This window comes from Pseudomonadota bacterium (assembly GCA_039033415.1).
GTDB lineage: Bacteria > Pseudomonadota > Gammaproteobacteria > Xanthomonadales > SZUA-38 > JANQOZ01.
Window position 1 is genome coordinate 57,672 of sequence record JBCCCR010000013.1, and the last position, 115,343, is coordinate 173,014.

At 60.2% G+C, this 115,343-nt stretch carries 108 protein-coding genes (2 of these 108 cut by a window edge); 59 read left to right on the forward strand and 49 right to left on the reverse strand.

Annotation, left to right across the window (positions count from 1 at the left end; translation table 11 throughout):
• Both AAF358_12235 and AAF358_12240 read left to right on the forward strand, forming a co-directional pair.
• Positions 1-902, forward strand: partial view of a c-type cytochrome gene (locus AAF358_12235; protein ID MEM7706318.1) — the 3' portion only. 178 nt of this gene lie to the left of the window's left edge; only the last 902 of its 1,080 coding nucleotides appear in the window; its start codon lies off the left edge, out of view; the stop codon is at positions 900-902.
• Between the two features lie 117 nt (positions 903-1,019).
• A complete protein-coding gene (locus AAF358_12240) occupies positions 1,020-1,766 on the forward strand; it encodes an NmrA family NAD(P)-binding protein (GenBank protein ID MEM7706319.1) in 747 nt (248 codons plus the stop codon).
• A gap of 163 nt (positions 1,767-1,929) precedes the next feature.
• Here AAF358_12240 and gpmI read toward each other — a convergent pair whose 3' ends face one another.
• Positions 1,930-3,573, reverse strand: coding sequence for a 2,3-bisphosphoglycerate-independent phosphoglycerate mutase (gene gpmI, locus AAF358_12245; GenBank protein ID MEM7706320.1), 1,644 nt, complete (start codon positions 3,571-3,573; stop codon positions 1,930-1,932).
• 175 nt (positions 3,574-3,748) lie between these two features.
• On the opposite strand from gpmI, the gene AAF358_12250 reads away from it, so the two are divergent.
• The gene (locus AAF358_12250; GenBank protein ID MEM7706321.1) at positions 3,749-4,576 is read left to right on the forward strand and encodes a TauD/TfdA family dioxygenase; all 828 of its coding nucleotides are present in this window, start codon (positions 3,749-3,751) and stop codon (positions 4,574-4,576) included.
• Between the two features lie 85 nt (positions 4,577-4,661).
• Here AAF358_12250 and AAF358_12255 read toward each other — a convergent pair whose 3' ends face one another.
• The 7 genes from AAF358_12255 to AAF358_12285 form a co-directional block, all read right to left on the reverse strand.
• The gene (locus tag AAF358_12255) at positions 4,662-5,102 is read right to left on the reverse strand and encodes a GNAT family N-acetyltransferase (GenBank protein MEM7706322.1); all 441 of its coding nucleotides are present in this window, start codon (positions 5,100-5,102) and stop codon (positions 4,662-4,664) included.
• Positions 5,099-6,292: an AGE family epimerase/isomerase gene (locus tag AAF358_12260; protein MEM7706323.1), complete on the reverse strand. Its 1,194-nt coding sequence runs from the start codon at positions 6,290-6,292 to the stop codon at positions 5,099-5,101. The genes AAF358_12255 and AAF358_12260 overlap by 4 nt, the downstream gene beginning before the upstream one ends.
• Positions 6,274-7,305, reverse strand: coding sequence for a carbohydrate kinase (locus AAF358_12265; protein MEM7706324.1), 1,032 nt, complete (start codon positions 7,303-7,305; stop codon positions 6,274-6,276). The genes AAF358_12260 and AAF358_12265 overlap by 19 nt, the downstream gene beginning before the upstream one ends.
• On the reverse strand, positions 7,245-8,522 hold the full coding sequence (locus AAF358_12270) for a hypothetical protein (GenBank protein ID MEM7706325.1): 1,278 nt from the start codon (positions 8,520-8,522) through the stop codon (positions 7,245-7,247). The genes AAF358_12265 and AAF358_12270 overlap by 61 nt, the downstream gene beginning before the upstream one ends.
• Positions 8,515-9,807: a DUF4147 domain-containing protein gene (locus AAF358_12275; protein MEM7706326.1), complete on the reverse strand. Its 1,293-nt coding sequence runs from the start codon at positions 9,805-9,807 to the stop codon at positions 8,515-8,517. The genes AAF358_12270 and AAF358_12275 overlap by 8 nt, the downstream gene beginning before the upstream one ends.
• Positions 9,792-11,378 (reverse strand): sodium/solute symporter, encoded by a 1,587-nt coding sequence (locus AAF358_12280; protein ID MEM7706327.1) that lies wholly within the window; start codon positions 11,376-11,378, stop codon positions 9,792-9,794. The genes AAF358_12275 and AAF358_12280 overlap by 16 nt, the downstream gene beginning before the upstream one ends.
• A gap of 105 nt (positions 11,379-11,483) precedes the next feature.
• On the reverse strand, positions 11,484-13,991 hold the full coding sequence (locus tag AAF358_12285) for a TonB-dependent receptor (protein ID MEM7706328.1): 2,508 nt from the start codon (positions 13,989-13,991) through the stop codon (positions 11,484-11,486).
• Positions 13,992-14,175: 184 nt separating this feature from the next.
• On the opposite strand from AAF358_12285, the gene AAF358_12290 reads away from it, so the two are divergent.
• A complete protein-coding gene (locus AAF358_12290; GenBank protein ID MEM7706329.1) occupies positions 14,176-15,342 on the forward strand; it encodes an ROK family transcriptional regulator in 1,167 nt (388 codons plus the stop codon).
• A gap of 280 nt (positions 15,343-15,622) precedes the next feature.
• Here AAF358_12290 and AAF358_12295 read toward each other — a convergent pair whose 3' ends face one another.
• Together AAF358_12295 and gltS are read right to left on the reverse strand one after the other, a co-directional pair.
• Positions 15,623-17,095, reverse strand: coding sequence for a hypothetical protein (locus AAF358_12295; protein MEM7706330.1), 1,473 nt, complete (start codon positions 17,093-17,095; stop codon positions 15,623-15,625).
• 142 nt (positions 17,096-17,237) lie between these two features.
• On the reverse strand, positions 17,238-18,458 hold the full coding sequence (gene gltS / locus AAF358_12300; GenBank protein ID MEM7706331.1) for a sodium/glutamate symporter: 1,221 nt from the start codon (positions 18,456-18,458) through the stop codon (positions 17,238-17,240).
• A 266-nt stretch (positions 18,459-18,724) separates the two neighbouring features.
• On the opposite strand from gltS, the gene AAF358_12305 reads away from it, so the two are divergent.
• From AAF358_12305 to AAF358_12340, 8 genes are all read left to right on the forward strand, one after another.
• The gene (locus tag AAF358_12305; protein ID MEM7706332.1) at positions 18,725-19,099 is read left to right on the forward strand and encodes a methionine-R-sulfoxide reductase; all 375 of its coding nucleotides are present in this window, start codon (positions 18,725-18,727) and stop codon (positions 19,097-19,099) included.
• A 108-nt stretch (positions 19,100-19,207) separates the two neighbouring features.
• Positions 19,208-21,367 (forward strand): prolyl oligopeptidase family serine peptidase, encoded by a 2,160-nt coding sequence (locus tag AAF358_12310; protein ID MEM7706333.1) that lies wholly within the window; start codon positions 19,208-19,210, stop codon positions 21,365-21,367.
• A 176-nt stretch (positions 21,368-21,543) separates the two neighbouring features.
• Positions 21,544-21,711: a hypothetical protein gene (locus tag AAF358_12315; GenBank protein MEM7706334.1), complete on the forward strand. Its 168-nt coding sequence runs from the start codon at positions 21,544-21,546 to the stop codon at positions 21,709-21,711.
• Positions 21,712-21,775: 64 nt separating this feature from the next.
• A complete protein-coding gene (gene ubiG / locus AAF358_12320; protein MEM7706335.1) occupies positions 21,776-22,540 on the forward strand; it encodes a bifunctional 2-polyprenyl-6-hydroxyphenol methylase/3-demethylubiquinol 3-O-methyltransferase UbiG in 765 nt (254 codons plus the stop codon).
• Positions 22,541-22,690: 150 nt separating this feature from the next.
• Entirely contained in the window at positions 22,691-23,521 is an 831-nt protein-coding gene (locus tag AAF358_12325) for a hypothetical protein (protein MEM7706336.1), read from the forward strand.
• A gap of 105 nt (positions 23,522-23,626) precedes the next feature.
• Entirely contained in the window at positions 23,627-23,821 is a 195-nt protein-coding gene (locus AAF358_12330; GenBank protein MEM7706337.1) for a superinfection immunity protein, read from the forward strand.
• 72 nt (positions 23,822-23,893) lie between these two features.
• Complete coding sequence (locus tag AAF358_12335; GenBank protein ID MEM7706338.1) at positions 23,894-24,448, forward strand: hypothetical protein; 555 nt, start codon at positions 23,894-23,896, stop codon at positions 24,446-24,448.
• The gene (locus AAF358_12340; protein ID MEM7706339.1) at positions 24,445-25,035 is read left to right on the forward strand and encodes a hypothetical protein; all 591 of its coding nucleotides are present in this window, start codon (positions 24,445-24,447) and stop codon (positions 25,033-25,035) included. Before AAF358_12335 ends, AAF358_12340 begins: the two co-directional genes overlap by 4 nt.
• 15 nt (positions 25,036-25,050) lie before the next feature.
• Here the strand turns inward: AAF358_12340 and AAF358_12345 are convergent, their stop codons facing one another.
• The 6 genes from AAF358_12345 to AAF358_12370 form a co-directional block, all read right to left on the reverse strand.
• Entirely contained in the window at positions 25,051-25,461 is a 411-nt protein-coding gene (locus AAF358_12345) for a type IV pilin protein (protein MEM7706340.1), read from the reverse strand.
• A gap of 95 nt (positions 25,462-25,556) precedes the next feature.
• Positions 25,557-29,294 (reverse strand): PilC/PilY family type IV pilus protein, encoded by a 3,738-nt coding sequence (locus tag AAF358_12350; GenBank protein MEM7706341.1) that lies wholly within the window; start codon positions 29,292-29,294, stop codon positions 25,557-25,559.
• A 46-nt stretch (positions 29,295-29,340) separates the two neighbouring features.
• A complete protein-coding gene (locus AAF358_12355) occupies positions 29,341-29,892 on the reverse strand; it encodes a PilX N-terminal domain-containing pilus assembly protein (GenBank protein MEM7706342.1) in 552 nt (183 codons plus the stop codon).
• 11 nt (positions 29,893-29,903) lie between these two features.
• Positions 29,904-31,064 carry a PilW family protein gene (locus AAF358_12360; protein MEM7706343.1) on the reverse strand — a complete coding sequence of 387 codons (1,161 nt, stop codon included), beginning with the start codon at positions 31,062-31,064 and terminating at the stop codon, positions 29,904-29,906.
• Entirely contained in the window at positions 31,061-31,534 is a 474-nt protein-coding gene (pilV, locus tag AAF358_12365) for a type IV pilus modification protein PilV (GenBank protein MEM7706344.1), read from the reverse strand. The genes AAF358_12360 and pilV overlap by 4 nt, the downstream gene beginning before the upstream one ends.
• On the reverse strand, positions 31,531-32,013 hold the full coding sequence (locus AAF358_12370) for a GspH/FimT family pseudopilin (GenBank protein ID MEM7706345.1): 483 nt from the start codon (positions 32,011-32,013) through the stop codon (positions 31,531-31,533). Before AAF358_12370 ends, pilV begins: the two co-directional genes overlap by 4 nt.
• A 279-nt stretch (positions 32,014-32,292) precedes the next feature.
• Here AAF358_12370 and AAF358_12375 point away from each other — a divergent pair, with 279 nt between their 5' ends.
• The 5 genes from AAF358_12375 to rnt all read left to right on the forward strand — a co-directional run bounded on the left by AAF358_12375 (position 32,293) and on the right by rnt (position 35,535).
• Positions 32,293-32,448 (forward strand): hypothetical protein, encoded by a 156-nt coding sequence (locus tag AAF358_12375; protein ID MEM7706346.1) that lies wholly within the window; start codon positions 32,293-32,295, stop codon positions 32,446-32,448.
• Between the two features lie 238 nt (positions 32,449-32,686).
• The gene (locus AAF358_12380) at positions 32,687-33,130 is read left to right on the forward strand and encodes a hypothetical protein (protein MEM7706347.1); all 444 of its coding nucleotides are present in this window, start codon (positions 32,687-32,689) and stop codon (positions 33,128-33,130) included.
• Between the two features lie 24 nt (positions 33,131-33,154).
• Positions 33,155-34,024 carry a DUF692 domain-containing protein gene (locus tag AAF358_12385; protein MEM7706348.1) on the forward strand — a complete coding sequence of 290 codons (870 nt, stop codon included), beginning with the start codon at positions 33,155-33,157 and terminating at the stop codon, positions 34,022-34,024.
• Positions 34,024-34,785: a putative DNA-binding domain-containing protein gene (locus AAF358_12390; protein MEM7706349.1), complete on the forward strand. Its 762-nt coding sequence runs from the start codon at positions 34,024-34,026 to the stop codon at positions 34,783-34,785. Before AAF358_12385 ends, AAF358_12390 begins: the two co-directional genes overlap by 1 nt.
• A gap of 117 nt (positions 34,786-34,902) precedes the next feature.
• A complete protein-coding gene (rnt, locus tag AAF358_12395; protein MEM7706350.1) occupies positions 34,903-35,535 on the forward strand; it encodes a ribonuclease T in 633 nt (210 codons plus the stop codon).
• Between the two features lie 19 nt (positions 35,536-35,554).
• On the opposite strand, the gene AAF358_12400 is transcribed toward rnt, so the two are convergent.
• On the reverse strand, positions 35,555-35,887 hold the full coding sequence (locus AAF358_12400) for a glutaredoxin domain-containing protein (protein MEM7706351.1): 333 nt from the start codon (positions 35,885-35,887) through the stop codon (positions 35,555-35,557).
• Between the two features lie 217 nt (positions 35,888-36,104).
• On the opposite strand from AAF358_12400, the gene AAF358_12405 reads away from it, so the two are divergent.
• A complete protein-coding gene (locus AAF358_12405) occupies positions 36,105-37,274 on the forward strand; it encodes an aspartate aminotransferase family protein (protein ID MEM7706352.1) in 1,170 nt (389 codons plus the stop codon).
• Between the two features lie 46 nt (positions 37,275-37,320).
• Positions 37,321-38,346, forward strand: coding sequence for a zinc-binding dehydrogenase (locus AAF358_12410; GenBank protein ID MEM7706353.1), 1,026 nt, complete (start codon positions 37,321-37,323; stop codon positions 38,344-38,346).
• On the opposite strand, the gene AAF358_12415 is transcribed toward AAF358_12410, so the two are convergent.
• Positions 38,343-39,464 carry a 5-(carboxyamino)imidazole ribonucleotide synthase gene (locus AAF358_12415; protein ID MEM7706354.1) on the reverse strand — a complete coding sequence of 374 codons (1,122 nt, stop codon included), beginning with the start codon at positions 39,462-39,464 and terminating at the stop codon, positions 38,343-38,345. The two genes, AAF358_12410 and AAF358_12415, sit on opposite strands and share 4 nt — an antisense overlap.
• A 10-nt stretch (positions 39,465-39,474) precedes the next feature.
• Positions 39,475-39,990 carry a 5-(carboxyamino)imidazole ribonucleotide mutase gene (purE, locus tag AAF358_12420; protein ID MEM7706355.1) on the reverse strand — a complete coding sequence of 172 codons (516 nt, stop codon included), beginning with the start codon at positions 39,988-39,990 and terminating at the stop codon, positions 39,475-39,477.
• A 33-nt stretch (positions 39,991-40,023) separates the two neighbouring features.
• On the opposite strand from purE, the gene AAF358_12425 reads away from it, so the two are divergent.
• The 7 genes from AAF358_12425 to AAF358_12455 all read left to right on the forward strand — a co-directional run bounded on the left by AAF358_12425 (position 40,024) and on the right by AAF358_12455 (position 49,381).
• Entirely contained in the window at positions 40,024-40,314 is a 291-nt protein-coding gene (locus AAF358_12425) for a Trm112 family protein (protein ID MEM7706356.1), read from the forward strand.
• A 284-nt stretch (positions 40,315-40,598) separates the two neighbouring features.
• On the forward strand, positions 40,599-42,866 hold the full coding sequence (locus AAF358_12430; protein ID MEM7706357.1) for a DUF1631 domain-containing protein: 2,268 nt from the start codon (positions 40,599-40,601) through the stop codon (positions 42,864-42,866).
• Positions 42,863-43,711: a carboxylating nicotinate-nucleotide diphosphorylase gene (nadC, locus tag AAF358_12435; protein ID MEM7706358.1), complete on the forward strand. Its 849-nt coding sequence runs from the start codon at positions 42,863-42,865 to the stop codon at positions 43,709-43,711. The genes AAF358_12430 and nadC overlap by 4 nt, the downstream gene beginning before the upstream one ends.
• A gap of 46 nt (positions 43,712-43,757) precedes the next feature.
• Positions 43,758-44,237 (forward strand): MarR family transcriptional regulator, encoded by a 480-nt coding sequence (locus tag AAF358_12440; GenBank protein MEM7706359.1) that lies wholly within the window; start codon positions 43,758-43,760, stop codon positions 44,235-44,237.
• 274 nt (positions 44,238-44,511) lie between these two features.
• Positions 44,512-45,507 carry an efflux RND transporter periplasmic adaptor subunit gene (locus AAF358_12445; protein MEM7706360.1) on the forward strand — a complete coding sequence of 332 codons (996 nt, stop codon included), beginning with the start codon at positions 44,512-44,514 and terminating at the stop codon, positions 45,505-45,507.
• A gap of 3 nt (positions 45,508-45,510) precedes the next feature.
• Complete coding sequence (locus AAF358_12450) at positions 45,511-48,636, forward strand: efflux RND transporter permease subunit (GenBank protein MEM7706361.1); 3,126 nt, start codon at positions 45,511-45,513, stop codon at positions 48,634-48,636.
• Between the two features lies 1 nt (position 48,637).
• Positions 48,638-49,381 carry a glycerophosphodiester phosphodiesterase gene (locus AAF358_12455; GenBank protein MEM7706362.1) on the forward strand — a complete coding sequence of 248 codons (744 nt, stop codon included), beginning with the start codon at positions 48,638-48,640 and terminating at the stop codon, positions 49,379-49,381.
• Here AAF358_12455 and AAF358_12460 read toward each other — a convergent pair.
• Both AAF358_12460 and AAF358_12465 read right to left on the reverse strand, forming a co-directional pair.
• The gene (locus AAF358_12460) at positions 49,310-52,675 is read right to left on the reverse strand and encodes a hypothetical protein (protein ID MEM7706363.1); all 3,366 of its coding nucleotides are present in this window, start codon (positions 52,673-52,675) and stop codon (positions 49,310-49,312) included. The two genes, AAF358_12455 and AAF358_12460, sit on opposite strands and share 72 nt — an antisense overlap.
• Positions 52,662-53,495, reverse strand: coding sequence for a DNRLRE domain-containing protein (locus AAF358_12465; protein MEM7706364.1), 834 nt, complete (start codon positions 53,493-53,495; stop codon positions 52,662-52,664). The genes AAF358_12460 and AAF358_12465 overlap by 14 nt, the downstream gene beginning before the upstream one ends.
• Before the next feature lie 101 nt (positions 53,496-53,596).
• Here AAF358_12465 and AAF358_12470 point away from each other — a divergent pair, with 101 nt between their 5' ends.
• The 4 genes from AAF358_12470 (at position 53,597) to AAF358_12485 (ending at position 59,101) form a co-directional block, all read left to right on the forward strand.
• Positions 53,597-55,279, forward strand: a complete 1,683-nt coding sequence (locus AAF358_12470; protein ID MEM7706365.1) for a DUF1800 family protein — start codon at positions 53,597-53,599, stop codon at positions 55,277-55,279.
• 20 nt (positions 55,280-55,299) lie between these two features.
• Positions 55,300-56,721 carry a DUF1501 domain-containing protein gene (locus AAF358_12475; GenBank protein MEM7706366.1) on the forward strand — a complete coding sequence of 474 codons (1,422 nt, stop codon included), beginning with the start codon at positions 55,300-55,302 and terminating at the stop codon, positions 56,719-56,721.
• A gap of 74 nt (positions 56,722-56,795) precedes the next feature.
• Positions 56,796-57,947 (forward strand): alpha-hydroxy acid oxidase, encoded by a 1,152-nt coding sequence (locus tag AAF358_12480; protein ID MEM7706367.1) that lies wholly within the window; start codon positions 56,796-56,798, stop codon positions 57,945-57,947.
• The gene (locus AAF358_12485) at positions 57,944-59,101 is read left to right on the forward strand and encodes a patatin-like phospholipase family protein (GenBank protein ID MEM7706368.1); all 1,158 of its coding nucleotides are present in this window, start codon (positions 57,944-57,946) and stop codon (positions 59,099-59,101) included. The genes AAF358_12480 and AAF358_12485 overlap by 4 nt, the downstream gene beginning before the upstream one ends.
• Here AAF358_12485 and AAF358_12490 read toward each other — a convergent pair.
• From AAF358_12490 to AAF358_12500, 3 genes are all read right to left on the reverse strand, one after another.
• On the reverse strand, positions 59,098-59,691 hold the full coding sequence (locus AAF358_12490) for a hypothetical protein (protein ID MEM7706369.1): 594 nt from the start codon (positions 59,689-59,691) through the stop codon (positions 59,098-59,100). The two genes, AAF358_12485 and AAF358_12490, sit on opposite strands and share 4 nt — an antisense overlap.
• Before the next feature lie 6 nt (positions 59,692-59,697).
• Positions 59,698-59,970 (reverse strand): hypothetical protein, encoded by a 273-nt coding sequence (locus AAF358_12495; protein ID MEM7706370.1) that lies wholly within the window; start codon positions 59,968-59,970, stop codon positions 59,698-59,700.
• Between the two features lie 335 nt (positions 59,971-60,305).
• Positions 60,306-60,728 (reverse strand): VOC family protein, encoded by a 423-nt coding sequence (locus tag AAF358_12500; GenBank protein ID MEM7706371.1) that lies wholly within the window; start codon positions 60,726-60,728, stop codon positions 60,306-60,308.
• A 179-nt stretch (positions 60,729-60,907) separates the two neighbouring features.
• Between AAF358_12500 and AAF358_12505 the strand changes: the two genes are divergently transcribed.
• The 4 genes from AAF358_12505 to AAF358_12520 are packed head-to-tail and all read left to right on the forward strand — an operon-like array spanning position 60,908 to position 64,827.
• Positions 60,908-61,495, forward strand: coding sequence for a TetR/AcrR family transcriptional regulator (locus AAF358_12505; protein MEM7706372.1), 588 nt, complete (start codon positions 60,908-60,910; stop codon positions 61,493-61,495).
• 38 nt (positions 61,496-61,533) lie between these two features.
• On the forward strand, positions 61,534-63,246 hold the full coding sequence (locus AAF358_12510) for a bifunctional sulfate adenylyltransferase/adenylylsulfate kinase (protein MEM7706373.1): 1,713 nt from the start codon (positions 61,534-61,536) through the stop codon (positions 63,244-63,246).
• Between the two features lies 1 nt (position 63,247).
• Positions 63,248-63,862, forward strand: a complete 615-nt coding sequence (locus tag AAF358_12515) for an inorganic pyrophosphatase (protein MEM7706374.1) — start codon at positions 63,248-63,250, stop codon at positions 63,860-63,862.
• Positions 63,859-64,827: a DHH family phosphoesterase gene (locus AAF358_12520; protein MEM7706375.1), complete on the forward strand. Its 969-nt coding sequence runs from the start codon at positions 63,859-63,861 to the stop codon at positions 64,825-64,827. The genes AAF358_12515 and AAF358_12520 overlap by 4 nt, the downstream gene beginning before the upstream one ends.
• Here the strand turns inward: AAF358_12520 and AAF358_12525 are convergent.
• Together AAF358_12525 and AAF358_12530 are read right to left on the reverse strand one after the other, a co-directional pair.
• Complete coding sequence (locus tag AAF358_12525; GenBank protein ID MEM7706376.1) at positions 64,824-65,273, reverse strand: MaoC family dehydratase; 450 nt, start codon at positions 65,271-65,273, stop codon at positions 64,824-64,826. The two genes, AAF358_12520 and AAF358_12525, sit on opposite strands and share 4 nt — an antisense overlap.
• A 39-nt stretch (positions 65,274-65,312) precedes the next feature.
• Complete coding sequence (locus AAF358_12530; GenBank protein ID MEM7706377.1) at positions 65,313-65,801, reverse strand: hypothetical protein; 489 nt, start codon at positions 65,799-65,801, stop codon at positions 65,313-65,315.
• A gap of 166 nt (positions 65,802-65,967) precedes the next feature.
• Here AAF358_12530 and AAF358_12535 point away from each other — a divergent pair, with 166 nt between their 5' ends.
• From AAF358_12535 to AAF358_12545, 3 genes are all read left to right on the forward strand, one after another.
• Entirely contained in the window at positions 65,968-66,780 is an 813-nt protein-coding gene (locus tag AAF358_12535; protein ID MEM7706378.1) for a cyanophycinase, read from the forward strand.
• 63 nt (positions 66,781-66,843) lie between these two features.
• Complete coding sequence (gene cphA / locus AAF358_12540; protein ID MEM7706379.1) at positions 66,844-69,657, forward strand: cyanophycin synthetase; 2,814 nt, start codon at positions 66,844-66,846, stop codon at positions 69,655-69,657.
• Positions 69,658-69,679: 22 nt separating this feature from the next.
• Entirely contained in the window at positions 69,680-71,404 is a 1,725-nt protein-coding gene (locus AAF358_12545; protein MEM7706380.1) for a Mur ligase family protein, read from the forward strand.
• 65 nt (positions 71,405-71,469) lie between these two features.
• Here the strand turns inward: AAF358_12545 and pgm are convergent, their stop codons facing one another.
• The gene (pgm, locus tag AAF358_12550) at positions 71,470-73,116 is read right to left on the reverse strand and encodes a phosphoglucomutase (alpha-D-glucose-1,6-bisphosphate-dependent) (GenBank protein ID MEM7706381.1); all 1,647 of its coding nucleotides are present in this window, start codon (positions 73,114-73,116) and stop codon (positions 71,470-71,472) included.
• A gap of 153 nt (positions 73,117-73,269) precedes the next feature.
• Between pgm and AAF358_12555 the strand changes: the two genes are divergently transcribed.
• Positions 73,270-74,415, forward strand: coding sequence for a hypothetical protein (locus tag AAF358_12555; protein ID MEM7706382.1), 1,146 nt, complete (start codon positions 73,270-73,272; stop codon positions 74,413-74,415).
• Positions 74,412-75,515, forward strand: a complete 1,104-nt coding sequence (locus AAF358_12560; GenBank protein ID MEM7706383.1) for a DUF4397 domain-containing protein — start codon at positions 74,412-74,414, stop codon at positions 75,513-75,515. The genes AAF358_12555 and AAF358_12560 overlap by 4 nt, the downstream gene beginning before the upstream one ends.
• Before the next feature lie 9 nt (positions 75,516-75,524).
• On the opposite strand, the gene AAF358_12565 is transcribed toward AAF358_12560, so the two are convergent.
• The gene (locus AAF358_12565; protein MEM7706384.1) at positions 75,525-76,025 is read right to left on the reverse strand and encodes a hypothetical protein; all 501 of its coding nucleotides are present in this window, start codon (positions 76,023-76,025) and stop codon (positions 75,525-75,527) included.
• A 127-nt stretch (positions 76,026-76,152) separates the two neighbouring features.
• Between AAF358_12565 and AAF358_12570 the strand changes: the two genes are divergently transcribed.
• Positions 76,153-76,617: an ASCH domain-containing protein gene (locus AAF358_12570; protein ID MEM7706385.1), complete on the forward strand. Its 465-nt coding sequence runs from the start codon at positions 76,153-76,155 to the stop codon at positions 76,615-76,617.
• Complete coding sequence (locus AAF358_12575) at positions 76,587-77,207, forward strand: hypothetical protein (GenBank protein ID MEM7706386.1); 621 nt, start codon at positions 76,587-76,589, stop codon at positions 77,205-77,207. The genes AAF358_12570 and AAF358_12575 overlap by 31 nt, the downstream gene beginning before the upstream one ends.
• Here AAF358_12575 and AAF358_12580 read toward each other — a convergent pair.
• On the reverse strand, positions 77,161-79,533 hold the full coding sequence (locus AAF358_12580) for an SEL1-like repeat protein (protein MEM7706387.1): 2,373 nt from the start codon (positions 79,531-79,533) through the stop codon (positions 77,161-77,163). The two genes, AAF358_12575 and AAF358_12580, sit on opposite strands and share 47 nt — an antisense overlap.
• A gap of 158 nt (positions 79,534-79,691) precedes the next feature.
• Here AAF358_12580 and AAF358_12585 point away from each other — a divergent pair, with 158 nt between their 5' ends.
• Genes AAF358_12585 through AAF358_12595 form a run of 3 tightly spaced genes read left to right on the forward strand, consistent with a single transcriptional unit; the run spans position 79,692 to position 82,057 of the window.
• Positions 79,692-80,615, forward strand: a complete 924-nt coding sequence (locus tag AAF358_12585) for a phytanoyl-CoA dioxygenase family protein (GenBank protein ID MEM7706388.1) — start codon at positions 79,692-79,694, stop codon at positions 80,613-80,615.
• Between the two features lie 7 nt (positions 80,616-80,622).
• On the forward strand, positions 80,623-80,958 hold the full coding sequence (locus AAF358_12590; protein ID MEM7706389.1) for a hypothetical protein: 336 nt from the start codon (positions 80,623-80,625) through the stop codon (positions 80,956-80,958).
• A 13-nt stretch (positions 80,959-80,971) separates the two neighbouring features.
• The gene (locus AAF358_12595) at positions 80,972-82,057 is read left to right on the forward strand and encodes a class I SAM-dependent methyltransferase (GenBank protein MEM7706390.1); all 1,086 of its coding nucleotides are present in this window, start codon (positions 80,972-80,974) and stop codon (positions 82,055-82,057) included.
• Positions 82,058-82,083: 26 nt separating this feature from the next.
• Here the strand turns inward: AAF358_12595 and AAF358_12600 are convergent, their stop codons facing one another.
• From AAF358_12600 to AAF358_12610, 3 genes are all read right to left on the reverse strand, one after another.
• Complete coding sequence (locus tag AAF358_12600) at positions 82,084-82,941, reverse strand: NmrA family NAD(P)-binding protein (GenBank protein MEM7706391.1); 858 nt, start codon at positions 82,939-82,941, stop codon at positions 82,084-82,086.
• A 147-nt stretch (positions 82,942-83,088) separates the two neighbouring features.
• Positions 83,089-84,288 carry an FAD-dependent monooxygenase gene (locus AAF358_12605; GenBank protein MEM7706392.1) on the reverse strand — a complete coding sequence of 400 codons (1,200 nt, stop codon included), beginning with the start codon at positions 84,286-84,288 and terminating at the stop codon, positions 83,089-83,091.
• A gap of 100 nt (positions 84,289-84,388) precedes the next feature.
• Entirely contained in the window at positions 84,389-85,297 is a 909-nt protein-coding gene (locus AAF358_12610; GenBank protein MEM7706393.1) for a LysR family transcriptional regulator, read from the reverse strand.
• A 92-nt stretch (positions 85,298-85,389) separates the two neighbouring features.
• Between AAF358_12610 and AAF358_12615 the strand changes: the two genes are divergently transcribed.
• From AAF358_12615 to AAF358_12630, 4 genes are all read left to right on the forward strand, one after another.
• Complete coding sequence (locus tag AAF358_12615; GenBank protein MEM7706394.1) at positions 85,390-86,271, forward strand: DUF1838 family protein; 882 nt, start codon at positions 85,390-85,392, stop codon at positions 86,269-86,271.
• A 151-nt stretch (positions 86,272-86,422) separates the two neighbouring features.
• Positions 86,423-88,747, forward strand: coding sequence for a TonB-dependent receptor (locus tag AAF358_12620; protein ID MEM7706395.1), 2,325 nt, complete (start codon positions 86,423-86,425; stop codon positions 88,745-88,747).
• An 87-nt stretch (positions 88,748-88,834) separates the two neighbouring features.
• Positions 88,835-89,803: a hypothetical protein gene (locus tag AAF358_12625; GenBank protein MEM7706396.1), complete on the forward strand. Its 969-nt coding sequence runs from the start codon at positions 88,835-88,837 to the stop codon at positions 89,801-89,803.
• Between the two features lies 1 nt (position 89,804).
• Complete coding sequence (locus AAF358_12630) at positions 89,805-90,734, forward strand: alpha/beta hydrolase (GenBank protein ID MEM7706397.1); 930 nt, start codon at positions 89,805-89,807, stop codon at positions 90,732-90,734.
• Between the two features lie 30 nt (positions 90,735-90,764).
• On the opposite strand, the gene AAF358_12635 is transcribed toward AAF358_12630, so the two are convergent.
• Together AAF358_12635 and AAF358_12640 are read right to left on the reverse strand one after the other, a co-directional pair.
• Positions 90,765-91,760 (reverse strand): hypothetical protein, encoded by a 996-nt coding sequence (locus tag AAF358_12635; GenBank protein ID MEM7706398.1) that lies wholly within the window; start codon positions 91,758-91,760, stop codon positions 90,765-90,767.
• A 103-nt stretch (positions 91,761-91,863) separates the two neighbouring features.
• Complete coding sequence (locus tag AAF358_12640) at positions 91,864-93,030, reverse strand: thiolase domain-containing protein (GenBank protein MEM7706399.1); 1,167 nt, start codon at positions 93,028-93,030, stop codon at positions 91,864-91,866.
• Positions 93,031-93,191: 161 nt separating this feature from the next.
• Between AAF358_12640 and AAF358_12645 the strand changes: the two genes are divergently transcribed.
• The 4 genes from AAF358_12645 (at position 93,192) to AAF358_12660 (ending at position 95,270) form a co-directional block, all read left to right on the forward strand.
• Positions 93,192-93,809, forward strand: a complete 618-nt coding sequence (locus AAF358_12645) for a hypothetical protein (protein ID MEM7706400.1) — start codon at positions 93,192-93,194, stop codon at positions 93,807-93,809.
• Positions 93,810-93,836: 27 nt separating this feature from the next.
• Complete coding sequence (locus AAF358_12650; GenBank protein MEM7706401.1) at positions 93,837-94,376, forward strand: pseudouridine synthase; 540 nt, start codon at positions 93,837-93,839, stop codon at positions 94,374-94,376.
• 76 nt (positions 94,377-94,452) lie between these two features.
• Positions 94,453-94,779, forward strand: a complete 327-nt coding sequence (locus AAF358_12655) for a PadR family transcriptional regulator (GenBank protein ID MEM7706402.1) — start codon at positions 94,453-94,455, stop codon at positions 94,777-94,779.
• Positions 94,776-95,270 carry a hypothetical protein gene (locus AAF358_12660; GenBank protein ID MEM7706403.1) on the forward strand — a complete coding sequence of 165 codons (495 nt, stop codon included), beginning with the start codon at positions 94,776-94,778 and terminating at the stop codon, positions 95,268-95,270. The genes AAF358_12655 and AAF358_12660 overlap by 4 nt, the downstream gene beginning before the upstream one ends.
• Here AAF358_12660 and AAF358_12665 read toward each other — a convergent pair.
• Positions 95,229-96,425 carry an acyltransferase family protein gene (locus AAF358_12665; GenBank protein MEM7706404.1) on the reverse strand — a complete coding sequence of 399 codons (1,197 nt, stop codon included), beginning with the start codon at positions 96,423-96,425 and terminating at the stop codon, positions 95,229-95,231. The genes AAF358_12660 and AAF358_12665 overlap by 42 nt on opposite strands.
• A 154-nt stretch (positions 96,426-96,579) precedes the next feature.
• Between AAF358_12665 and AAF358_12670 the strand changes: the two genes are divergently transcribed.
• Both AAF358_12670 and AAF358_12675 read left to right on the forward strand, forming a co-directional pair.
• On the forward strand, positions 96,580-97,446 hold the full coding sequence (locus tag AAF358_12670) for a LytTR family DNA-binding domain-containing protein (protein MEM7706405.1): 867 nt from the start codon (positions 96,580-96,582) through the stop codon (positions 97,444-97,446).
• Between the two features lie 90 nt (positions 97,447-97,536).
• On the forward strand, positions 97,537-99,600 hold the full coding sequence (locus AAF358_12675) for a TIR domain-containing protein (protein MEM7706406.1): 2,064 nt from the start codon (positions 97,537-97,539) through the stop codon (positions 99,598-99,600).
• Positions 99,601-99,636: 36 nt separating this feature from the next.
• On the opposite strand, the gene AAF358_12680 is transcribed toward AAF358_12675, so the two are convergent.
• A complete protein-coding gene (locus AAF358_12680; GenBank protein MEM7706407.1) occupies positions 99,637-100,845 on the reverse strand; it encodes a transcriptional regulator in 1,209 nt (402 codons plus the stop codon).
• Positions 100,846-100,871: 26 nt separating this feature from the next.
• Entirely contained in the window at positions 100,872-101,159 is a 288-nt protein-coding gene (locus AAF358_12685) for a helix-turn-helix domain-containing protein (GenBank protein ID MEM7706408.1), read from the reverse strand.
• A 218-nt stretch (positions 101,160-101,377) separates the two neighbouring features.
• Between AAF358_12685 and AAF358_12690 the strand changes: the two genes are divergently transcribed.
• Both AAF358_12690 and AAF358_12695 read left to right on the forward strand, forming a co-directional pair.
• Positions 101,378-102,706: a kelch repeat-containing protein gene (locus AAF358_12690; protein MEM7706409.1), complete on the forward strand. Its 1,329-nt coding sequence runs from the start codon at positions 101,378-101,380 to the stop codon at positions 102,704-102,706.
• A 102-nt stretch (positions 102,707-102,808) separates the two neighbouring features.
• Positions 102,809-103,240: a YbaN family protein gene (locus AAF358_12695; GenBank protein ID MEM7706410.1), complete on the forward strand. Its 432-nt coding sequence runs from the start codon at positions 102,809-102,811 to the stop codon at positions 103,238-103,240.
• Between the two features lie 16 nt (positions 103,241-103,256).
• Here AAF358_12695 and AAF358_12700 read toward each other — a convergent pair whose 3' ends face one another.
• The 9 genes from AAF358_12700 to AAF358_12740 form a co-directional block, all read right to left on the reverse strand.
• On the reverse strand, positions 103,257-104,615 hold the full coding sequence (locus tag AAF358_12700) for a cytochrome c biogenesis protein CcdA (protein MEM7706411.1): 1,359 nt from the start codon (positions 104,613-104,615) through the stop codon (positions 103,257-103,259).
• 4 nt (positions 104,616-104,619) lie between these two features.
• A complete protein-coding gene (locus tag AAF358_12705; GenBank protein MEM7706412.1) occupies positions 104,620-105,306 on the reverse strand; it encodes a protein-tyrosine-phosphatase in 687 nt (228 codons plus the stop codon).
• Between the two features lie 39 nt (positions 105,307-105,345).
• Positions 105,346-105,720 (reverse strand): metalloregulator ArsR/SmtB family transcription factor, encoded by a 375-nt coding sequence (locus AAF358_12710; protein ID MEM7706413.1) that lies wholly within the window; start codon positions 105,718-105,720, stop codon positions 105,346-105,348.
• A gap of 120 nt (positions 105,721-105,840) precedes the next feature.
• Positions 105,841-106,509, reverse strand: coding sequence for a hypothetical protein (locus AAF358_12715; GenBank protein ID MEM7706414.1), 669 nt, complete (start codon positions 106,507-106,509; stop codon positions 105,841-105,843).
• An 83-nt stretch (positions 106,510-106,592) separates the two neighbouring features.
• Positions 106,593-107,930: a hypothetical protein gene (locus AAF358_12720; GenBank protein MEM7706415.1), complete on the reverse strand. Its 1,338-nt coding sequence runs from the start codon at positions 107,928-107,930 to the stop codon at positions 106,593-106,595.
• Between the two features lie 115 nt (positions 107,931-108,045).
• Complete coding sequence (locus AAF358_12725) at positions 108,046-108,411, reverse strand: cupin domain-containing protein (protein MEM7706416.1); 366 nt, start codon at positions 108,409-108,411, stop codon at positions 108,046-108,048.
• 100 nt (positions 108,412-108,511) lie between these two features.
• The gene (locus AAF358_12730; GenBank protein MEM7706417.1) at positions 108,512-108,841 is read right to left on the reverse strand and encodes a hypothetical protein; all 330 of its coding nucleotides are present in this window, start codon (positions 108,839-108,841) and stop codon (positions 108,512-108,514) included.
• Positions 108,842-108,938: 97 nt separating this feature from the next.
• Positions 108,939-109,835, reverse strand: a complete 897-nt coding sequence (locus AAF358_12735) for a hypothetical protein (GenBank protein MEM7706418.1) — start codon at positions 109,833-109,835, stop codon at positions 108,939-108,941.
• Positions 109,836-109,937: 102 nt separating this feature from the next.
• The gene (locus tag AAF358_12740) at positions 109,938-110,633 is read right to left on the reverse strand and encodes a hypothetical protein (GenBank protein MEM7706419.1); all 696 of its coding nucleotides are present in this window, start codon (positions 110,631-110,633) and stop codon (positions 109,938-109,940) included.
• A gap of 201 nt (positions 110,634-110,834) precedes the next feature.
• Here AAF358_12740 and AAF358_12745 point away from each other — a divergent pair, with 201 nt between their 5' ends.
• Positions 110,835-111,251, forward strand: a complete 417-nt coding sequence (locus tag AAF358_12745; protein ID MEM7706420.1) for a VOC family protein — start codon at positions 110,835-110,837, stop codon at positions 111,249-111,251.
• 23 nt (positions 111,252-111,274) lie between these two features.
• Here the strand turns inward: AAF358_12745 and AAF358_12750 are convergent, their stop codons facing one another.
• The 3 genes from AAF358_12750 to AAF358_12760 form a co-directional block, all read right to left on the reverse strand.
• Positions 111,275-111,772 carry a YdeI/OmpD-associated family protein gene (locus tag AAF358_12750; protein ID MEM7706421.1) on the reverse strand — a complete coding sequence of 166 codons (498 nt, stop codon included), beginning with the start codon at positions 111,770-111,772 and terminating at the stop codon, positions 111,275-111,277.
• 33 nt (positions 111,773-111,805) lie between these two features.
• Complete coding sequence (locus AAF358_12755) at positions 111,806-112,960, reverse strand: CpcT/CpeT family chromophore lyase (GenBank protein MEM7706422.1); 1,155 nt, start codon at positions 112,958-112,960, stop codon at positions 111,806-111,808.
• Positions 112,961-113,188: 228 nt separating this feature from the next.
• On the reverse strand, positions 113,189-113,416 hold the full coding sequence (locus AAF358_12760) for a hypothetical protein (GenBank protein ID MEM7706423.1): 228 nt from the start codon (positions 113,414-113,416) through the stop codon (positions 113,189-113,191).
• Between the two features lie 63 nt (positions 113,417-113,479).
• Here AAF358_12760 and AAF358_12765 point away from each other — a divergent pair, with 63 nt between their 5' ends.
• Both AAF358_12765 and AAF358_12770 read left to right on the forward strand, forming a co-directional pair.
• Positions 113,480-114,157: a TetR/AcrR family transcriptional regulator gene (locus AAF358_12765; protein MEM7706424.1), complete on the forward strand. Its 678-nt coding sequence runs from the start codon at positions 113,480-113,482 to the stop codon at positions 114,155-114,157.
• A 64-nt stretch (positions 114,158-114,221) separates the two neighbouring features.
• On the forward strand, positions 114,222-115,343 hold the 5' portion of the coding sequence (locus AAF358_12770; protein MEM7706425.1) for an alpha/beta hydrolase. 384 nt of this gene lie beyond the right edge of the window; the window shows 1,122 of its 1,506 coding nt (coding positions 1-1,122); it begins with the start codon at positions 114,222-114,224; the stop codon falls past the right edge of the window.

Sequence of the window (115,343 nt, forward strand, 5' to 3'; positions counted from 1 at the left end):
ACGCCCCATCCCTTCGATCAAAATCCCTCCTGAGCACCGGGCTGCCCAACTTCGTTTACATGACCATCGGTTGGGGTCGCGCAAACACCGCGATGGAAGGCTACAGTGAAGAAATGGGCGGGCCCTTAAGCCGGGAAGATATCGGGCTGTTGACGGTCTGGCTGGCCCAGGTAGAACCGGTTGAGTTCATCGAGTTGTCCAGCAAATCAGTTGCCGGGGATGCCGCGCGAGGCGCTACGATCTATGCGGAAAACTGCGCCGAATGCCACGGTGAAACGGGCCAGGGTGTCACCGCGCCCTCGCTTGGCGATCAGGCCCTGCTCGCCCACGCCTCCGATCAGTTTCTGCGTTACGCCGTCGTCAACGGCCGCGATGGCACGCCGATGAAAAGCTTCTCGGATGTGCTCAGCGACGAACAGATCGACAACGTGGTGGCCTACCTGCGCAGTCAGTCTTCCGGCTGGAGCCCGAACCCACCGAAGCTTGTGAGCCCACCCTCACCCGATCAGTACGTACTGAACCCGGAGGGCGAGACGCCCACTTTCACGCTGCGGGAGGATCGCTACGTGCCTGCGGCCGAGGTGGTCGCGGCACTGGAGCAGAAAAAACGGTTCATTTTGCTCGACACCCGTCCCGCGTCAGCCTGGCAGCGCAGTCATATCCCCGGCGCTGTGCCCATGCCTTATTACCGGGAAAAGGAGCGTGCGGGAGAGAATCTACCCAACGACGGCACGTGGATTGTCGCTTACTGCGCGTGCCCCCATGCCGCCTCAGACTTTGTCATCAACAACCTCCGCGAACTCGGCTACCAGAAAACCGCTGTCATCGATGAGGGCATTCTGCGCTGGACGTCGATGGGGCTGCCGGTGACGACCGGGGCGGCGATGGCGCCGGACGGTTAACGCGAACTTGCCATCGTTGGATTGATTGGAGGCACCCGCTTGCCGACGGGTCTTCGCATGCGAAAATTTTTCATTGGGATTTTGGTCGTTGTCGCCCTCGCCTAACTCGGCCTTTTCTTGGCGCGTGCGGGAAACGCCACGCTTGATCACGGCGATGAGCTCGACACAGGCATGTACGGAACCGTAGCAATCTTTGGCGCCACCGGAACGATCGGAGACGGCCTGCTCAAGGCAGCGCTCAACGATCCCAAGGTGAAGGCGATTCGGGTGATCACCCGCCGACCATCACCACGTATCGAAGCGGGCGTTGCTACCGGCAGAGTCACCATGACCATCCACAAAGACTACCTGGACTATGCCGGGCTTCTCGACTCGCTCGCCGACGTCGATACGGTTTTCTGGGCGATTGGTATCAGTTCGAGGGGTGTCGATGAGCAGAGGTACCGGGAAATCCACGTGGACTACCCTTCTCGGTTCTTGACGGAGTGGATGGCCGTGAGCCAAAAGCCCAGCGCTTCGTTCCACTACGTCAGCGGTAGCGGTGCTAAGGCCGAATCCCGCATGATGTGGGCTCGAGAGAAAGCGCACGCGGAATCGCAGCTGGCTAATCTTGCTGCCGGTTCAAACGTCCGGGTGGTGTCCTATCGGCCGTCCGCCATCCTGCCGACCGAGGCCGAGGCAAACCTCGGCCATCGCTTGCTTTACGCCGTCCTTTCCCCGATCAAAGCAGCGGTTGCCGCCGAGTCAATCGGACGGGCGATACTGGAAGTCAGCGCAAGAGGCGAGGACTATCCCAATGGGACCATCCTGGAAAACCCACAAATCATTTCACTCGATACGGCGTATCTCGAACGCCATCCGTAGCGCGAACCCGACGGACGAGGCGCATGGGCATTCCCGTGCTGGCAGCTCCCCCTTCCGAGGGCTGGGTATCTCGTTTGCAGGGTCTATCAGGAGGATTCGGATGTCGATGACATTAGAAACTGAAGACATCGGTCGCTGATTTCACCCTCTACTACTCGGGAATCTAGCTAAACTCCAGCACGCTCACATCCCATGACTCCGGCGCTTCAAAGCCCAGGAGGTTGATCGCGGTAGCGGCGAGATTGCTCAGTCCGAAACCAGCGTCTTCCCGCAGCCCGACGGCGCCATCGGAAACGTTGTCGTAAAGAATAAAGGGCACTGGGTTCAGGGTATGGGAGGTCTTTGACTTGAACGAGCCGTCGTCGTTTCGTTTCGGTTCGCCCGCTTTGTCCAGCTCAAACATTTGGTCAGCGTTGCCGTGGTCGGCCGTGATAATGGCGACTCCGCCCATCTCATCCACAACCTTGAGCACCCTACTCAGGGCGAGGTCTACCGCTTCCACCGCAATCATGGTCGCCGCGAAGTCGCCGGTATGCCCAACCATGTCCCCGTTCGCGAAATTCACCCGCAGGAATCGATACTCGCCGGATCTCAACCGGCTGATGAGTTCGTCGGTTACCTCAGCAGATTTCATCCAGGGGCGCTGTTCGAAAGGAATCACGTCGGACGGGATCTCTACGTAGGTTTCCAGGTCATCGGAAAACTTGCCGCTGCGATTGCCGTTCCAAAAATACGTGACGTGCCCGAACTTCTGCGTCTCCGCGATGGCAAACTGCGATACGCCGCTGGCGGCAAGGTATTCCCCCATGGTCTCTTTGATGGCCGGTGGGAACACCAGAAAACGCTCCGGGAGCTGCAGATCACCGTCGTACTGCAGCATCCCCGCATAGGTCACCTTCGGGAAGCGGACTCGGTCAAACGCCTCGAAATCTTCCTCTACGAAGGCGCGGCTGATCTCGATGGCGCGGTCACCGCGAAAATTGAAAAACACCACGCTGTCGTTGTCTTCGATGAGACCGATGGCCTTCCCGTCTTCCGCAATCACAAACGGCGGCAGGTCCTGATCGATCACTCCAGGCTTTTGCTGGCGCAACGCGGTGATGGCCTCGGCGGCAGACTCGAACTGCGGCCCCTGACCCAGCACGTGGGTCTGCCAGCCCCGCTCAACCATGCTCCAGTCGGCCTCATAGCGGTCCATGGTGATGTTCATCCGTCCGCCGCCGCTGGCGATCCGAACATCAAAATCCACCTCCCGCACCTGCTCCAAAAATCGCTCGAAGGGCTCAACGTATTCCAGCGCGGAGGTCTCTGGGACATCGCGCCCGTCCAGCAGGATGTGTACCCTAACCCGTTTCTGCCCGTCCTGCTTCGCGCGCTGGATCAGCGCCTGCAGATGGTTGATGTGTGAGTGGACGTTGCCGTCGGAGAACAGACCCATGAAATGCAGCGTGGAATCGTGGTCCCTGCTGTTTTCGATCACCTCTCGCCAGGGCTGCCCCTGGAAAAGCGCTTCGCTGGCGATGGCCTGGTTGACCAGCGCCGCACCCTGTTCGTAGACCTGGCCAGCCCCCATGGCGTTGTGGCCTACCTCCGAATTGCCCATGTCGCCGTCACTGGGCATGCCTACGGCGGTACCGTGGGCCTTCAGCGCCGTGTTGGGATATTGGGCCAGGAGCCGATCCAGCGTCGGCGTATTGCCGTGGTAGATTGCGTTGCCTTCTCGATTGGCCGACAGTCCCATACCGTCCATGACCACCATCAGGACCGGACCGTTAATTCCTGGGAAGGTGGGGTGTTGCTTTAACATCGCGTTTTCTCCGTACTCGATGCCAGGGTTGCTGGGAGTTCAGTGCTCGCCGGAGCGCTATTGTCTCTCAGGTCGGCAGCGACGTCATGAAAAATCCCGCCTGTGCTGCCGGTCGGCGGTTTTCCGACGCAGTCCAGGGTAGCCGCCCCGCTCGATTGTCTGTTCCAATACAGCGATGGGAAAAAGCCTCCGATTTGAACGCGTGGCGGTGCTCGGCGCTGAGGTCACCGGGATTGATCTCACCGACGATCTATCCAATGAGCTCATTGCCGAAATCGACGAGGGCCTGCTGGAGCATCGCGTGCTGTTTTTTCGGGACCAGGATCTTTCCGGCGACCAGCTGGTTGCGCTGTCCCGTCGCTTTGGTGAGTCGTTTGTGCAGCCGGCGCTGGCGGATCGTTTCCAGGAACTGCTGATCATCGAGACCAACAAAAATCGGCCTCCCTACCTGAACACCTTTCACCAGGACATGACGGGGCTGCCTGAGCCGCCCGGTCTGCATTTTCTTCATGCCCTGGTAGTCCCCGAGGGCGGCGGTGACACGATGTGGTCGTGCAACTACGCGGCCTATGAGGGGCTGTCGGAGCGGTTCCAATCGATGCTCGACGGGATGACCTGTACCCACAGCCTGCTTAAGTACTACGCGCGGATCTTCGCCCGCTGGGAAAACGGCGAGCAGAAAAAGAAGGAGTTCGAAGAGCGATTTCCACCTATCTCGCATCCGCTGGTCAGGGCCCACCCACGCACAGGTCGGAAATCGCTTTTTATCAATCGGTTTTTCACGGACAGGATCGACGGCCTGAACGCCGATGAAAGTGACGCTTTGCTGGAGTTTCTGTTGCGCCAGATCGAACGGCCGGAATTCTGTGTCCGGCTGCGATGGCGCGTCGGTACGCTGGCGATCTGGGACAACCGCTGCACCTCACACTACGCGGTGGCCGACTACTTTCCCCAGCGCCGAAAGATGCAGCGTGCTTCCGTGGAGGGAGAGCGGGTCTCCTAAGCCCTGAGCGTAAGGTCGTTAACCGTTGGCGGCCAGACGTCAGTCCTGAAGTCGAAATCTTGCTCGGACGCAGCCAACCGCATGCCTACGGAGTATCGATGGCCTTGCGAAAGAACCATCGCCGATGATCGGGCAGCTCATGACCATCCTGATTGGCTAAAACGCCAAACTCGACATAACCCAGCTTCTTGTAGCATGACCTGGCCGCAGGATTGGACGTCTCCAGCCACACGTCATGACAACCGATTGCGTGAGCTTGTGCTTCCGCAGCGGCCAGCAACGAACGGGCGAGTCCCTGCTGTCGATGACCTTCTGCCACCCAAAGCAATTCGATATGTAACCACCCGTACGAGGTAGCGCCCGATATGCCGGCGATCATTTCACCCTGAGCGTTGTTGATGACCAACGTGACGGACTGATTGCTGGCCTGCGGCAGCAGCGAGCGGAGTGACTGCTTGAGCTCCTCGCGAAGTCGCACGGCCGCGCCCGTTCCGCCAGCAATGATTTGAGGCGCGCCCTGGGTCACGGAAGGTGCCTCAACACATCCCAACACGCGCCGATGGTGTGATAGTCACACTTGGCCCCGGCGGCAGATTTTTCGTCCGAATACTTTTGGTTGTTCTCGCGAAGCACTCGGTACCACGCGCCGTGCTGGTGGTCCACAAAATGCTCCCACGCGTACTGCCACAACCGGTTGTACCAGTCGAGGTATTGGGGACTCTCGGTATGTTGATAGAGGCGAGCGGCTGCCGCGATAGCTTCCGCGTGCACCCAGAAGTACTTGTCAGCATCACAGATCCGGCCATCGGGCCCGAAGCCGTAAAAGATCCCGCCGTGAGTCGGGTCCCAGCAGATAGCCAGAGCACGATCGAACAGCTCCTGCGCCCTTCTCGGCATCCAGTCTTCGGAGCGATGATCATAAAGCGTCATAAGCAGCTTGGACCACTCCACCTGGTGGCCCGGCTGGAAGCCCCAGGGCCGGTAGAGGTTCTTCGGATCATCCCGGTTGTAGTCCCAGTCGATCTTAAGTTCTGGCGTAAAGTGCTCCCAGATGAGGCCATCCGAGGACGACGCCAGATCCACGGTGACGGTTCGCGCCACGGTCAGCGCTCGGTCGAGGAAATGGACCTTGCCGGTGGCCTCAAAGGCGGCGAGCAAGCTCTCGCAGCTATGCATGTTGGCATTTTGACCGCGATAGGCACTGACTCGAGACCAGTCCGGCGTGGCCTCATCAGCGTATACGCCGGCCGCCGAGTCCCAGAAGTGTTGCTCCATCAGCTCGAACACCTGGTCAAGCGATTGGTCCGCGCGCTCGAGTCCCAGCTCACTGGCCGCAGCGCAGCACAGCATCACAAACGCCAAGCCGTAACAGTGATTGGTTTGGTCACCGGGGTGATGGCCCTCTTTCAGGGTCCAGTGATAGCCCGACCGTCCAGGGTCCCAATGCCGGTCATGGAGATACCTGAAGCCGTGCGCAGCAAACGCTCGGTAGACTTCGTCTCCAAACAGCTCGTAGGCTTTGCAGAAGTTGAAGACCATGCGACAGCTGCTCACCAGATGGCGCCGCTCCGGCGCAAAGATACTGCCGTCGTCTTTATAGTTCTGATAGAGGCCGCCGGTTGGATCGAAGGCCGCCGGGGTGTAAAAATCCAGGATTGACCGAACGTGCCCCAGCAGAAACTGCCTTGAGTAAAAGTTTACCGCTGCGGAAGCCATTGCCTCACTTCATCGAGCTTGGGAAAGGACGGGAACGCACCCTGCCTCGAGACAGCCAGAGCGCCACACCGTCCTGCAAATTCAACCAGACGCCGGAGGCTCGCTGCATCGCGCAGGCCAGCAGCGGGGTCAGCCTCCCTGCTCAGACCGAACAGCACCGCACCAATGAAAGCGTCCCCGGCGCCCGTCGTGTCCACCGCTTGCGTCCCAGGCGGGCCGACGGACACGTGCGAGTCGGGCGTCGCAACGGTCACGGGCTCCGCGCCGTCGGTGATCAACACGGCAGCGACGCCCGCTGAGAAGCAGGCTTGCAGATAGTCGTCGGGATCCCCGCTGCACAGATAGTCAAATTCTTCGCGCGAAAACTTGACCAGGTCGGACTGAAAAACGAGCTCATTGACGGTATCGGCGTCTACCGCTCCGCTCGGCCAGAGGTTATGCCGCAGATTCACGTCAAAACTCAGGATCAGGTTGTTATCACGGGCCCGAGAAACGACGTCTTGGGTAACGCGGGCGATGTGCGGATCGGTCAGCGTATTGCTGCAATAGTGTGCGATAGAGCAGCCCTGAAACCACTCGTCCATGACCTGCTCGCTCTGTAGGATCACGTCTGCGGTGCCGTTGCGTCGGAACGAGAAATGACGTTCGCCGTCCGGGTCCAGAAATACGAAGGCTAACGCGGTAGCGGCGGTTGGATGAAGCAACGTGTGCTCGGTGTCGACACCGTAATGTTGGAGTGCTCCCAAGAGAAAGCGACCGAAAGTGTCGTCGCCAACCTGGCCGGCAAACTTTGCGTAGCCCCCCAGGCCGGCAACGGCGACGGCAACGTTGGCCGGCGCCCCGCCGGGGAACTGGGTAAACCGATTGAGCGGCAGCCCTTCCTGCTCCTGCTGCCCGGAATTCAGAAAGTCAATCAGCGCCTCACCAAAACAAACGACACCACCCACAGCTCTCAGCCTTCCGAGGATGGTGCGCTTTGCCGCAACCAGGCCAGCCACATCGCGGCTGTCCAAGAAAAAGCCTCACCGCCGGTACCATCACCCGACTCGGGGTTAAACGCCTCCCAGAAACCGCTTTGGCGAACAACGGCTCGCGAATCCTCAACGACGCGCTGCGCCCAGTCCGCCATCCCGGCCTCAGCAAAGCCCTTGGCCGCGAGGTAGTTCACCACAAGCCATAGCGGACCGCGCCAGTACCGGCTGGGGTCAAATTTCTCGCACTGCGGGTCGTGGCTGGGCAGCATGTAGGTTGTCGCGGCGCTGATCCGCTCGAAGTGACGCGCCATTGCCTGACGTTGCGCCTCTGAACCCACATCGGCGTAGGCGTATAGGAAAGAGGCACTGGTGAGATAGCCAGAATATTGTCCGGTGATGGTGTCGCGAGAACAGAAAGCCTGGAGCTCGTCATCCCACAGATAGTTGGCGCCCTCCTCCAGCCGCTCAAGAAAACCCTGCAGCTCTAAAATCGGATGCCCCAGCTTTGAGCCGAGCATCATCAGATCGCGAGTAGCCCGCAGCAGGATCATGGTCATCCCCACGTCCGCGACGCGGAACGGGCCTTCCGTGCCAATTCGGCGATGGTCCCAGCCGGTCTGTCTGCCGTACTCCACTAAAGCGATGTAACGGTCATAGTCCTGCTTGGTGGGCCGCATGTGGGCGTCAGCGTGCTGCAAATCACGCCGTTGGTAAGGCTGAACGTTTGAAACGTCAATGACGGAGGCGGGGCGGTCCCATTCCGGCGAATTGTCGCGACCGCTTTCCCAGGGATGGGTGATGATGACCGCTCCGGTCTGCTCAGGGACCCGATACTCGTTAAACCAGCGATGCCAGGCCAGCACCTTGGGAAACAGCCTGTCGATCCGCTGTCGAATCGCCTCGTCTTCCGTTCGAGACCAGAGGTCAGCGAGCACGCTGCCGGCGACCGGTGGCTGGGTAATACCGGAAGTGGGCATCTCTCCGCCGGCCTGCCATACGTCGGGTCCGGGAAAATAGTCCGGATCGTTTCGGCGAAACACGATGTGCGGCATAAAGCCGTCTGGCGCTTGCGCGTCGAAAAGCGTTTCGATCTCCTTGACGGCCCGTGACTCATCGAAGGTGGCAAAGCCCAGCGCAACAAACAGCGAATCCCAGTTCCACTGATAGGGATACAGCCCGGATGTCGGGATGGTGAAACCCCCTTTGTCATTTGCCAGCAGGATCTCGCGAGCCTGCCGATCAAGCTCTTCAAACACGACCGGGCATCTCCTCAGCAGGGTCAATCAGGATGATTCGGATATCGTTCACGTTGGTTCTTGTCGGTCCGGTGACGATCAGATCACCGAGGGCTTCAAAACAGGTATAGGTATCGTTGGCCTGGAGCAGAGATCGAGGATCCAGCCCCTGCGCGGTGGCGCGAATCATTGAATCAGCTCCCAGGTATCCGCCGGCGTTGTCTTCGGAACCGTCGATTCCGTCACTGTCGCACGCCAAGGCTTCGATTCCCGTGGCACCGTCCAGCGCCAACATGAGGCTGGTCAGATATTCGAGGTTTGGGCCGCCTCGACCACTTCGATTGCCAACCTGGACAACCAGTTCACCTCCCGAGACCAGCGCTACAGCGCGACCTTCGTCTCGATACTCAAGCGCAATCTCGGCGTGCTCCCGTCCAACGAGAGTGGCATCACCCTCAACATTTTCGCCCAGCACGACGACGTTCCAACCATCGCTTTCCAGCTCGGCCGTCAGCGCCGCCAGCGCCGTGGCGGCACTGGCCGCAACGACTACCGGGTGCTCCGGCGCGGGCCGTCGCGTCGCTCGCCGTAGTGCATCCGCCACCGCGGGCTCCGGCAGGCCGATGTACTGCTCCAGCGTGCTGATGGCCGACTCAGGATCCCCCGCCAAAGGCACCGACGGACCGGAAGCGATGTCGGATGGCTCATCGCCCACCACGTCCGATATCAGGAAAGTGAATAGTTGCGCGCCAGCCGTGACCTGGCTCGCCAGCTGCCCACCCTTGATGGCAGACAGGTGTTTCCGCACGCGATTGATTGCGTCGATCGGCGCGCCGCTGTGCAGCAGCGACTGGGTGATTGCTCTTTTTTGCTCGATCGAAACGCCGTCGATGGGCGCGCACAGCAGCGCGGACCCGCCGCCGGAAAAAAGAAAAATCACGCGGTCGTCCGGAGAGGCTGCGCTAGCCATTTTTTGCATACGCTCAGCGCCTTCGACTGACTGTTCATCCGGCACCGGGTGGCTGGCCTCGAGCACCTCAATCTGACCGGTGCTATGCGGCGTCGTGTGACCATATCGCGTCACCACGAGGCCTTCGGTGGGTCCTTTAAGGTGGGCATTGGCAACCGCCGCCATTTCCGCTGCCGCTTTGCCCGCTCCAAACACCAGGTTTTTTCCTTTGGGTGCGTCGCTGGGCAACAGGTCGGGTAACACCGCCTGTGGAGCGCAGCGGGAGACGGCCCTCACAAACAGTTGCTTAAGGTAAGCCCGACGATCGGGTGCGTTGGCGTTCAGGGACTGAACCATGCCTGCAGATTTCGGATAAAGACACTGATCACCACAATTGCGGCAAACACCGCAATCAATACAAAGCTGTAAGGCGACCGGAACATCATCGACACGTCCTCGGTCTCGGTATGAGATGACGTCGCAACCTCGCGCCCCATCAACGACGACACCACAAGCGCCACCACTACCGTGACCGTGAGACCAATAAAGTTCCACCACATCCAGAAAATCTGGGGTTGGGCTTTCCACAGATAGAGGTTGAGAAACACACCGGCCAGAAGCCCGATGCTGGCGCCCGTGCCCGATGCTCGGGTTCTCAACATCCCCAGCAGGAAAACGCCCAGAACCGGACCATAGAGTGCGGACCCAACCTTGTTGATCGCTTCGATCACGGTGGGCGCAATCGAGCCGGCAAACAACGACATCACCAGAATCGCCAGTCCCCAGAAAACCGAAATGCCCCGCGCCCAGATGATCTGCCCGGCTGGGTCCTTTGGCTTTATCCCGACCGAGCCCAGGTCATCCAGAGTGACTGCCGCGAGGGAGTTGACCGCCGAGCTGAGCGACGACATTGCGGCGGACAAGATAGCCACCAGCAATAGGCCAATGATGCCGTGCGGCAACCGTTCCAGAATAAAAATCGGCATCATGTAATCCGGCTTTTCCGCCGGAATTCGGGCTGCCAGCCCCGGATCATTCACGACGGCAACGCCTACCAGCAGCCCGACAAAACAGTACAGCAACACCAGCGGAAAGCGGAGCAGCCCGTTGGCAAAGAGCAGCTTGCGGGCATCGCCAACGTCCCGCGCCGAGAGGATACGCTGCGCCTGGGTCTGGTCGCAGCCGTAGTACGACGCGTAGAGCACAAAGCCGCCGAACAGCATTGGAAGAAAGCCGAATTCGTCACCGCTCAAGCCCAGCGAACCAAAGTCGACCGCAACGAGGCGCCCTGGATCCACGTCGCGCCAGAAGGCGGCAAAACCGCCGGTTTCGGTCAACGCGTAGCCGGCGACCAGCAGCAACCCGCCGAAGATCAGCACCATCTGTATCGCGTCGCCGTAAACCACCGCCTTCATGCCGCCGGAGGTGGCATAAAGCAGCGTGATGACGCCGACAACCAGGACCGACTGCCAGAGCTCGATCCCCAGGACCGCCTCCAGAATGAGCGCCATGGCATAAACCATAATGCCGGTCGAAAACGAGCGGACAATCTGAAAGGACGCGCTGATCAGCAGGCGCGTCGAACGACCGAAGCGATCTTCCAGAAACTCGTAGATGCTGACAATGCCCGCCCGATACAGGGCCGGTGTGATCACAAACATCACCAGGATCATCGCAAGCGGTAGCGAAAACTCATAGGTCAGCCACTTAAGCCCCCCACCCTCTCTCATGCCGACAAACGCCGGCGCTGAGACAAAGCTGATCGCAGAAAGCTGTGTGGCCATGGTGGACAGTGTCAGCGGGAACCATCCCATGCTGCGCCCACCGAGAAAGTAGTCTTGACCCGTGGACTGATGCCGGAGCCAGAATCCAAACATCAGCAGACCGCCGAGGTAGGCAGCGACCACAGAATAGTCCAGCGCGTTCATATTGGCTCCACGGTCGCCGGCACGCAGGGCGAAACCGGCATAGTAATCGTTTCAGGCCCCGATCGGCGCCGGAGGGTCTTACCCTCCGGCGCTGACCGGTTGGACTCAGAAATCGTACGTGAGTCTGATCATGGCCCGACGAGGCAGGATGGGACGGCCGACAAAAAACTGAGCGGGCGCTCCTGACTGAGCATTACCCTGGCGGGGTGAGCCTTCCGTGATCCCCTGCTCGTCCAGCAGGTTAAACACGTTGGCGCTCAGACGCATGGTCTGACCGCCGGAAAATTCGAAGGTGTACCCGGCCTCCAGCCGCACCAGATTATAGGAATCCAGTTCGACCGAGTTGCTGTCGTTCGCAAAATTATCGCCGTGGAAATTGTGGAACAGTCCCGCGTCAAACCGATCGTAGTTGAAGCGGACGGCCGTGTTGGCCATTTCCGTGGGTTGGCGCCGCAGCTCGTTACCCACGTTCTGTGGGTTCCGATCATCTTTGGTGAACTCGTGATCCCGCAGCGTCACGTTGCCATGGAGCGACCAGTAGTCGTTCAGGTAATAGGTGATGCTGGCCTCGATGCCGAAGGCCTCGGTCGACTGGAGCGATACTACTTCAATGATGTTACCCGGGTTGTTCGGGTCGTTTTCAAAATCGACATTCCGCCGATCATCGAGCGTGGTGTAGAACAACCCCGCGTAGCCGTCAAACTGACCGTAGCTGAACTTCATGCCCGCCTCGATCGTGTCGATGATCTCTCCCTCATAAGACGCCAGCTGGCCGTTGTTAAACGGCACGCTTCGGATCTGGGGAAAGAAAAACCCGCGTGATGCGTTTGCGTAGAGGTTGATCTCATCGTTCATCCGATAGAGCGCCCCGGCAGACAAGGCCCATTCCGTGGTGCTCACGTCGCCCGACAGGATCGAGCCGTCCGTGAAGCTCACGTTCTCTACCAGGTCATTGACCTGCGGATCGTTGCCGACCTGGAACGAAGCGGTATTGAACTGGGTCACATCCCCTTCGAGCCGTTCAACCCTCGCGCCAATGTCGAAAGACCACTGGTCCATGTCGATCTGGTCCGCCACATAAAGGGCGGTCCGGCGAGCGCTGCGGTCCCGGTTGCCGACCAGACCGTTGGCGTTAGCCAGGCCGTTCACCGTCCAGAGATAGTCATTTCCCGGTGACGCCACGAGATTGCCTTCGGCATCTTCCGATACACCCTGCAGGGTCACGTCGACCAGTCGCGGCGCATTGCGGAAATCGCCGAGATAGGTGGTGATGTAGTTGATGTCGTCCGCCTGAGAATCGGCGAAAAAGGCGCCAACCGTGATGCCGTGTTCAACATCGCCCACGTTCAGAGTACCGCCGAGGCTGAACTCACCGGAAAAGTCCGTTGCGTCACGCCACCGATCCAGGGTCCGGTTGCCGAACAGGAGGAAATCGGCGGGCAGCGCTTCGCCTGATTCGGTGAATGAGAACACCGCATTGTCTGCAAACGCGCCCAAACCGCGGTTAGCCAGGTATTCACCCTGCGTCTCGGGCGTATTTGGACCGATGGCGTCTCCGTCCAGAAACAGATTGAACTGATGGTCATAGCTGGCGTAGCGAACCTTGGCATTCAGCGACCACGTGTCGTTGAGGTCTTTGTCGAGGACCACCGCGAGTGACTGACCCTCGGTGACCACGCCATCACCGATCGGCGTGGTGAAGCGGCCGTCCGGCGTGTCGTAAGACAAGCCGACCGCTTCAGCCGTATTCATGGTGAAAACTTCGCGGCCGTCATTGCCGTTCACACGTTCCCGAGACCGCCCGTCGACCGGCAGCGGCAGGAAAAACTGTACGTTGTCGTCGATCGCCTGACCGTAAACCGTGATGGACCCGCTACCGTCAGCAAACATGTGCTTGAGGTTTCCGCGGACCTGGAATCCTTCGGTGTCCAGATTGGACTCCAGCGGTCCCTCGTCCGTGCGGTAAAAGCCGGACAGCGCGTAGAACGTGTTGGAATCGCTGCCACCGACCGGACCGCTGAAGAAATAGTCAGCGCGGAATCGCCCTTCCTCGGCCATCTCCAGCTGCACCGTTCCACGGGGATCCACGTCACCGGTCTTGCTGATGTAGTTGACGATGCCCGCCACGGAACCCGGTCCAAACAAGTTGGATACACCGCCGCTGACAAATTCAGAACGCTGGATGCCCAGGTCGTTGCGATAAAACACGTCGAACGCAGAGGAGTTCAGGCCGAAGGTCGAAAATGCCGGCATGCCGTCGTAAAGCAGCGGCGTGAACGAGAATTGACCGCCGGACGGCAGCGCGCGGTGGAACACGTTGGTGGCAACCTCACCGCCACCCCCCTCAGCGCTCACCCCAGGCAGCTGGGTCAGAATGTCAGCCTGGCTGGAAGAGGTGAAAGATCGCAGATCCTCTTCGTTGTACTGGGTCACCGTAGACGGTGTTTCGAACTTGGTCCGGGCGACGCTCGCGCCGGTACCGGTGACAACAACTTCTTCAATGACAGTATTGTCGCTGTCGTTGTCATCGTCCTCCTGAGCGAAGGTCACGTCTGAAGCGGCAAGTGCCAGAGCGGCGCTAATCGCCACGGTCAGCAAAGACTTGGTAGGCATGGTTGGAACCCCTCGTGTGATTGGTGGAGCTGGCAACGCGGTGACGACCATTCGACGACCGGGGCTGCCGATGTTGCAGGTATGACACAAATAAACTCTTAATACAACCCATAATGGGTTTTATTGGCGTGACATAGGGTCTCCAGCCGTTATGATCGAGAGCTGATGACCAGGGGTTTGCAGCGTGTCCATCCAGACTAAAGGCTCATCGGAGCCTCAATTTTTTAATGCCGTTGGCCTCAGGCACCCAACCGATTCAGAACGACGGGTCCTCGGAACCATTGTGCGCGGTGGCGTCATTGGCCAGTCCGCGCTCGCCCGCGCGACGGGGCTCGCTCAGCAGAGCATCTCGAGGCTCGTTAAAGGCCTGGTCTCGAAAGGCGTTGTCGCTGAGGGTGACCGCATGCTGAGCGGAAAACGCGGCCAACCGGGTGTCGCTCTCCGACTGGTCCCTGAATTTGCCTACACCCTCGGTATTTCGATGAAAACCGACGCAATTTCGGTGGCCATTATGGATTTTTCCGGCTCGGTCATTGACGAGGATCATTGCGACCTGCCCGCCATGACCCGCAACGCGGTGCTCGACCAAGCGGAAGCGGTGATCACCCAGATGGTGACCAGCCACGGCATCGATTCCCAGCGTATTTTTGGTATGGGGGTCAGCATCTCCGGTCGACAAATTGGGCCGGGCGCCATCTACAACACGCCGCACGCCCTGGATGATTGGGCTCTCGTGGCCGTGGACCGACTGTTTGAAGAGCGCTTTGAGATGCCGGTCTGGGTCGAAAACGACGGCAATGCTGCGGCTGTCGGGGAAAGCCTGGTTGGTATCGGGCGCATCTACGACAACTTCGCCTACCTTTATATCGACACACTCCTCGGCGGAGGCATCATCATCAATCACGAGCTGATGCGCGGGTGCAACGGAAACGGGGGCGAAATCGGCCTGCTTCTTCCTAAAAACATTTACCAGCATCCGTCGCTGGAATCCTTACGACAAACCCTCGGCGAGTACGGCAACCACTTCGCCGAAGTGTCCACGATGATCAAACACTTTGACGGCGACTGGGAAGGTATCGAGCCCTGGATCACTAAAACCCGCAGCTCCTTTTCGCTCATCACCTCTGCCCTGGCCGCCATTTTGGATCCAGAGGCGATCGTCCTGGGTGGCCGGATGCCGCCGGCGCTGGCCCGGCGAGTGATTCCCCATATCGACATTTATAATGACTCACGGCGCGGCAAACCCAGAGCACTGCCGCGGCTGCTGATCTCCAAAGCCGGGGGTGACGCCAGCGCGATCGGCGCGGCGTCACTCCCATTTAAAGAGCACTTCTTCGCCGCTGCGGCCTAGCTCAAGCCATAGAAGACTGCTCTCGTATCTACTGGTTGTCGACCCAGACGTTGGCGCCGATGGCGCTGTTGGCCCAGAGATAGCTGTCAGCCCACAGGTAGGTGTCGATCCACTGATAGCTGTCGGCGGCCAGCTCACTTCGACCCCACAGGTAGCTGCGGCCCCAGAGGTGGCTTTGGTACTCGATGCCCTTGGGATTTTTATGACTCTTCGAAGATTTCGGTGCGCCGGATTATTCGTGCACACCAAAATTTTCTCCGCGGCATCGAGCCGCGAGTGGTCAGTTTGAACTGTCGACCGAACGCACAAGACAGTCCGTAGCCGACAGCCGAGCGGAACGCCGCTCCGTATCGGTCGCCAACCGCCAACGGTATCCGTCACTGTCTGCGAGCTTCCCATCATTAAAGTCACTGACGAAGGTCGACCGGTTGGGAATCGGCAGGCTGGGCTCGGTGACGCAGGTTTTAGTTTTCCAGTCGTAGTTGGCACTGGCGCGGCAGGTACGCCATACCAAACCGCCTTGAAGCGTCTCGGGCCCGTGATCCAAGAACTGCAACGCTTCCTCTAACGGCAGGCACTTTCCTGGAGGACTGCCACCCTCAAACCCGTTATCAAAGATCAGCGTATCCAGCACCGTAATCGAGATCGGCGAGGCGCCGGCATACTCGTACTCGCCGCCGCTGATCGAAAAGTCCAGCACCTCAGTACCTTCGATGAGCCCGTCCTGGACGGCCGTTAGCTCCAAGGTGAAGGAGGTTTCATCCGCCGGGATGTTGAAGAAATTGAGGATGAGAAAGAATTCGGCAACGTTGTCAGTGAAATCCCGGGCAGCGGCTGACGAGCTGCCTTCGATTGCCGTATTGACCCGAAGCGGTTGATCGATCAGCCCACCGGCGCGGGTAAACTCGATACTGGCGGGTCCACCACCCTCCGCGGTGACGTCGTTGAGAACCGATACGATGAGAAGTGGCGAATCGTCAGCGATGGTGACAAGCGCCTGACTGGCCGTCCCGTTGACGTAGCCGTTGCCGGTAAGCCGGATATCCAGCGTCTCTTCGCCCTCCGCGAGGTTGTCGGGGGTTGCGGTAAGCTCGAGCCGCAGCACGGTCGACTGTTCGGGAATGGTCACCGAATTGAGGGTGTCAAACTGACCGTTGAGGTTGTCCTGGTAGTCGGAGAAGCTCGCCGTGCTGGACGGGTCGATCTGAGTCCGGACCAGCAGCGAAGAGGCGAGGTCTCCACCGCTTCGACTGATATCGAGCAGCGCGGGCATGCCGCCCTCGGTGGCGGTCAGATTGGCTGGGTCCATCTCTGCCGGCCTGATGTCGACCACCGGCGGATCATCGTCAAAGGTCACCGTTAGCGAACCGTCAGTGCCTACCGTGTAGTTGCTGTTGTCCGCCAGCTCAAAGGTCAGCGTCTCCTGCCCTTCCACCAAATTGTCGGGACTCGCGGTCAGCAGGACCGTAAATTCGCTGAGCCCGATGTCCAGCGTCACGCTGTTCAGGAATTCAAACTGCCCGCTGGTATTGTCCTCGTAGTCGTTGGTCTGCGCTGTCGATTCAGGCAAAACCGTGAGAAACACCACCAGTGCAGTAGCGGTACTTCCCGTCCGTCGGAAGGTGATGCTGGCCGGGTCGCCGCCCGCCTCGGCAGTGCTCAGGAGGTTTGGCTCCATGGTCACCGTCTGACCAGCAGCGGCGAGGGGCAGCAGCAAAGCGAAGACGACCAGCGTCAGGATTCGGTTTCTCATAACGACACCCTTGGCAAAGCGAAGTTTTACCCTCGCCCAGCGCCGTCTAGGTGTCTCAACGGATTTCTAACCAAAATCTGACTTTTCGCTTAACCGCCGCCTTCGGGATTTCTTCCGACTACCGGCGCCCCCCTGCCCGACGTTAGCCGCCAAGCAGCTTCAAGCCGGCCTTGAGCACCAGCGAATTGGTGATATCCACAAAAAAGGCCGCCACCAGCGGAAGAATAATGAATGCCAGCGGTGCCGGTCCGTGCTTTTTCGTGACCGCCGTCATGTTGGCAATGGCCGTCGGCGTTGCGCCGAGCGCAAACCCGCCAAAACCCGCGCTCAGAACCGCCGACTGATAGTCGCGCCCCATTACCGGAAACAGCACAAGGAGAATAAACAACACCGCGGCCACCGTTTGCAGCAGCAGCAGAACCAGGAGCGGCCCGGCCAGTCCGGCAATCGACCACAGCTGCATGCTCATCAGCGACATCGACAAAAACAGACCCAGCGAAAAGTCTGAGACCAGAGCGAGTGACCGCGTTCGGGCCGGCCAGTGCATTTTCGGAAACACGTGGGGCACCGTATTGGATAAAAAAATGGCCGTCAGCAGGCAGGACACAAACAGCGGGAGTTTAAATCCCAGATCGCTTAGCCACTGGTTGAGCAGCCAGCCGATAATGATGGCCACATGCAGCGTGAGGATGACAGCCATGATGCTGGTGTGGTGGATAACCTCAGCATCAGAATCGTCGTAGGCGATGCCAACAACCGGCTCCTCGTCGGTGCCGCTGAGTGAGTGGCGCTCGAGCAAAAACTTGGCGACGGGCCCCCCAAGCAGGCTGGCGATGACCAGTCCTAGGGTGGCGGAGGCCACGCCAAGCTCCAGCGCGCCCTCGACACCCGCTGCCGCAAAATCCGGTGCCCAAGCAATCGCGGTACCGTGCCCGCCAATCAGCGAAGCCGAGCCTGCCAGGAGCCCAACCTCACCGGGAAGGCCAACCAACGCCGCGCCGGCGACGCCGACAACGTCCTGAACGACGATGTATCCGAGCGTCAGCGCCAGCAGAATCAGCAGCGGTTTGCCACCGGATAGAAGATCCGACAGCCGCGCGTTGATCCCAATCGCCGTAAAAAAGTACACCAGCAGGGTATCGCGCGCCCGGAGGTCGAAATTGATTTCGATGCCGGCTGACAGGTACAGCGCCAGCGTCAGCATGGCCGCCGACAGCCCACCGGTCACCGGTTCGGGAATATTGTAGGCGCGCAGCAGTTCAATCCGCCGATTGAGCTGCATGCCGACAAAGAACACCACAATGCCGAGCGTATAAGCGATGAAGCTTTCGACCGTGACGCCGCTCACGGGTGCCTGAGGCAAATGCGTATCCTCTCGTCGCTGCGAGCGCCGGGGCATTTGAACCCAAAGCGATCGCGGGTATTGTTGCTGCACTCGGCAGCACCACCAACCGGCCTTTCCCGGTGAGTTGAGCAGGCCATTATTGATGCATCCCCTGCGGAGTCAATGAACGAACGTGCGAGTCGTTCGGCACGGGCGTCCGCGGTAGACACCCATTCTTGCCAGCCGCTACACTGCCTGCCCGCCACGCCACGAGCGTTGCTCAACTTTCTCGCGAGCCGCTGACTATGACCGAAGACCCAAAGCACAATTCTCTAACCCCCGAAGAGGAGCGCATCATTGTCCACAAGGGCACCGAAGCGCCCTTCACCGGCGAGTACGACAACCACTTTGAGGCGGGCACTTACGTCTGTCGCCGTTGCGACGCGCCGCTATACCGCTCGGCCGACAAGTTCCAGGCGCACTGCGGTTGGCCAGCCTTTGACGATGAAATTGAAGGTGCGGTTCACCGGGAGGTGGACGCTGACGGTCGCCGGACTGAGATCCTCTGCGCCAATTGTGGCGCCCACCTCGGTCACGTCTTTGAAGGGGAGCGCCTGACCGAAAAAAACACCCGGCACTGTGTCAACTCACTTTCCATGAAGTTTGTCACTAACGACTAACGAACCACGGCACCGCGCGCTTGCTAGCCGGTGTTGCGCTCAGCGGCAGCATCGTTCGCGGCCTTTAACACTTGCTTCGGATCTTTTGTTAAGCATCGGGAACTGACCATGACCCTTGCCGATCTCCGCGTTGTGTGTGTCACCGGCGCCCACCTGCTGGCCGGACTCCTGATGTTCATCAGCCCAGGCAAGGCGGCCGGCGAACCGCTGCTGCCGCTGGACATCGACGCCCTCTACGGGGAGCCCTCGCTGATCGGCACGCGGCCCGTCGGCGTGTCCTGGTCTTGGGACTCCAGCCGAATCGCCTTTGCCTGGCATGATGCGGGCGGCCAATTCCGAGATGTTTGGACCTGGTCGCCAGGTCAGGACACGCCGACCCGACTGACAAACCACGAGGGCGAGGACGTTCGTTTGGCCAGCGGCATATCGTCAGTCGCCTGGGTGAACCTCCGGACCCCAGCCGTGGCCTATGTGCTGGGCGAGAGGGTTTTGCTGCGAACACCGGGTACCCAGGCGAGCATGGAACTGCTCAAAGCCCAAAGCCTACGTCAGCTGAGCGCTTCGCCCACGGGCAAGCGGCTAGCCGTGGTAACACCTGGCACCCTGCTGTCGCTCGATCCAGCCTCTGACAACCCACGAGCCCAACCGCTGGTGGCGTTCGACGCGGAGACGCAGGCCATCAGCAGCTTTGAATGGTCGCGTGACGGCCGCAAGATCGCGTTTCTATTGGTGGACCGCGGCCCGCTGCCGGAGCGCGATATCCATTTCTATACTCGCGAAGGCCATCAGCAGTCGCGGGTTCGGCGAGCTTTTCCCGGCGACAACACCGAGCGGTTCAAGCTAGGTGTCGTCGACGTAGCGACCGCAAGCGTGAACTACCTGGCGAGGCCTGACGACACGGAATACGTCTGGAACTACGCGCTGAGCGAGGCCGGTGACCGGCTCCTGGTGAATACTTCGGATCTTCTGGTGAAGCGTCATCAGGTCAGCAGCTACGATCTGGCGACCGGCGTCCGCCAGGCGCTTTATGTGGAGCACGATCCGCTGCATCTGCGTCCCGACTGGCGAGCGGACTGGGCTCCGGGCCAGCAAGGCATGGTTCTCTTGACCGACAAGGACGGTTATTCGCACCTGTACCTGCAGCCGGAGCCGGAGGCCGTAGCGCAGCCGATGACCTCGGGCCCCTGGGAAATCGCTCGATTCTGGACCAATCCCACCAGCGGCTGGGTCTATTTTCTGGCCAACCGCTCCCACCTGGCGGACCGCCAGCTCTATCGCATCAAGCTGACCGGGGGGGCGATTGAGCGGATGACTGCCGGCCATGGCACTCACGCGCCGGTTTTTTCGCCGGACCTTCAGCACGCCATCAGCCTGTATTCCAACGACACAACGCCCCACGAGCTGCTGCACATCGACCTCGACCAGACCACGGTCCAGCCCATTACCCGGTCGCCGCTCCCGGCCTTTCCTACTTACACCTGGGCGAACGTTCGTTTTGTGGAATTTCCCAGCCGGCTCGATGGCGCAACGCTGATCGGCCGCCTGAGCGTTCCCGCGGATTTCGATTCGAAGCGACGCTATCCGCTGATCGTAGGCTCAGTCTATTCCGACAGCGTGACCAATCAGTGGGGTGGACGCCAGGCTCATCCAACCTGGGGTCTGGATCAGGCTCTCGTTGCCCGAGGTTTTGTGGTGTTGAGCGTCAACGTTCGAGGCAGCTTCGGCCAGGGACGAGCACACAACCAGAAGCAGCGCCACGGGTATGGGATTGTCGACATTGAGGACCTGCACAGCGGCGTTGAGTTTCTGGTCGGTCAGGGCGTCGCGGATCCCGAGCGCGTGGGCATCTGGGGGTCCAGCTATGGTGGGCTGATGACGCTGATGTCGTTGTTCAAGAAGCCGGGCGTCTACGCGGTTGGCATCGCCGGCGCGCCCGCGAGCAACGTGGCCCACGCGTACCCGGCACAGCGGTGGGTTATGGGGCCGGAGATCGGTGAGGATCAACCCGAACGGTATCAAAGTCAGTCACCGCTTTATCACAGCCAGGGACTGGTCGATCCGCTGATGATCATCCACGGCACAAAAGATCCGGTGGTGCTGTACTCCGACACGATTGCGCTCGCCGAAGACCTGATCGACGCGGAAAAAGACTTCGAACTGGTGACGCTGCCCGGCGTCGGTCATGGCTGGGACGCTGAAGCGCCAACCGTTCGACGATTCGCCTTCAAAAAGATGATCGGCTTCCTGGAACGCCATTTGGACCCCTAAGGTTCGTACACGCGGGCATCACAATCGCCGGAATAATCTTAGACATCTGCTTAGACCGGGCGAGAAATATGGGTGTTCTAGAGGTGTCGGAGCAATCTTGACCCTTTCGTCACCCGCACTTTATGCCCAGGTCACGGGCTCTGGCTCACATTACGGGTTTCCGTTAGGGAATAACCATGAATTATCTCTTGTCCTTTGGCCTGATGTTGATCCCTCTCGGGGTGATCAGCGCCGTGATTCTGGCGAGTCGCAGAAAGGACCCCATGGCGGACTACCCAGCCAACACCCGTCTTCATCTGTCGACTACGGAAAGGACGCACGCCGTTCCCGAAGACCGCTGCTAGGGCTCCGACCATCAAACGTTTGATCCACAATTTCACTACCCGGGATCGATCGCCGCTACGCAAAATGACGCCGCCGCTGGATTCAGCGACGGTTGATCTGCGTGAGGCCGACAATTTCGACAAGCTTTCGGGTTCCTGGTGGGACCCGACCGGGCCCTTCTGGCCGCTCCACCGACTCAACGTGCTGCGCATGCAATGGATCGTGGCCCAACTGCGCGAAAACGCCATGGCGACCGAAGACCGCCAAAAGCCGTTGAGCGGCCTGCGCGTTCTGGATTTGGGCTGCGGCGGCGGCATTTTGTCCGAATCCCTAGCAAACCTTGGCGCGATGGTGCACGGGGTGGACGTTGTAGCGCGCAACATCGAGAGCGCCAAGGCTCACGCCGCCGAATCCCGCCTGGCCATCCGCTACACGCTCGAGACCGACGAAATCCTTGCGGCCGAGGGCAACTCGTACGACCTCGTCTTTAACATGGAGGTTGTGGAGCACGTCGCGGACTTCCCGGTCTTTATGGACGCCAGCTGCAGGCTCGTGAAGCCCGGCGGCGGGATGTTTGTTTCGACCATCAACCGTAACGTCAAGTCGTGGCTCACCGCCATTGTCGGCGCCGAATACGTGCTGCGGTGGCTGCCGAAAGGAACCCACCGCTACAGCTTGCTGCGCAAGCCTGACGAAGTGAGAACCCTGCTCGAGGCGGGAGGCTTGGAAACGACCGGCGCCACGGGCGTGAGGGTTAACCCCATGACGCGGCTGTTTTCCCTCACCTCGAGCCTCGACGTCAACTACATGGTCTTTGGCCGCAAACCTGCACACCAGCCACCGCAGTGATCCAATCGCCGGCTCGGCAGCACTTCCGACCCACGATTTCCCCGCACCGCCGCAAGACATTTTCCGATGCTCGATACCGCCGTAGCCTGTGGCAAGTTTTTTGATGGCTTGCGATAATCGGCGGGTGAACGTCTTCGGTCATAAGTTCCCATGAGCCTGCTCGACCAGCTTGAGCAGCAGGCTCGCGACCGCCGGGAGCGTGAAGAGCAGGAAAACCTGCTGGCTCAGGAGAAAGGGGCTTTCTATCGAGCTCACACGGGGCCGGCCATGCGCGCGGTCTTCGACTACCTCAAAAAGCTCAGCCAGCACCTGGAATATCTGGACCACAAACAGACGGTGGACTATCACATTCCGCACTACGGCGACGTCACAGCCAAGATCGAACCAGAGTTCACCGTAGCACTATCGAGCGAAAAGGGGGTGCGCAGCGAAATCAAAATTGTTGCCACCGGCCACATCGACCGCGCCAAATCCCCCGATATCACGCTCAATCCGCAGCAGGTCGACGTGATGGATTCGTTTGTGCGCGATTATTCGCTGCACGGCGAAAAACGCGTGCTCAAATCACCAAGTGGCGAGATTGTCGGTGCCACCTTTCGAATCCACGGCAAAATCCTCCTGCAGGGCGTCATTCGCGCCGCCCACAGCGAGGAGCATATCGAGTTGGAATTCGTCAACTATGGTGGTCTTATGCAACACCGTCGGCGCGCTGATCCACGGCAGATTGACGACAGCTTTCTGGACAAGCTGGGCAAATTCCTCATTGGCGAAGATCGGAGTCTTTTCTCAGAAACGCTTCCGAGCGGCGTAAAGAAACAGATTCGCGAGACGATCCAAAAGGATCAGGAAGCCAAACGGCTCGAAATTCTGGAAAGCGAAATCGCCGACCTGGAATACGAAGAAGAAAAAACGTCCACACTTTCCGGGCGTCTGTCACAAAGACTGTCGGCCTTGAGTCGTAAACTGAAAGGTGAGGGTTAGGCCCCGCTCAGTCGTCTTCAGTGCATGTTCATATTCATGCTCTAAGCTTAGGTGCAAGTTGGAAATGACTGTTGGGATCAACCCGCAACAGGAGTGGAAGAGCGTATGAGCGGCACAACCTGGGTAACCTTCTGGCTCATCATCGGCGCGGTGTATTTGCTGCCCACCTTCATCGCTGCCTACCGGCATGCCAACAGCCTCTGGGCCATCGCGGTGCTCAACCTACTGTTCGGCTGGACCGGCGTCATGTGGTTCGGCGCTTCAGTCTGGGCCATCACGGACAAAACGGCGTCGCGCTAGCCGATCCAGCCCTTGTTGCCGACGGCCAGAAATTGGTCGAGAATCGGCGCTGGTTAACCCGCGCTGCCAGGCATGTCAAACACCTACTCTTCCGAAAAACTGCTGGAATTCCTCAAACAGTCGGCGATGGCCGGTCAGCTGAATCCAGCCACCGCACGCAGCCGACGTAACGCGGCCGAACAGCTGCTCTCTCAGCTCGGCGATGAAGAAGCCGCCGATCTGCGGGAGCTCGATGTCGATCAGCTGTGCGCGCGCTTTCACAAGTTGCAGGGTAGCTCCATTCGCGCTGAGACCCTTAGCATCTACGGCGAGCGGCTGAAAGCGGCGCTGCAGGACTTTATCGCGTGGAGCGACAATCCCGAGGCTTTTGTGCCGAGCACAGCCGAGACGCGCCAGCTGCGGCGGCGATCTGAGAGCCCCGGCAAAGCCGGATCCGAGGAGCAGCAAGCGCTCGAGCAAATCAAGCTGACAACCGTGCAGCAACCGCCGGACCTGCTCCCAATACCGATCCGTCCGGAACTCGTGGTCTACGTGCAGAATCTGCCGCTGGACTTGACGACTGGCGAAGCCGCCAAGATTGCCCGGATCGTCCAGGCACACGCCGAGAATGAAGGCGATGCCCAATGAAACGCTACGTGCTGATTGCGCCCCTGGCCTTTTTCGGGATCGCCGGGCTGTCGCTTTACTGGTATTTCATCCAGCCCGGTCTGGAAGGGGCCTTCCACGACAACCTGCTGCCCGAGCTAATCGGCTTTTGCATCGAAGGGTTTTTCCTGGTCGGAATCCTGTCGTATTTCCAGCAGTCGCGGGAACACGAACGCCGTCGAGCCCTGTGGCTCAGCCTGCGCGGCTCGCTGCGCGATATCTTAAGTCACCTCGACATTGCGTTTTTGGCCGCCAACGCTGAGCCCGCGAATACGCTCGCGCTGGAGTCCGACCCCAAGGTGATTCAGGAATTGCTTGCTTCGCTGCAGGAAAACGAGCTAGAGCTGGACGCCATGGTCTTACTGAAGCAGTCCGCGATTGAGAGCCTGCCGCTGACGCGCGACCTCATCCCCGTGGCAGCGCAGCTCAGCGCCGCCCATATGCACTGGTGGATTGCGATCTCGGACGCGATGCGCCAGCTGACGCAGTCCAGCGAGCGGGAACAGCTCGAGCGAAGCGTTTATCAGATTCTGGTGAACCTGGCCGAATTCGACTCGCTGGATATCTAACCGGTTGCCCGCAGGCTAGCGGCTCCAGCAGTACTCGAAGTCTTCCGAACCGGTGTGGGTCTTCTGACCCAGTTCGTCGACGCCGTAGTCGCCACACTTAGCGTCATTGGCCTGGCTGCCGAGACCGTTGGCCGTCAACACGTAATCCGCCGCGTTGACGACGCCGGTGATCGTGTACCAGTTTGACTCCGAGTTGAAGCCGCCGTTGACCTGCACAAACGTATCGCAGCTGACGTTGTTATAAACGCCGAACCGCGTGAAGCAGCGCTCTAGGCCCTGCGACGCCTGAGTTAACGCGGTCTTGGCTTCCGTCCGGCGCGCGCGCTGGGTGAATTCGTTGTAAGTCGGGATGGCGATGCTAGCCATAATCGCCACGATGGTAACGACGATCAGCATCTCCGTCAGAGTAAATCCTTGCTGGCGCATGGCCGGTCTCTCCGCTGTGTGTGTTTCCTTTGCGCCCGCCCACAGGGGCGGGAAACAAGTCCTATGTTAGCCCAGCCGGGCCGCCGAGAGCCAAGTTAGTAAGGCTCTCGCTCACCCCAGACCGTTCGGCCTTCCTTGATACAGCCGATCGGAATCCGGCTTCGCGTTACCGGATCGATCACCACCACCGGTCTCGACCCTAACTCGCAGGCCGACAGGATCTGGTCCACCGGCTCGTTGGTGCATGCGGCGTCTCCCGGGTTCAGGATGCAGAAGCACCCGGGTGCAGTCGGGTCGTCATAGCAACCCTGCAGCCGTTCTTCACCCGTCTTATCGATCACTACTGGCGGCACCAGCGGCGCACCCGTCGTCAGCTCAAGGCCAACGCAGTCGGTGCAATCGAGCACGTTGCTGGCCAGCCGTGGACCACCGGTCACGGCATCCAGCACGTAAAGTCGCGGAATACCGCCTGGCAGGCAGGGCGTGTTGGTCGGCTCAAAGGTGGTGAAAATCAGCGTTCCGAAGCTGACGCGTGGTGTCGCCACCACCCGCTCACCAGTCGGGCTGTTAACGTTCAGCGCCAGGTCGATGAACCAGCCTTGACCCAGCTCACCCGGGACCGTAGTGGTATCGATACGGCGAACGACAAATCCGTTGTCGGTGATTTCCTGCCCGAGTCGAATATCGACCAGGTCAGCCCGGGTGCCCGGGCTGCCGATGTTGAAGTCGGCCAGCGGATCCAAGTCCGGACGATCTTCAACGACCGTATAGAAAGTCTCCAGCATCGGGGTGGAGCTCACGGTGGCGTCGATGGTCTCAAAGAACTTACCGGTACCGAAGAACACCGCAAGATCCCCCTGCGGCGTCCGCGCCAACGTGGGCGCCGAGGTAATCGGCTGCGGGTTGTTGTTCCGGTCGCGTGCTGTAAACAGCGGCTGCGGGTTGCCGCCGGAATTAAAGGCGGAGCCCCAGTTGCCCGGGCTGTTGTCCGACACGTCAAACTTCCACATGTTGCCGTTGAGGTCGCCGATATAGACATTGGCGACGGAAAGCCCGTCAGCGCCATTCAGTTCGAGCCGAGGCGACGCAAGGCCCGCCGGATCAGCGTTGGTGCCCTGCCCCGTGGGCAGCTTGGCCAACACGGTTCCGTTAAACAGATCCACCACAAAGAGGAAGCCTTCATTATTCTGGCTGTTGTGGCCGTTACCGAAGATCGCGACCCAGGTTCCGGCCGCGGTCCGGCTAATGACCGGCCGTCCGATGGTAAAGCCGAGGTCAGGGTCGTCTTCCGAAGTGAGCTCCCACAGCACGTTTGACGAGTTAAAGGTGCCAGGGTTGGTGACATCAAGCGCGTATATGCCGCGACCGCCGGCACCCATTCCGCCGACCAGGACCGTCCGCCAGCTGCCGCTGAACGCGTCAGCCGCTGTGGCGGTGTCGTCAACGTAGAACTCGTGCAGGTAGCCGGGATTACTGAGCTCAGCGAGCTTCGGCGTAATCGCCCGAGGGACGTATGCAAAAAACTCCTCACCGTCTTCAGCATCGAAGGCGTGAAGCATGCCGTCGTTTGCGCCCACATAAACCGTCAGCGGGCGGCTCTGCTTGGGCCCGTCCACGTAGTTGACGTAAGTGGTGCCACCGCCGGAACCCGCGGGTAGGCGCGCCCAACCTTCGTTGCCGGGTCCTGCGACGATCGGCTCTGAGTTGACCACATCGCCGAGCAGGTTTTCGCGAACGCGGAACAGCGTGCCTTCCAGTGCGGCGTCACCCTTGATGAAATCCAGGAACTGATCGCCCGTAAAGGCCGGAGTTGCCGCATTGATGTCGACGCCGAGGACCGTGTCAAGATTAGCTGCCAGCTCGGTCTGAACGTTGGCCGCAAGATCGGTAAAGTCGTCAAACTCGACGCCACCGCTGTCGTTGATCGTAAACACCAGACGGTCAGTCGTTCGAGCTTTCAGCTCGTCTTCCGCCGACCATTCAACGGTGCCTTCCAGGTCTACAGCCACCAGATCACCGGACCAGTCAAAGCTGTCGAACGCCGCCTGGTACAGACGACTCTCCGTGGTCAGCCGGGTTGAGGTTGCGGTCAACGAGGTGGTGGGCCGGGAGCGCGCTACGATGTCGGCCAGTGCTTCCTGAAAACGCTCGGCAATCTCGGTGGGCGTCGCGGCATTGAGCATCAGTCCGCGGCCATTGATCGCGGCATGATAGAGGTCATCGATCTGAGTCGGATCTCGTGAGCCGTTAACGTCAGGCCAGGTCGGGGGGTTGTCATAAGCGTCTTCGATTTCAAAGTGGGTGACCCCGAAGACCCTGCCAAGACCGTTCAGCACAACCATATAAGTGTTCATGTGAAGGTCGGTTCGGCAATCTAGGGGCGTCGGTAAGGTCGCCGTATCGCATGCACGCGGGATTGACACCTCGCCCTGGTTTTCGACCGGGAAAGTCAGACCGCTCGCATCAAACTGGCGATAGTAGTCCATGGCGATGTCGGCAATGGTGTTGCCGAACGTGTCTGCATAAGGAGGTCCGTCACCGCCGTCTACGTTTCCGGGCGTCGGGATGCCTCCTAGGGCTGAGAAGCCGTCGGTAAACATCACCGCGAAGTTCTTTTGGCACTCAAACTCGATAACCGGGTTGTTGGTTCGCTGGAACTGATTACCGGCGTGGTTGAGCGCCTGTCGGTTGGGCGTGCTGCCGCCAAAGTTCTCGTTAATAATGTCCGTTAGGAACAGATTTCGCTCGTCTACCGCCGGATTGTTGTCGAACTCACGCATCGCCACGGTGTTGCGATTGTTGATGGTGAAATATCCCACGTTCATGCCCAGCGGCAAGTCGACAAATGCGCCGGCAATACCGTTCCGCACCGACAGGTGGCGCTTGCGGTAGTAGCTGAACCAGTTGGCGAAGTTCTGCATCTCTGGCGTACCCGGAGCAATGTCAGTTCGAACCAGGCAGGAACCGTCGGGACCCAGCGCATCTGCGTCGCCCGCGATCCCGGTCGGAATACGTTCGAAAATTTTGTAGTTGGCCGTTAATCGCGTCGCGCAGTCACCGGTTACCACGACATCCGGGAGCGGTGCGACGCCGGGAATCGTTAGCGTATAGGCTCCCGTATTGACGGGCGTGTAGTAGAACGACGGGTAGTAATCCATGCCACGCTCTGCGCCGTCACCGCCATTCCAGGCCTGATCCCCCACCTGATCGATCCAAGCGTCATTGGCGCCGTTGCGGTAGCGAGCGCCATCGGGAATAACCATCCCATTGTTGAAATGGAAACCCTCAAAGGTAAACGCCAGGTTTTGGGTTAGGTCGTGGAGCCTGTTGGCGTTGCCGGTCGACCCGGACGGATCGGACGGAGCAGCCGTTGGGTCAATGTCGTTGAACGTCAGCGCGCCGAAATCGGGCCAAGGCTCGTAAGTCTGCGTCGGATCGTAGTAACCCGTGTTATAGGCCGAAGACCACATAAAACCAAACTGGGGAAACGGCGGTATGACAAAGTGTCCGCCGTTGGGGCCCTCGGTGCGCGGGAAGATGTAAGAAGACTTCCGACCTGCCGTACCAAAAAAGAAGGTCCCGTCGTTCTGTACAAACGAATCCGTTGCGCCTCCCTGCCACCAGAGTGAACCATCGTTGGTCGGCGTGATTGTTTCAAACGACATCGAGCCCGAGTCGTCCAGAACTACAATGACGTTGCTCTTGACGTTCTGAAAGACCACCAGAGGCTGGTTGGCAATATCCAGCTGCGCCCAGGCGTTGCCGCTCAGAAAGCAGGACGCCGCCAGTCCCAGCAGCAGCGACATTTTTGTGTTGGCAGAGCGATTCTTCATGTCTAACTCCCATCTCCCTGTCAGGGATATGAAACTGAATTCCGTTTCAGTCTTCGTAGTAATAAGTGGTTACGACCATATCGTTGGCCCGGGACGCAGGTCCTTCGGAATACCCGAAGACCAGGAAATATGACGACCGGTTGCCGGCCCCGACTAGCGGCTCTTCCTCAAGCGGCTTACAGGCGACAGAACGTCCGCCGACACCGCTCATTTCCACCACCTGATAGCGCATATCGCCGCGGTTGGTGTAGGTGCTGGTCGGCTGGGGCCACGTCGTTTGATCAGCGTTGGCCAGCAGCTTGGCGCCGGCGCAGTCGTAAACGCCCATGCCCGTATCGACCCAGCCCTGAGGCAGGATGCCGCCAAAGGTGCCTGTCTCGGCCGCCAGCCTCACCTGATCTTCGACCTGCCGAACGATATCTTCAGCGGTTTGAAATGCCAGGTTGGCCTCGCGAACGTTGCCTGCCATTCGCTCCTGCATGGTGCTGCCCTGCATCGCGGTGACAGAAATGAGCGTCAACACCAGCAGCATCATCATGCCCATCAGCAGCGCGACGCCGCGCTGGCGGTGAGGAAAAGCGTGAATGGGTTGTTTCATGGGTAGCGGTCCTAGATTACGTTGACGCGGTTGCGAACCGCGACGGTGGTGAAAAACACCTGGCGCAGACGCGAGTCGTCCACCGGGTCCACCGTGGTGCCGTTGAGGTTGTAGGTCTGATCATCGGTTTCCAGATCAGCGTTGTTGGTCGAGCGAAGCAGCAGCGACACGCGCATCGACACGATATTGGCCGGCGTGGTTACCAGATGCGGCTCGAGATAGGTCACGTTGCCCAGCCCGTCGAGCTCTCCAAACAGGAGCTGCATGTTCTCAACGCCTTCGATGATCTCTTCGGGCGTGGCGTCCGTGCCGTAGTCCATCTGGAAAAGCGCCGGCTGGCCGCCCGCGTTAACGCCGATAAAGAACATGATCGAATGAAATGGCAGCACCTGCGCTTCGTCGTTGTAGCTGCGGCTGAGTCCGGCCGCGAGATTGCCCGGCGTTGTGCCACCGTCGTTGAGCGAAAACGCCGCAGACCCGTCGTTGGTGCGCTGGAACAAGTCGCCGCCCGTGTTGCAGTCGGTGACCATCACCAGTCCACCACGCGGAAAGAGCTCGTCCAGCTCGGTCTGCGAATAGGGCGCTGCGGGTGTGGTTCCGCAGTCGACGGGAAAATTCAGGTTCAGATCGGCTGACGCGATATCGTAGCCACAGGCGGTGACCTGATCGACCGGCTCAGCGTACTTGATGATCAGGACGTCACTCCCAGGAACGGCGTTGTCGACAGCCGCCTGCGGGACCGCCAGAGCGCCAAAAGCCGTTGAGTAGTCGCCGGCATTGACCGCCCCCGTGCCCAGCGTCGCGGGCAATGCATAGTTGTCGTCGAGATCGGTCCCGTTAAATTCGAAGCCCACCACCGGCAGGTTGGGGTTGTAGATTGCCGCTTCGTAGCCCGGGGCGCCGTTGTCCAGCACCTCATTGGTCTGAAGCCTGGCAACACAGAAGTTGGTGCGGCCGGCTGGGCGAAGCCGGGGCTTCAGGATCTCGATGGCGAAGCGCCCCGACTCCTGGACCCGGGACAGCGCCTGCTGTGCGCGGTAGGACTGGGAGGTCGAGTAAAACACCTGCGCCACACCGCCCATCACTACAATGCCGAGCAGCAGCGCGATCATCAGCTCAATCAGGCCAAAACCCCGGGCCTGTCGGATTGGCTGTCGGTCAAGGCGGCTCATATCCGCGTATCCATTTCAAACCACTGTAGCGCTGCATCGGTTGTGTCATAGCCAGCCGCGGTGGATTGCGCAGCGTCGGTGCCGCGCTGCACCGTGTCGGCCCAGCTCAGGCGCACCGCAATGCGACAGCTGGTCGGATCACAAGCCAGGGCCCCGCCGTTGGGACCGGTCACCTGAAGCTGACCGTTGGGAAGCACACCGCCGACAAAAGCCTGCCACTGGGCGAGCTGCGCCGCAGTCGGGCCGCCGTTCAGGGTGATCTGCTGACGATTCGCCCGAATCTGGTCGAGGATCTCGTAAGAAGCGTTGGTCGCCTGAGTTCGCATAAACGCGTTGCCGCTCGACCGCAGCGAAATACCCTGCAGCCCAGCCAGGCCAAGCAGCCCGAGCGAGAGGACCAGCACCGCGATCAATACCTCGATGAGCGTGGTGCCGCGCTGCGCGTGCCTCGGGGAACGTGAGATCATCATGGACAGTTATTCCTTACAACGTTGATCCCGCCGGTGCGGGTAATAAAGATGTTGCGGTCGTTTTGCTGCTTGCAGCCGTCGGCCAGCACGTTGACCGTGTAGGCAGCGCCCAGCCAGCCAGACGCCAGAAAGTTGAGCGGATCGGCCGAAAAGGCATAGCTGGCCTGTTGAATCGGCTCATAAACGCGCAGCGCTTCGTCTTCGGCGTCGACATAGTCGCCGTCGCTGTTCCCGTCAACCCACAGCTCGAAGCCGGTATTAAAGTCGCCGTCCATCGACCGCAGCGCCGTGGGGCGCCCGCGGCTGAGGGCCTCAGACCGCGCCAGATTGACCGCTTGAATCACGGCGTTCACCTGTGTCGTCGTCCGCTGCCCCTGCACAAACTGGTTGAAGCCTGGCACGCCGACGGCAATCATGATGGCCAGCACGGTCAGGGTGACCATGAGCTCGACCAACGTAAATCCCGATGTCCTGTTCATGGGGCGTATTAATAGGTGAGCGGCGTCAGCCCCTCAAGCGATCTCCGATGATCGGTTTTTATTGTGTTCCAGGCGGTGGAGAGGCGTTGACAAGGCGGCCTTTTCGCGCGATTTTGCGGGAAATGCAAACCACTGTGACTTCCTGGAGCGAGGGCCTTTGGTCCAACAACCCGGGGCTGCTTCAGCTCCCTGGGCTCAGTCCGCTGCCGGCGGTCATAACCCACACCGCCTAAGGTTTTGGCCTGGGGCTGGTAAAACGTATTCGAGGGCGGCGGTTTCGTGGTCGCGGCCCTGGCACCGGGGTCTTTTCTGGCGCTGGCGCTGCTGGTCGCCGGACATCGATGGATCGATCGCCACCTGACACTGCAGATGCAGGTCATTGATAGCGCAACTTCGCCTGCCGAGCCTCAGCCCGAAGGAACGCTAACCCCCTGATATAAAAGTAGAAATCGACAAAATTGGATTCCCGTGAAAAAATGATGAAAGCGATTTCTCAAGGCACGGGTCTCTTAGAGCGTGACCGGGAGCTGTGCCCCACCCGCCACACTTGCGAAGTAAACGGGCACTGGTTGAAAACCGAGTTTCATCGAGAGGAGCGCCAGCGGATTTGGCCGCGAACGCCCGGTAAATGACGGCCCCAAAGGCCAAGCTTAAAAACTGAGGATTTACAAACATGTCCAAGCAATCATCGATCGTTATCAAGCCTCTGACCGCCGCTGTCGGCGCAGCGTTTGTTTCCACCTTTGCCCTGGGTACTGCGGCTGCGGCTGATAACCCGTTCGAGCTGACCGACCTCAACGCAGGTTATGAGCTGGCTGGTGAGAAAGACACCTCCGAAGGCTCTTGCGGCGAAGGCAAGTGCGGCGGCGACAAGGGTGAAGAAGGCGCCTGCGGCGAAGGCAAGTGCGGCGGCGACAAAGGTGAAGAAGGTTCCTGCGGCGGCGATAAGGGCGAAGAAGGCTCTTGCGGCGGCGACAAGGGTGAAGAAGGCTCATGTGGCGGCGACAAGGGTGAAGAAGGCTCATGTGGCGGCGACAAGGGTGAAGAAGGCTCTTGTGGTGGCGACAAGGGCGAAGAAGGCAAGTGTGGCGAGGGCAAGTGCGGCGGCGCTGCCTGAACCCGGTAATACCCTGCCAACTCCATGAGTAACCACCCGGTTGCAGGAGCTGGACTTGGGCTGCGGCGGGCCCTCCTGGGCCCGCTGCGTTCCCACGCCAGCGACACTCAGGCCGATCCGACGGTAGATTTCTGGGAAGTTGCCCCGGAAAACTGGATGAACGTCGGCGGTCGGCTCGGACGAACTTTCCGCAGCTACACCGAAAAGTACCCGTTTGTGTGCCACGGCCTGTCCCTTTCAATCGGGGGGCCTTCCCCGCTTGACGAGACCTTTCTGAAGCGCCTTAAAAGCTTCCTGGACCAGCACCAGATTCGCGCCTACAGCGATCATCTGAGCTACTGCACCGACGACGGCCATCTTTACGATCTCATGCCGATCCCCTTCACGGAGGAGGCGGTGGACTACGTGGCGGAGCGTATCCGTCGCACGCAGGATATTCTCGATCGGCGTATCGCGATCGAGAACGTTTCTTACTATGCAGCGCCAGGCAAGGAGATGGACGAAATCACGTTCATCAATGAAATCATTAACCGCGCCGACTGCGATCTCCTGCTCGATCTGAACAACATCTACGTCAACAGCGTGAACCATCGCTACGACGCCAAAGCATTTCTGGCCGCCCTGCCCGGCGAGCGCGTGACCTACTGCCACGTTGCGGGCCACTACAACGAGGCCGAGGATCTGATTGTCGACACCCATGGCGCCGCGATTATTCCGCCGGTGTGGGCACTGTATCGAGAGGCCTGCGAGCTCTGGGGACCCCTTCCGGCCCTGGTAGAGCGCGACTTTAACTTCCCACCCATCGCCGAGCTGCTCGACGAGGTGGAGAACATTCGCAGCATCCAGCGACAGGCGCCCGAGCGCGGTGAGCCTGTCGCACAGGCGAGCGCCTGATGTCCCGGCTCAGCGAACTGCAGCGGCAGTTCGCCGGCCACATCCGTAACCCTGGCGAGACGCCGGCGCCGGATGACATCGAAGACCGCCGCATGGCGATCTACCGCGAGTTGTTTTTCAACAACATTCAGGGGTTCATCGCCAACAACTTCCCGGTGCTGCGGAAGCTTTACACCAAGCAGCGCTGGCACGATCTCGTTCGCGATTTTTTTGTCCGGCACCGCGCCCACACGCCGCTGTTTCCTGAACTGCCTCGCGAGTTTCTGCAGTTTGTGCAGGATCACCGCGGTCCGGAACACGGCGATCCGCCGTTTATCCTGGAGCTAGCGCACTACGAGTGGGCCGAGCTGGCGCTGTCGCTGGACGAAGCCGAACAATCTGACGTTGCTGTCGATCCGGACGGCGATCTGATCGCCGGCGTGCCCGCGCTGTCGCCGCTGGCCTGGTTGCTGAGCTACGAATACCCGGTGCACTTGATCAAACCCGAATTCCAGCCTGAATCACCGCCGGACGAACCGACGCACCTGGTAATTTATCGGCGCAGCGACGACAAGGTGCACTTTCTCAAGCTGAACGGCGTAACCGCTCGACTACTTCAGCTGTTGCAGCAGGACCCGGGCCAGACCGGCCGACGTTATCTGGAGCTTATCGCTGGCGAGCTGGGTGCAGAAAACGCTGAGGCAATAGTTCAGGCAGGCACGGGAATTCTGGCCGACCTCGCAAAGCGCGAGGTGATTCTCGGCACCGCTCCAGCATCCTGACCAACCGTTACAAAGCTTCAAACTGTCACTGACTTCCGCGTGCTACTCTGCGGCTTGCGGCTTCCCCGCTCGCCCGCGTAACCCAGGACAGATTCGTTGAGTCAGACAAAATCACCCATCGCCCGGCGCTTTCGTGGTTTTCTTCCGGTTGTTGTGGATCTGGAAACCGGGGGCTTCGACTGTCAGGAGCACGCGCTCCTCGAAATGGCTGGCTGCCCGATTGAAATGACTGACGAGGGCGTCGTGAGGCCTGGCCCCACCGTTGCGGTGCACGTCGAGCCCTTTCCCGGATCCAAGCTGGACCCCAAATCGATGGAGATCACCGGGATCATTCCCGATCACCCGCTGCGTCAGGCGGTCGATGAGAAAGTTGCGCTACAGACCTTTTGCCAGCCGGTTCGCGAGGCGATGAAAGCGGCGGGTTGCGGGCGCGCAATCCTGGTGGGCCACAACCCGTCCTTTGACCTCGGGTTTTTGAACGCAGCCATTGCCCGAACGGGCTATAAGCGTTCCCCGTTTCACCCGTTTAGCAGCTTCGACACCGCAACGCTGGGTGGTTTGGCTTTCGGGCAGACCGTACTGGCGCGGGCGACCCGCGCGGCCGGCATTGACTGGGACGCCAACGAGGCCCATTCGGCAATCTACGACGTGGAGAAAACGGCGGCGCTCTTCTGTGCCATCGTCAACCGATGGCACAGCGAGCTGGGAATTCCCTGGTCGGACGTTACGGCGGAGGAATCCGCAAGCTGAATCAATGAAAGCGGCGAGGTTATCCGGTCAGCTGGTACTGAACATCCAGCTGCTCAACCATCGGCACCAGCTCACCCTGCACGTGGAGTTCGCGCAGCAGCGTGGCGCCGCCCAGGCACTGTCCGTTCAGAAAGACCTGGGGTAACTCTGAGTAATCGGGTGACTTTTGCAGGAGCGCACGCAGCTCCGGGTCGCGCTGGATGTCGACGCTGTGAAAACTCACGCCGGCGTCGGTGAGGGTCTCGATCGCCTCAAGCGACTCACGACAGCTCGGCTGCTCGGGACATCCGCGCATAAAGACACACACGGGATAACGGTCCAGCAGCTGCTGGAGCCTGACGCTGACTTCCATGCAATTCCTCCCTCGTTCTGTATCAAAGTCGGCAGATTCGCCGTCGTTGAACCCATAATTAGAGCACAGCCATCGTTAACTGAGCGTAAAAAAATGTGCCAGAACCACTCCACAGGCGACGGGAACGTTGCGGGATGACCGTGGACACAGCCCGGTATCCTGCCTCAAAATACCGCTTTGTTTAGCAACAGGAACGCCCGTGTCTCTGGATCACCTCATGAATGTTTACGGCCGGCTGACGGTGGGATTTGTCAGCGGTCACGGTGTCTGGCTGACGGGAGACGATGGGCGCGAGTATTTGGATGCCATTTCTGGTATTGGCGTGTGCAGCCTGGGACATGGACACCCGGAACTGGCAGCGGCGCTGGCGGACCAGGCCGGCAAACTCATTCACACCTCAAACATTCCACGGATACCGCTGCAGGAGCAGCTCGCCGACCGGTTGGCTGAAATCAGCGGCCTCGAGCGGGCCTTTTTTACCAACTCTGGCGCTGAGGCAATGGAGTGTGCGGTCAAGCTCGCGCGCCTTTACCACTGGCGGCGGGGGCGTGCGAACACCGACATCCTGGTGGCCAAGGGTAGTTTTCACGGCCGCACGCTGGCCTGCATCAGCGCCACCGACAACCTGAAGAGCCAGGAGGGTTTTGGCCCCATTGTCGGCGGTTTTACCGCCGTCGAGTTCGGTGACCTGGCGGCGATCGAGCAGGCGTTTAAAGACAACCCCAACATCGGCGCCGTCATGCTGGAACCCATTCAGGGCGAAGGCGGCATCAATGTCCCACCTTTGGGTTTCCTCAAAGGCCTCCGCGACCTGTGCGACCGCTACGAGGCGCTGCTGGTGCTCGATGAGGTCCAGTCGGGCGTCTGCAAGACGGGACGTTGGTTTGCCTTCCAGCACGAAGACATGAAGCCCGATATCCTGACCTGCGCCAAGGCTTTAGGTAACGGCGTGCCGATCGGCGCCTGCCTGGCGAGTGAACACGTCGCGGCGGCTTTTCAGCCGGGGAACCACGGCTCGACCTTCGGTGGAAATCCGCTCGCCTGCCGCGCCGGCCTGACGGTACTGGATATCATGACACGGGACGACACCGCCGGACAGGCTGCCGCCAGCGGCGAGGAGTTCATGGCGATGCTGCGCGAACGTTTGGGTGGACATCCAGCGGTCCGTGAAATTCGCGGACGCGGCCTGATGGTCGGTGTCGAGCTTGTCGCCGACTGCGCAGAAATCAAGGCGATGGCGATGGAGTCAGGCGTGCTCCTGAACGTCACCCGCGGACGGGTAATCCGGCTGCTCCCTCCGCTTGTGATTAATCAGCAGGAGCTCGAAACGCTAGCGACCGTGGTGTCCGACTGTGTCGAGCACTGGCACACCGCGCGAGCCGCCTGAACTAAGCCGAGTCCTCCAACAACCCGACTCACCCACCGGCCCCAGCTTGCAAAACCAGCAAATTTTCATCGAGCGGGTCGGTGAGTCGTTCCGCGACTGTACCCAAATCAAGTCGACGCAGGTGTCGGAGCCGGGAGCCAACGAGGTACTGATCCGACATCATTTTGCCGGCGTCAATGCGATCTACGATCAGATGCTGTGCGCCGATCGAGTGGATCATCTAGAGGTCAAGCCGCCGATGGCGGCCGGCGTCGAGGCGATCGGGACGGTGGTCGCTGCCGGCGGCGATGTCAGCAAGGTCCAGGTCGGGGACGCGGTGGCCAGCATCGGCGGGGGGTACTGTCTCTATAAGTGTTGTGACCAGTCCCAGGTGATTGCTGTTCCCGAGGCGAGCGATAGGATCCTGGCGCTGATTCCCAGCGGCGTTTCTGCTCTGCTCGCGCTCGAGCTGACCGGTGAAATGAAGCCGGGCGATACGGTGCTGATCACCGCCGCCGCGGGCGGGTTCGGCAATATCGCCACGCAGCTGGCGGTGGCCGCCGGAAACCACGTGATTGCGGTTTGCGGCGACGATCGCAAGGCGGCGTGGCTCGGGCAACAGGGCGTTGCGCGGGTGATCAACTACCGCCGGGAGTCGCTCGCGGAGGTGCTGGCCAACGAATACCCTGACGCGCTTGATCTGGCCCTGGATTCGATGGCGGGCGAGACGTTCGACACGATTTTGGAGCAGCTGGCGCCGCACGGTCGGCTGGTCGTCTACGGTCAGAGCAGCGACCGGCTACCACCGGCCAAGGTTTTCCAGGAGCGAGTCTATACCCGGCTTTACTGGAAGGCTGCGTCCGTGCGCGGGTTCATGAACTACCGCTTTGCGGAACACTTCCCCGCAGCGCGGGAGCGCCTGTTCAGGGAAGTTGCGCGCGGTGCCCTGAAGCCGCTGCTCGATACCGAACCATTCATCGGACTGGCAGCGGTGGCAGACGCTGCGGATCGACAGCTGGCCGGGCAGAACCTGGGAAAAGTGTTTGTCGATCTTCGGCCGCGCGAAGCCGAAGTCGAAAAAACGAGCCTCTAGCGGAGGAAAGCGTCGGCGCCCGAGCTCTTGAGCTGCTCCCCCAGCGCCATCGCAAATTTCCCGAGCTCCGCCTGGAGCGCCAGAATGTTGTCGGCGCAGATGTTGACGTGTCCAACCTTACGACCGGCGCGGGGCTTCTTGCCGTAATCGTGCCAGCGGGCGTTGGGATAGCTCAACGCGTTGGCCGGATCCGGCATCGCGCCGATCCAGTTCATCATCGCGGTGGCGCCGATGGCGTTGGTGGAGCCCAGCGGCCAGTCCATCACGGCCCGCAGATGGTTTTCGAATTGAGAGGTAACGGCACCGTCGAGCGTCCAGTGGCCGGAATTGTGGACCCGAGGCGCCATCTCGTTCGCCATCAGCCGCCCGCCCATGTCGAACAGCTCCAGGGCCAGCACGCCGCAATAGTCCAGCGAATCGAGGATCTTGCCCGCATACCGCTGCGCTTCGTCTCTGACGTCATCAGCGACGGCCGGCGCAAAGCTCGTGATCAGGATCCCGTCTTTGTGGCGGTTTTCGGTCAACGGATAGAAGGCCGTGGAACCGCTGACGGAGCGAACGCCGATGATCGACAGCTCGCGTTTGAATTCGACGAATGCCTCAACAATCAGGTCGTTGTCCTTGAGTGACTCCCAGGCCTGGGCGAGCTCACCATCATTGTGGACCACCGCCTGCCCTTTCCCGTCGTAACCCATGCGCCGGGTCTTGATGACACACGGATAGCCAATTTCCCGGCAGCTGGCCTCGAGCTGCTCCCAGTCCGAAGCCGGTGAAAACAGCGGGCACGGAATCTGGAGATCTGAAAAGAAGGTTTTCTCCGTCAACCGATCCTGGGCCATCCTCAGCGCTTGCGAGCCCGGCCGAACCGGCTTGGACGCGGACAGAAAGTCGGTTGCTGCGGTTGGCACATTCTCAAAATCCAGGGTGACCACGTCCACCGCCTCGGCGAACTCGGTCAGCGCGTCCTGATCGTCATACTCCGCACAGATGTGCCTCCCGAGCTGGCCGGCACAAGCGTCCGGTGCCGGGTCAAAAAAGACGAACTCCTGACCCAGCCTGACGCCTTCCAGCCCCATCATGCGGCCCAGCTGACCGCCCCCCAATACCCCAATCTTCATGTCGTAACGCCTATTCCTTTGCGTCCTGCCTACCGGCTGCCCGGGACGGATCGGGTTGCTCCATCACCCGCGAGGTCTGATCTCGCCGAAACTGCTCAAGCCGCTCTTTTAGCGCTTCATCGGTCAGCGCCAGCACCGCCGCGGCCAGCAGCGCGGCATTGACCGCGCCGGCCCGTCCGATGGCCAGTGTACCCACCGGGATGCCGGCGGGCATCTGGACGATGGAGAGCAGTGAGTCAACGCCACCAAGCGCGGCTGAGCGAACCGGCACACCAAAGACCGGCAGCGCGGTTTTTGCTGCAACCATCCCTGGCAGATGCGCGGCACCACCCGCGCCGGCGATGATGACCTGCAGCCCGCGGCCCGCAGCGTCTTGCGCGTATTCAAACAGGCGGTCAGGTGTGCGATGAGCTGACACCACCGCGGTCTCAAATCCGATCGCCAGGCCCTCGAGCGTCTCGGCGCTGTGTCTGAGCGTTTCCCAGTCAGACTGGGAGCCCATGATGACCCCAACTCGTGTGTCCATCCCCCCATTGTACTAAGATACGGGCACAGCTACATGGACGCAGTTCGCGGGGGATCTTATACATTGGCGCTGGAAAACAAGTTATTAGAGATACTGGCGTGCCCCGTCAGCAAAGCCGCGCTGCTGCCTCTGGGCGAGGCCAGCCTGGATAAGCTCAACGCGGCGATCACCTCAGGGACGCTGCAGTACGTCGACGGCAGCACCGTTCTCGAACCCCTCGAACAAGCGCTGGTCACCGAGGATAACCACGTCGTTTATCGGGTTGCCGACGGTATCCCCCAGCTGCTCCCGGAACGCGGCATTGGGCTGACCCAGCTGGACTGACGCCCTAGTGTCCCGTCACGTTAATTCGTTGAGTTTCAGCGCGTGTCCACAAGGCCCTGGAGTTAGGCGCGAGGCGCCGGCCAGGGTGGTTCCCTGGCCAAGGCTCGCAACGCCGCTCCAGGCCTTGTGGGACGCGCCCGAAGGGAGCCCCCTTGGGCGCCAATAACGGCGTTGCATCGCTTGCCAAGGGCTACGGCCATTGCCGGCGCGATGCGCCTTGTTCTTGGCGCCCAACGGGGCTCTGAAATGCAACGAATTAACGTGACAGGACACTAACGTCTGCCATGAACCGGAGTTCCCGCCAGGACACGCCTTATCATCAATGTGCCCGGATCTTTCTCCGCGGCATGGCCTCCCTGCTGCAAGGGATGTTCGAATCGGTGGACAACGCGCTGTTCGAAATGGCCGAAAAAGCAGACAGCAACGCACTGCAAACCCACTATTTCGACGGCATGCGTCAGGTGCGCAAAACCCGCAGCTCGGTGGAAAACGAGATCCTGAAGTCCCTTCGGGCAAGCCTGATCTCCTACCAGAAAGACGGTGGCGGCAGCAGCACGGCGAGCGCACCGGAGATTTCTGAAGATTCGTTGAGTCTGGTGGAAGAAGCGGAGCTTGAAGAATCGCTGGCCATTTCGGAAATGGTCGCCAAGGGTGAAAACCGTCTGTCGAGACCGCTGTTTGCGATTGGCCAGCGTTTGGGTGAAGCCCTGAACCGCACGCCTCCCGATGACGAAACCAACCCGCTTGGCCCGGCGTCAATCTGCAACGCGCTCCGGCAGTCCGGACCCTTATTTGAGGTCGAGCTGCCGGTCCTGCTGGTGATTTACAAACTGTTCGATCGCAAGGTTTTGGAGCAGCTTGACGATCTCTATCAGCAGGTCAATGACCGCTTTGTTCAGGACGGTGTTATGCCCCAGCTGCAGCGTTCGCTGCCGTCCGCTGGGCGAGGCACCCCTTCGCCGATGGTTGGCGGGCAGGCAGCCGGTGCAGCCGACGCACCACTCGCAGAACACCCGGACGTCGCCAGTCCGGAAGAGCCCGGTTACGCTGATGGGCAGGTCATGGGCGAGGATGCGGATGATGAGCGGATCATGCATTCGATCCTCAGCCTGTTGTCGGCTCGGCGACAGCGGATCCCGGCCGCCGACATCACGGGCTCCGCCGTTGGTTCAGCCAGTGCGATTGCTCAGACGCAACAGCTGCTCAACGCGCTGTCGGTGCTGCAGAACACGGCGCCAACCGAGGCGGCGGCTTCGGCTGACGTCAAGACATTGCTGCTCAGCGAAATGGATCGGCTGGATGGCGCCGGCACGCAAGCGAGCAGCGACGACGAGGACACCATCGACCTCGTGGCGATGTTGTTCGACTTTATTCTAAGCGACGAAAACCTGCCCCAGCCTATGCAGGTCCTGCTGTCGCGGCTGCAGATTCCCTACATCAAGGTAGCGCTCATCGATCGCCAGCTGTTCGCCAGCCGAGGGCACCCGGCGCGCCGTTTGCTCGACACGCTCGCTGACCTGGCGCTCGGCTGGACCGCCGAGGCCGACCGCGGAAATCGACTGCACGATTTTATGACCGGGGTCGTCGATCGGGTGATCAACGATTTCGACGACGACCTCGATCTATTTGACGAGCTGCGCCAGGAGCTGAACACCTACGTCGCCAAACGCCAAAAGCGAGCGCAGGTTGCCGAGAAGCGAACCACCGAGGCCACCGAAGGTAAGCAGCGACTGCAGCAGGCTCGGCGTACGGCGGCGAGGGTGATCGAAGAACACCTCGCCAATCAGGAGCTGCCGCGCATCGTTGAAGAAATACTCAACAAACCCTGGGCGAACGTGATGGTGCTCACCTGTCTGCGCCATGGAGAAGACTCTTCCCAGTTTGCGGAGGCGGTGGGTTTTGTGAAGCAGATGGTGTGGAGCGTGGCGCCAAAGAGTGACGCTGCAGAGGTGGCCAAGCTCCAGAAGGTGCTGCCCGGCCTCTCAGCGCAGCTGCGCGCCGGGCTGGAAATGGTGGCCTATCACGAAGACGACGTAAAAGACGTCTTCAAAAACCTGAAGAAGCTTTACCAGTCGATGCTGGACAAGCAATTCCGCGAGAAGGTCGAGCTGGCCGCGGATGAATCCCCGCCGTCAACCATGTCACTGCCGGCTGCGGTCGCGCCAGTTCAGCTGCCGATCTCCGGTGCGGCGGAGCTCTCAGACGGGGTATTCGATGATCTCGACAACGAACCTGAACCCGTTCCGCTGGAGCAGCTTGAGGCGGCTCTGCGTAGTCAGGTCGAATCGCTGGAACCGGGCACCTGGTTCCAGTTCAGCACGGAGGACGGTGGGGTCCAGCGAGCCAAGCTTTCCTGGAAAAGCCCGATCACCGGCAACTATTTGTTTGTCGACCAAAAAGGCATCAAGCTGGCCGATAAACCCGTAGCCGAGCTGGCACAGGAACTGGCCAGCGGCGAGGCGATTGCGCTCGAGACGGTGCCGCTGTTCGATCGGGCGCTTGAAGCCATCGCGGAGCGCCTGCAGGAAACACCCGCGGAGACCGAGTCATGAGCCACATGCCGCCCCCCGAACTGGAAGTATTGGCCGACGTCAAGCGCGCACTCAAAGAGGATCTGGGTGACGCCGGGGACATCACGGCTCAGCTGATTGACAAGAACACCCAGGCAATCGGGCGAGTGATTACCCGCGAAGACTGTGTACTGTGCGGAAAACACTGGGCCAACGCCTGTTTCCAGCAGATCGACTCGGGGCTGAAGGTGACCTGGCAATTCGCGGACGGTGACCAGGTCATCGCTGGCAGCGAGCTCTTCAGCGTCCGGGGCGCGGCGCGATCGATCCTCAGCGCGGAGCGGGCGGCGCTGAACTTTCTGCAGCTGCTGTCCGGCGTGGCCACGGTCACCGAGCGTTACGTTCGGGCCCTCACCGGCGGACCGACACGCGTTCTCGACACGCGCAAAACGCTGCCGGGGCTGCGGCTGGCGCAGAAATACGCCGTTGCCTGCGGCGGCGGCGTCAATCACCGGATGGGGCTTTACGACGCGTTCCTGATCAAGGACAACCACATCGCTGCGGCGGGCTCAATCACGGCCGCGGTGGCCCGCGCCCGATCTCTCGGCCAAAGCCAGCTGATTGAGGTTGAGGTGGAAAATCTTGAGCAGCTCGGCGAAGCGATTAGCGCTGGCGCACAGCGTGTTCTCCTGGACAACTTCGATCTCGCACGAACCCGGGACGCGGTTGAGCTGGCGGCAGGACGGGTGGAGCTGGAGGCCTCCGGCGGAATCGAGTTTAATCGGCTAGAACAGATTTCGGCCACCGGGGTGGACTACGTGTCGGTCGGCGCACTGACCAAGAACATCCAGGCGATCGATCTTTCGATGCGTCTGACCACCGATTGACTGAAGGCACAGAACTTTCCGCTCAGCCCACTCGGGGTCGCCGAACGTGAGTGAGCGGCTTGCCATGGAACGTCTGCGCGCGGTTGTAACGCGCCTGCACCGACTGCTGCGTCGCAGTCAGCCCGCCCTGTCGCCCGCCCAAGAGACTCTGCTGACCCAGCTCAACACCGCAGGACCCCAAACCGTCGGCCAGCTCGCCAGCCGCCAGCAGGTCAGCGCCGCAACCATTTCTCGAATGTTGGTCACCCTCGAACGCAAGGCACTCGTTCGACGCGCGCGAGACAAGCGCGATCGGCGGGTGGTATACGTGATCGTGACGCGCGAGGGCAGCACAGCCGCCTCACGGCAGAAAAAGGGCCACGCGCCGGACTGGCTGGGGTCCCTGAGCGAAGAGGAGGTCCGGATCGTCAATCGTGCGCTGGCGGTGCTGGATAAGGCAGAAATTGGCGCTCAAGAGCCGAAAAACGCCGATTTGGCCAAGCTGGCCCAAAAAAAACCCGCCTCCGGAGGGGAGGCGGGTCGGTGAGGCTCGCGGAAGAAAGGGGGAAGCAGGGGGGAGGGTCGCGAGCCTCGAAACGAACTGTAGCCTAAGGGCCGTTAATTAACCGTAAAACGGCCTGGGCCGTTTTGTTGCATTTTTGCAACATATCAAACACCTTTTTCCGGCATCGGGATCGTCCTACCCTGCTCTTCTCAATACGCGAAAGCTCGCGGATAAATTGATCGCAAACATCATCCGTTTTTGTCCTCGATTCGCTACCATAGAGGACTTAATTCCGCTGCCCCATCGGAGATCAACATTGAAATGGTCGCGCGCCTGCGGGTGGCTGCTGATCTGCATGCTTACCCTGCCCGCCTACGCCCAGTTCGATATCGTCACCAGGCCGATTTCGGAGGTCGCGGTAAACGCCAGTTTCCGCGCCCTCGCCGAAGTGGTTCCCCCTAACCAAAGCGCCTTGTCCGTGGAGGTTAGCGGTGTCGTTCAGGCGATCCCGGTGGACGTAGCCTCGACGGTCGCCAAGGGAGACCTCCTGCTGCTGCTCGACGATACGGATCTGCGGCTCGAGCTCGCACAGGCTGAAGCGTTGCTCGCGGCCGCGAGAGCCAGGGTCGAGCAAGCACAGGTGCGCCTGGAACGCGCCAACCGTCTTCGGGACAGCGAGTTCATCTCGGCAGACGATCTTCTCGATCGGCAGACCGAACTAAGGATTCAGGAGGCGGAACAGCAGCGGCTGAAAGTTGCGCGGGACCTCGCCAGACGCAGGTTGGGTTACACCCGCCTCTTGGCGCCGTTTGCCGCCACCGTCACCCAGCGAACCGCGCAGGTTGGGCAGCGTCTGAGTCCCGGCGAGCAGGTCATGACGCTGGTCGACCTGGCCCGACCTCACGTCATCGCGAGTATCCCGGCCCGCGACCAGGCAACGCTTCAGCTCGCCGAGAGCTTCCGCCTTGAGACCCAGCGCGGCTCGTATGCGCTCGAGTTCATCTCGGCGGTGCCTGCCATCGACGCCGCCTCGCGGGTGAGCCCCGCGCGCCTGGCCTTCGAAGGCCCGGCCGATCTTCCGGGTGCAACCGGCACCGTGACCTGGGAGGTTTCCGGCGCGCTGATCCCCGTGGACCTCATCGTCCGCCGGAACGGTCAGCTGGGCGTTTTTGTCGACGAGACCGACTGCCCTGCGTTTGTGCCGCTTGCCGCTGCTGAGGAGGGTCGCCCGGCCCCGCATCAGCTCCCGCTGGACACGGCGATTGTGGTGAGCGGCCAGCAGCGGCTCAGTATCTGTCCAGAGGCGCCCTAGACCGTGTCGCTGTTCACCCGCCTTCTGACCAACCACCCCCTGGTCAACATCCTGTTTGTGGTGGTGGTACTGATGGGGATCCTCTCCTATCTCCAGATGCCAAGGGAGCAGGACCCGGAGGTCAACTTCAACTGGATCAACATCAATACCTCGTTTGCCGGCGCTAGCGCCGAAGATGTCGAGACACTGATCACCGGACCGCTCGAGGATTCTCTGCGCACCGTGCAGAACATCCGCTGGATCAGCAGCAGCTCCCGCGAAGGCAGCTCCAACATCCTGGTCCGCTTCCGAGATCTGTCCGATCGACTCTTCGACAAGCGGGTGAACGACGTGCGGCGAGCCGTCCAAAACGCCGTCAACTCTGACCTCCCGCCGGACATCATTGACCCCACGGTGCTTGAGCTGACCACGTCAAACGGTTTCCCCACCGCGCTGGTTGCCATCTTGGGCCGCGCGGACGACGAGGTGCTCAGGCGCGAGGCGTACCAGGTGAAGTCCGATCTGGAGCGGCTCTCCGGCGTCGATCAGGTCACCGCGTTTGGTCTTCATGAGCCGGAGATTCACGTCAGCTTTGACCCGGCGGCGCTGGCCATCAAGGGCTTTCGCGCTACACAGCTTTCCGATTTTTTCCGGCAGGCTTTCCGCAACGTCAACGCCGGCAGCTTTGAACTCGGATCTTCCCGCTACATCGCCCGGATTCCGGGCGCCACCGCTGACCTCGAAGATCTCGCCAGCTATCAGCTCGCCTCACCGATACCGGGCATGGCGCCAAGCGCAGCCGGCGATCTGGCGCGAATCGAACGGGGGCGCAGCGAACCGCGCCAGCTGGTGTCGGTCAACGGGCGCCCCGCCATCACCTTGTCGGTCGCAAAAGCCAGCGGCGCCAACACGTTGGAGCTCGTCGATCGCATCAACGCCTACATCGCGCAGCGCAACGACCTGCTGGCGGGAGGACCCACCGAGATCCTGCTGGCGGATGACCAGACTATTCCGACGCGGCTGGCGGTCAGCACGATGCAAACCAACGCGCTGCTGGGCCTGCTGCTGGTGCTTGGCGTGTGCTGGGTATTCCTCGGGCTCCGCGTCGCGGCGCTGGTTAGCCTCGGCCTGGTGTTTGCGATCTGCGGCACGCTGTGGGTGGTGTCGATCAGCGGCAACACGGTGAACCAGTCGGTGCTTCTGGGCATTGTGATTGTGCTCGGGATGCTCGTCGACGACGCGGTGGTGGTGGTCGAGGCGATTTACTACCGCATGCAGCGCGGCATGGCCGTCCTCGAAGCCGCCAAAGACGGGCTGAGGGAAGTCATGGCACCGGTCACCGCAGCGGTCGCCACCACCATGGCTGCCTTCCTGCCGCTGATGCTGCTGCCCGGCGTCATCGGCAAGTTTATGTTTGTGATCCCGTTTGTGGTGACCATCGGCCTGCTGATCTCGTTGGTCGAGGCTTTTTGGATTCTGCCGGCCCACATGATCGATTTTGCCGCATCGCCAGCAGCGGGCGGCAAAGCCCGCGGGCGGCGCGTCCGCTGGACCCACAAACTTCGCCTGCTGTACGCCAAGGCGCTTTGCCGAGTGATCCGTCAGCCCGTGCCCTGGCTGGGTGCCATCGCCGGCGGCATGCTGATGGCGGCGGCCGCGGTGGCAGGCGGCCTGGTCAAGATGGACTTCTTCACCTTTGATCCTTTTCGGCTGTTTTACGTCAATATCGACATGCCGGCGGGTACGCCGGTACCAGAGACGCTTCGACAAACCGCACTCGTGGCTAAGCGCGCCGATGAGTTACTGGAACGGGAGCAGGTGCGGGCCATCTCAGCCATGGCCGGCATCAAGTTCACCGAAACCGAAATCGTCTACGGCGATCAGTATGGCCAGCTGCAGGTTTCGCTCAATCCGGTTTCCGACGCTCATCCCGAACAGCCGCGTGAGCTGATCGAGCGACTTCGCCCGGAGCTTGAGCGCATCGCTGGCAACGCTGACATCAGCTACCTGGAGATCTCGGGTGGTCCACCCTCCGGCCTTCCGATCAACGTCAAGGTTCGCAGCGACAATTTTGAAGAACTGCGGGCGGCAACCGACGAGGTACTGTCGATCGTTCGGGCTATCCCCGGCAGCAAGGACGTCCGGGACAACGATGTACCCGGCAGTCCCGAGATGACCCTGAACATCGACCACGGCGCCGCGGCACGGGCAGGCTTGAGTTCGGGCGAAGTCGCGAGCCTGGCCCGGCTCCACGTGGACGGCGACGTCGTCGCCTTTGCCCGCGATGATGGAGAGAAGGTGGAGCTGCGCGTTCGCGCTGAGCGGGGCTCGGTCGACGACATCAACGATATATTGCGCGACCCCATTTTGGGTACTACCGGGCAAGCCACCACCCTAGGAGCGCTGGTCGACCCCACGGTAAGAGCCACCCGCAGCACCATTTTTCACTACAACCTGCGCCGAGCGATAACCGTGTCAGCCGACCTTGATGATGAGCTGAACGATACCGTGAAGGCCAACGACGAGCTCCAGCGCGAGTGGGCGAAAGTCGCGGCAAAGTATCCCAACACCGATCTGGAGTTTTCCGGCGAACTGGACGATCTGACCGAGAGTCTGGGGGCTATGGCTGGGCTCTTCATGCTCGGACTCGGATTGATCTACCTGATCATCGCCACGCAGTTCAGGAGCTATTTCCAGCCGCTGCTGATCATCGTCACCGTGCCCATGGCTTTTACCGGCGTGGTGCTCGGACTGATCCTGACCCAAAACCCGCTCAGCCTCTATACGCTTTACGGCGTGGTGGCGCTGACCGGCATCGCGGTCAACGGCGCGATTGTTCTGATCGACGCGGCCAATAGCCGACTTCGCGCCGGCATGAGGCCTCTGCACGCCACCGTCTACGCCGCCAAACGCCGGGTTATCCCCATCATCATGACGACAACAACCACGATCGCAGGTCTGTTCTCACTGGCGGTGGGTCTGGGTGGCAAGTCTCTGCTTTGGGGTCCCGTAGCCACCAGCATTGTCGCAGGGCTGGCGTTTGCGTCGCTGCTAACGCTGTTTGTTGTGCCGACCCTCTACCGACTGTTTATGCGCGGACACGGCGTACCGGAGCCCGAACCCGAGTCCATGCTGGTCACCCAGAACTGACTTGCTGATTTACGGTCATCGCGGCGCGGCCGGCGAGGCTCCGGAAAACACCATCGCGGGGCTCAGGCACCTGATCGGGCTGGGTCTGCAGCGGGTGGAGATCGATCTCCGGCTGAGCCGCGACGGCGAGCTGATGGTTGTTCATGACCGTTCTTTGAAACGCACCCATGGTGTACCAGGCCGGGTCAGCTCCCTGACGTCGGCCGCGCTGATCGAGCGAAGCGGCCGCCACGCGGTGCCGAACCTGCAGCAGCTCCTGCAGGCCTGTCCGGAACTGACCCACCTCCAGCTGGAGCTAAAGCCGGCGCCGGCGCGTGAGCGCCTTCCCATCGCCCGCCGGTTGGTTGAGACCTTGAGCTCTGTCGGCGCTCCGCTCACGCGGTACTGCGCGACCTCCAGCGACCCGAAACTGCTTGCCGTCGTCAGGTCCGTCGCGCGAGACCTGCCGCGAGGTCTGGTCATCACCCGGCAGCGGGACGTTGCCATGCTCGTGCGACTCGGCTGCACGCTGGCGTGTGTTCACTATCCTTTGCTGGATCGGTTTTTCGTGCGCTGCTTGCGTCGCACAAACGCGCAGGTCAGTGCTTGGACCGTCAACAGCGGAGCGGTGTTGCAGCGAATGTGCCGCCTCGGCTGCGACAGCGTGATTACCGATTTTCCTTCGCAGCTTCGGTCAGCCCTCGAAAGAACCCCGAAACAGCAGCCCTTCGGCCTCGGTCACCATGAGCTGGAGCGGGGCCGGTGACACCACCTCAGCGCTGCTCACCAGGCCAATCAGCGTCGTCAGTTGGCCAACACCCGATGGCAGCCTGAGCAAGCTATCCAGCAGCACTTCTTCCGTCGGCTGCAGTGCTGGGCCCGTGTAGCGACACCGAAGGGTCAGCGGCGGCAGCTCGGGATCATCGGGCGCCTGACACTCCCAGGGGGTACCGGGGGCAGGATTAAACAAGTGATAGGGGTCGCCGAATCGGAGCGGCGCGATGTCGATTTCAACGTCGCTCACCGGCACCTGTCCGCCGTTGATGACCGACACGCGCGACACGCCGGTCTCGCCCAAACTCAGCGTCTGGCTCGCCTGCGGTTCCCAGAAAACGCCGCTGTTCACGCGGAGCGTCGTGAGCTCGGCCTCTGGACGTCCAGCTTCGGGCACCAAAGTCAGGGAGGCTGACGCGACGCTGACCAGCGTCTGGTCCCCGGAAAACATGTCGAACTCAAACGCCAGCATCTCAGCAGCACCTGGCGGAATGCTCTCCCCCACCAACGCGTCTCCGACAAACAGACAGCTCACCGGCGGGCCGCTCTCACACTGCCAGCGAGGTGTCGCCGTGATATCGACCAGCGGGTGGTCCAGGCGAGGGAGCGTCACCCGAAGGCCCTGAGCCGCCGTCACGGCGACCGGCCCCAGATTGCGTACCTGCAGGCGAAAGGCGCCCCGCTCCACAGACTGCAGCGGGGAACGCGCGAATGCATCGACCGTCAGTTCCGGTAAGGACCGGATCACCGGTTGGGTCACCATCTGTTCCACGCCGTCAATGATCGTCAAGTAGGCCACGTCATACTGGGCCCCCTTCTGCGTCAGTCCCAGCGGGCGCAGCCCGCCCTCCGACCGCAGGTTGCCGTCCTCGCCGCGGCTCACCGTCAGCAGGCTGCCGTCATCCAGGTCCACCGCAAACACGTCGCTGACGCCGTTGCTGTCATCACCCGCCAGGGTGTCGTCCGCGCTGGCAAAAACCACAAGCTTGCCGTCTGCAGAAAGCAAGGGGTCGCGGGTTAGGCCGGTGGCGCTCAGCGTGTTGGGTACCTGGACGATGTTGTCGTTCCCGGACCCGGCGGCACGCCAGACGAACAGCGCCGTGCCGGCGCCGCCCGTGACGCTCGTTAAATTGGTGGCCTGACTGACGAACAGTATGGTGTTGCCGTCGGCAGAAAGCTGAGGGTTGAAGCTCGGCCCATCGGGCGGGCCGCCGTTGGCGGCGCGGGACAGGAGCGAGACCGTGGCTGACGCAACATCATAGCGGTAAATCTGATCCTGACCCGCCACGGGGCGTTCCGCCGGTCCCAAAGTGGGATCCAGCGCCGGGTCGGCGCTGACAAAAACAACACTGGAGCCGTCACCGGCCAGTTGCGGCTGCCCGCTGGCAAATTGGCCTCCCGCCGAGGCGGTTGAGCTGAGCTGGCGCAGTTCCTCCTGGCCAGCAAAATCGCCGAAGTAGACCTGAGAAACACCCTGCGCCCCCGCCTGCTGCTGGAGCTCAGGCGCGGCGGAGCTGAATGCGATCCACTCGCCGTTCGCGGACAGCGCGGGCTCCCGCGCCGGCAGCGAACCGGCAGCCGTTCCGGCCACACTCACCGACGCCAGCCGCGGCGGCGACACCGCGCAGTCGTCTCGCAAAAAGATATCTGTGACGCCGTTGGCATCGCTGATCAATGGACTGATTCCGAACTCTGCGCCGTCGATCGCGCTAGCGATCGCCGACCGACAGCCGTCGTCACTCACGGCACCGGCGGTGGTAGCCGCGCCGCCATCGATGAACTGACCGTCGATCGAACGCGACAGCAGTCGAACACGGCCGGTCTCCTGGTCGAGCACCAGCGCGTCGGACACGCCGTTGAGATCGGCGGGCAAAAGATTGGTGGCGCTGGTGATCAAAAGGGCATAACGACCATCCGATGAGAGCTGAGCGTCGAGCAGCGGCGCGTTCAACGGCTCTAGGGCCGGAGGCACCAGAGCCAGACGGCTCACGCCGCCGCTCGCGCCCGCAGCGACGAATCCGGCTGTGGCGCCGCTGCTCAGCGTGTCCAGATCGGTGGCCGCGCTTTCGAAAACCAGCAGCGTACCGTCCGCACTGATGTTGGCACCGAAGCTACCCGCATTGGCGCTGGTGCCGCTGGCCCGCCGGCTGGCGATAAACGATAGACCCGCAAACCGGTCGACCACATAGATATCGCTTAAGGTGTTCCCATCCTGATCGGTCAGGTTTCGCGCCTCGGACTGAAACGCCACATGCTGCCCACGGCTGGATAGTGATGGGTTAAAGCTGTTCGCATCCGCGCCGCCTTCGGCCGGCGCACTGACCAGCTCAGTTTCCAGGCGGAGCAAATCGCGCACAAAAACATCGAAAAAAATGTTCTCCTGCCCAGGTTCCAGGGTCGTCGCGCGGCTGTAAAAAGCCACCACGCTACCGTCCGGTGAGACGACGGCTGCGGCACTGTCCGCATTCGACCGCACGCCGGCGGTCGAGACGTTAATCAGCGAGGTTTCGCCAGTACTTCTGTCGTGTAAGAACAGATCCGGCAGCTCATCGAACTCATTGTCCGAGAAGTTGGTGGATTCGCTGGTAAACGCCACAAAGCGACCGTTATCGGAGATGGTCGGCTGAAAGCTGCCGCGGTCCCCCTCTTCTCCAGTGCTGGACACCGAAACGCGACTCGTCTCGTCGGTCTGCCGATCGCGAACAAAAATGTCCGAAGCCTCGTTGTTGTCTTCAGCAACGAGGTTGCTGGCCCTGGACGAAAAAGCGATCCAACGCCCGTCACCGCTGAGTGAGGCGTTAAGGCTGCTGCCGTTGGCCGGGCCGCCAGCCTCGCTGCGGGAAACGAGCTCGAGCGCCTGGTTAGGCCCCCGATCCGCCTGCCAGACAAACACATCGGTTGCGTTGTTGTCGTCGTCGGGCAGCAGATTGTCTGCGCTGCTGTGAAAGGCCACGGTGGCACCGTCCGCGGAGAAGGCGGCCCGGGCAGCGCCCCGGTTACCCTGGACGCCCGCACTGTCGCTGACTCTTAGGTAGCTGCCGCGCCGCCGGTCGAGGCGGTAGATGTCTCGCTGCCCGTTGGCGTCTGTCGAATCGAGCTCGTTGGAATCGGTAGTGAGCAGCACGTAACGGCCGTCGTCGGACAGCTGGGGTCGAAACACTCCCGCGGCGATCGCTGGCGCGTTGCTGCTGATTTGCAGCGGGTACTCAACGTCAGCCTCGCTCAGCCAGGGCTGCAGCACCCCGACCGCAAGCCCCCAGCCAACCAGCAGTTCAGCGGCGAACAAACGGCATTCCCAGCAGCAGCATCGCCCCCGCGAGGAGCAGTGCCCAAACACCGCCGCCGAGGGGCACCTGAACCGGCGGCGCGGGGGCCACCGCCGGTCCGGAGTAGGTGACGGTCAGCTGCGGCCGCGTGGTTCCGTCAGCGTTTTCGCGGCTGTTCAGCCGCTTCGCCGAACCAAACCCGGCGGCGGGGTTGGCGATCAGGATCCATCCGTGGTTTTGCGACGGGTCATCAAGCCACAGCTGCACGTCCTCCGCCATGGTCCCGCCGGTGTAGGTATAGGTTCCATTGACCCGCAGTCCAGTTCGAGCGGACTCGGCGGCAGCAAAATCGCCACCGGGGTTTGTCCACGCGTCTCCGCCGAGCTGGCGCTGCAGCCAGGTTGCGTCCCCGGCCTCAGCCGGCGCGCCGGTGCCCTCCTGGCCATCCGCGTCAACCGTGCCCTCACCCCACGACGCAAGCAGCCGGTGGAGGCGGACCGTGATCGTCTGGGAGATGGTTCGAGATACGGTGACGTCGAGCGATGCCGATTGCACGATTGCGCCGGCGGGGATGGTCGACAGATCGAAGGCCAGCAGCGCCCGTCGTTCGGTACCCACAACCGTCAATCCTGTAAAGAGATAGACGCCTCCGCCGTTGCTCAATACGCCTTCCGAGAAGATCGAACTGTCCGCCGCAGGCTCCAGGATCACGGCGGTGGTCGCGGACCCTTTTTCGCTGGCGGACGCGGTATTGAGGCCCCAAGCTAAGAGAAAGCCAGCCCCGGCTGCCAGAAGGCCTGTTAGGGCGATAAACGGGCGGTATTCTATGTTCCAGGTCACACTTTTAGACGCCGACAGGTGGTTCAATTGGGCGGAACGATAGCACAGTCGCGCCGTACCTTTTGTTGGTGTACAGCGACGGATTAACAAGGGGATTATCCATGCATCGATGGCTGCTCATCGCGATCGTCCTGGTCCAATCTGCGGCGGCTCAGTCCGGCGCCGACCTGATTTTTCGAGCCGGCTTTGAACCGCCGGCCCCTGACGGTCGGGCTGAGGCGGGTGCATTCCTCTGGCGCGTCACCTACGGTCCTACCCAAGCTGACATCGACGCGGTGGAAACGCTGGGCTTCGAGGGCTGGGTGGATCAGCAGCAGGCCATGGCCCCCACCTATCACCAGCCCCAGCTCGACGACTTCGGCGTTGAAATTGGCCAGGGTGAAAGGCAACGAGTCTGGTTCAACGTCGCCCAGAACGCGCCCGACCAGTTTCGCCAGCGGGCGGCCTTTGCGCTCTCCCAGATTCTGGTCGTCTCGGATCTCAACGGCGATCTCGAAGGTCAGCCCATGGCCGTTGCCCAGTATTACGACCTGCTCGTTCAGCACGCGTTCGGCAACTATCGGGACCTGCTCGAAGAGGTCACGCTGACGCCCGTGATGGGACACTACCTCAGCATGTTTCGCAGCACGAGAGATGCGGTGGCCGGTATCGAGCCCGACGAAAACTATGCTCGAGAAATCATGCAGCTGTTTTCCATCGGCCTGGTGGAGCTAAATATCGACGGCACCCCGAGGCTCAACGGCGGCAATCTGATCCCAACCTACGAACAGCGCCATATTGTTGCGCTAGCCGAAGCGTTTACCGGCTGGAACTTTTCCGGCGCTGATCAGGGTGACGGCGACTGTGAACCCTGGGAGTGGCGCTGGCCCGAGCCCAACTGGCTCCAGCCGATGGCGCCGTGCATGGTGACCGACCCCAACCAGAACCAGCCCGATAACTATCACGTGACGAGCGCCAAGACGATCGTCGGCGACGTGACGCTGCCCGCAGGCCAAACGGCCGAGCAGGACATGCAGATGGCGCTGAACACGCTGTTCAACCATCCGAACGTCGGCCCGTTTCTGGCCTATCGGCTGATACAGCGGCTGGTCACCAGCAATCCGAGTCCCGCCTACGTGGCGCGCGTCGCCTCGGTATTTAATAACAACGGGTCTGGCGTACGCGGTGACCTGGGAGCGGTATTCAAGGCGATTGTCTTGGACGGTGAGGCGCTGGCGGGCCCAACCAACAACACGACCTTCGGCAAGCTTCGCGAGCCGCTGTTCTTTCAGCTTCAGCTCAATCGCGTGTATAACGCTCAGATCAGTCAGGAGTTTGCCAACAACCCCGACTGCTGCTGGCCCGGAGCGATCTACGAACCGCAGAGTTTCTACGGCCAGGCCGCCCTGCGATCACCCTCGGTATTCAACTTCTTCAAACCGGATTTCGCCCAGCCGGGCCCGATCGAGAGTCAGGGCCTCGTATCACCCGAGTTTGAAATCAGCACCGAGACGCAGGTTGTCCTGCTCGCCAATTTCTTTTTCGACACGCTCGGCTGGGGCGCACCGATTCCGTGGCAGACCCAGCATGAGCTGCAGATCGGCGAGCTTGAAGCGCTGGCAGGAAATCCCTCTGCGTTGGTAGACCGAGTCGATCGCGACCTGCTGTTCGGCACGCTCAACCCGACCGCGAGGCAGCTGATTATCGATCGTGTGAGCGACATCCGCACACAGGACGCCGATCGACGCGTCGCTGAAACGATCTACTACATCATTACTTCACCCCAGAGCGTGGTGCAGCGATGAAAAAGCGTAAGGATTCAACCATGAAACAACGCAGATCCATCAGTCGACGGGACTTCCTCAAAGCTGCCGGCTTCTCTGCCGTCAGCGGTTCGAGCCTGGGAACGCTGGGGCTGCTGCAGCGAGCGCAAGCGTCAGTCGCGCACCAAAAGGGTTTTGCCGACTACAAGGCGTTGGTTTGCATCATGCTGGACGGCGGCGCGGACAGCTACAATATGCTGGTGCCCACCGCCAGCAACGCTAACCCGGCGCTCGATTACAACACCTACGCTCAAACCCGGCAGAACATGGCGGTTGGCTATAACGAAGCAGGCGGTGGAAGCTGGAGCCCGACGTCAGTCCTGCCGCTCAACAACACCGTGATGGGTTTCAATCCCGACTTCAGCGGATTGCAGGGGCTCTACAACAGCAATAACCTTGCGGTGGTGTCGAACGTGGGCTCGATGGTCGAACCCGTCACCAAAGCGGGCATCAACGCTGGCAGCGTGACGCTTCCGCCCCAGCTGTTTTCGCACTCTGATCAATTCATCCAGTGGGAGCGCGCTTACGCCGACAGCCAGCAGAACCGAGGTTGGTTTGGGCGCGTCGCAGACTTGCTGGCGCCATCGAACACGCAGCAATCTCCGTCCATGAATATCAGCGTCGTCGGCAGTAACCTCCTCCAGGTCGGCGAGACCGTCCAGCCCTACAGCATCAGCACCAACGGACCGATCGGCATCGAAACCGGCTGGGACCCCGATGGAGAGAAGCTCAGCGTTGTTGAGGCCATCATGGCAACCGCCGACAACCTGTTTGCTGATGAGTACACGGTAGTCAAGCAACGAGCCCAGGATAACTTCGACTTGATCGATGCCGCGATCACCGCGCTGGGCGATGACGATGCCCTGTTTGGTGCCGGGGTTGCTGCAAGCTTCCCGGAAGAAAACTGGCTGTTCGATCAGCTGAAAATTGTGGCGCGGATGATCGCTATTCGAAACGTGCTGCAGGTTGAGCGCCAGACCTTTGTCGTTGAACTAGGCGGCTGGGATACGCACGATAGCCAGAATGACGACCTTCCGGAGCTCCTGCAAACCGTCGACGCGGCCATGACCGCCTTTAACGCTGCGCTGGGCGCCCTCAACGTCCAGAACAACGTCACAACCTTTACCCAGACCGAGTTCAGCCGAACCCTCAACAGCAACGGCAACGGGACCGACCACGGCTGGGGTGGACACCAGCTGGTCATGGGTGGCGCGGTCCAGGGCGGCCAGATCTACGGAGAGCTGCCCGACCTGACCTTGGACGGTCCCCAGGATATCGATCGCGGCCGCATTATCCCCACCTTGAGCGTCGAACAGTATGCTGCCACCCTTTCCCGCTGGTTTGGCGTTTCGCCCGGCGAGCTCAACACGGTGTTCCCCAACCTCGGCAACTTCAATCAGCAAACGCTCGGCTTTATGGGCTGATCACGGCCAACCGTGCCTTTATAATGGGGCATGGATAGGCTGGCAGACAGGCGGAGTCCGGCGAGGCTCAGCCTTTGAGCATCGATCGCTGTTTCCGCACCGCTGACTTCCGGCGACTGGCCAAGCGCCGTCTGCCGCCGGCGCTATTCCACTACATCGACGGCGGCGCTGACGATGAGTCCACGCTGCGACGTAATACCGACGCCTTTGAGCGGGTGGATCTCGTCCCCAACGTGTTGGCTGGCTTGGACAACGTGGATCTATCGACGACGGTACTCGGACAGCAGCTCAAGGTGCCGTTTTTCTTTTCCCCAACCGCGATGCAGCGTCTGTTTCATCACGACGGCGAGCGGGCCGTAGGCGCGGCCGCTGAGGCCTTGGGCACGCTTTTTGGGGTATCCACCATCGGAACGCGCAGTATCGAGGAACTGGGCGCGCGCTTTGCTGCACCGAAGCTGTTTCAAATCTACGTCCACAACGACCCGGAACTGACTCGCGATCTGATCAGCCGCTGCAAGGAGGCCAACTTCAACGCACTGGCCCTGACCGTGGACACGGTGGTCGCAGGAAATCGCGAGCGGGATCATCACACCGGCATGACCACGCCGCCCAGCCTCACGCCACGAAGTCTCCTTGGCTTCGCCGCCAGGCCGGGCTGGACGCTGAACTATCTGCTGCGCGAGCGCTTCGATCTACCGAACGTGAGCCGCTATGTCAAAACCGGCTCCGGCGTCGCCTCGTCGATTGTTGACTACATCGACAGTCAGATGAAGAGCAGCATTAGCTGGGACGATGCGGCGTCAATGGTGGAGCAGTGGGGCGGGCCTTTTGTATTGAAGGGTGTGATGTCTGTCGACGACGCGCGCCGCGCGGTGGAGATCGGCGCCAGCGCCATCATGTTGTCCAACCACGGCGGCCGGCAGCTCGACGGCGGACGCTCTCCGTTCGACCAGCTGCCGGCGATCGCTGATGCCGTCGGCGGCCAGATCGAAATCATCCTGGACGGTGGTGTGCGCCGGGGCACACATATTCTCAAAGCCCTGGCGGCGGGTGCCACGGCCTGCTCCGGCGGACGGTTTTACCTTTACGCCCTGGCCGCCGGCGGCACGGCGGGCGTTGTGCGCGCCGCCTCGCTGCTGCGCGACGAGCTACACCGAGACATGATGCTGATGGGGGCCCGGTCGATTGCTGACCTCCATCCCTCGATGCTGGCCCGGCGGCCGTGAAGGTCGCTGACGCCGGCAGTCAGTCTTTCGAGGATCGAGCCAAACACGTTGCGCTGCACCTGCCTGGTGGCGGCGCGAGGGGCGCCTATCAGGTAGGCGCCATGCGCGCCATCGGCGAGTTAAACCCCAAACCGGAACGTTGTCCGTTCCCTATCTTCACCGGAACCTCAGCGGGCGCGATCAACGCGGCGGTATTGGCTTCTCACGCTGACCGCTTCAGTCACGGCGTGGACCGCCTTTCAATGTTCTGGTCGGCGATGCGTTGCCACAACGTCTATCGGACCGACTGGCTCAGCGTTATCCGCTCGGCCGGACACTGGCTGGGAGCCGTTTTGTTCGGGCGGCTGGGCTTACGCGCTCCCGCTGCGCTGCTCGATACCGCACCGCTTCGCCGACTCCTCAGGCATGAAACCCGGCTCGAGCGAATCGCGGATCTGATCAGGACTGGGGCGTTAGAGTCTTTAGCCGTGAGCGCGTCAGGTTATGCAACGGGCCGCGCCGTCACCTTTTTCCAGTCACGCGACGACGCCCCCTGGCGCCGAGGTCGACGACGCGGTCGCAGCGACGTCATCGACGTTGACCATTTGATGGCCTCGACCGCCCTGCCCCTGTTGTTTCCCCCGGCCCGGATCGGCCACGAGTATTTTGGTGACGGCAGTCTGCGGCAAACGGCACCGCTATCACCCGCCATTCATCTGGGTGCTGACCGTATTCTGATCGTCACCGCGCGTGATGCACGGCAGGATCCCGAACCCGCCGCGGATTCGTTGACGCCCAGCGCGGGTGAGATCGCGGGCCACCTGCTTGATATCGTGTTTATGGACAATCTCGACGCCGATCTGGAGCGACTGCACCGGATAAATCAAACGCTGGCGCTCATCCCGGAACCGCACCGAGAAAAAAGTGATCTCAGACCGATTGAGACTCTGGTTATTCGGCCGAGCCGAGATCTGAGAGAGCTGGTGGCCGAGCATGTTTCGCTGATGCCTGCGAGCGTCAAGACGATGCTGGCCGGCGTCGGGGCGTGGCGCTCGGATCACCGCCTTGCAAGCTATCTGCTCTTCGAAGCAAGCTACTGCCGAGCGTTGATGGATCTTGGCTACCAGGACGCCATGCGCGACGCAGAGAAGATCGAGCGTCTCCTGTTTCGCTAACGCGAGCCGCGCTCTCCTTCAACGCCGAGCAACGCTCCACGGACCGCGTCTCTTTGCTCAACCTGAGCCCGTCGCAGCTGCTGATAACGCTCAACAAAAGGTCCGGCGCAGCAGCTCTGTGTGGTTTGACTCCCGCACCGGGCAATACCCGCGATGCATTCATCCATGGCGAGTGCACCGGTGCCCGCACAGGAGAGCACCTGCTCGGAACACATGGCAAGCAGATGCTCCGAGGCAGGTCTCTGCGGAAGCGCGAGTGGAGAGATAGTGCGCGGGAACGATCGCGCTGGTACCGATCGCGTCTGCGGCGTGACCTTCTTCTTCGGTTGATCATCCAGCCATTCGCGAAGACGGGATTCGGAGATCGATCCAGACGAACCCGTTCCGCGAAGCACCTGGGATGTGCCGACACGACACTTTTGGTCCTGGAAAACCACGGATCCGTCGGGAAGGGTACAGCGATGAATATCTGCAGCGCTGGCTGAGGTTCCCAGCACCGATAGGGCAAACAGGCAAATCCGAAGCAGGTAAAGCACCGGCGCCGCAACAGAAAAAACGTTGTGGCCTGTTGACAGCGCCGGCTGGCTCAAACGGTGTTACTTCTTCCGTCGAGCGGTCTTCTTGGCAGCTTTCTTCTTAGCCACTTTCTTCTTAGCAACCTTTTTCTTGGCTACTTTTTTCTTGGCGACCTTCTTTTTAGCAACCTTCTTCTTAGCAACCTTTTTCTTGGCTACCTTTTTCTTGGCAACTTTCTTAGCTACCTTTTTCTTGGCAACCTTCTTAGCTACCTTCTTCTTAGCGGGGGCTGCTTTCTTCGCAACCTTTTTAGCCGCCTTCTTTTTGGCTTTCTTTGACGCTTTCTTCGCCACTGGTTCTCTCCTCTTTCTGCTGACAGATAAAGTCCGTACAGTTTTCACCCAACGAGCATCGTTGTCTGGATCGCGTTACTAACGATGACGCGTTTCGCAGAGCTGGTCGATGATCGAGGATTCCCCCAAGAAAACGTCGACCCGAAGCTGCGCGCAAACTATACCAGCATGCGCAGCAATACGCACAGCAGCTACGTCACCTTTTGTGTCTTTTGTTTCGGCACTGATGACAAAAGCCTTAGCGGTAGCCAGAGCCTTACAAAAACGAACGGGCATACGATGGGAATAGGTTTGCCGACAAACCCATCCCAGCATGCTTCGAATAACCGATAAGGTCAGTGGTGTTCAGCCTCGTCATCATCGTTGCTTTCCGCAAACTGGATGACGGCGCCAAAGCTTTCCCAATCCTTAAGGTCTGCAACACGCCAGTCGCTTAATCCCCGACGAAGCGTTGACCAATTGAGCGACATGCCGCGGTCGATCAGCTCTTGATCGGTCTGCTTAAGATCGTTGCTGTTCAGCGAGAGCATAAAAAAACCTTCGCCACAACGTGCCAGGTGACGTGCCGGGATGCTGTCCTCGGTGATCGGTTCGATCAGCACCAGCCAGACGGCGCCCAAGGAAAACCGTGCGGTGATCACTCCGCGATTGGGCAGCGGCTCGCTGGCGACCGGCCCTACGCCGAGGAGTTGCGTGTAGCGCTCCACCGCAGCAGCCAGATCTCGAACGAGAAAACCCAAATGATGAATGGTTGGCATACGCAATGTCCTCCTTGGCGAACGGTCAGTCTCTCACGTGCTCATCAGCCCGCCAAACCCGAAAACTGGGAAGTGTATAGGCAGTAAGAGTCTGACGTTATTCTTTTTTTCTCTAAGGCTTATAATATTTTCTATAGATCTATAGATTTTAATTTGATAACCACGTACAGTGCGCCCGCATGGCCGCAACGAGTCAAAAGTTTGCCAAGCAGCAAGAACGTGCGGTGAGAGCCGCGGCGGCGGAATTTGCCCGCTATGGCTATCACGGCGCCAGTACGGCGGGCATCGCAGCAAGACTCGGCATCAAGCAGGGCAGCTTGTACTACTACCTGAAGTCTAAAGAGGAAGCACTCGAGCGCGTGTGTCTGTTGGCGCTGGAGGATTACGTCGCAAGAATGCAGGCCATCGTCGAGAGCCATCAGCCATTTGCGGCGAAGCTGCAGGCGACCATCAGCGCGCACCTGCTTCGGTATCGAGAGAAGGATGAGGCAATGAAGGTTTATACCGACGAACGCCTTTATCTCCCGGCCACGCGACGTACCGGTTTGAAGAAACTCGGCAGCCGCTATCGAAAGATGCTCGAACAGATGTTCCGAGAAGGGATGGCTGCCGGGGAAGTCAGAGCGTTGGACGCACACTTTGCCGCGCAGGCTGTGATTGGTATCGGCAACGCCATGGGGGATCTGATCGTTCGCGATCCGGACCTGGACATCGTTGCGCTGGCGCAAAAATGTAATGACCTGTTGTTCAACGGACTCGCTGAATAACACACCGACCAAGCAAGATATTTTCAAAGGAGTAAGCAATGGGCGCTTTTAAAGAGCCACACGGTGGTGAGCTGAAAGATCTTTATCTCACCGAAGGACAGGCGGATCTCGAAAAAGCCAACGCGAAAGACTACCCCTCGTGGGACCTGTCTGCGCGCCAGCTTTGCGATCTGGATCTACTGATGAACGGCGCGTTCTCACCGTTGGAAGGATTCTTGGGAGAGGCCGACTATGAAAGCGTTTGCAACACGATGCGGCTGGAGTCGGGTGTCCTGTGGCCTATCCCGATAACGCTCGATGTCTCAGAGGCGTTCGCCGATGGAATCAGTCTCGGCGATCGTGTTGCCCTCCGCGACGCTGAAGGTGTACTGATTGCGGTGCTCGAAGTCAGCGACAAATGGATGCCAGATCTCGCGAGTGAAGCACAGCGTGTCTATGGCACCACCGATGATCTTCACCCGGGCGTTAACTTCCTGCTCAATCAGGCTGGACCGGTTTATCTCGGAGGAAATATCCTCGGTATCGAACCGCCGACCTACTACGACTTCAAGCTGCTCCGCGACACGCCATCAGAACTTCGCGGCCGCTTTCGTAAACTGGGCTGGCGAAAGATTGTTGCGTTTCAAACCCGCAATCCGCTCCATCGCGCGCATCAGGAGCTTACGTTTCGTGCCGCTCGCGAGGCAGAGGCCAATCTGCTGATTCAGCCGGTGGTGGGCATGACTAAACCCGGGGATATCGATCACTTCACGAGGGTACGGTGCTACGAGCACGTGCTGGAACAGTATCCCGATCAAACGACTCAGCTCAGCCTAATCAATCTCGCCATGCGCATGGCCGGGCCACGCGAAGCGCTGTGGCACGCCATTGTCCGAAAAAACTACGGCTGCACCCACTTTATTGTCGGGCGCGACCATGCCGGCCCCGGCAACGATCGAAACGGCCAGCCGTTTTACGGCCCCTACGATGCCCAGGATCTGTTCAAGGAACATGAACAGGAGCTGGACATTACCATGGTGCCGTTCAAGATGATGGTCTACGTGGAAAACAAGGCCGAGTACCTGCCGGCTGATGAGACCAGCGACAGCGACACGGTTCTGAACCTGTCGGGCACCGAGTTTCGCCGCCGACTGCGGGAAGGGCTCGATATCCCAGCCTGGTTTTCGTACCCCAAGATTGTCGAAGAGCTGCGGCGCGCCTATCCGCCCAAGAATCAGCAGGGTTTTACGATCTTCTTCACCGGCTTGTCTGGGTCCGGCAAATCGACCGTTGCCAACGCGCTGATGGTCAAGCTGCTGGAGGAAGGCTCCCGGCCCGTGACACTGCTGGACGGCGATGTGGTGAGAAAGAACCTTTCGAGCGAGCTGTCATTTTCGAAAGAGCATCGTGATCTCAATATTTTGCGCATCGGTTATGTCGCAAGCGAAATCACCAAAAATCGCGGTATTGCCATCTGTGCACCCATTGCACCGTATACTCAGACCCGCCGAGCCGTTCGGGAGCTGATCGAACCGCTGGGTGGTTTTTTGGAAATCCACGTGTCGACGCCGCTTGAGGTGTGCGAAGCGAGAGACCGGAAAGGGCTTTACGCCAAGGCACGGGCCGGTCAGCTCAAGGGTTTCACCGGAATTGATGACCCCTATGAAGCGCCGGACAACGCGGAGGTGGTGATCAATACGGCCGAGATGTCGCCGGACCTTGCGGCACATCGAATTTTGATCACGCTGGAAAAAATGGGATATCTCCGCTGACATGAGCCTTCGTTACGCGCTGCACCGCCCCCACCCCTGGCACGGACTGAACCCCGGTCGGAACTCACCCGAGATCATCACGGTCTTTGTCGAGATGACGCCGTTTGATTACGTGAAGTACGAGCTGGACAAGGAAACGGGCTTTCTGTCGATAGACCGACCGCAGCGAACGACCTCGCAGCTACCCTGCCTCTATGGCTTTATGCCACAGACCTACTGCGCGGAGGAGGTACATAAGCTCAGCCCAAAATCGAAGCGTGGTGACCTCGACCCGCTGGATATTTGCGTGCTCAGCGAGCGGCCCGTGGCCCGTGCTGAAATCATTCTGAAGGCTCGGGTAATCGGGGGCCTTCAGATGATCGACGACGATGAGGCCGACGATAAGATTGTCGCCGTGCTAGAGGGTGACCACGTGCTGGCGGATACCGAAGAACTGACCGACCTGCCGGACATCATGACGGAGCGTCTGCGCCACTACTTCCTCACCTACAAGTCCCCGCCCGACCAGCCGCAGAGAGTGTCGTCGATCGAGCCCTACGGCAAAGATCATGCGCACGCGGTGGTCAACGCGGCGGTGCTCGACTACAAGCGACATTATGGTGCGCACGGATCTTGACCGCGTTTGACGTCTTCAACGGTGACGCAGACGGCATCTGCTCGCTGATCCAGCTTCGGCTGGCAGACCCCAAGCCCGAAGCGATTAACGTCACCGGCGTCAAGCGAGACATCAGCCTGTTGCGGCGGGTTTCCGCCAGCGCAGGCGATCAGGTCACCGTGCTCGATATATCGCTCGACAAGAATCGGGACGCGCTCCGGCAGCTGCTGGAGCGCGGCGCTGAGGTTCATTACGTCGATCACCACTTCGCTGGTGAGGTCCCCGAGCACCCGGGTCTAACCACGCGGATCAATACCGAGCCCAACGTCTGTACCAGCATGCTGATCAACCGAGAGCTGATGGGTCAGTTCGTCAACTGGGCCATCGCGGGAACGCTCGGCGACAACCTGGCCTCGTCGGCGCAGATCCTGGCTGACAAGGCCTCGCTGTCATCTGACGCCTTCGCCAAACTGCAAAGCCTCGGCACCTGCATCAATTACAACGCCTACGGCGCCACGATTGACGACCTACACTTCCCTCCCGAAGACCTCTATCAGCGGCTTATGCCCTACCCTGATCCGCTGGCATTCGTCGACGACGACAAAGACACCTTCCCAAAGCTGAGTCAGGGTTATGCCGACGACCTGGCTAAGGCGCGACGCGCAAGCCGATTGCTGGATCTGCCTCACGCCGCGGTGGTCGGCCTGCCAAACGAACCCTGGTCGCGCCGCGTCAGCGGCGTATTTGGCAACGAGCTGGCCAACAATACACCGGACTGTGCCCACGCGGTGGTGACCGAGGGTGATGACGGTCTGCTGGTGAGCGTGCGTGCACCGATCAATCGGCGCTACGGCGCAGACGATATCTGTCGACAGTTTGAAACGGGCGGCGGCCGCAAGGCGGCGGCCGGCATCAACCAGCTCCCGGCCGATCAGCTCGACCGATTCATCCAGACTTTTGCGGACTACTACGCCACGCGAGCCTAAGGGAAAAGCACGCAGAGCCACTCGGCGATCAGCGCCGGCCGCTCCTGGCCTTCCACCTCCACCACACAGTTGAGCGTCACTAGCTTGCCTTCACCCTTGGGTTCGGCTGTGGGAAGCGTGATCCGCATCCGCACCCGGGCTCCGGTGGGCACCATGCCCGTGAACCGGATCTTGTTGCAGCCATAGTTGATGACCCGGGATACCCCTTGCCAGGCAACAACCTGCTCACTCAGGTGGACCATCAGAGACAGGGTCAGAAAGCCATGTACGATCGTGCCACCCATTTCCTGGGTAGCTCGCTCAATGTCTACATGAATCCACTGCGGGTCGAGCGTCGCGTCAGCAAACGCGTTAACCCGATCCTGATCGATGGTCAGCCAGTCGGAAACGCCCAGCTCCTCACCGACCAGCGACTCGATCTCTCCATATTTCACGTCTCGCGGCATAGCCGAGCACTCCTCGTTGTTATAAAGCCAATTGTGCGCCTATAGATCGAAGTCTTTGCCGACCGCAATCATGAGCGCCGCGTTGCTGAGCACCACCAGATCCACGCCGAGACCGTCTTTCTTGAAACCGATGGCCGGGACGAGCCCTGGCGCAAAGCGCCCGAAGTTCAGCGCCAGCTCATCTTCAAACTCGTCGCGGTACCCGTGCACAATGCCCAAGGCGAGCTTAGCGCGCGCGTAGCGGTGCAGACGCGGCAGCGGAAACTCCCAGCCATAGTAAACAAACTGCGAGAACTGTCCGAACGAGTTGTTAAACAGCGACAGCCCGTAAAGCCGGTTCCGGCTGTTACGGATCTCAAATGACGCCATCAGCGGCGCGCCGGAGAAGTCTTCGTCGTCACTGTAATGTGCATAGGCGCCGAGCTGAGCGTAGAGCTTGCGGCTGTCGACTTCTTCCGCTGCGGTAACGGAAAACTCTAGTAGCAGGACCGGCAACAGCAGCGTCAAAATCATGGTTTTATTCATCATGTCGCGCAGGCTACCGATAGGACGGGCACAGTCAAGAATTTCCGGCAAATTTCCGCGCGTGAGCGATTTGTCGGTGTCGACCATAGCCCTGGTTGTGTCCAGCCGCTAGAATGCCGCGGTTTTCCTGACCGAAGCGGCTTTTCAGGCATAACGGGAGCGAGAGGACTTGAGCGACACATCGAAACGCGGCTGGCTGATCCCTATCGGCGGTGCTGAAGAACGTTCCACAGACGCATTGATCCTGCGCCGCTTCATGAAGCTTTGCGGCGGCCGAGATGCGCGGATTCTCGTGATTCCCACCGCCTCAGAGCTGGCTGAAACCGGCCCTAACTATGTATCCCTGTTCGAGGAAATGGGGGCTCGCTCGCGCTATATCCCCATCGACGAGCGGGAAGATTGCTTCGCCGAGGAAATTGTCGACACGCTGGAGCGCGCCAGCGGAATTTTTCTGACCGGCGGCAACCAGCTGAGGCTATCAACCATTCTCGGCGGAACGCCGGTCGCCCGGTCCATCCGCGATCGATTTTCCAAGGGCGTCCATGTGGCTGGCACCTCCGCCGGCGCGGCCATCGTCTGTGAACACATGATTGCCGGCGGCCCGACCGGGCCGACGCCCACCGAAGACGGCGTCACGATGGCGCCGGGCCTCGGGTTGACCAACAAGGCGATTGTCGACCAGCACTTCCGACAGCGCGATCGGCTGGGCAGGCTCCTCACCGCCCTGTCCTACAACCCTTTTGCCACCGGCCTGGGCATCGATGAAGACACCGCCGCATTTATCAGCCCGAGGGGAACGCTTGAGGTGGTCGGCAGCGGCGCCATCACGGTGGTTGACCCGTCGGGGCTCCAGCATTCGTCCATGCACGATGCGTCCGATCAGGACCCGATCAGCCTGATTGGCCTCACGCTGCACATCCTCACGGCAGGTGATCACTTCAATCTGGAAACCCGCCAGGCCCAGGCCATCACGCTCAACTGAGCCACCTCGTTTCACACCGCCCAACGGGCTGCTAGCATGGCAGGCCTCCAGCAGAGGATCGGCATGAAAATACTCAGCACAAACGTTTACCGCGGCCCCAACCTATACGCGCACTTCCCGGTGATCCGCCATCAGATCGATCTCGGCATCCTCGAGGAGTGGCCGTCCGCCAAGCTGGGTACCGAATTCCTTGAAGGTATCAGTCGTGCCCTGCCCGGCCTGGCGGAGCACGGGTGTTCCTACGGCGTAGCCGGCGGGTTTCTGCGCCGGATGCATGAAGATGAGGGCACCTGGCTCGGTCATCTATGGGAGCACCTGATTCTCGAGCTGCAGACCATCGCCGGCTCGGATGTCTCTTTCGGGCGAACGCGCTCCATCGAGGGGCAACCCGGCTGCTACAACGTGGTTTTCCAGTACCACCAGCGGGATGTAGGTCTGGAGTCAGCGCGCATCGGGCGGCAGCTGATTCTGACGCTACTTCCAGAGCCGCTCCGCGAGCAGCTCGCCGAGCATATCGACAAGGACTTTGATTTTGAGGATGAACGCGACTCGTTTATCCGCTTTGCCCAGCGCAAGGAGCTGGGGCCAAGCACCGCGTCGCTGGTCGCCGCCGCGGAAGCGCGGGATATTCCCTGGCTGCGGCTGAACGACTATTCACTGGTGCAGTTCGGCCACGGTAAGTATCAGCAGCGCATCCAGGCGACCATCACGAGCAAGACAACCCATATCGCCGTGGAGATCTCCTGCGACAAAGAAGACACGCACAATCTGTTAAACGATCTGGGGCTGCCGGTACCGCAGCAGCGGATGGTCTATTCTCCTCGCGAGGCCGTGAGGGCGGCGCGCCGTATCGGCTATCCCATTGTCGTCAAGCCACTGAACGCCAACCACGGTCGCGGCGTCTCGATCAACCTCAGCGAGGATGAGGCCGTCGAGGAGGCCTTCAAGGTTGCACGCGAGCGGGGCAACTCCCGTTCGGTGCTGGTCGAGTCCTACATCTCCGGCATGGACCACCGGATGCTGGTGGTAAACGGTGAGCTCGTGGCGGTCGCCAAGCGGGTTCCCGGTCACGTTGTCGGTGACGGCGAATATACGATCAGCGAGCTGATCGACCGGGTCAACGCCGACCCGCGCCGCGGGATCGGTCATGAAAAGGTGCTGACCAAGATTGAGATCGATCAGCAGGCCAGGCGACTCATGGGCAACGCGGGTTACGACGAGACGACGGTTCTCGCTGACGGCGAGGTGTTCTACCTTCGCTCCACGGCCAACCTGTCCACCGGCGGGACCGCCGTTGACGTCACCGACGTGGTCCATCCAGACAATCGCGCGATGGCGGAACGAGCCGTGATTGCGGTGGGACTGGACGTGGGCGGCGTCGACTTCCTGACCGACGACATTACGCAGTCTTACAAAGATATCGGTGGCGCCATTGTTGAGGTGAACGCGGCACCCGGATTCCGGATGCATGTGGCACCCTCCGAGGGTGAGCCCCGGGACGTGTCCGGCAAGGTGCTGGACATGCTGTTTCCGGAAGGCTCGCAGAGCACTATTCCGATCGCGGGCATCACGGGCACCAACGGCAAGACAACCACCGCCCGCATGCTGTCACACATTCTTAAGACCGCTGGGCATGTGGTGGGCTCAACCTCCACCGACGGCGTCTACATCGACGGCCATCTCACGGTCAAAGGTGATATGACCGGCCCCTCAGCCGCCCAGATTGTGCTGCGCGACCCAACCGTCGACGTTGCGGTGATGGAGACCGCTCGCGGTGGCATTCTGCGAGCAGGCTTGGGCTACCGACGCAGTGACGTAGCCGCCTGCCTCAATATCAGCGCAGACCACCTCGGTCAGAAGGGTATCAACACGCTGGAGCAGCTTGCCGAAATCAAGCGCGTGGTAGTCGAGGTGGCTCAGGATACTGCCGTGCTGAACGCCGACGACGAACACTGCCTTCGCATGGCCGACTACACCGAAGCTCGCCATCTCTGTTACGTCACGATGAATCCCGCCCACCCGCTGGTTAGGGAACACACCCGCGCCGGCGGCCGAGCCGTGGTGCTGGAACAGGGAATGAACGGTGACATGATCACCATCTATGAGGGTGGAAACCACATTCCGCTGGTCTGGACCCACCTGATCCCGGCAACATTGGAAGGCAAGGCGGCCCACAACGTGCAAAACGCCATGTTTGCCAGCGCCCTTGCCTTCTCTATGGGCACAAAGCTGGAGGACATCCGCCACGGGCTGCGTACCTTCAGCACCAGCTTTTTCCAGGCGCCGGGCCGCATGAACGTCTTTGATGAACACCCGTTTCGCGTCATCCTGGACTACGCCCACAACCCGGCAGCCGTCGCGACCATGTGCCAAACGGTCGATCGCCTGGACGTTGCGGGCCGACGAATTGTGGTGCTCGCGGCGCCCGGAGATCGACGCGACGAAGATGTCGCCGCCATCGCCATGGAGGCCGCCGGGCACTTCGATCAGTACATAGTCAAAGCCGACGACAACCGACGCGGCCGCGAAGAAGGCGAGGTGCCGCGCATGCTGAAGGCATCGCTGGAAGCCAATGGCGTGGATGAGGACCAGATCGAGATGATTGCCGACGAGCAGCTCGCCGTGGACAACGCGCTGCTGCAGGCTGCCGAAGGTGATCTGCTGGTCATCTTTGGTGACGACATCACGCGCTGTTGGAAGCAGATCATTCATTTTGAGTTTGCCGGCGAGAGATCCAGCAAGCCGCCGGAGCCCACACCGACGGTTAGCAACGTCAGCCTCGTGGCCCAATCATTTGACCTGATGGACGATGATCAACTGATTCGCGATGAGCGCGGCGTGAGGCTGGCCGCCAGGGAAGTGGAAGACGGCGACTAGCGAGTGTCCTGTTTGAACACTAATGTCCCGCGACACTAACATGCGGCTGGAAGATTCGCGGCGACTTACCGGCCCCAACCTGTTCAGCAAGCTGCCGGGCGCAATCTGCGACATTCTCATCGATCGCAGCCGCCAGGCAGATCTGGCGTTTGCCTGGCGCCGCCATGTCGGTGACCTGCTGGAAGCTGTCGGCTGGGGCAACAGTCAGTGCTTCCATCGCCTCCACGAAACGGGGGTCTGCCTGGTGATCACCGCGCCGATCGACGCGCTGTACGCGGCCACCGAAGTCAACGAGGCCGCGTTCGAGTTCGCCCGCTGCGAGCTGGACGACACAACGCTGCCGCCACTGGACGAGACCGTCACCCAGCTCCGATCGTTGATTGTCGACGAGCAAAATCCGAAGCTCATCGCGCTGCAGGACGCAGCAGCCGCCCGCGGCGCACCTTTCTTAGCGGACGACGATGAGGTTTCGGTCGGTTACGGACACCGAACGCAAATTTGGAACTGCGACAGCCTCCCCAGTCCTGAACAGGTGGACTGGGATCAGGCGGGCCACTATGGCGAGGTGCCGGTGGCGCTGGTGACCGGCACCAACGGGAAGTCGACCACCGTTCGGCTTGCCGCGTCGATCCTGGCCGCCTCCGGCCGAACCACAGGCGTGACCTCAACCGACTACATCCGTGTCGGTGATGAAACGATTGATACCGGCGACTATTCAGGACCCGGCGGCGCGCGAACCCTGCTGCGTCATCCGCAGACCCAGGTAGCACTGCTGGAGGTGGCACGGGGCGGTATGCTCCGACGGGGGCTCGGCGTCACCAACGCCGATGCGGCCCTGATCACCAATATTGCTGCTGACCACCTGGGAGAGTACGGCATTCACACGGTAGAGGAGCTGCGCGATGCCAAGTTTATTGTTCACAAGGGCCTTGCCGACCGGAAGTTCCTGGTGCTCAACGCGGACGACGCGGGTATTGTCGAGTTTGCCCGGCAGCTGCCGGCTCAGCGCTTTATCTGGTTCAGCGAGAACGCTGAGCATCCGCTGATCGAGGGCCATTGCATGGCGGGCGGCGAAGGCTTTGTCGTCAGTAAGGGGCACCTCGCTTACCGGGACCGCGGCGGTGAGCACCTCATCATGCCGATCAACGACATCCCCGTGACCCTGTTCGGCAAGGCGCGCCACAACGTACAAAACGCCCTGGCGGCTGCGGCACTGGGTCATGTCCTCGGCTGCGACCATCACGCCATCAGTAAGGGGTTACGAGACTTCCACGGTGGACCGGCGGAAAATCCGGGGCGAGGGAACATCTTCCGGGGCAAGGGCGTGCAGGCAATCGTCGATTTTGCCCACAACGAGCATGGATTATCGTCGGTTGCGCAGACAGTGGCCGCGATGCCGGCGCAGCGGCGTTTGGTGCTCTTGGGACAGGCCGGCGATCGCAGTGACGCACTCATCGAAGGGCTGGTGCATGCGGCGCTCAAGGCCGATCCTGATCAGCTGGTTGTCTGCCGCCTGCCGGGCTACGAGCGCGGACGACTGCCCGATGACGTGCCCGATCTAATCACCGATATCGCCGTAGCGGCGGGCTTGTCACCCGACGCCATCCATCGCGCCGCCAGCCCTGTCGACGGCACCCGCTTCGCACTGGAGTGGTCGCGGGTTGGCGATCTGATGCTGATCCTGGCGTTGACCCAGCGAGGACCGGTCACGCAGCTGATCGAAGAAGGGCTGGGCGCCGCGTCCTAGCCCCGCTACACTAGCTGGTGACCTGACGGCCCTGACTGAAGTGGCAGAATGATCCGCGCGGACCGCTAAACTCCCGCAGCCAGCGCGCTGCTGACAATCGCTTTTGCCTCCGCGACAAGCGCCTCCAGATGAGCCTGACCTTTAAAGGATTCCGCGTAAATCTTGTACTGATCCTCCGTCCCCGAAGGACGCGCGGCAAACCAGCCGTTTTGCGTGGCAACCTTCAGGCCGCCGAGCGGCGCATCGTTGCCAGGCGCCCGCGTCAGGCGCGCAGCAATCGGCTCCCCCGCCAGCTCACGGTTGGTCACCTGGTCGGGCGAAAGGCTGGCCAGCCTGGCCTTTTCCTCCGGCCTGGCCGGCGTGTCAATGCGGGTGTAAAGGGGTGTACCGAAGCGCTCTGCTAGCCTGCGATAGTGCACCGCGGGATCCTCACCGGTTTCAGCGGTGATTTCTGCGGCAAGCAGATTAAGAATGACCCCGTCTTTGTCGGTCGACCAGGGTGACCCGTCGCGGCGCAGAAACGATGCACCGGCACTCTCCTCGCCGCCAAAGCCGAGGCTGCCGTCTCGCAGGCCCTGAACAAACCACTTGAACCCTACCGGCACCTCATAAAGGTCGCGCCCCAGATCCGCGGCGACCCGATCAATCATGCTGCTACTCACCAGCGTCTTGCCTACCGCAGCGTTTGCCGGCCAGCGGGTTCTGCGCTCGAAGAGCCAGGAAACCGCGACGGACAGATAGTGGTTGGGATTCATTAGGCCGCCGCTGGGCGTCACGATGCCATGTCGGTCGAAGTCGGTGTCGTTGCCGAAGGCGATATCGTAGCCATCCTTCAGCTCAATCAGGCTGGCCATGGCTGACGGGGACGAGCAGTCCATCCGGATCTTCCCGTCTTTGTCGACGGTCATAAACCGAAATGTTGGGTCGATCGCGTCATTCACGACAACGAGATTTAAGCCGTACCGGTCGGCCAGGCGCTCCCAGTAATGAACGCCTGACCCGCCCATAGGGTCGGCGCCGATCCGTATGCCCGATCGCGCAATCCCGACCAAGTCCACGACCTCCTCGAGCCCGTCGATGTAGGGCGTTCGAAAATCAAAGCGCGTGACGTGGTCTGAGGCTATGGCCTTGCGCCAGGTCCACCGACGAATCTGTTCCGGCGCTGCCAGCAGCTCGTTGGCACGCTGCTCGATCCAGCTCGTCACGTCTTTGTCGGCAGGACCGCCGTTGGGCGGGTTGTACTTGAAGCCCCCGTCAGACGGCGGATTGTGGGACGGCGTGATCACAATCCCGTCAGCCGGAGAATTTGGATGGCGCCGGTTGTGAGAGAGAATCGCAAACGAGACCACCGGCGTTGGCGTGTAGCCACCCTCGTTGTCCAGATGCACCGACACGCCGTTGGCGGCCAGCACCTCAACCGCGCTGATCAGCGCTGGCTCGGAAAGTGCGTGTGTGTCCATGCCAAGGAACAGGGGGCCCGTGATGCCCTGAGCCTTTCGATAATCCGCCACGGCCTGACTCACCGCCAGGATATGCGCCTCATTGAAGCTCCCGCGAAGCGCGCTGCCGCGATGCCCTGAGGTGCCGAATGCGACTCGCTGTGACGCCTCCCCGGGATCAGGGGAGAACGCGTAGTAGCTGGCAACCAGACGGGGAATATTTTCCAGCAACGCCTGCGGCGGACGCTTTCCGGCAAGCTCGTGTAAGGGCATGTTCGGGTTCCAGATCAGGGACGCTCAATGATACTGAGTTTCCCCTCGACAACACCATGTGAGCCTCATTTATCGGGAATTTAACTTGAAATAAAGCAGGATTTAACGGGCTCTTGCTAACTTCACGTTTCAAGCCAACAGGGGAATGAGACCATGCGCATCATCGCAATGGCCACGCTTTTTGCTATCAGCACAAACGCTTCCGCCGCCGCAAGGCTTTTTCTCATCAACGTTGCGCCAGACCCCAGCGCCGCCATCAGCGTTCCCTTCAGCGTTGAGGGCAGCGAGGTCGCCCAACTGAGCTACCGGGAGGCGAGCGGTTATGTGGAGGTGCCCGCCGGCAGTATTCGCGTATCGACAATCGTCGACGGTCGCTCGCTGGAGCGAGCCATCAGCCTGGTGGACGGCCTGGATTACACGGTGGCTCTGGGCCCGGCTACCCAGACCAACGGTGGCCTGACGCTCCACCTGATGCTCGATCACAACCACTCGATGACCCGCTCATCCACCACCTTTCAGCGCGCCAACCTGGCGGCAATCCGGGGATCGGTCAGCTTCGGAATCAACTGTCGTGGGCTAGCAACCAACAAAACCCTCAATAATGAGAAGCGCGAGAATGCAATCCAACGTGAATTCGGTGACGGCACGGTGACTGACGTCACGGGCAGCAGCAACCTCTCCCGGATCCGTCTCATCGACGCGCCGACCCTCGCCTGCCAGGTGGCGGTCGGGAATGGCAGCAGCACCAGCCAGGCGGACATCGTCGTCAACGAGGGTGCCGTCAACCGGGTGTTCGCCATTGGTGACGGCGAAAACCAGCCGCTGGAGGCGCTGGTTGTAACCCAGGAGGTGCGCCCGCCACTGGCGGTCATCGCTGCTGAACCGGCGCTGGAAGGGTTGTGGTTCACCCCGGGGAAGCCAGGCGAAGGCATCGCCGTCATCTGGAACGACAGCAAGCAAGCGCTGGAAAACACCTACTTTGGTTTTGGGAACGATGGTCAATCGCGCTGGTATGCAGTATCCAGCGAGCCGGCCCGCACCACGCTGAACGAACTGGAGTTTATCGCTCGGGACTTCCGGCAGACCGAGAGTTTTGATGGAGGTATCGGCCTGGGAAGCGAGGTGGTCGACCGACTTCGAATCGTGTTTCACGGCTGCAATTCGGCCACCGCCGTCGTGCAGCAGTCAAAACCGTTTGGCGTCAGCTTCAACGTTGAGCGGTTCCCACAAAACGCGCTGAAGCTCACACAGATTGCGAGCAGCGGAGCGGAGTGTCTGGAGAAGGAGGTGCAGCTGTGAAGTCAATTAACTCGGGACTGCTTTTTCTGGGCGCACTTCTTCTGGTGCCTTCGGCTTTTGGAGCCCAGCTGCTCCTTGGCAACGTCGCTTTGATCGACGTTGACGGGAGGCCGACCGCCGTGACCTTCCGCGTCGACGCCGATACCTTTATCAACGACGTACCGTATAAGGGCTTTCCAGACGCTGTTGAAATTTCCGCCGGCTGGCACACGGTTTCGGTGTTTGCGGCCGGCGATCCGGCCCAGGAAGTGCTCGTCTCTCGGTCGTTTTTCCTGCCCAGTGAAGAGGACAGCCTGTCGCTGCTCGCCGCTGGCGGGAGTCAAGGCAGGTCGCTGCAGCTGATCACCAGAGCAATCGACCCCGGCTGCGCGGACATCGCCTGCACGGGGACCATCAATCTCTCGCCGGCGGCGGAACTGCTCAGCGTAGAGCGACGCTGCCGCGACATCGATGCCCCTGAGGACAACACCTCGCTGCTTGCCGGAAATTTGCCCTATGGCGAGGGACGACTGGGGTCATCGAGCATCGGTGAAGCACGCTTCTGCGAGCTGTCGGTACTGGCCGATGACGAGCCTGTAAGCTGGCAGACGACGACAGTCGAGCTGCCGGCCACGGGGCTATCCACGATCTTGATCATCGGGGACAACATACTGGCGAGGCCGGAAATTATTGCCGTGGCAGATCAGGCGCTCGTCCCGGCAACGGAAGTAACACCCGATCCGATTGCCGGAATAACCTCCGTTGCGCTCTGGCGTGACCTTGACGAGCCGGGTGCGGCCTTCTTCCTCCTCGAACTGCCGGAAGCGGGGCGAGTGACCGGAACCGCCCTGCTGTTCAACAGCGACGGCAACAGCGAATGGCGAGCGGTGGACGGTGCTTTTCAAACCGCGACGGATCGTCAGGCCGGCACCCTGCGGCTCAGTCAGCTCGGCGTCAGCCGCGCCGAAGGCGGGGAGATCGATGTTGCGTCCTTACCGAATATCCAGCTGGTGTACGACGGCTGCAACCAGGCGACGGTCACGCTGATTGACGACACGCTGACCACGCGACGTATTGAGCGCACCCTGCCCGTTTCGAGCTGCCTTGTGTCAGACCCGTAAACGCCAGGGCTATTTTTTGCGCTTTTTCTTCGGTTTCTTTGTTGGCGGCGGTGGCTGGTTCTCGAAGATCCATCGCTCCAGCGGCTGCTGGATCACGGTGGGAAAGATGGTGAAGCCTACCACCAACAGAATGATGCCGAGGGGCCACTGCCACTGAATCAGCGTGACCGGCCAGAGAAAGGCCATGAGCGTGTTCATCAGCGTGTCTACGATAAACGAGATGACAAACTCCAGCAGGTCGCTGCTGAGGATGTTAATCGAGAAAAGCTGCGGAATGTCTTCGCTGATCAGCTCCACGATTTCTAGATACAGAAACGTCACGGCAAAGCCCAGCGCATACATCCCGCCACCGCGCGACTCCCAGACCTTGCGAAACCAGCGCCGGAGCAGTCCATGGGCGCCGTCGCCGATACCGCCGGGGCGCAGCAGCTCATCTTTTCCACGTTGCGCCAGTTCGCGCACGCGCTGACTTGCGGGCCGTTCGGGCTGCTTAGGCTGGTTTTCTTCCACGTCGATTCGTTGAGTCTCGCGGCCCGAGCGCCGCTACTGCCGTGACCGCGGAGCCTAGCATGATTGGGTAATTCGTCGAGTACAATTACACATTCAGAAGGATCTACTCGCGCCGCTGCTGACCGCTATGAATTTACCTCCCGAAGTCGCTCCTTTTTGGCGCCGATTCCTCGAAATCGGCCCTTCCGACGCCCGCAACCGACTGCTGGGCACCGACTGCTTCGGCGATAACCAGAAAGACGTCGACGAACTCGCGGAGCTGGTGGTCACCGGCGTGAAACGCGGCACCGCACCGCTCCTGTGGTCCTACGAATTTGACGGGGATCCTCCGCCGACTCCCGGTTCTCTTAGAGTGATCGTCAATTGGCGTGGGCAGGCGCGATGCGTCGTCGAAACCACCCGGGTCGATGTGGTCGCCTACGAGGAGGTCACCGCGGAGTTTGCGGCCATCGAAGGTGAAGGTGACGGATCCTTGGCTTACTGGCAAAGCGTTCATTGGCCCTACTACGAACGCGAGTGTCACCGGGTGGGCAAACAGCCAAGCCTCCAAATGCCAATCTTATGCGAACAGTTTCGTCGAGTATTTCCCTGATACGCACGGCCGGCTTTGCGCTGCTGCTTGGGCTGCTGGCCGCCTGCAGTGCGGCGCGACCTCCGCTCAACAGCGAGATGATTGCGGAACGCTTTGGGTCCTACGGACTGGAGATTATCAACCAGACGGCTGATCGAAGGATCACCAATCTCTTCTCCGGCGACCCGAATCAGCGGGTCACCCGGACCCTGGCAGTCGTGCGATTCCGCCAGCCGGTCGCTGCAGACCTCAGCGCTTCTCACCGAAAAATTTTGCAGGGTGAGTCCCTGGGAGCGACTCTGAAGGCCGCAGGATGGACAGTGGAGAAAGAAACCCTGGATGTCCGGACCGTCACCTCAGGGGGCAGCCTCGCCGAGATGATGCGGGTCGAACCAGGAAAGCCTCTGGCCGTGCACCTCTATCGCCTCAGCGCCGTGAGTGACTACAAGCGTCTCCCCTATGCCAAAATTGCCGAGGTTCACCATCCTGACCACCTGACCGTGTTGGACCTCCAGCGGATTTACGGCGGCGAGGTGGCGGCCAGCCCGTTAGCGAGTGGTCCACTCAGCGGGCTGTGGAAGACATTCCAGGAATCTCTGCGGCTTCTTTAGATCCCGCGTTTTTTTCAGCCATGGCGTCCAACGCCTTTGTCAGCGTCTTTTGGAACTTCTCCAGTTCGGAGTCGCTGAACTCGGTTGGTGCCTGCCGCCGCACCTCGATGGCTCGCTCAACATAGCTCAAGGCTTCCTCCGCGCGGTTGTCTCGCAGCAGCATCTTGCCCCAGCTGTGGAGAAAATCCCCCACTTGTTCTGCATCGCCGCCGTAAGTCTTCTGGGCCAGTTCCAGCGCTGCCGGAGCCATGGCCAGCGCTTGCTTCGCATCATGCAGGCTGAGCTGGCCCAAAAACGTTCGCTGCCTCAGAGATAACTCTCGGCGTGGTGTTTCAGGATGATTCTCAACGGTTTCCAGTGCCTCGCGCTGGAGTGATCGCTTGCGGCCATCTTCGCCCCGAATCAGCGCCAGCGTCGCCTGTTCCGCCAGCAGTTCGGCTTCGTTGAAGTGCGCCCTGCCGCTGATCTTTCGAACGGACCTCCTCGCGTCCGCGAGCATCTTGTCCGCCTCTTTACGCTTGGAATCGATAACCAGATCGTAGGCCAGATCGAGCTGCTCCCGCCAACGATCGGCGTGGTTATCGCCGACCTTCTCGATAGCGGCGGTAAACTTTTCTGAGGCTCGGCGTTCTTTCTTGCTCAGCTGATCGCCGAGCTCCTGATACCGATTGATCCGATAGCTGTCGTCCTCCGCGTACTGGCGGAGTACGTGACCATAGAGCACGTGAGCAAAAGCTTTGTCGGCGGGCAGACTGTCATCCCCGTCTCGGTAGTTGAGCGCCAGCCCATAAACCCGCTCATCCAGCGCGGCAATCCATTGAGCAGCCCGGCCCAGGTCGCGTTTACCGCCGGTTCCGGAGAACAGCATGTAGGCCGTCGCAACCTTTGCATCCGTGTAGTTTTGCTCCGCTGAACGACGAAACCACATGGCGGCCTGCTGGGGGTTTTGATCCAGCAGCTGTCCTCCCAGCAGCGCCACGCCCCAGCGGTACTGGGAAAGGATGTCGCCAGCTTCAGCAGCAGCCTCGATCCATGACAGCGCCTGACGCCGCTGAGCATCATCTGCCTCGCGATCCTGAAGCGCCCCACCAAGATCGGCCATCGCTCTCACCACCCCCTGTTCAGCGGCTGCGGTCAGCCAACGGATAGCCTCCTCCCGATCCTTCGAGAGACCCTCTCCGCGGTAGTACATTTCGCCCAGCCTCGCCTGGGATGCGCCACCCCCCTGCTCTGCACCCCGACGGATTTTGGCCACCACTTCCTGGGGTACCGAATTGAGCCGCTCCTCAGCGCGAATGTCCTGCTCGAGAGAGAGCTTGGCCATCAGGTTGCCGGTGCTGGCCGCCTGCTGCAGCCACTGCCGAGCCAGCTTGGGATCTTTTTCCACGCCGAGCCCATCCCGGTAGTACTGATACATCTGGTACTGCGCGTCAGCCTGCCCAGCCTGCGCCGCCTGGCGATAGCGTTTGACCGCTTCGGCGAGCTCAAGGCTGCCATCGCTATCATCCAGCAGTACGCCCAACCGATAGGCTGCTAGCGCCGCCCCGGCATCAGCAGCCATCGCATACCAGCGCTTTGCCTCATTCAGATCCTTGTCAAAGTACTCGCCCGTCTCAAATCCCGTACCGAGGCTATAGGCCGCATTCACGTTTCCAGCCTCTGCGGATTTTGCCAGCCAGTTCAGACCGGCAACGACGTCTTGAGCCAACACATCGCCGGTGACCAGATTGGCGCCGAGCTGAAGCATCGCGGTGGTTTCCCCTTGCTCAGCCGCCAGGGTCAGAAGTTCTTTGGCTTTGATCGCGTCAGCCTGGACGCCGACTCCCTGCAGATAGTGCAAGCCGAGGTTGAGCTGGGACTGCGCTACGTTGGCTTCAACCGCCGACCGGTAATAGGCGATTCCCTTTTCCATGTCCTGGGTCACCCCATTCCCATTGGTATAGACCCACCCCAAGTTGTGGAACGCTTCCCCATGCCCACCGGCGGCAGATTCTTCAAACATCGTGATCGCCCGGCCGGCGTCTTGAGGCAGCATTTTGCCGGTGAGCAGCATCATGCCCATCTCGTTTTTCGCCGGCGCGTAGCCGGCTTCGGCCGAAGTGCGCCAAAGTCGAACCAGCTCCGCCTGCTTTTCGACCGAGTCTGCCTGTGGCGCCAACGCGACGCCCAGCTCATGCATGGCTGCTGGGTCTCCTGCGTCAGCTGCCTGCCGGAGCGACGTGAGGTCCGGAGTATCTTCAGCCATCGACACCGATGCTGCGAATAACCCAAGCAGCAGGGCCCGCAAACCGAAACGAATCATGAAGTCCATACCCTTCCCCTTCATTCATTATCCTTTAGTTATGCAGTCTATACGTCGATCACAGAAAAACCGGGCCAGCGGTTCTATTCCCCGGTCGTATTGCTGGCAAAACAATAGTTATTGGCTAGTCCCCTGCCCCTCCCCAATAATGCAACAAACACCGGATCTGCAGGATCGCTGTCATGGCCTACAACGCGACGCCGTTGCGAAATATCAGTGAAGAAGATCAGCGAGCCTGGATCGACGACGGCGTTGTCTGTCTAAGAAACGTGTTCAGCCCCGAATGGCTTGAGAGCATGCGTCCGAGCTGTCAGCAAATTGCCGATGGCTCCGGTGACTTTGGGCTGCTCCCGACCATGCCGGGCCGCTACATGACTAGGACCATCGCGCCAATCCGACGCTTTATCTTCGAATCACCGCTCGGGGAAGCCGCCGCGCGAGTCATGCAGTCGAGCCAAGTCCGTTTCTTTTTCGATGAGCTGTTCGCCAAGCCGCCCAATTCGGACTCCAAGACGCTGTGGCACTCCGACCGCATGGGGTGGCCCGTGGTGGGGGACATGGTCCCGTCGCTTTGGATCCCACTCCACCCTGTCAGCCAGGAGAACTGCCTGGAGGTCATTCCGGGATCTCATCGGGTCGACTATCCACATTGGCTGTTCTCGCCTAACGCGCGAAAAATGATCCGTCCGGACGACCGCCCCAAACACCCTGACGAAGACAAGCTCCGCTCAGACCCCCAGAATCGGTTCGTCAACTGGGAGATGGAGACGGGTGACATGCTCGTCATCCATCCGTGGACGATGCACCATTCTTCCGGCAACACCGATGACAGCTGGCGCCTCTCGCTTTCCGTCCGGGTCTTTGGCGAAGACATTCGCTGGGCGCCGCGGCCCGACTGCGTCAACCTCGCGGGCGTCAGTTTTGACGAAATGCTTGAGGGTGAACCACCCACGGGGCCGCTGTTTCCTCTGCTGTGGTCCGACGACGGCGACAAAGACACCGATGAGGCCTATCCCCGTGGCTTTGCCACCACCTGGTCTCGCGAGCGGCGCACCAACGTCAACGATGATGCGCTCTTCAAAGAATTGCTCGAAAAAGAGGCGTAGGCTCACGATGACCGATCTAGCTCAGGACACGGCCACCACCAACATCGGCCAGGAAATCTTTGGACCGGGAAAACAATTTTTCGACAACGTTGTGCATGACAACCTGCTCGAGTCACTGCTCGAGCTGACAGCAGCGGTTTGGACCTGCCAAGACCGCGTCATGATCCTGGAAAACGTTTTGTCTGACCTCGTCGGAGGAGACCGGGATGTCTCGGCGCTGGTCGAGGCCTATCAGCCTACGGAACAGCAGGAAGCCGCGAGGGCCACAGCGCGAGCGGAGCTGGTTCAAAGCGTCTTTCGCAGCTTCTCCAGACCCACAAAGAGTGGCACGGCTAAGACCTAGACGGAGTTAGACGATGAATCTGATTGATCTCCCGCGCGGGTATCGGGGCCTGCTGCCGCGAACCACCCGTCTCGCTGATGAAAGCTACCTCGATTTTGTCGAGACGTTCCGCGGTATCGCAGGCTACGGCAACTACGCGCAGGTAGCGCAGGTTGGTGATGAGGCGGTGAGTCAGCAGCTTGGCGACACCGACGATACCACTCCGATTGAAGAGATTCGCGACGTCATCAATGCCCTGCCTTTTCCTGCCACCTGGCAGCGACTGATGCGCTCACACCAGGAGATGATGTGGCGCCGCACGCGCGGCTCGTTCCTGCCGTTTAACGAGTCCCTGGAGGAAGCGATGGCAGCAGCGGAGTCACAGGGGCCGGGCCGGCTGACCTACGACCCCAATTTCACGCCACCGACTTACGCCAGGCGAGAGATTCACCTACAGCCTGGCGGCTACACCGACGATCCGATCGGCGGCGTGGTGTATCACTATGGCACCAAAGTCTTCTATGCAGGCGGCAACGATCAGGACGAACTGCACGCGGAGCTTGTCGACACGCTGACGCCGCCCGAAGATCGGCATGTCAATCGCGTCCTCGACCTGGCCTGCAGCATCGGGCAAGCCACCGTGCTGCTCAAAGAACGCTTTCCCGACGCTGAGGTGACCGGACTGGACGTCGCTCTGCCGCTGCTGCGCTACGGACACTACCAGGCGGTCGCCCGAAACCAGGCGGTAAATTACGTCCAGGGGCTGTCAGAGGACCTGCCGTTCGACGATGGCCATTTCGATACGATCCTTTCCTACATTCTCTTTCACGAGATTCCCGTACCGGTGATCAAGGCAACGGTCCGCGAGGTTTTTCGCGTGCTCCGGCCCGGCGGCACCTTCTGTATCTACGAGTTTCCGAGCGCTGCCGCCGACATGCCCGCGTCACAACGCTGGCTGATTGACTACGATTCAAACAACAACTGTGAACCCTACTCACCGGGTTTTGTTTATCTGGACTTTCACGAGCTGCTCCGCGAGGCAGGCTTTGAACTGGCCCCTGGACCCGAAAACTCCAACGGTTTCCTTCAGACGATTATTGCGACGAGACCCAGCGGCTGAGATGGCCAGGGTCGCCAGGCGGGCCGCTACGCCTGCGCCAGGTCTCTGACATAGTCTTTGAACTGACGCAGCTCCCGACCCAGCAGCCAGCGAAGTACGTTGGGATTGCCGCGAAAGCCAAACCGGTCGTAATGGTCGTTCATCTTCAACATCTGCTCTACGCGGTCGTCGGACGCACCGGCAGCCCTGGCCTTTTGTTCAAGCTCAGCCAGCGGGATTGCGCGCGCTGTGACGTTTCGACCCAGCACGTCGCTGATGATCGCGGCCATGTCGGTCTGGCTGAGCGGTACGGGTCCCGCTAGCTCGTAGGTCGCATACAGATGACCGGGCTGGGTGGCCACCACAGCGGTTGCGTCCGCAAGATCGCGCAGGTCAGCCACATTGAATTTCATCTCGGTGCTGAATGCCATCGAGTGCTCGCCCTTGTCCTTGACGCTGTTCCAGATTGGGGCGAGGTGCTGCATGTAGCGAGTGGGTTGGACAATCGTGTATGGCAACCCCGACTCGATGACGTGTTCCTCCGCGTCAAGCTTGAGCCGATGGTGACGGACATCTCGGCGCAGCGGGTGCATGACGGAGTAATAAACAAAGTGCTTCAACCCCACCTCTTTCCCCGCCTCGATTAGTCGATCGGTGATTTCGATTTCGTTGGGATGCATCGGCGGACCGATGTGCACGAGCTTGTCGCAACCCTCAATTGCTGCCGCGATACTCGAAGAATCCTCCATATCGCCGATCGCAAACGCTGCGGCGCCAAGCGCCTGCAGCTCAGGCCACTGCTGTTCATCGCGGATGAATACTTTCACCGAGGCGCCGGCCTCTGTCAGCGCGGTCAAGACGGCGCGGCCGGTTCGGCCATTGGCCGCTGTGAGCAAGATGGTCAAGGGTCGGTTCCTTTTGTTGGTTGCCAACGCGGGGCGGATTTCTGCCCTTTGCGTGCCAAGATTGGAGCAGACACGGACGCAGACCTCCAATACTGAGCGTTTAGGCCTCCATAAGCGGTCGGAATAGCAGACGCAGTGCCCTTATGTTTACTGAATGGCCGCCTCGTCCAAGCGGCTTTGCAGCATTGACTGCTTAAGGAGATACGCATGTCGGAGCTCATCGTCCGCCGCTATTTCTTCAAGCTGCTGACGTTTCCGGGCGTGGGCAACCGCAGAACCGGCCTCCATGTAGCTTTTGTTCTCCGCCGTCTGAGCCTGAACAAAGCGGCACATAATGGTCCGTCTTTGCCGATCGTAGCGATTCAGCAGCGTGTACGCGTCGGCGTCGTCATTCAGAATCCGAGCCAGCTGACCGGTCAGATTCCAAACGTCATGGATACCGCTGTTCATACCGAACCCGCCAAGCGGATTGTGGACGTGCGCACTGTCGCCGGCCAGGATCACGCGACCATGATTGTATTTGACGGCAACACGCTGGTTGACTCGGTACACGGTTCGGTGATGGGTCTCGACCGAGTCACCCACACCGATCAGGTTTTGGAATACGGTGTTCTTGTAGCGATCGGAGACAAGAAGGTCATTGGTTAGCTCGCCGGCGGCCGGCACCAGAACGCGCCAACCGCTGGGCGTCAGAATGATGGACGCCCACTCGCGCTCGTCAGCCACATAATTGACGCCGGCAAAACCTTCGAAGTATTCATCGAGCGGCGTGTCGGTGCTGAAGGTGACAAACTTTTCCGGATAGGTCATGCCCTCAAAAGGAACGCCGACCGATTTTCTGACGGCGCTGCCGCCCCCATCTGCGGCGATGACGTAGCGCGACCGAAATTCCCTGACTCCATCCGGTGTCTGCGCAACCACCGTAACGCCCTGACCGTCCTGCGTTACCGACTCGACTCGATGAGAAAACCTCACCTCTCGGCCATAGTGTTGCTGCAGCAGCGACACCAGCAGACGGACAATCTTGTACTGCTCACATTGCAGCCGATACGGATAGGGGGTGTGCTCGCCCAGCTCCGAAAAATCGAAGGCCACCCGGTCCCCGGTCTCGCGTTCACGAAAATGGTAGACCGGCGTTTTGATCCCCTGCTCGATCAACGGGTCAACAACCTGTAGCTCCGCCAGCATCTCGAGCGTCGGAGGGTGAATGGTCGAGGCGCGGAGGTCTTCCACCGGCTCCGCGGCACCCTCGAGCAGCAGCGCGTCCAAACCCATCTTGGCCATCCGGTAAGCCGCCACCGCACCGACCGGCCCGGCTCCCACTACCACAACGTCAGCGTCAAACATCCATCATCCAGCACAGGAAACGCGAAAGCGTGCCCTCCGCGGCGTCTGAGCGCCAATGTCGAGTCGGCATGCGCGAATGCGCAGCAAGAATGGTGATCAGCTACTGGCGATCCGCCGCCCACTCTACGCAGGCGCGTTCAACTTCCGGAATGATGTTGATCACGGTAGGCCGCAGCGTTTCATCGGGGCGGACGATGAGGCCAGCTTCCCGAACCAACGCCGTGCGCAGCGTCGTCAGCGTGCCTTCAGCAAGCTCATCTTTGATCCAGCGATGGGGCAGCATGGCGATATATTCGCCGGTGGTGACCAGCGACTTAAGGGAAACCAGTGACGTCGTTTCAACCGCAACATCCAGCGGCGGCAGCGACTCAGCGGCAAAATAGCTATTGAGAAAGTTGGTGATATGAGGGTGTTTAACGATCGCCCAGCGCGCTTTGTGCATTTCGGCGAGCGAAGGCTGCTCAACGCTCGCCAGGGGATGATCAGCGCTAACCACAAACTCCGTACGGATCTCGAACAGCGGCTTGAGCGTCACTTCCGGCGGAACCTCACCCGGCGGAAAATTGGACAGCAGCACATCGATCTCACCGTTGTGAAGCTGGGCGACCAGATCTTCGAAGAAACCTTCGGTCAGGCGAACCTGAAGCTCCGGAAAGACTTTCGCCAGATGGGAGGCGAGAGCCCCGGCGAGGGTCGGCGCGAATAGCGCAGCAATGCCAACGTGTACGTGGCCCTTGTGACCCTTGGAGATCGCCTTAACGTCACTGATCGCCAGCTCCGCCTGCCGAATGATCAGCTTCGCGTACTGATACAGCACCTCGCCGGCCTCGGTCGGCGTGATAGAGTGGTGTTGCCTGTTCAGAAGGTCACCGCCGATGCGCTCCTCCATGTTCCGGACGCTTCGGGTGAGTGCCGGTTGGGTAATGTGTTGGAGCTCTGCGGCGCGGGTGATGTTGCCGGTCTCAACAACTGAGACAAAGTGGCGAAGCTGTTTGATTTCGAAATACATGTTCTATGCGTCAGCACTCGGGCCAAGCGATTTCCAGAGGTACAAAAACCGATCCAAACCGGACAAGCCGCGGGCAACGAGAGACCTAAAGTATGGATGAACCGGCCAGCGAAGACCAGCGATATGTGGCCCGGGCCGGATACACTCGGCGTACGCTGCTGGGCGCGGCGGCGGCGATGGTGAGTGGCTGCGTAGCGCCCCCTGGCCCTGCCGGCCAAGGCTCCAAACGCACCGCCCAACCCGGCCCATCTTCTGATTCCAGCGATCCAAGCTGGCGCCGCAAACTGCTTTACGCCGCCAGCGATGCGAACGTTACCTGGTCAATACTGGGTCGGAAGTTTGGGCTGCGCGGGAGCCAGCTTACGCCCCTGTGGGAGACGAACACCGTCGCCTTCTCAAAGATTCGCTACGGGGCTGGCGGCGCCTACTCGGTCACCACTCTGGAAGTGGTTTTTTACACAGAGCTGGACTCCGAACGGCGCCTCGAAAACTGGCTGAACCCCTACAAAGGGACCACACGGAAGGTCTTTTTGCCCGATCCGCAACCGGTCACTTCAACCTGTGATGCAGCTGCTCACTGTGAACGCACCGTGCCAGAAAGTCTCAGCATCACCGAGCAGGAGAGCGACCCCTATTGGCTCGGGAACCATCTATGGGCGCACAGCGAGAAGCAGATCGAGGTTCGGGCGACTGACGCTGGCCGGCCTGTTTTCTCCAGCACCGAGTTTCTGTCGTACCAGGGCAAACGAGAGGACTTGGAACAGGAAGCCGTCCCGGGCGCTTCGCTCAATTTGGAAATCATTTCCGACTGGCTGCCCTGGATGGATATGGCGGAGCAGGAGGGTGGTCTTTATACCCGTGCCAGCGGCAGCAAGCTCCGCACACCTGATGACCTTCCTGGCTCTACGCTTCGACTCCTCCAATCCCACTTCCCCAAAATCGCCCGCAATCCTTTCCAGTTTAATCAGTCCTGAAACGCCCCCAAACCGCGGGGATCAGACGCGCATGATCGGCACGTATGCACTGATGCTGAATGAGCATTACACGCGATCGAACGATGTCAATAAGATAAAAAACCTTCAGGTGATCGTTCCATTCCACTCATAAAGCTAAGAAGGATTAACGATGAGAAATGCCGTGTCTTATCCGCGCCGGTATCTGGCAACGCTGATTTCCTTATCCGTCCTTGGCACGTCATTGCCAACGACAACCCTGGCTCAGGACCAGGATGAGGACAGTTTCCTGGAGGAGCTTGTCGTGACCGCGCGACGACGCGAAGAAAACATCCAGGACGTGCCGATCTCCATCAGCGCGTTTTCCGAGCAAACGCTGCGCGACTTCAACGCGGTCGGCCTCGAAGACATCGCAGAACTGACGCCGGGTGTGCAGTTTCGCGAAATCGGAGGAACGCCCGAAATCACCATGCGTGGCCTGGCACAAACCGATCTACTCGGGTTGCAGGCCAACGTCGGCGTGTTTATCGACGGCGTATTTTTAAACAACCGATCGTCCATCGATTTCAACAACATGGATCTTCAGCAAATTGAAGTTTTGAAGGGCCCGCAAAGCGCGCTTTTCGGCCGTAACACCTTTGCCGGCGCGGTGAACTACATTTCTAACCCGGCCCGCATCGGCGAGTTTGACGCAACCGTTGATCTTGAGGCCGGCAGCGACGAGCGACTGACCTTCCGCGGCTCGGCCAACATTCCGCTCGGCGAGTCTGGGGCGGTACGCTTCTTTGCCGGCACGAGCGAGTTCGACGGCACCATCGAAAACGTCCGCGGCAGCGACAACATCGGTGGCTGGGATGAAAGAACCACCATCGGCTTCTCGGGGCTGTGGGAAACCGAGAACGTCACGACGAAGGTGTTTTTCACCCGCAACGACGTGGAAAACGATACCCCGGCGCTGCGCTTGACCAGCTTCGAGCTCAACGATGGCGGTTCACTCTACCGAGTGGATGACGGGATGGGTGGAACCATAGACCTGTTCACCATCCTCACCGGCGACCTCCCGCCCCTGGAAAACGTAACGCTCGATCCGCGCGCCCGCGGCAACAAGGGCGACTACTGGCTCGGCTATATCAACGTTGACTGGGATCTTGGCCCGGCAACGCTAACCGCCAACGTGTCCCGCTCGGAGTCGGAATACAGCTCCTTCTTGGACAGCATCGGTGACCCGAACGCGGTCAATATCCCCTTCTTCGGCCGGTTCACGCGTCAGTTTCTGACCGACCTGACGGGTGATCTCGGTGAGCAGGATTCTTACGACCTGCGCCTAACCTCCAACGAAGGAGCACCTTTCGAATGGCTGGTCGGCTACTCGCGTTTCGAGAGCGTAACCGGCGCGGTGCTCGGCACCACCACGCCGCTGTTTGATGCCCCAGATACCTTGGAGCGAATCACCAACGTCGAAGAGCGGCTGATCGCCGACATCGACGCGTTCTACGGATCGGTGAACTACCCGATCAACGATCGGTGGAACATCACCGGTGAACTGCGCTACACGCAAGAAGACCAGGAGCTCACCGACCAGGCGGAGATTTTCTTTCTACCGGCATTGAGCCGTCCGCTGACCTCGACCGCGACCGACTTTGACTACTGGAGCGGACGACTGGGTGCCGATTACAGCCTCGATGAAGATACGCTGCTCTACGGCTACGCCGCTCGCGGCGTGAAGTCGGGCGGCATCAACCCGGCCGAACCGGGCAGCCAGTTCTTCACCTTCGACCCGGAAACCAACTGGACGTACGAGCTGGGGATCAAGACCGACATCATGGACGGACGCGGCACCGTCAACGCCGCGGTGTACTTCATCGACTGGACCGACCTGCAGTCTACGGCGCCCGCCAGCCTGGCGGCAGGCCCGGTGGTGGTCAACGGCCCGGGGGCTGAATCCATGGGGATCGAGGTCGACGGTTCGTTCGACGTAACGGAGAACTTCACCGTCCGGCTGGCGGCAACCTACGTGGACGCCACGTACGACGGCGACTTCGTCGACGCGGCCGTTGAAGCCCGCTGCGGCGTCAATGCTTCGTCGCTCACGCCGGTGTCGACCTGTTCGGCGCAGGTGGGCGGCAACCAGATTGCCAACACCAGCGACGTGCAGACTTTCATCGCCGGTATCTACACCTGGCCGGACCTGTTTTCCGGTTACGACGGCTACGTTCAGGCCTCCCACTCCTACGAGGCTGGCCGGTTTTTGGAAAGCCTGAATATCGGTCAGACGCCGAGCATCAGCCTGCTGAACTTCCGCACCGGGATCAGAGGCGACAGCAGCGAGCTATCACTTTGGGTCGACAACCTGCTGGACGAAGAATTCCTCGCTCGCGCGACCCGGGTGACTGACGCTGCAGCGAACGGCCTTTGTTTGAACTGCGGCATTTCGTCGAACCAGCGAATCGCCGGCAACGGCAGGACCTGGGGCGTCAGGTACGTGAAGCGGTTCTGAGTCGTGTCGCTTTACCGCATTAGCAGAGAAAGGCCAGGGCCACTCCCTGGTCTTTCTCGAAACAACCCGTCACTACAGGAGTGCGCCATGAGCGACACAAAGAACACCACTGTTGAGGAAGTCAACGATCTGCCGGGGATCGAGCGTCGCACGCTGCTCAAGGGCATGGGGTCAGTGGTTGCCGCGGGGCTGGTCGGCTCCGGGCTGGCTGCACCGCGTGAGGCAAGCGCGCAGCAGGCGCAATCCGGACTCAGCAACCGGTCCTTTTCGCAGGAGGCCCTGAACGGCAAACCGTGGGTGTACGAGGGGGACCACAACTTCGACTTCGACGACCCGGTTGGCAACCGCATGGCGTCGATGAAAATCACCAACAACCTGATCGGCGAAAAAACGTACGTCGCCATGTTCTCGCGCGTACTGCTGGGGCCTCAGGGCAAGCCTGGCGCGCCGCTGCATGGCCATATCGGGTTGTGGACGTGGCAGCTCCAGGAGCCAGACCCCGAGGAGTTTCCCGATGCCGAGCCGGGGTCGATCGTTCAGCGCGCCCTGTTTACCGGGATGATTCTCGACCCCTTCACCTACAAGCCGGTGAATTCCGTGACAAACCACTACACCGGCAAAGAGGTCGAGGTGAAAGACTCGGTGTTTGCCGAAACCTACGTGCTCAAGCCCAAGGGGGGACACGAAAGCGTTGACCGACCGGAATTCATGAGCACCAAGCGCAAGTCGCTCAACCCTCACGTGATCTGGGGCGATGAGATCTCGATTTACCTTGCGGGTATTTTCCAGAACGAAGGACCCAACCAGCCACGCATGGATTCCTCCGTCTGGACCACCAACTATGCCGACTTCAGAAATCCGGACAAGCAGCTCAACCGCACCGACTACAACTTCGCCGGCCTGATGCGCGCCTGGGAGCGCCCCTGGATCGGCATCGGCAAGGACGACGGCGCCCAGCTGCTGTGGAACGTGAAAGGCTCCAAGCTCCACGATCCGGAGCAGATCCCCAGCCTGGTTGCCGACCACATCCTGAAGAAATACCCCGACCGGATTTAGTGTGAGGAGCGGTTTTCTCAGTTGGGTGTTCGGCCTGGCCGTCGGCTTGTCGGTGGCGGCAGGCAGGGCCGGGGCGGAAGCAGACTTTCTGTCATTCCTGACGCCCAGCAGCGACGGCGTACCCATCGCCGTCACCGTCGGCGGAAACCCGGACGGCCCGGCGCTGCTGTTCATCCACGGCTACATGTCCAGCACGCTGAATTGGACCAAGCAGCTTGAGTCCAGCCTCGCGCAAACCCACAAGCTTGTTGCGGTCGACGTCCGGGGGCATGGCTCGTCAGGGAAACCCTGGGAAAGCAAAGCTTACGCCAGCACCCAGCTGTTTGCCGACGACGTCGCCGCGGCCATCGAGGCGTCCGGGCTATCCAACGCCGTGATCGTGACGTGGTCGGCCGGCGGACTGTTTGCTCTGGACTATCTGCGTCACTACGGCAGCGACAAAATCGCCGGCGTCATCTTCAGCAGCAGTGCTGTCGGCCTCCTGCCTCAACCACCGCCGGCCCCGCCGACGCCGGAATACGAGGCGCGTATCGAGCGTTCGCGGTCGGTCAATCTGCCGACGATCCTTGAATGGACCAGCGGGTTCATCGACTTCATGGGCAAAGATACGGTGCTGCCGCCAGCAGACATGGAGCTCCTGCGGACCTCAGCGATCCTGGTGCCGCACCACGTCCGCCGTTTCATGCGCGACCGTCCGCTGGACAACACCGATCTGGTGTCGGAGCTGGATATTCCGATGCTCTTCCTTGCTGGAGACCAACACAACTCCTTTACGTCAGGCGACCTGACACAAGCCACCGCTCTTTTTGAGCAGGCTGAGCTGAAGAGCTATCCGGGACTGGGCAGCATGGTGAACTTTCACGCCCCCGACGAATTCAATGCCGACGTGCTAGCCTTTGCCGGCAAGGTCCAGGCAAAAAAAGGGGGCTGAATCAGCCCCCCGGTTCAACGCTCCGCGCTCCTATAGACGATCCGGATACTTTTCGGCGATCAGCCGCTTGTGGAAGTCTGGCAGATCTTCCGGGCTGTGGACCTTTTGCCCGGTCGCAAGGCTCATCAGCGAGTCGGTGTCACTCTCAACGTAACCCGCCCACGGCTTCTCGAAGGCCTTGTTCACCCCCATGAAGTTGTAGCCGGTGTTGATGAGACTCACGTCCGGATCCATGACCTCGGCGTAGGGCGCGCGCCAGGTGTTCTCCGTAAAGCGCGGCTGATGTTTGCCGGGCTTGCTGTAGATACCGCCCGAAAAGAGGACCAGCTGGTCGCCCCATTTTTTAATCAGGCGCGGCTTCGGTTCGTTGGGATCATCGTCGGAGAACTGCCGCTCTTCGACGAACCGTGACCCACCCATGGGAAAAGATAGGAAGTTTTCGACAAATATGTAGTCCTCGAGCTCCATGGATTTGCCGTTAAACGGATTCTTCATGTTCTTCACTGGCTCCATGGTGTGGGGATCCAGATACACGGAGGTAAACATCGACCGCATCAGAGCGGTACCCTCGGGTAGTTCGCCAAACTCCTCGGGATCGGGAACCTGGAGCTGCCAGGTAAACATCGAAGCCGCGCCAAGCAGCAGGCCGCCGGGTAGATCCTCCCGAGCAATCAGCTGGCGAGTCAGCATGGGAACATAGGTACGCGAACCAACCAGGTTGTTGGTCAGCTTGAGCACCGCGAGCTTGTTCTGCCTGGGATCTTCGATATCGAAGTTGCCGGTCTGTGTGGCCGTCCAGGGTGTACCGTCGTCCATTTCACCGTTGCTGAAGGTTTTGGTCCGGTTGTAGGCATTGAAGACCTTTTCCTTTTTCTCCCCTTTGGTGCCTCCCTCCTGAGCATTGGCCTGGTCGCCTTGTGAACAGGCTGCGAGCCCCAGCGCGCCGACCAGTCCGCCTACAACGGTCCGTCTCATCGGGTCCGCCGGCTGAGTATCCTGAAGCTTGCGGGTTTGTTTGGAATCCATGGGTGCCACCTAGCTTGAAAAATCTCTGAGACCCTAATGGATGGCGGCAAACAGGGTCCAATAGAAATCCGTCATGCAGGCATTCGTTCGGAGCTTAAGGTTCCTAGACCGCCAGGATATGGGTCACCACGGTTGCGCCGGTGCCTCCGATGTTTTGAACCATGGCGATCTTGGGGTCTTTGACCTGGTTGGCGCCGACACTCCCGGTCAGCTGTAGGGTGGTCTCCACCAGCTGATAAATGCCGGTAGCGCCAACGGGGTGACCCCGAGCCTTAAGGCCACCCATGGTGGCGATGGGGAGCCGCCCGTCGATGGCGGTAACACCCTCTTCCCCGAGGCGCACGCCCTCACCTGGCTTGGCGAAACCCGCCGCCTCCAGACTCAGAGCGGTAATGACCGTATAGGCATCGTGCAGCTCGAAGATGTCGATCGCGTCTGACGATATGCCGGCCTGCTCGTAGGCTTTGCGGCTCGAAGTTTCCGCACCAGCAAGGGTCAGCGGATTATCGCGACGGTCAATGGCCAGCGAGTCGGTGCCTACCGCCGAGGCAAGCACCCTGACGACGGGAGCGCCGCTCCGCCGCGCGGCGTCCGCCACGTCTCGGGTCGCCAGCACCACGGCGGCGCAGCCGTCACAGGTGGGCGGCGCATCCATCAGCTTGACGGGTTCCGAGAGCATCTTTGAGCCCAGGTAGGCCTCGACGTCGATCGGTTTGTGGAGCAGCGCGTTGGGGTTGTTCATCGCGTTGCTGTGGGCGGTCACGGCAAACGGCGCAAACTGCTCAGGCGTCACGGCATGTTTTTCCATATACATCGCCATGAGCCGAGCATTCAGCGAGATAAACGACTCACCGTGTACACCTTCCAATTCCCAGTCTGCGGCCGTTGCCAGCGCCGCGGTGATTTGCTCCCGCGGCGCCTGCGTCATTCGCTCGAGTCCGCAGACCACCACCAAGTCATGAAGGCCGCCAGCGATTGCGCTATAGCCAACGCGAGCCGCTGCCGCACCTGAGCCACATGCCGCCTCGAGCGTCATCGACTCAACGCCCCGAAAGCCGGAGATGTCTGCGAACAGCGGACCCAGCTGCTGCTGCTGGGCTAGCATGCCCGCCATCATGTTGCCGACAAATAAGGCACTGACGTCTACCGGCTCAACGGTCGCGCTTTCCAGCGCGGCCGTGATCGCTTCGCGGGCCATGTAGCGGCCACGCATTTCCCTGCCCTTGCTGACCGGGATCTGGCCGATGCCAATCAGATAAACCTCTCGCATGTCGCTTCCCGCCTGTAACCGTAATCGATCCGCCGAGTGTAGCGCTTAATCCTACGCCGCCCCTACACGCAAAGCATTAGACCTTGGTCGGGGCAAACCGTTGGGGAATGGGAGTGCCGGGCGTATCATTAGGGCAATTCCGAAACCCAGGGGGAAGTCTCATGCAACGATATTGGCGTCACGGCCTCACCATATTGTTTAGTGGCATTGTTCTCAGCGCATGCTCTTCGACGCAGATCCGCGAATCCTGGACGAACCCCGAGTTTCAATCCATCTCCCTGGGGAAGGTTTTGGTCATTGCTGTCGGCGAGAACGAACCGCGGCGAGCTCAGTTCGAGGTTGAACTGGCGGCAATATTGAGCGAACGAGGAGCCAACGCTGTCGCCCGAGATTCGATTCGGGAACTTCGCGGCAATCCCGGCCGTGAGAAAGTAGAGAAATATGTCCGCGAGCAATCCTTCGATCAGGTGCTGGTCACCCAGGTGTCCGGCATGGAACGAGAGGAAATCGAGCGTGCTGGCTACACCGAATATGAGGTCTACGGGTTTCGCGGACGCTTTGGCCGTTACTGGGTTACCGACGTGGACCGAATTGAACGTCCGGCCACGACCGAAACCCGGGTCTATCTCTTCGTCGAAACCAGCCTGTTTGAAACCGATGAAGGTCGGGTTGTCTGGCGCATGCGGACCGAGACGCGTAACCCACAGCTCACGAATACGGCCGGAGAGTTGACCTCCGCCATCAGCCGCCGCATGGGTTCCGACGGCCTGCTCAATTAGCCTCTTTGCAGGCAGTTGCGGCAGTCTATGCTGATCGCCTTTAACAAACCTTTCGGCGTGGTCTGCCAGTTCTCCGGCGAATCGCCTTCGCTTGCAGATTTTATCGATGTGCCTCGCGTATATCCCGCAGGCCGACTGGACAAAGACTCCGAAGGCCTCCTGCTCCTCACCGACGATGGCGGCCTGCAGGCCCGAATCAGTTCGCCGCGATTCAAGAAACCTAAAACCTATTGGGTATTGGTTGAGCGAGAGCCCTCAAAAGACGCTCTGGAACAGTTGCGGCGTGGGGTTGAGCTAAAGGACGGCAAAACCCGACCGGCGCAGGTCCAGCGTATCGATGAGCCGGCACAGCTGTGGCGGCGCGATCCGCCGGTTCGCCAGCGAAAGACAGTGCAAGACGTTTGGCTCGAGCTGACGCTGACCGAAGGTAAAAACCGTCAGGTCAGGCGCATGACGGCAGCGGTCGGTCACCCCACCCTTCGCCTCATTCGCCGCAGCATCGGACCCTGGAGCATTGGAGGCCTCGCCCCCGGTCAATGGCGAGAAATACCGCCGGCCGGCAATTAGCGAGCCGTGAGGATCATTAGTCCGTTTGACGTAATAGTACGTTTTACGTAATATATCGCAAAACGTAGTAGTTGCGATGAGCCCGAAACCCGACAACCTCGATGCCTTTGGCCGCTTCACAGAACCGGCCGTGATGATTTTGGTCAGCCTGGCAGATCAGCCCAGGCACGGGTATGCCATCACCGATGATATTGAGCAGCTCACCGGCCACCGGCCGGGACCCGGTACCCTTTACGGCGCCATCAGCCGGCTGGAAACCCGGGGTTTCATCCAGCCACAAAGCACGGAAGGCAATCGCTGCACCTACGAGCTGACGGCGGCGGGAAGCGCAGCCCTCAAGGCACGCCTCGACGCCATGGCCCGCGTAACGCGCGTCGGATTGAATCGGCTACAGCCGGCATGAGGTGGACCCTGTGGCTTTACCCGGCGTCCTGGCGCCAGCGCTATGGCGCGGAGCTGGCCGAGCACCTAGCGAGCGAACCCTTCCGCCTGCGAACGCTCGCCGACCTGCTGGCCGGCGCCGCGGACGCGTGGTTCAACCCCCGGAACGTGCCTCGCGCCCCCCAAACCCAAGGAGCATCTATCATGATCAAAGCTGCGCGCTGTGCCAGCAGCGAGTTTTCCCGAGGCGAGAGCCTGCGAAGCGCCGGCTTGATGCTGGGCGTTACGCTGGTGTTGACCACAATCTCGGTGGCGCTGGATAAGACTCTTGGTGACCACTTCGCCATCAAGGCCCTCAGCTATGCTGCGTTCTTCATCGCGCTTCTCGTCTCATCCAACGGGACCTACCTGCGTCCCTACTCGAGCACCGCTCGGTTCACCATCATCACGGTTGGCAGCATCAGCTGGTATCTATTTTTCCTGCTGGTGACCTGGTTCGGAACGCGAATCTAGGCTGGCGATGATGGGTGCGCCAAACAGGGGTCGCAGCCAGGTAACGCGGCGGATCGCCAGCTCATAGAGCGCCCAGCAACCGATAACCGTTCCACCCAGCACGAGTGCAGGCTCAACGACTGGCCCTAGCTCGAAGCGGGCGAGCTCGCCGCCGAGCACTACGGTCAGCGTCTGATGAAGGACGTACCAGGGAAAAACCGCGGCGGTGCCGTAGGCAATCCATCGCCGAGTCTGGTTCAGGTAGCGGTAGGCAAAAGCCATCAGCACGAGTATCCAGGTCCAACGATTGACGTAGACCGACAGGAAGCTGAGCTGTTCAATCGCCCAGGACGGGTTCTCCGGCACCCACCACTCCTGCGTTCGCAGTGCTGCGTAAGCACCCACCGCAATCGCTAGCAGCGTTTTCCGCTGGTTCGCCAGCGCATTCCACCAGGCGGGATCACGGCCGATCAGAAAACCGTAGAAAAACAGCGTGCCGAACATGACGTGCCCGTAGCCGTCAGCTACCAGCGTATGGTTGACCCCAGGGAAGTGGGGAAACACGAGGTTGCCATAAACCATTAGCGGCAACACCGGGATAACCACCAGCCAAACCCCGCGCAGGCGTTGGAACGCTTTGTCCACCCCGCTGCCGCGCAGCAGCCCGCCTAATGCAACGGCCAGCAGCGTGTAGAAAAGCACGTAAGGCAGATACCACAGATGGTTCCACGTCCACTTCAGCGAATTCTCACCGCCCCAGGCCTCGCCTGGAAAATCGTAGAAGTAGAGGTATTTCAGGTAAAAGCTCCAGAAGCCAGGCTCGATGAGGCTTTTGCCGAGCGCCTCGTAGTAGTGCTGCGGCGCCACCACCACCATCATGCCGAACAGCAGCGGGAGCCCCAGCCGCCAGAGACGGCGTCTGGCTAGCGTCCTGCCCGAGTAGCGACCGTACACAAACGAAACCGCCAGCCCAGAGATGACAAACAGCAGCGACATCCGCCACTGGTTCAGAAAGCGCATCGGTTCGGTCAGCCACTCGGCGGTGTAGGCCGACTTGATGTGCCAACCCCAGCCCTCCACGTAAAACATGCCGCAGTGGTAGAGAATCAGCAGCCCAAAAGCGATCACCCGAAGGGCGTCAACGTCATAGCGGCGGGGCAATACCTTATCGTTCATCACAATTCCTGCTGAGTCCTAGTGTGTCGACAATGCTCTTTGCCGGTGTCGTTCGCCTCCGCTAAGTGACTGATTGAGAGCAGCTTGTGATCAATGGTGGGCCAGCGGGGATGAGTGGTGGTGGCGCAATTGTCGCAGCAGGTATGCTTGACCCATGACGCTGCAGGCCTACCTCAAACGCCGCCGCCTGTTTGAGACCACGATGTTCATCACGGTGACCGCCATCGGGTGTATTTCGAACGTGGCTACCGAGATTGTGGACTACGCGCGGAACGATATCGGTCTGGCGGCACCCACTGCGTGGATTCTCGAGGGTACGAGCCATCTGGCGCTCCTGGCAGCCATCCCGCTGGTGCTGTGGTTCGATGCCCGATTTCCGCTCCGGATGGCCACCTGGCGACGCAGCGTGCCCGCCCATCTGGCATTCACCGTTGTGTTCTCCGTTGTGCATGTCGCGTTGATGTATGCCGGCCGCAAAGTGCTTTACCCGCTGATCCTCAAGGGTAGCTACGGCTGGGATAACGTTCTGGCGGAGTTCGGCTACGAGTACCTGAAAGACTTCCGAACTTACTTTTTGATCATCGCGCTGGTGTACCTCTACCGCTTCATCATCCTGCGGCTGCAGGGTGAGGCCGGTTTCCTCGACGCCGACGAGGCCCCGGAGCCTGCAGCGCCACCGGTTGATCGCTTCCTGGTGAAAAAGCTCGGTCGGGAGTTTCTGGTACGCACCGAAGACATCGAATGGATTGAAAGCGCCGGCAACTATGTGAACCTTCACGTTGACCAGCGTATCTACCCGTTACGAGGCACCATGACCCAGATCGCCGAGCGGCTCCAGCCTCAGGGCTTCATTCGCGTCCACCGGCAGGCAATTGTGAATGCCGACCGCATCGCGGAGATGTCGGTCTTCGATTCAGGAGACGGCGAGCTGCTGCTGCGCTCCAGCGCTCGGGTTCCCGTCAGCCGTCGCTTCCGTCAGCAGCTTCGAACAGCCATCGGTGCCGCCCACGCCAACGCCTGATGTCAAAGATTTTTTAGCCTTTACATCTGGCACTCCTCCGTCACACCACTACACTGTAGCTTGATCTAAGGACAGCACGAAAGGACTGACTTGGCTGACGTTTTTATTTCCTACGCTCGCGCTGACCGCCCTCAGGCCGAGCGGCTGGCCAGCGCTCTGGCGGAGCGTGGATTCTCGGTATGGTGGGACCGAGGTCTAACCCCTGGAGCGGACTTCTCTGCGCAAATCGAGCGCGAGCTGACGCAGGCTCGCGCAGTCCTCGTATGCTGGTCGGAACAAGCGCTGCAGTCGCGCTGGGTCAAGGACGAGGCTGACGAAGCGGCACGCGCTGATAAACTCGTGGCGGTCACGCTGGATGGTAGTACCCCACCGTTAGGCTATCGGCAGTACCACGCGCTCGATCTCTCAAGCTGGGGCGGCGACAAGAGCAACGCCCTGTTGAGCGAGTTGGCGGGCGCCCTCGACGTCAGCGAAGCAAGCAAGCCAAACCAAAATGGCGGCTTCGCGAACTCAACCCCACCGGCATCGGCTGCGCCAAAAGGCAGCAGGCTGCCGGTTTTTGCGATCCTTTTGCTGACGCTGGGCGGGCTCGGTTTTTATTTTGGGAAGCAGCAGTCAACGGCGGATCGGGACGTCTCGGCCTCGCGGGTACAGCCTTCAACGTCTGGTCCGGGGCCTAGCCGCGCGCCGTCCACCCGATCGGCTCCACAGCCAGCGTCGATTGCCGTCCTGGCATTTGCGGATCTGTCGGCAGACGCCGATCAGGGCTACTTCGCTGACGGCTTGGCTGAGGAGATCCTCAACGTGCTGGCCCGGGTCGACGGGCTAAAGGTTGCTTCACGCACCTCTGCTTTTGCTTTGCGCGATCGCCCGGAGATGGGGATCAAAACCATGGCCGAGGAGCTAGGCGTCCGGCACGTTATGGAGGGCTCGGTAAGAAAAGCCGGTGACACGGTCCGGATTACCGTCCAGCTAATCGACGCCCTTGAGGATAATCATCTCTACTCAGAAACCTTCGATCGGACCCTTAGCGCCGAAAAGTTGTTTCAGCTGCAGGAAGACATTGCGCGCGAGACGGTAGCGGCGCTCGCGAGGCGAGGTGTGCTGCCCGACTTAGACAAAGAAAGTATTCAGGTAGCCACCGAAACAAACAGCCTAAGCGCTTATGAGGCCTACCTCGAAGCCCACGAGATTTTCCTTACTCGGGACGCACCGGTTTTCGAGAAAATGCTGGCACTGTTCGAGCAGTCGGTCAAAGACGACCCAACGTTTGCCAGAGCCCACGCGGCGCTCAGCAATGCCTATACCATCATGCCGGGCTGGGGTTTTGAGGACCGCCCCTACTATGCGCTTGCGAAGGCATCCGCCGAACGAGCCCTCGAGCTCAATCCTAGCCTTGGGTCACCCTACTCCGTGCTGGCAGTCTATGCCTGCGAGCCTGTCGGGGTGTACTGCGCCGCCCGCGAGGACATGCTCACAAAGGCCGTCACAAATGATCCAGAAAACCCTGCTCTCTACAATTTCCGGGGGCAGTATTTGATGGATGCGGGTTACAACGACGAAGCCAACGCCGATTTTCGACGGTGTCTGGATATCGACCCCACCCGGATTTTATGCCGGTCTTTTCTGATGATTTCTGAGGCCCGGGCAGGCAGGCTGCACCAAAGCCTGCAGACGGGACTGGAACTAGCACCCAACCGGGTAACGTCACTCCACGTTTTTACGGTAGCGGCGACGCTGTTTTCTCGGGGGCGCGCGCAAGACGCCCGGCAGCTTATGGAGCTGATGCCTGCTGACGACTTCGATATGGATCGATTTGCTGACCTCATGTTTAGCGACCCGCCGGCGAAGCAGTCTGACTTCGACATGGCATATCAGTACTTCATGGAAATGGCTATGCGGGATCCTAATAACGCGCGTCGAAGTTCGCCGCCGATCATGCTCTATTTTCTGCGGCAGTGGGATCAGCTCGAAGTGTTTGGCCAGTTTGTCGTTTGGCAAACCTTTCACCAAGACTTCCTGCAATCGTCGGCCCGCTATGCCATGTTCGAAGACATCGGCCTGCCAAACTACTGGCGGGAACGCGGCTTTCCCGACCGGTGCCAGCCGCTGGAAAACGTCGCCCCTGGAGAGCGCGACTACCGCTGCGACTGAACCGCCTGGGCCATGAGGATGGCCAACTTGCGGTTCTTATTGAAACGCTTGCTGCACGCGACTTCGGATTCCTGAACCTCGAAAAGGAAATCGGGACAAGAAGCGTTCGGCCGTCATTGGAACCTCGTTGGACTGCATACGTTCCCGCCAATGCTGTTTGCGAGAACGATCGCCTACGGAGTCAGACGCCACAAAAGCAATGGCGTGCATAAATTGGTGGGCGGCAGGCTCGTTAGCGGCTGACTCGGAAACCGCCAGCGCTCTTTCATACTCTCCCATGATCAGGTATCCCAGAGACGCTGCGCCGTGCATGGCCCACCGCATGGGGTCCAGGGGACTGAGACCGGCGGCCCTCATGCCATCTTGCGCGGCGCGCCTGCCGTCATCCAGCAGCGCCTTCACCAGCGCCCGGGCATAGTATCCCTGCGCAAAACTGGGGCACAGCGCGAGCGCCTGTTCCAGATGCGGGCTGCTGCCAGCAACATCCCCAGAAAACCAGTAGACCCGGCCCACCGTAAAGTGCGCGTACGGGTCCTGTTCGTCCAGCTCGACGCTCCGCTCACCGAATCGCTTTGCTTGATTGAGTGCTGTCTTCTGATCAGACGTATAGCCCATAAACGCGTTCTGAGAGTGAGTAAACGAAAGCGCCGCGTGAGCCCGACAGAAGTCAGGCGCCAGCGCGATACTCCTCGCGAGCAGCTGAGCCGCTTGAGCGTTATCCTCACGAGTGAATCGATGCATCAAATCAAAGGCCCGGTGATAGCAACCCCATGCATCGAGCGACTCAACCATCTGGCGCCGGCGAACACGGCTTTCAAGCCGTGGGATCTGGCTGTCGAGCGCCGTGGTAATCGAACCTGCGGTGCGGTCGATCATCTCCTGCAGACCAGCCGACTCGCCTTCGTAGCGCCCGCCCCACAGAACGCTCGCGGTTTCGGGACACCACAGCTCTGCGTAAATCCGGACTCGCCCTCCCGCCAAGTAGCACTGCCCCGATAGCAGGTAAGCGACGCCCAGCTGGCGCGCGGCCGCCTGGCTATTGTCGACAACCTGCGCGCGAAATGATGTTTCACGTGCGATCACACGAAGCCATCTGAGAGTCGAGAGCGTGTGGATGAGCTCGGCTGCCAGAGCCCGTCCTACAAACGCTAAGGACTTATCGTCTGCCTGGGTTGCAAAGGGTATGACCATCAGAGCCGGTCTCTGCAGCATGGCGGAGTCGTCAGCACACGCTGCGGCGCTCATGACGTACCCCTTTTTGGGCACCGTCGTCAGCACCCGTTTACCGCAGCCCGACAGTGCCCGACGAATATCGCTGATGCTCGATTGATCGAGTCGTCTGAAACGGGCTGGTCGGGCCAAACCGATCGCGCCAGCTGCTCCCGGCCCACAATCGTCCCGGCGTTCTGGATCAGATAGGTCGCAACGGCCAGAGACTTGGGCCTTAGCCGACGGACAGCACCATTGACCACCAGCTGCCCACCGTCGAGCAGAATCTGATACTCGCCGCCCGCACCGCTTCCCGTTTGCGACGGGCCCGCCGGATGCTGGTCAGACACAGGTCGTGATCGCTGCCTCATAGCAAACCTTCTGCCACGGATGCTGTGGCGCCTTTCAGCTTTCTTTCAGGACTAAACGGCCTACCGTCCGTTAGGTTCGAGCTTATCTGAAATCAGCAGCAGCATTGGAGGACGGGATGAACAGACCAAAAAAACGCTCAACACCAATGACGTTGACCGCCAGCCTGCTGTGCTTTTGCGGACTCTCTTTACCATTCGTGTCAGCTTCTGAGACCTGGGAGACGGCCAGTGACCTGAACGACTCAAGAGTATTCCACAGCACCTGTGCCGCCGGGGGGTTGATCATCGCGTTTGGCGGGCAGAATGCCGGCGGAGGAAGTGGCATCGACTCAGTTGAGGCCTACGATCCCAACGAAGACACCTGGACGGCCAGGCAACCCATGCCGAATCCCAGGCTCGGCATGATGGTGGCTGAGGTCAATGGCTTCTGTTACCTGTTCGGGGGTGCGGAGGTCCCCGGCGCTCCCGCCGTTGCACTGACCGAACGCTATGATCCGGTGACCGACACCTGGACAACGCTGAGCAGCATGCCAACCGCCCGCGCGGTTGGCGCGGCGGCGGTTGTCAACGATCTGGTCTACGTAGCCGGCGGAGCCGCCACCGGCAATACGGCCAGCCAGGTCTTCGATGCCCTGGAGATCTATGACCCAGCCAGCGACACCTGGACAAGCGCGCCAGCCATGCCGACCGCGCGAGCATCCCTTGCCGCCAGCGCGATTGGTGAACGCATCTTTTACGTCGGCGGCGGGACGGCGGGCGTGTTGGCCTCTGATACGCCAGCCAACGAGATGTTCGATACACAGACGGGAACCTGGACAATCCTCGCTCCAATGCCCACACGTCGCGGCGAGCTCGCCGCGGCGTCGACTGGCAATACGCTGATCGCCATCGGCGGAGCCGATGGCCAATCATTGGTCGACGCCGTTGAGCGGTTTGACCCCGCTACCGGGGAATGGAGTGGCGCGGAGCCCTTGCCAACCGCACGCTGGGGATTGCGGGCGAGCGTTTTAGCAGGCCGGGTTTTTGTCACCGGCGGATCCTCAGAGTTTGGTTTTGGCCACAACTCGCTGTCCACCAACGAGGTGTTGGCCGGCCAGGGGCCAACCATCAACGCAGGTTTCAATGACGCTTGGTTCAATACGGAAACGCCAGGCCAGGGCTTCTTTATTGTTGTCTACCCCGACATTCCGCTGCTGTTTCTCGCGTGGTTTACCTACGACACAACGGCTCCCGACAATCCCGACGCGGCCACCTTGGGAGACGCCGGCAGTCGATGGCTGACGGCTCAAGGACCCTTCTCAGGAAACGAAGCAACGCTCGATATCTTTGTCAGCCGTGACGGCCGGTTCGACAGCAGTGAACCCGTACCGGTTACCGAGGCTGCGGGCACGATGACCGTGCGTTTCGAATCTTGCGGCTTGGGTTCCGTGAGCTATACCATCCCGGACCTGAACTTGACCGGTGAAATTCCGATCTCTCGTGTCGCCGAGGACAACATCGTGTTGTGTGAGGCACTGCTGGAATAATCAGCGAAAATTTCGCCCGACCGGGGTGGAGTGGCTAGCCCCAAATGCCACACAATAGGCGAGTTCTTTGGATGCCTTAGGCAATCGACCCAGAGGTGCGCCGTGGACTCGCCCCGTGACGTTAAGCACAAACGCGAAAACCCAAAGCCGTCACGCTATCCGCGGTGGCTGTTTCTTGGGCTGGGGTTTACGTTTGTTGGTATCGCGATGGTTGGCGTTGTGCTGCCCGTTCTGCCAACCACCCCGTTCCTGATTCTGGCGGCCGCCTGCTTTGCGCGGTCGTCAGAGCGCTGGCACGCCTGGCTGCTGCGAAACCAGACGTTCGGGCCGCTGATCGTGGCCTGGGAAAGAGATCGATGTATACCGCGCCGCGCCAAGGCCGCAGCGTTTACCGTGATGGCGATCGTAGGGACGAGCTCGATTGTGTTTGCGCTGGACTCCATGGCAGCGCGTCTGGGAACCGCCGCCCTTGTCGCCGTCGGGCTGATCACGGTGTCGATGATCCCCACCTGCTCCATGGAACGGCAGGAGTAACGCCAAGAAAGAGCGATTAAGGCTCGAGGAACAAGGCCATCTCGTCGGTTTTCAGATAGTCGGTGGTTTTGTACAGCAGGTTGCCGAGTGGGTCGGTGATCACAAAAAATGGCAGGCCCACCTTCAGTTCCTGAAACCTTGCGTCGTCCCGGTATTTCGCAAACGTCGGGCTGGTGTCGTACACCTTCAGCAGGACCGCGCCGTCGAGCGCCGCGTTCAGCGCAAGGTCCGAACCGGTCAGCTTCTCAAACTCTTTGCAGTTGGTGCACCAATTGCCAAAGAAGTCGATAAACACGTTTTTTCCCTGCAGCGCTGCCCGTTCGTAGGCCGCACTCTCGTCGAGATGCCAGGTGAGGTGGTGTTTGACCTCAGTCAGTCCACCGTCGGCGGGCGCCGCCGCGAGCTGTCCACCACCTGTTGCCACGATCGTTGGGAGCGGCACCACGCCGCGTAGCAGCATCGCCACGCCAACCACCGTTGCCAAACCCATCATCGCTTTCTTGACCCGTTCGGTCGGGAGCCGCTCAGCGTCCTGCCATTGATAGAGCGCCAGCAAAATCAGCGCACTGCCGGCGATGGTCAGTCCAATCTGCTGCTCGCTGAAGCCGAGAATCTCCAGCCCTTTCTCGAGATAAAGCCAGGCAAACCACACGATCAGGGTGGCGAGGAGCCATTGGACGTACCGCATCCATTTGCCGGAACTCGGCAGCTTCATGCCAAACACACCCAGCAGCAGAAACGGCAGCCCCAAACCCAGGCCAAAAAACAGCATCTTGCTGGATGCGGAGGTGACGGTGCTCAGGGAAACCTCGCCCGCGCTGGCGACCACGCCGAGCAGCACCCCCACCACCACCGGCCCAACGCACGCCGACGACAGAAGTCCAGCGCTTATACCCAGCACCATCGTGCCAAACGCGCCCTGCCCGGCCTTGACGTCCCGCGGCTGAAACAGCGGTATATGCCAGAGCTCAACCACTGACAGCGCGAGGATGAGAAACATCACGCCGATGAGCAGGTTAGTTGCCGCGTAGGTCATCACCTGGTTCAGCATTCCCCCGGTCAGCGCGGCAAGGACGCCGAACCCGACATAGGTAAGCACCAGACCCACGTAGTAAATGACCGGATGCCACCATCCCGGCGCGCCACTGCTGCGGCCCTGGATAATGCTGACTGTCACCGGGTACAGCGGGTAAACGCAGGGCAGCAAGCTTGCAGCTAGGCCGCCGAGAAACAGCAAGCCGAATGCCGTCAAGCTGCTGCCGCTGGCAGCAAGCTGCGATTCAATCCAGCCGTTCAGCGCGCCCACGCCACCCTGCGCCAGCGCGGCGCCTGGCAGCAGGAATGCAGCGGCAACAATCGTGGCGCGCGTGATCACGGTCTTACACGTTCACCTGGGAAAACAGCCAGAGCATCTCGCGACTGATCTGTCGACAACGCTCGTCGTAGGCGGCCGCTTCGCGCTCGGTTCCATCAAACGCTTTCGGATCCTCGTAAGGAATAGCGACACGAAAGGAGGCTCCCTCAACCGTCGGACAATTTTTGTCGGCGTCCGAGCACGTCATGACAGCGCAATAGTCGCTTTGCGGGTTGCTCTCGTGCATGTACTTCTTCGAGAAGGCCGTCATCGGCTCCTTGGCCTGCCCGCTTCGCACCTGATAGATCGGATTCGAAACCTCGGGCCCCTGCTCAATCTGGAAACCTGCGCGCTTTAGCGCAGCCACCGCCCGCGGGTTAAACGCGGTTGCCTCGGTGCCACCCGAAAACGTTTTCACCGCCGGCACGCCGTAATATTCGGCAGCCGTTTGAGCCCAGAGCTGAGACATGTGGCTGCGGCGAGAGTTATGCGTGCAGATGTAGGTCAGGTTGACCGGAAGGTCCGACTTAACCCGGGTTTGGATGTATAGCGCAATCTTCTTGAGCTGCCGCTTTCGGTCAGCGGGGATCTCGTCGACCTGCTCGAGAGACGTGGCGACATAGCTGTCGATAGCCGGGAAGAAGCCGGTATCCGCCGTCGCAACGGTTTGAACCAGGATAAGACCGGCGAGGGCCGCCAGGAAACGTTTCATTCGGATTTCCTCCAGTAAAGGATGGGGATTAGGTTGATGTCAGGTGATTTCAGCTGGCAGCACGGGCGCGGGGTTTGGCACACAGATCTCGCCTTGGGCGGCCAAGGTCTTAAGCCTGCACCTGTCCTGCTCAACCTGCGCTGCGCCGTGGCTTTCCGAGAGGTAGGCCAGCACGTGTTTGGCGGCCGTGCCGTTCGCGGCAACGAGTCGGTAATAGATCCAGGCACCTTCCCGTCGTGTGTCGACCAGCCCAGCCTGGCGAAGCGTCGCCAAATGCCGAGAGATCTTGCCCTGAGGCATGCCAAGCACCGCCACCAGCTCGCACACGCACAGCTCTCGCTCGCGTAGGAGAAACAGCAGGCGCAGGCGCGTGATGTCGGAGCAGGCTTTGAATACGTCGACGTCAGCAAGCATTAGAATTGGCGATTTAGATCATATACGGGAAAACGGATATCCGAATTTGAACAAACGCGAGCGGGAAACGCAAGGCTGCGGGGCAACCTTCAGATCAAGCGATGTTAGGTGAAACAGGTGTCAGGGAGATGCGGGTGGAGCCTCGGCGGCTTCCTCAGCCTCCAACACCCGGAAATCGCGATACAGGACGTCGTAATCGGGGAAGGCTTCGCCCATCAGCGTCTCCTCAAGCTTCTCGCGGAAGTTGATTACCGGGACGCCCGCGTTGCCGGGGGAATAAACAACGTTGGGGGTTGGACCGCGAAACTCGCGGCGATACCAGGCGAACAGACGCTCAGAAACCACGTCATCGCCGTAAGTTTCTGTCAGTGACTCAAACCTCTCGACGGCCTGTGCCTTCTCCTGGGCAGTCATGGCGCCCCAAAGCCGATTTTTGTCTGATACCGCGCTCGGGCGCCCGCGCGAGGCGGCCAGCGTCAGCCAGGCATGAGCCTGGGCCCAGTCTTTTTCAACACCTTTGCCTTCCAAATACATCAGGCCAACCAGCTGCTGTGACCGCTTGTCGCCCCACTTCGCCGCTGCCTGCCACTCCTCTACCGCTGTTTTGATGAATCCTTTCTTGAAGTGGTGCGTTCCCTGAAAGTAGGGATACGTTCCTGGCATCTGTGACCGGATGAACGTCGCTTCGGGATCTCTGCAGTTGCAGCCTGGCATTTCGGCAGCCGGCTGTGCAGGTAAAAACCCCGGAATCATGGTGAGCAGCAGCATCAAGAGTGATTTGTTAGGCATTGCTGGTTCGTAAGGCTTATCTCCCTAAATGATAGCGCGCCTTTTCTGAAATTCAATCGATATTTAGCAGGCCAAAACGCTCGTCACTGACACTGCGCCGGCAGGATCTTCTGGAGCAACAGCCGAATCGCCTCATACCCGGGCAGCACCGGTGAGGCGTCAACTTCGAGCGTATTGCAGTCGAGAAAGCTGAGGCGAACGGTGCCCCATACCTGACGCAACACGTCCTCCGCGCGGAAGTCCGGACCGTAGCTGGCGCCGCTGGTAATGGTCATTTCCAGCTCCACTTGCGATCCGGACAGGGTCCCCGCGCCAATCAGCCAAACCGGTGACCCATTGAGGTAGGTATACCAGGTCGCGACCAACGTTCTGCCGTCCTCCTCGATCGAGATCTGAAATCCCTCGCCGTCGCGCAGCGGATCAAAATACGTGCCGGAAAAATCAAAGCCAAGCTCCGCGTCGATTGGCGGCGAGGATGCCGATAGGATGCTGCAGTCGGCCGGTACCACGCGCGTCATCGACAGGTTTACGGGCACAAAGCCGGCCTCGCTTGGCGTTGCCTGCAGCGACACCCGATTGCAGTCAAGCACCGAGAACTCCACGACTCCCCAGGAGGATCGCACCACATCGGCGGGCAGGAACGCGGTTCCGAACTGTGCGCCTTCGGTGCGAACCATCTCGAGCACCGCGGTACCACCGATAATCGGGCCTGAACCGATCAGCCAGAGCTGCTCGCCGTTCTGATAGGTGTACCAGGTCAGGACCACGGTCTGCCCGTCGGGCAGCAGCACAAACTGAATGCCCTCCCCGTCTCGCGACGGGTCAAAAAACGTAGAAGAACTGGAGGCATCCAGCGACACCGGGGTGCCGCCGCCGCCAACCAGCCGGATTTCGCTGAGGGTCACGCGGCTGGACGCAACCAGATTCACAAACGCCACTGTGAAGCCATCCACACGCGTCGGATCAAAGGTGCCGCCAAAGGCGAGCAGGTCTCCCAGCGGCAGGCGATTAACGCCCACGCGTAAACCGTCGATCACGCCATTTGCCGTGACCCCCGTTTCGGCATCCACCACCGATAGAGCCAGCGATATCTCACCTGTCAGTGATTCAACGACAAACTCCATCGTGCCGAGCGTGCCGCCCTGTGTAATGTCGAAGGGCGTCGTGAAGTCATAGAAAAGGATGCATCCGCCGTCATCGGCCGGCAGGGTGCAGGTCATGCCGTTGTTGATGCTGCCGCTTGAAGCAGCGTCGTCGACGCCGAACAGCCGATTGCCCGTGATGGTCTCTGGCGCCGGCAGAAACCCATCCGCCTCGTCTTCGGTCACCGCCATCATCGGCGTGGTAAACGTATCAACGCTCAGCTGCGCCTGGCCCGGCGCGGCGATCGCCAGCAGCAAAATAGTGAGCAGAATTCTCATAGTCCCTTTCTCCAGAAGTCGTCCATTGCTCGCTCGGCCTGGCGACCAGGCCTTGCTTTAACAACAGCTACGTGGCCGGAGAGAAAAACCCGACATCAGGGAATAGGAATGGGTGCTACAGCCAGACGTCGTTGGGCGCTGTCAGGTCTCCTTCGACAGCGCCGGTATTGACGACACCTCTGGGTTCGATCAGCAGAATCTGGCAACGTTCGGTTGCAACGGGCTTATGCTCAACGCCTTTGGGGACCACAAACATCTCTCCCTGGGCGAGCGAGACCCGTCCGTCTCGAAACTCGATATCCAGCTGGCCACCCAGAACCATAAACACCTCGTCGGTGTCCGGATGACTGTGCCAGACAAACTCTCCTTCCACCTTCGCGACCTTAAACTGGTAATCGTTCATTTCAGCGATGACTTTGGGTGACCAAAGCTCGTCGAATTGGGAAAACTTATCCTGAAAGTTGATGGGTTTCAGATTCATGGATCTTCCGTCTGCCGATGTGTTGCCCTCGTAGTTTGCCCGATCGACAGCGGTCGTCTATGTACAGCCGGGCCTTCGGCTCGCCTTCAATTGCAGCGGCTCAAGACTTCGGCTTTGACATCGCAACCAGGTGCCCGACAAATTGACTGACGTCGACATGAGGGTGCGACAGGCAAACCGCGCCGGTGACCGAACCCCCATCGGGTTCCAGTTTGACCGACAAGGAGATGTCGAGCATCACCAGAGACTGGCTTCCCAGCAGCTCTCTTTGTGCGGCGGCGCGCTCACGCTTCGTGACCGCCAGGTGCCCCGCGGTCAAGCCCTCCCGCACTGCGTCGGGTTCCAGCGTGCAAATCCAGTGCGCGCAGTTCATCGTCAGCGCAAGCAACTGATCCTGCAGCCGAACCAGCTGCCCACGGTCGCTAATCATGTGGAGGATCTTGTGGACTTCAAGAAGGTGGTCTTCGGGCGCCATAACCCAAAGGTAGCGCGCCAGTTTCTCACTACCTGATAACGCTGAGCGAGGGCTAATTCAAGCGCCTGGGTCGCCCGTAAAAACGACAGGAGGCTGAGTCACAGGTATTAGCACCAAAGGAATCGGCATGCCTGATATTCAAGTAATACGGCCCCGAATCACCAAGAATTAAGCACTGGCTGTCCTCGGCAACTACGGCAATGAGGTTACCGCCTTCGACTCGACCCGAGACCTGGCAATCGGGATCGTTGGTCCCAAGCAGACTGAAGTCCCCGGGACATCGGCTCAACGAAACTTGCGCGCCCATTCCACTATTAAAGCCGCGATTCCAGCTCAAACCCCAAATCGAGCCAGGTGCCAGATTTGGATAAAAAGGAATCGCGACGTAGCCAAACCTGGGGACTTTGATCGTAGCCGGCCCTGCGCCCGGCCAAAGCCCCCAGACCTCTCGAAAGTTTCGTTTCGACAGTCCATCCGGAGGGTTAGTTACGAAACCTTTCTCAATATCGAAAAGTGTCGCTCGGCCGGCCGGTTCCGGCCCACAAAACGGGGGAGGCGGAACAAACCCATCAGGGGTGCTAAAAGTCCTGATGTCCACGGTGATCGAATCGAAATCGTTGAGACAGTCAATGAAAAACTCGGACGCCACAAATAACTGAAGCCTAATCTCGCCAGCGGTTGGGTTGTCTTCAAATGCAGAAACAAACCGCTCATCTCCGGCTGCGACACAAAAGGATCGACCCGGCAGAAAATTTTCGACGGTCCAGCTGATGGTTACAGGCTGCTCCTCTGAGACCTCAAGCCGGCTAGCAGACAACGCCGGCCTAGCATCGCGTTCAAACGAATCAGAGAAGATGGCCCCGGGAGGATCAGCGCTCGCAATCGAAAAACCACTTGGCCCCGCCAGCGCTGGTAACACGCTCAGGACACCCATCAGGAGCGTGTGCACTGACGCCAAAACCAGGAACGAGAAATCTAGGGTCTTCTGAGAGATTGCAGCAGGCCGTGCTCAGAGAACAAGTTGGGACCGCTCCTTGGGGCTTGTACTGCCTTACTGATTTCTCCCATAGCCACCCAGGGTTGACGTCTTGTCTTCAGGATCAAGAAAACTTGGAGATTCGAACGACTTGGGCCTGCGCATTTGCTTGAGGGCGATCGTATTTTGCGCCTCATTGCAAAGCTTGGTCTCCACCCACGCGGCAAAGGCCGCCGGTTGTGACGCCGCCATACTTGGCAAGTCCAATACGGCTGGTGGCTGATCGGGAACGCGTGAGGCCTTCACGAACTCCAACGTTGCGGCTTTACCCTCCGGACTTAGCGAATCGAGTAGTGCATCGAATTCAGCAACGTACGCCTCATAGTAGGTGGTTTGGGCTGACTGCAGTTTTTCTGCCACAGCTGCCACCTGCGGAGGATTCGACCTGAGTTCAGCTTTGTGGAGGTCGCACGCCGACTGATTGGCGGCCATTGACGCTTTGGCGACCCGGAACGCCATGTCACCTCTTTGGCGGGCAGTCTCTGACCGAAGGGCCTGCCAATCAGCGTCGCTTAAAGCGATCTCGCCTCTTGCGGCCCCTACGTACATCATGTGATTCACGCCGGCACCCAGCATGACGGTTTCCGCGTTCGGCGCATCAGACAGGGATCCCTGCAGCAACACCAGTTCTTCCGTCGCCGTATCTTGCCCAACGGACAAACTGGGTATAACCAAACAACATGAAATTGCTAGAAGTCTTGCGTTACGCATTGCGATAACCTCGATCAGTTTCTGGTCCTGCTCAAAAAACGCGTGGGCCTATGCCACGTCTTTAGTGTTACACAAACCGTCACTACCAACGAGGCTCATTATCGTCGTTTTTATCGATTTGAAACGCTATGTTTTGACGATGCGCACGAACCGTTGCCCATTGAGTTTTCAATTCATCAAGAACTCTGCGAACATCGCCACATGATTGCTTATTTGACTATTGGCGCCGACGATCTATCCGTCGCCAAGCGCTTTTACTCGGCCTTCCTGCCGGCCATCGGCTATCAGCTGGAAGTGCACGACGAAGGCCTTGCCTACACCCTTCCCGAACAAGTCGATCGTTTTGCCGCGCAGCCGGAACTCTACGTCGTACCGACATTTGACGGCGGGCCGGCTTCCGGGGGAAACGGCACCATGATTGCGTTTCGAGCGCAAAGCCAACAGCAGGTGCGAGATCTGCACGCGTCCGCTCTTGCGGCTGGCGGATCAGACGAAGGGCCGCCGGGATTCCGGGACCGCTATGGCCCGCGCTTTTATGTGGGCTATCTGCGTGATCCTCAGGGAAACAAGATTGCGCTGTTCTCCGACGATCCCGACGAGCCAGGGCGGGATGGGTAGCCTGCGATGACGCTCGTCCTGTTCTAACGAAGCGAGCCGTTTCTTTCGGTCAGCGCGTGAAACACCTCCGCGAGCCGTTTCTCAACGGTTGGGGCTCTTTTGGCGCCCGCCACATGAAAGGCCAGCGCCCGCTGTTTACCGGGTGTTAACGCTTCCCACAGCCGAGAGGCTTCGGCGTTTTCATCAAGCACTTTGACCAACGCTTCAGGAACGTCAACATGATCCTGATCGGCGATTCGAAATCGGACGTTTACGGGGTCTCCAAGCTGAAGACCGGCATCTTTTAGCAACGTCGGCGACACGATGAGATAGCGACGCCCGTCACCTGTCGGCATAAAAGCGCTAGCGATCGGTATTTCGGCGATTTCCCCGTCCACTCGCAAGCGTGGAAACTCATCAAAAGGGAGTTCTGACTCCAGCTCAGGTGGCATGAACACCACCCGGTACCAGACCTTCCTGGCTTTGCCGACGCCAAACTTTGCGATTTCTGATTGAAACTCGTGAGTGAAGTAACTATCCACGTTTAGAAACCACAGTCAGTCATCTGCTGCCATTTACCCGCCAGAGGGTTGCTCGGTTCTCCGCTCCTCAATCAGCGTGCGCCGCAGCAGCTTGCCGTCTTTCATGTATTGCGTTGCGCGCAGGCGCTCGTCTAAATCGTTGGGGTTTCGACTGATGATTTCTGACACGGAGATGCCCGATCCGTCCTTGAAGTTCATGGTAAAAGCGTAGGTCAGGCCACTGTCGTCAAGGTCCAAGTCTTTTGACCAACCTTCCAGCCGGTCATTGAAAAAGTGGAGGCGGTCAACGTTCCATTTGCCATAGCTTTCAATCACCTGCTCATTGCTCTCACCGGAACGATAGATGTTGAGCTGGTGAAAGTCGTATTCGTGGCCGTCAGGAAGAAAGGTCGCGACAATCTTGGTGGGGAACGTTTCCAGGACCTTCCCCTCCGGATCAACCCGGGTGAACGTACCCTCCCAAGTTCCTTCCATTCCGCCGCCCGCCGGCATTCTTCTCATCAGCTGTTCTTTTGAGATGCGATCGCCGTTGGCCATCTGTGGCTCGTCCGACAAGCGATCAAATCTCAGCCAGGAAAACCCGTCGATCTCTCCGCGGATCGATCCGTCGGAGATCATCATTGATCGGTCTCGATACAGGAGCCGATGCCGGGTCAGGATCATGTCGAACTCAGCGTAGACCGGCCCGCTGACAGGATGTTCGTATTTGCACGCCTGCGGGCGCATTCCGCCCTTGAACCGTTTGAGGTCAGCCTCCCACTGGAAGTAAAGATCGCAGCCGGAGGCTAAAGTGAAGTCTTTTGCCTTAAGCGCGGCCGCCGCTGAAGCGTCCATCAAAGGACGGTCGTAGGTTAGCTCCGCGGCGAAGAAGTGCTGAATGACGTGCACCTCCTGGGATTCCTCCAGCCACTCAAAGGTCATAATTCGCTGGCGGTGAGCCAGCGTCGGCTCGTCAGCTTTGATTTCTTGCAGAAACAAAACCGCATCGCCGAGCTCCGAGCCCTTCAGCCGATGGACTCTCATGTCCCGACTCAGGCGCACCAGCTCCGGAAACTCCGGCACCAGGCGATCTTGATGCAGCAAGACCTGCCGTTCGTTGGAGAACGAGCCGACCCAGTAGCCGATGAACCTTTCTAGCGTTTGCTCAGCAGAGTTGTTGACCTCAGTACGCTGTGCATCCGCTCGCATATGAAAAGACACTCCGACCGCAAGCGCCAACACTAACCAGCCCGTTGATATTGCTCGATTTGTCATATTTCTCCTGCTCTTCCAGCCTAGGAGCTGGATCGATCTGCCTACCTGGCAACCGTTGAGCTTCATCGTACGCTGCCCCTATCGCTTATGAAACCGCCAGGTTCACTATGAAAATAGTGAAACAGGATATCGATAAGCGAATATGACTCTACCAGTCTTTCGTCAAGCTCCGGCAACCGCGAGCGCACCCGCAATTGCCAGCAGGGCCCACCCAAAATGCCGTCCTCGGGTGGCCCACAGATTCCCCAGACTGCCGATCACGTAGATAAATGCCACCGCGTACGCCACCAGCAAGCGGTCAGCATCTAAGAATCCTGACGGGGTTAACAGCAGCAGCACTCCGGCAGCAAACCAATAGACGGCGCTGATCAGCATGACTGCCTGTAGCACTCGCTTTCCTCGCTGCGTTGGTGCTTTTGCGGGGCCCACAACTTTCTCTAAACCAAGATACCCGTGCACGATCGATATGAGGACTCCGAGCGTGCCCGCGCCGTAAAGCAACATGTCGTTCATTACATTTTCTCCAAACACTTGTGTATGGTTATGGAATATTCAGCCGACAAAGTCAAGACACTTGTGTATGGAATACCGATGGCACGGTTAACCGAACGAAACTGGCTCGATCATGGGCTCAAGACTCTCGCCAAGTCAGGATACGCGTCGCTGAAGGCTGCCACGATGGCCGAGAGCCTCGGCGTATCCCGCGGCAGCTTCTACTGGCATTTCAAAGATATTAGGGACTTTCAAAGGCGGCTACTGGAGCACTGGCAGCGTCAGACGACGGACGCCACAATCCATGACATGGAATCCAACGAACCGGAGGACTCGCGACTACTGGCGTTGATGACTCGCGCGTACGCCATGAAACCCAACCTCGAAAAGGCAGTTCGCGCATGGGCCGAATACGACAGGCTCGCTCAAACGCAACTAGCAAAAGTCGACGGTATGCGATTGAGCTATATTCGCCGGCTGCTGGTGACAGCCGGTCTTGACCAGGTGACGGCCGATCATCGCGCTCGTTTTCTTTACGCGGCTAGCCTTGGCGCCAGCGCTATTGCGCCAGCGGTCTCGCCGCCATTTACTCCGGAGAACCTGAGGGACCTGGCCGAAATGCTCACCCATTTACTTTGACATCAAGATATCTTTCGCCGAATGTAGCCCACTGGGTTCAAATTTTGCTGAGAGAACAATTGTTGTGAAAAAGTGGATCAAGCGAATAGCTATCACTTTCATGGGGCTGTTTAGCCTGCTGACTATTATCGGCATCGGTTTGTGGATGGTCGCCAGGCCTGAGTCGCCAGAGGTGCCACCAATCGGGGAAATCACGTTCGATCTCGATGATGGATCCACGCTGAATGGCGAATTCGCAACGCTTGAAGTTCCTGAGAATCGAAATAGGCCTGACAGTCGTTCAATTTCGATCGCTTATCTGAGGATAAAGGGCGATGTGGACAGCTCCGCCCCTCCCATGTTTCTGCTCGCGGGAGGCCCCGGCGGCTCATATATGGAAAACATGAACGGCGGCGGCATCACGGCAGCCATATCCGTGGCCTACATCAACACCATGCGCAAGTTTGGCGACGTGATCATCCCGGACCTCCGGGGTGTACATTACTCGCAGCCGAATTACCTGTGTGACGGAAGTGTCGGTTCATGGCCCGCAGTCCGGTCGGAAGAAGCGCTCAGAAACGTTTTGACGACAAGCGCCCGAGCATGCCGTGAAAATCTGGTAGCCGACGGATTTGACCTCGAAGGCTACACCGTTTTGCAGGCGGCACAGGATATCGTGGATCTTGCAACGCACCTCGGCTATGAAGACTTTCGCGTGATGGGCGGGAGTTTCGGCTCGCACCTGGCCATGACGTTGATGAAGTACCACCCCGACCGGATCGATCGGGCGATTGTCTACGGGGTTGAAGGGTATGACCACACTTACGACAATCCTGCGGCGGTGCGTGAAACCGTGACGAAGATAAGCGAGATGTCGGCCGGCGTTTGGAAAGCAGCGGGCCGAGAGGGCGATCCCTTGCTGGCCTTAGACACCGAAGTGGCTGCCAGCCTTGAGGGTGACGATAACCCGTCCCAGCTTTTGCCATTCGAACTGGCGTTGTTCGGCATGAACGGCCAAGGATTCAGCCTGTATAAGCGCGCCACCATGACGAGCTGGCCAAACTACGTTGCCAAGCTGATCGATGGGGGGCTGACGGGACAAGCGTTCTTCTTCAGGAACGCCGGCGGGTTGTTGCTTGCACCGCGCGGTTGGTCTGGTTCAGCGGTTGGATTATTCGACTGTGCATCAGGATTATCCAAGGCCCGC

What these genes read in the sequence shown, in the direction of transcription:
- gpmI (MEM7706320.1), bottom strand. Translation starts at nt 3,573, where the DNA reads ATGTTAAAGCAACACCCCACCTTCCCAGGAATTAACGGTCCGGTCCTG.
- AAF358_12250 (MEM7706321.1), top strand. Translation starts at nt 3,749, where the DNA reads ATGGGAAAAAGCCTCCGATTTGAACGCGTGGCGGTGCTCGGCGCTGAG.
- AAF358_12260 (MEM7706323.1), bottom strand. Translation starts at nt 6,292, where the DNA reads ATGGCTTCCGCAGCGGTAAACTTTTACTCAAGGCAGTTTCTGCTGGGG.
- AAF358_12275 (MEM7706326.1), bottom strand. Translation starts at nt 9,807, where the DNA reads ATGGTTCAGTCCCTGAACGCCAACGCACCCGATCGTCGGGCTTACCTT.
- AAF358_12280 (MEM7706327.1), bottom strand. Translation starts at nt 11,378, where the DNA reads ATGAACGCGCTGGACTATTCTGTGGTCGCTGCCTACCTCGGCGGTCTG.
- AAF358_12285 (MEM7706328.1), bottom strand. Translation starts at nt 13,991, where the DNA reads ATGCCTACCAAGTCTTTGCTGACCGTGGCGATTAGCGCCGCTCTGGCA.
- AAF358_12295 (MEM7706330.1), bottom strand. Translation starts at nt 17,095, where the DNA reads ATGAGAAACCGAATCCTGACGCTGGTCGTCTTCGCTTTGCTGCTGCCC.
- AAF358_12305 (MEM7706332.1), top strand. Translation starts at nt 18,725, where the DNA reads ATGACCGAAGACCCAAAGCACAATTCTCTAACCCCCGAAGAGGAGCGC.
- AAF358_12310 (MEM7706333.1), top strand. Translation starts at nt 19,208, where the DNA reads ATGACCCTTGCCGATCTCCGCGTTGTGTGTGTCACCGGCGCCCACCTG.
- AAF358_12315 (MEM7706334.1), top strand. Translation starts at nt 21,544, where the DNA reads ATGAATTATCTCTTGTCCTTTGGCCTGATGTTGATCCCTCTCGGGGTG.
- ubiG (MEM7706335.1), top strand. Translation starts at nt 21,776, where the DNA reads ATGACGCCGCCGCTGGATTCAGCGACGGTTGATCTGCGTGAGGCCGAC.
- AAF358_12325 (MEM7706336.1), top strand. Translation starts at nt 22,691, where the DNA reads ATGAGCCTGCTCGACCAGCTTGAGCAGCAGGCTCGCGACCGCCGGGAG.
- AAF358_12330 (MEM7706337.1), top strand. Translation starts at nt 23,627, where the DNA reads ATGAGCGGCACAACCTGGGTAACCTTCTGGCTCATCATCGGCGCGGTG.
- AAF358_12335 (MEM7706338.1), top strand. Translation starts at nt 23,894, where the DNA reads ATGTCAAACACCTACTCTTCCGAAAAACTGCTGGAATTCCTCAAACAG.
- AAF358_12340 (MEM7706339.1), top strand. Translation starts at nt 24,445, where the DNA reads ATGAAACGCTACGTGCTGATTGCGCCCCTGGCCTTTTTCGGGATCGCC.
- AAF358_12345 (MEM7706340.1), bottom strand. Translation starts at nt 25,461, where the DNA reads ATGCGCCAGCAAGGATTTACTCTGACGGAGATGCTGATCGTCGTTACC.
- AAF358_12350 (MEM7706341.1), bottom strand. Translation starts at nt 29,294, where the DNA reads ATGAAGAATCGCTCTGCCAACACAAAAATGTCGCTGCTGCTGGGACTG.
- AAF358_12355 (MEM7706342.1), bottom strand. Translation starts at nt 29,892, where the DNA reads ATGAAACAACCCATTCACGCTTTTCCTCACCGCCAGCGCGGCGTCGCG.
- AAF358_12360 (MEM7706343.1), bottom strand. Translation starts at nt 31,064, where the DNA reads ATGAGCCGCCTTGACCGACAGCCAATCCGACAGGCCCGGGGTTTTGGC.
- pilV (MEM7706344.1), bottom strand. Translation starts at nt 31,534, where the DNA reads ATGATGATCTCACGTTCCCCGAGGCACGCGCAGCGCGGCACCACGCTC.
- AAF358_12370 (MEM7706345.1), bottom strand. Translation starts at nt 32,013, where the DNA reads ATGAACAGGACATCGGGATTTACGTTGGTCGAGCTCATGGTCACCCTG.
- AAF358_12380 (MEM7706347.1), top strand. Translation starts at nt 32,687, where the DNA reads ATGTCCAAGCAATCATCGATCGTTATCAAGCCTCTGACCGCCGCTGTC.
- AAF358_12385 (MEM7706348.1), top strand. Translation starts at nt 33,155, where the DNA reads ATGAGTAACCACCCGGTTGCAGGAGCTGGACTTGGGCTGCGGCGGGCC.
- AAF358_12390 (MEM7706349.1), top strand. Translation starts at nt 34,024, where the DNA reads ATGTCCCGGCTCAGCGAACTGCAGCGGCAGTTCGCCGGCCACATCCGT.
- AAF358_12400 (MEM7706351.1), bottom strand. Translation starts at nt 35,887, where the DNA reads ATGGAAGTCAGCGTCAGGCTCCAGCAGCTGCTGGACCGTTATCCCGTG.
- AAF358_12405 (MEM7706352.1), top strand. Translation starts at nt 36,105, where the DNA reads ATGAATGTTTACGGCCGGCTGACGGTGGGATTTGTCAGCGGTCACGGT.
- AAF358_12415 (MEM7706354.1), bottom strand. Translation starts at nt 39,464, where the DNA reads ATGAAGATTGGGGTATTGGGGGGCGGTCAGCTGGGCCGCATGATGGGG.
- purE (MEM7706355.1), bottom strand. Translation starts at nt 39,990, where the DNA reads ATGGACACACGAGTTGGGGTCATCATGGGCTCCCAGTCTGACTGGGAA.
- AAF358_12425 (MEM7706356.1), top strand. Translation starts at nt 40,024, where the DNA reads ATGGACGCAGTTCGCGGGGGATCTTATACATTGGCGCTGGAAAACAAG.
- AAF358_12430 (MEM7706357.1), top strand. Translation starts at nt 40,599, where the DNA reads ATGAACCGGAGTTCCCGCCAGGACACGCCTTATCATCAATGTGCCCGG.
- nadC (MEM7706358.1), top strand. Translation starts at nt 42,863, where the DNA reads ATGAGCCACATGCCGCCCCCCGAACTGGAAGTATTGGCCGACGTCAAG.
- AAF358_12470 (MEM7706365.1), top strand. Translation starts at nt 53,597, where the DNA reads ATGCATCGATGGCTGCTCATCGCGATCGTCCTGGTCCAATCTGCGGCG.
- AAF358_12475 (MEM7706366.1), top strand. Translation starts at nt 55,300, where the DNA reads ATGAAACAACGCAGATCCATCAGTCGACGGGACTTCCTCAAAGCTGCC.
- AAF358_12500 (MEM7706371.1), bottom strand. Translation starts at nt 60,728, where the DNA reads ATGCCAACCATTCATCATTTGGGTTTTCTCGTTCGAGATCTGGCTGCT.
- AAF358_12505 (MEM7706372.1), top strand. Translation starts at nt 60,908, where the DNA reads ATGGCCGCAACGAGTCAAAAGTTTGCCAAGCAGCAAGAACGTGCGGTG.
- AAF358_12510 (MEM7706373.1), top strand. Translation starts at nt 61,534, where the DNA reads ATGGGCGCTTTTAAAGAGCCACACGGTGGTGAGCTGAAAGATCTTTAT.
- AAF358_12515 (MEM7706374.1), top strand. Translation starts at nt 63,248, where the DNA reads ATGAGCCTTCGTTACGCGCTGCACCGCCCCCACCCCTGGCACGGACTG.
- AAF358_12525 (MEM7706376.1), bottom strand. Translation starts at nt 65,273, where the DNA reads ATGCCGCGAGACGTGAAATATGGAGAGATCGAGTCGCTGGTCGGTGAG.
- AAF358_12530 (MEM7706377.1), bottom strand. Translation starts at nt 65,801, where the DNA reads ATGATGAATAAAACCATGATTTTGACGCTGCTGTTGCCGGTCCTGCTA.
- cphA (MEM7706379.1), top strand. Translation starts at nt 66,844, where the DNA reads ATGAAAATACTCAGCACAAACGTTTACCGCGGCCCCAACCTATACGCG.
- AAF358_12545 (MEM7706380.1), top strand. Translation starts at nt 69,680, where the DNA reads ATGTCCCGCGACACTAACATGCGGCTGGAAGATTCGCGGCGACTTACC.
- pgm (MEM7706381.1), bottom strand. Translation starts at nt 73,116, where the DNA reads ATGCCCTTACACGAGCTTGCCGGAAAGCGTCCGCCGCAGGCGTTGCTG.
- AAF358_12555 (MEM7706382.1), top strand. Translation starts at nt 73,270, where the DNA reads ATGCGCATCATCGCAATGGCCACGCTTTTTGCTATCAGCACAAACGCT.
- AAF358_12570 (MEM7706385.1), top strand. Translation starts at nt 76,153, where the DNA reads ATGAATTTACCTCCCGAAGTCGCTCCTTTTTGGCGCCGATTCCTCGAA.
- AAF358_12575 (MEM7706386.1), top strand. Translation starts at nt 76,587, where the DNA reads ATGCGAACAGTTTCGTCGAGTATTTCCCTGATACGCACGGCCGGCTTT.
- AAF358_12580 (MEM7706387.1), bottom strand. Translation starts at nt 79,533, where the DNA reads ATGAAGGGGAAGGGTATGGACTTCATGATTCGTTTCGGTTTGCGGGCC.
- AAF358_12585 (MEM7706388.1), top strand. Translation starts at nt 79,692, where the DNA reads ATGGCCTACAACGCGACGCCGTTGCGAAATATCAGTGAAGAAGATCAG.
- AAF358_12590 (MEM7706389.1), top strand. Translation starts at nt 80,623, where the DNA reads ATGACCGATCTAGCTCAGGACACGGCCACCACCAACATCGGCCAGGAA.
- AAF358_12595 (MEM7706390.1), top strand. Translation starts at nt 80,972, where the DNA reads ATGAATCTGATTGATCTCCCGCGCGGGTATCGGGGCCTGCTGCCGCGA.
- AAF358_12605 (MEM7706392.1), bottom strand. Translation starts at nt 84,288, where the DNA reads ATGTTTGACGCTGACGTTGTGGTAGTGGGAGCCGGGCCGGTCGGTGCG.
- AAF358_12610 (MEM7706393.1), bottom strand. Translation starts at nt 85,297, where the DNA reads ATGTATTTCGAAATCAAACAGCTTCGCCACTTTGTCTCAGTTGTTGAG.
- AAF358_12615 (MEM7706394.1), top strand. Translation starts at nt 85,390, where the DNA reads ATGGATGAACCGGCCAGCGAAGACCAGCGATATGTGGCCCGGGCCGGA.
- AAF358_12620 (MEM7706395.1), top strand. Translation starts at nt 86,423, where the DNA reads ATGAGAAATGCCGTGTCTTATCCGCGCCGGTATCTGGCAACGCTGATT.
- AAF358_12625 (MEM7706396.1), top strand. Translation starts at nt 88,835, where the DNA reads ATGAGCGACACAAAGAACACCACTGTTGAGGAAGTCAACGATCTGCCG.
- AAF358_12635 (MEM7706398.1), bottom strand. Translation starts at nt 91,760, where the DNA reads ATGGATTCCAAACAAACCCGCAAGCTTCAGGATACTCAGCCGGCGGAC.
- AAF358_12640 (MEM7706399.1), bottom strand. Translation starts at nt 93,030, where the DNA reads ATGCGAGAGGTTTATCTGATTGGCATCGGCCAGATCCCGGTCAGCAAG.
- AAF358_12645 (MEM7706400.1), top strand. Translation starts at nt 93,192, where the DNA reads ATGCAACGATATTGGCGTCACGGCCTCACCATATTGTTTAGTGGCATT.
- AAF358_12650 (MEM7706401.1), top strand. Translation starts at nt 93,837, where the DNA reads ATGCTGATCGCCTTTAACAAACCTTTCGGCGTGGTCTGCCAGTTCTCC.
- AAF358_12655 (MEM7706402.1), top strand. Translation starts at nt 94,453, where the DNA reads ATGAGCCCGAAACCCGACAACCTCGATGCCTTTGGCCGCTTCACAGAA.
- AAF358_12660 (MEM7706403.1), top strand. Translation starts at nt 94,776, where the DNA reads ATGAGGTGGACCCTGTGGCTTTACCCGGCGTCCTGGCGCCAGCGCTAT.
- AAF358_12665 (MEM7706404.1), bottom strand. Translation starts at nt 96,425, where the DNA reads ATGAACGATAAGGTATTGCCCCGCCGCTATGACGTTGACGCCCTTCGG.
- AAF358_12670 (MEM7706405.1), top strand. Translation starts at nt 96,580, where the DNA reads ATGACGCTGCAGGCCTACCTCAAACGCCGCCGCCTGTTTGAGACCACG.
- AAF358_12680 (MEM7706407.1), bottom strand. Translation starts at nt 100,845, where the DNA reads ATGAGCGCCGCAGCGTGTGCTGACGACTCCGCCATGCTGCAGAGACCG.
- AAF358_12705 (MEM7706412.1), bottom strand. Translation starts at nt 105,306, where the DNA reads ATGAAACGTTTCCTGGCGGCCCTCGCCGGTCTTATCCTGGTTCAAACC.
- AAF358_12710 (MEM7706413.1), bottom strand. Translation starts at nt 105,720, where the DNA reads ATGCTTGCTGACGTCGACGTATTCAAAGCCTGCTCCGACATCACGCGC.
- AAF358_12715 (MEM7706414.1), bottom strand. Translation starts at nt 106,509, where the DNA reads ATGCCTAACAAATCACTCTTGATGCTGCTGCTCACCATGATTCCGGGG.
- AAF358_12720 (MEM7706415.1), bottom strand. Translation starts at nt 107,930, where the DNA reads ATGAGAATTCTGCTCACTATTTTGCTGCTGGCGATCGCCGCGCCGGGC.
- AAF358_12725 (MEM7706416.1), bottom strand. Translation starts at nt 108,411, where the DNA reads ATGAATCTGAAACCCATCAACTTTCAGGATAAGTTTTCCCAATTCGAC.
- AAF358_12730 (MEM7706417.1), bottom strand. Translation starts at nt 108,841, where the DNA reads ATGATTAGCGACCGTGGGCAGCTGGTTCGGCTGCAGGATCAGTTGCTT.
- AAF358_12740 (MEM7706419.1), bottom strand. Translation starts at nt 110,633, where the DNA reads ATGCGTAACGCAAGACTTCTAGCAATTTCATGTTGTTTGGTTATACCC.
- AAF358_12745 (MEM7706420.1), top strand. Translation starts at nt 110,835, where the DNA reads ATGATTGCTTATTTGACTATTGGCGCCGACGATCTATCCGTCGCCAAG.
- AAF358_12755 (MEM7706422.1), bottom strand. Translation starts at nt 112,960, where the DNA reads ATGCGAGCGGATGCACAGCGTACTGAGGTCAACAACTCTGCTGAGCAA.